100 protein-coding genes and 1 other RNA gene (2 of these 101 cut by a window edge) are annotated in these 114,525 nt (G+C 69.8%); 48 read left to right on the top strand and 53 right to left on the bottom strand.

Annotated features, from left to right (window positions below; genetic code table 11):
- The 3 genes in view from EDD27_RS51395 to EDD27_RS51385 are tightly spaced (at most 27 nt apart) and all read right to left on the bottom strand, a layout consistent with a single transcriptional unit that may run on beyond the window.
- A protein-coding gene (locus EDD27_RS51395; RefSeq protein WP_127939968.1) for an AfsR/SARP family transcriptional regulator crosses the window boundary here: on the bottom strand, positions 1–2,177 show its 5' portion. Its footprint begins 808 nt before the window's first position; the window shows 2,177 of its 2,985 coding nt (coding positions 1–2,177); its start codon is at positions 2,175–2,177; the stop codon falls past the left edge of the window.
- 19 nt (positions 2,178–2,196) lie between these two features.
- Entirely contained in the window at positions 2,197–4,074 is a 1,878-nt protein-coding gene (locus EDD27_RS51390) for a serine/threonine-protein kinase (RefSeq protein WP_127939967.1), read from the bottom strand.
- A 27-nt stretch (positions 4,075–4,101) separates the two neighbouring features.
- Positions 4,102–5,070, bottom strand: coding sequence for a GlxA family transcriptional regulator (locus tag EDD27_RS51385; RefSeq protein WP_127939966.1), 969 nt, complete (start codon positions 5,068–5,070; stop codon positions 4,102–4,104).
- A 100-nt stretch (positions 5,071–5,170) separates the two neighbouring features.
- Between EDD27_RS51385 and EDD27_RS51380 the strand changes: the two genes are divergently transcribed.
- The gene (locus EDD27_RS51380; protein ID WP_127939965.1) at positions 5,171–5,581 is read left to right on the top strand and encodes a hypothetical protein; all 411 of its coding nucleotides are present in this window, start codon (positions 5,171–5,173) and stop codon (positions 5,579–5,581) included.
- Here EDD27_RS51380 and EDD27_RS51375 read toward each other — a convergent pair.
- From EDD27_RS51375 to EDD27_RS51355, 5 genes are all read right to left on the bottom strand, one after another.
- Positions 5,526–6,689: an ARPP-2 domain-containing protein gene (locus tag EDD27_RS51375; protein WP_127939964.1), complete on the bottom strand. Its 1,164-nt coding sequence runs from the start codon at positions 6,687–6,689 to the stop codon at positions 5,526–5,528. The two genes, EDD27_RS51380 and EDD27_RS51375, sit on opposite strands and share 56 nt — an antisense overlap.
- Positions 6,686–8,077, bottom strand: coding sequence for a hypothetical protein (locus EDD27_RS51370; protein ID WP_127939963.1), 1,392 nt, complete (start codon positions 8,075–8,077; stop codon positions 6,686–6,688). The genes EDD27_RS51375 and EDD27_RS51370 overlap by 4 nt, the downstream gene beginning before the upstream one ends.
- A 148-nt stretch (positions 8,078–8,225) precedes the next feature.
- Positions 8,226–9,068 carry a phosphatidylinositol-specific phospholipase C/glycerophosphodiester phosphodiesterase family protein gene (locus tag EDD27_RS51365; protein WP_127939962.1) on the bottom strand — a complete coding sequence of 281 codons (843 nt, stop codon included), beginning with the start codon at positions 9,066–9,068 and terminating at the stop codon, positions 8,226–8,228.
- A gap of 66 nt (positions 9,069–9,134) precedes the next feature.
- The gene (locus EDD27_RS51360) at positions 9,135–9,743 is read right to left on the bottom strand and encodes a mediator of RNA polymerase II transcription subunit 21 (protein WP_127939961.1); all 609 of its coding nucleotides are present in this window, start codon (positions 9,741–9,743) and stop codon (positions 9,135–9,137) included.
- On the bottom strand, positions 9,740–10,603 hold the full coding sequence (locus tag EDD27_RS51355; protein WP_127939960.1) for a hypothetical protein: 864 nt from the start codon (positions 10,601–10,603) through the stop codon (positions 9,740–9,742). Before EDD27_RS51355 ends, EDD27_RS51360 begins: the two co-directional genes overlap by 4 nt.
- 161 nt (positions 10,604–10,764) lie before the next feature.
- On the opposite strand from EDD27_RS51355, the gene EDD27_RS51350 reads away from it, so the two are divergent.
- A complete protein-coding gene (locus tag EDD27_RS51350) occupies positions 10,765–11,877 on the top strand; it encodes an SGNH/GDSL hydrolase family protein (RefSeq protein WP_206642030.1) in 1,113 nt (370 codons plus the stop codon).
- A 7-nt stretch (positions 11,878–11,884) separates the two neighbouring features.
- Here EDD27_RS51350 and EDD27_RS51345 read toward each other — a convergent pair whose 3' ends face one another.
- From EDD27_RS51345 to EDD27_RS51325, 5 genes are read right to left on the bottom strand one after another with little or no spacing between them, the layout of a single operon-like run.
- Entirely contained in the window at positions 11,885–13,207 is a 1,323-nt protein-coding gene (locus EDD27_RS51345; protein ID WP_206642029.1) for an alpha-L-fucosidase, read from the bottom strand.
- The gene (locus EDD27_RS51340) at positions 13,200–14,027 is read right to left on the bottom strand and encodes a carbohydrate ABC transporter permease (protein ID WP_127939958.1); all 828 of its coding nucleotides are present in this window, start codon (positions 14,025–14,027) and stop codon (positions 13,200–13,202) included. Before EDD27_RS51340 ends, EDD27_RS51345 begins: the two co-directional genes overlap by 8 nt.
- Positions 14,027–15,028: a carbohydrate ABC transporter permease gene (locus tag EDD27_RS51335; protein ID WP_206642028.1), complete on the bottom strand. Its 1,002-nt coding sequence runs from the start codon at positions 15,026–15,028 to the stop codon at positions 14,027–14,029. Before EDD27_RS51335 ends, EDD27_RS51340 begins: the two co-directional genes overlap by 1 nt.
- A 16-nt stretch (positions 15,029–15,044) precedes the next feature.
- Positions 15,045–16,334 (bottom strand): ABC transporter substrate-binding protein, encoded by a 1,290-nt coding sequence (locus tag EDD27_RS51330; protein WP_127939957.1) that lies wholly within the window; start codon positions 16,332–16,334, stop codon positions 15,045–15,047.
- A gap of 2 nt (positions 16,335–16,336) precedes the next feature.
- Positions 16,337–17,317 carry a carbohydrate kinase family protein gene (locus EDD27_RS51325; RefSeq protein WP_127939956.1) on the bottom strand — a complete coding sequence of 327 codons (981 nt, stop codon included), beginning with the start codon at positions 17,315–17,317 and terminating at the stop codon, positions 16,337–16,339.
- A 144-nt stretch (positions 17,318–17,461) separates the two neighbouring features.
- On the opposite strand from EDD27_RS51325, the gene EDD27_RS51320 reads away from it, so the two are divergent.
- Genes EDD27_RS51320 through EDD27_RS51310 form a run of 3 tightly spaced genes read left to right on the top strand, consistent with a single transcriptional unit; the run spans position 17,462 to position 22,612 of the window.
- Entirely contained in the window at positions 17,462–18,214 is a 753-nt protein-coding gene (locus EDD27_RS51320; protein ID WP_127939955.1) for a DeoR/GlpR family DNA-binding transcription regulator, read from the top strand.
- Positions 18,211–19,551: a 6-phospho-beta-glucosidase gene (locus EDD27_RS51315; protein WP_127939954.1), complete on the top strand. Its 1,341-nt coding sequence runs from the start codon at positions 18,211–18,213 to the stop codon at positions 19,549–19,551. Before EDD27_RS51320 ends, EDD27_RS51315 begins: the two co-directional genes overlap by 4 nt.
- Positions 19,552–19,558: 7 nt before the next feature.
- Complete coding sequence (locus EDD27_RS51310; protein ID WP_127939953.1) at positions 19,559–22,612, top strand: alpha-mannosidase; 3,054 nt, start codon at positions 19,559–19,561, stop codon at positions 22,610–22,612.
- 142 nt (positions 22,613–22,754) lie between these two features.
- Here EDD27_RS51310 and EDD27_RS51305 read toward each other — a convergent pair whose 3' ends face one another.
- From EDD27_RS51305 to ftsE, 6 genes are all read right to left on the bottom strand, one after another.
- Positions 22,755–23,096 carry a hypothetical protein gene (locus EDD27_RS51305; protein WP_127939952.1) on the bottom strand — a complete coding sequence of 114 codons (342 nt, stop codon included), beginning with the start codon at positions 23,094–23,096 and terminating at the stop codon, positions 22,755–22,757.
- A gap of 414 nt (positions 23,097–23,510) precedes the next feature.
- Positions 23,511–23,894, bottom strand: a transfer-messenger RNA (tmRNA) gene (gene ssrA / locus EDD27_RS51300).
- 292 nt (positions 23,895–24,186) lie between these two features.
- Entirely contained in the window at positions 24,187–26,046 is a 1,860-nt protein-coding gene (locus EDD27_RS51295; protein WP_127939951.1) for a penicillin-binding transpeptidase domain-containing protein, read from the bottom strand.
- 7 nt (positions 26,047–26,053) lie between these two features.
- The gene (smpB, locus tag EDD27_RS51290) at positions 26,054–26,521 is read right to left on the bottom strand and encodes an SsrA-binding protein SmpB (RefSeq protein ID WP_127939950.1); all 468 of its coding nucleotides are present in this window, start codon (positions 26,519–26,521) and stop codon (positions 26,054–26,056) included.
- A 50-nt stretch (positions 26,522–26,571) separates the two neighbouring features.
- Complete coding sequence (gene ftsX, locus EDD27_RS51285; RefSeq protein WP_127939949.1) at positions 26,572–27,480, bottom strand: permease-like cell division protein FtsX; 909 nt, start codon at positions 27,478–27,480, stop codon at positions 26,572–26,574.
- Between the two features lie 20 nt (positions 27,481–27,500).
- Positions 27,501–28,190 carry a cell division ATP-binding protein FtsE gene (gene ftsE / locus EDD27_RS51280; RefSeq protein WP_127939948.1) on the bottom strand — a complete coding sequence of 230 codons (690 nt, stop codon included), beginning with the start codon at positions 28,188–28,190 and terminating at the stop codon, positions 27,501–27,503.
- A gap of 202 nt (positions 28,191–28,392) precedes the next feature.
- On the opposite strand from ftsE, the gene EDD27_RS51275 reads away from it, so the two are divergent.
- The gene (locus EDD27_RS51275; protein WP_127939947.1) at positions 28,393–28,584 is read left to right on the top strand and encodes a hypothetical protein; all 192 of its coding nucleotides are present in this window, start codon (positions 28,393–28,395) and stop codon (positions 28,582–28,584) included.
- Between the two features lie 14 nt (positions 28,585–28,598).
- Here EDD27_RS51275 and prfB read toward each other — a convergent pair whose 3' ends face one another.
- Entirely contained in the window at positions 28,599–29,717 is a 1,119-nt protein-coding gene (gene prfB, locus EDD27_RS51270; RefSeq protein ID WP_127939946.1) for a peptide chain release factor 2, read from the bottom strand.
- Between the two features lie 97 nt (positions 29,718–29,814).
- Here prfB and EDD27_RS51265 point away from each other — a divergent pair, with 97 nt between their 5' ends.
- From EDD27_RS51265 to EDD27_RS51245, 5 genes are all read left to right on the top strand, one after another.
- On the top strand, positions 29,815–30,834 hold the full coding sequence (locus EDD27_RS51265; RefSeq protein WP_127939945.1) for a DUF8094 domain-containing protein: 1,020 nt from the start codon (positions 29,815–29,817) through the stop codon (positions 30,832–30,834).
- Positions 30,835–31,113: 279 nt separating this feature from the next.
- The gene (locus tag EDD27_RS51260) at positions 31,114–31,347 is read left to right on the top strand and encodes a hypothetical protein (protein ID WP_127939944.1); all 234 of its coding nucleotides are present in this window, start codon (positions 31,114–31,116) and stop codon (positions 31,345–31,347) included.
- On the top strand, positions 31,344–31,823 hold the full coding sequence (locus EDD27_RS51255; protein ID WP_127939943.1) for a Clp protease N-terminal domain-containing protein: 480 nt from the start codon (positions 31,344–31,346) through the stop codon (positions 31,821–31,823). The genes EDD27_RS51260 and EDD27_RS51255 overlap by 4 nt, the downstream gene beginning before the upstream one ends.
- A 181-nt stretch (positions 31,824–32,004) precedes the next feature.
- Entirely contained in the window at positions 32,005–32,901 is an 897-nt protein-coding gene (locus EDD27_RS51250; protein ID WP_241564704.1) for an ABC transporter ATP-binding protein, read from the top strand.
- Positions 32,898–33,743 carry an ABC transporter permease gene (locus EDD27_RS51245; RefSeq protein WP_127939941.1) on the top strand — a complete coding sequence of 282 codons (846 nt, stop codon included), beginning with the start codon at positions 32,898–32,900 and terminating at the stop codon, positions 33,741–33,743. The genes EDD27_RS51250 and EDD27_RS51245 overlap by 4 nt, the downstream gene beginning before the upstream one ends.
- Positions 33,744–33,907: 164 nt before the next feature.
- Here EDD27_RS51245 and EDD27_RS51240 read toward each other — a convergent pair whose 3' ends face one another.
- From EDD27_RS51240 to EDD27_RS51225, 4 genes are all read right to left on the bottom strand, one after another.
- The gene (locus EDD27_RS51240; protein WP_127939940.1) at positions 33,908–38,782 is read right to left on the bottom strand and encodes an NAD-glutamate dehydrogenase; all 4,875 of its coding nucleotides are present in this window, start codon (positions 38,780–38,782) and stop codon (positions 33,908–33,910) included.
- A 39-nt stretch (positions 38,783–38,821) separates the two neighbouring features.
- Positions 38,822–39,625: a tryptophan 2,3-dioxygenase gene (locus EDD27_RS51235; RefSeq protein WP_206642027.1), complete on the bottom strand. Its 804-nt coding sequence runs from the start codon at positions 39,623–39,625 to the stop codon at positions 38,822–38,824.
- Between the two features lie 88 nt (positions 39,626–39,713).
- A complete protein-coding gene (locus EDD27_RS51230) occupies positions 39,714–39,911 on the bottom strand; it encodes an anti-sigma factor family protein (protein ID WP_127939939.1) in 198 nt (65 codons plus the stop codon).
- Positions 39,911–40,465, bottom strand: coding sequence for a sigma-70 family RNA polymerase sigma factor (locus EDD27_RS51225; protein ID WP_241564703.1), 555 nt, complete (start codon positions 40,463–40,465; stop codon positions 39,911–39,913). The genes EDD27_RS51230 and EDD27_RS51225 overlap by 1 nt, the downstream gene beginning before the upstream one ends.
- A gap of 108 nt (positions 40,466–40,573) precedes the next feature.
- Between EDD27_RS51225 and EDD27_RS51220 the strand changes: the two genes are divergently transcribed.
- The 5 genes from EDD27_RS51220 (at position 40,574) to EDD27_RS51200 (ending at position 46,813) form a co-directional block, all read left to right on the top strand.
- Positions 40,574–41,218 carry a DUF4142 domain-containing protein gene (locus EDD27_RS51220; protein ID WP_127939937.1) on the top strand — a complete coding sequence of 215 codons (645 nt, stop codon included), beginning with the start codon at positions 40,574–40,576 and terminating at the stop codon, positions 41,216–41,218.
- A complete protein-coding gene (locus EDD27_RS51215) occupies positions 41,215–42,654 on the top strand; it encodes a DUF1996 domain-containing protein (protein ID WP_241564702.1) in 1,440 nt (479 codons plus the stop codon). Before EDD27_RS51220 ends, EDD27_RS51215 begins: the two co-directional genes overlap by 4 nt.
- 152 nt (positions 42,655–42,806) lie before the next feature.
- Positions 42,807–43,571 carry a hypothetical protein gene (locus EDD27_RS51210; protein WP_127939936.1) on the top strand — a complete coding sequence of 255 codons (765 nt, stop codon included), beginning with the start codon at positions 42,807–42,809 and terminating at the stop codon, positions 43,569–43,571.
- 28 nt (positions 43,572–43,599) lie between these two features.
- Positions 43,600–45,231, top strand: coding sequence for an NADH-quinone oxidoreductase subunit NuoF family protein (locus tag EDD27_RS51205; protein ID WP_338324736.1), 1,632 nt, complete (start codon positions 43,600–43,602; stop codon positions 45,229–45,231).
- A 124-nt stretch (positions 45,232–45,355) separates the two neighbouring features.
- Positions 45,356–46,813 (top strand): FAD-binding oxidoreductase, encoded by a 1,458-nt coding sequence (locus EDD27_RS51200; protein WP_127939935.1) that lies wholly within the window; start codon positions 45,356–45,358, stop codon positions 46,811–46,813.
- On the opposite strand, the gene EDD27_RS51195 is transcribed toward EDD27_RS51200, so the two are convergent.
- A complete protein-coding gene (locus tag EDD27_RS51195) occupies positions 46,801–47,463 on the bottom strand; it encodes a L,D-transpeptidase family protein (protein WP_164904154.1) in 663 nt (220 codons plus the stop codon). The two genes, EDD27_RS51200 and EDD27_RS51195, sit on opposite strands and share 13 nt — an antisense overlap.
- 479 nt (positions 47,464–47,942) lie before the next feature.
- Between EDD27_RS51195 and EDD27_RS51190 the strand changes: the two genes are divergently transcribed.
- From EDD27_RS51190 to EDD27_RS51175, 4 genes are all read left to right on the top strand, one after another.
- A complete protein-coding gene (locus EDD27_RS51190) occupies positions 47,943–48,590 on the top strand; it encodes an HAD family hydrolase (protein WP_241564701.1) in 648 nt (215 codons plus the stop codon).
- Positions 48,591–48,666: 76 nt separating this feature from the next.
- Entirely contained in the window at positions 48,667–49,173 is a 507-nt protein-coding gene (locus tag EDD27_RS51185) for a DUF6912 family protein (protein ID WP_127939932.1), read from the top strand.
- Positions 49,174–49,240: 67 nt separating this feature from the next.
- Positions 49,241–49,867 (top strand): HAD family hydrolase, encoded by a 627-nt coding sequence (locus tag EDD27_RS51180; protein ID WP_127939931.1) that lies wholly within the window; start codon positions 49,241–49,243, stop codon positions 49,865–49,867.
- Between the two features lie 93 nt (positions 49,868–49,960).
- Positions 49,961–50,668 (top strand): HAD family hydrolase, encoded by a 708-nt coding sequence (locus EDD27_RS51175; RefSeq protein WP_127939930.1) that lies wholly within the window; start codon positions 49,961–49,963, stop codon positions 50,666–50,668.
- An 88-nt stretch (positions 50,669–50,756) separates the two neighbouring features.
- Here the strand turns inward: EDD27_RS51175 and EDD27_RS51170 are convergent, their stop codons facing one another.
- On the bottom strand, positions 50,757–52,343 hold the full coding sequence (locus EDD27_RS51170; RefSeq protein ID WP_127939929.1) for a penicillin-binding transpeptidase domain-containing protein: 1,587 nt from the start codon (positions 52,341–52,343) through the stop codon (positions 50,757–50,759).
- Positions 52,344–52,430: 87 nt separating this feature from the next.
- On the opposite strand from EDD27_RS51170, the gene EDD27_RS51165 reads away from it, so the two are divergent.
- The 3 genes from EDD27_RS51165 to EDD27_RS51155 are packed head-to-tail and all read left to right on the top strand — an operon-like array spanning position 52,431 to position 56,228.
- Positions 52,431–53,348: a LysR family transcriptional regulator gene (locus EDD27_RS51165; RefSeq protein ID WP_127939928.1), complete on the top strand. Its 918-nt coding sequence runs from the start codon at positions 52,431–52,433 to the stop codon at positions 53,346–53,348.
- Positions 53,345–54,202 (top strand): serine hydrolase, encoded by an 858-nt coding sequence (locus EDD27_RS51160; protein ID WP_127939927.1) that lies wholly within the window; start codon positions 53,345–53,347, stop codon positions 54,200–54,202. Before EDD27_RS51165 ends, EDD27_RS51160 begins: the two co-directional genes overlap by 4 nt.
- A gap of 58 nt (positions 54,203–54,260) precedes the next feature.
- Positions 54,261–56,228, top strand: coding sequence for an acetoacetate--CoA ligase (locus EDD27_RS51155; RefSeq protein ID WP_127939926.1), 1,968 nt, complete (start codon positions 54,261–54,263; stop codon positions 56,226–56,228).
- On the opposite strand, the gene EDD27_RS51150 is transcribed toward EDD27_RS51155, so the two are convergent.
- Positions 56,212–56,775, bottom strand: coding sequence for an NADPH-dependent FMN reductase (locus EDD27_RS51150; protein WP_127939925.1), 564 nt, complete (start codon positions 56,773–56,775; stop codon positions 56,212–56,214). The two genes, EDD27_RS51155 and EDD27_RS51150, sit on opposite strands and share 17 nt — an antisense overlap.
- A 9-nt stretch (positions 56,776–56,784) precedes the next feature.
- Entirely contained in the window at positions 56,785–58,512 is a 1,728-nt protein-coding gene (locus tag EDD27_RS57540; protein ID WP_241564700.1) for an alcohol dehydrogenase catalytic domain-containing protein, read from the bottom strand.
- A 106-nt stretch (positions 58,513–58,618) separates the two neighbouring features.
- On the opposite strand from EDD27_RS57540, the gene EDD27_RS51135 reads away from it, so the two are divergent.
- From EDD27_RS51135 to rhaS, 5 genes are all read left to right on the top strand, one after another.
- Positions 58,619–59,590, top strand: a complete 972-nt coding sequence (locus EDD27_RS51135) for an AraC family transcriptional regulator (RefSeq protein WP_127939924.1) — start codon at positions 58,619–58,621, stop codon at positions 59,588–59,590.
- A 126-nt stretch (positions 59,591–59,716) separates the two neighbouring features.
- Entirely contained in the window at positions 59,717–61,213 is a 1,497-nt protein-coding gene (locus EDD27_RS51130) for a sugar ABC transporter ATP-binding protein (protein ID WP_127939923.1), read from the top strand.
- A gap of 25 nt (positions 61,214–61,238) precedes the next feature.
- Positions 61,239–62,273 carry an ABC transporter permease gene (locus EDD27_RS51125; RefSeq protein WP_127939922.1) on the top strand — a complete coding sequence of 345 codons (1,035 nt, stop codon included), beginning with the start codon at positions 61,239–61,241 and terminating at the stop codon, positions 62,271–62,273.
- Positions 62,263–63,288 (top strand): ABC transporter permease, encoded by a 1,026-nt coding sequence (locus EDD27_RS51120; RefSeq protein WP_127939921.1) that lies wholly within the window; start codon positions 62,263–62,265, stop codon positions 63,286–63,288. Before EDD27_RS51125 ends, EDD27_RS51120 begins: the two co-directional genes overlap by 11 nt.
- Positions 63,289–63,299: 11 nt before the next feature.
- A complete protein-coding gene (rhaS, locus tag EDD27_RS51115) occupies positions 63,300–64,364 on the top strand; it encodes a rhamnose ABC transporter substrate-binding protein (protein WP_241564699.1) in 1,065 nt (354 codons plus the stop codon).
- 1 nt (position 64,365) lies between these two features.
- Here the strand turns inward: rhaS and EDD27_RS51110 are convergent, their stop codons facing one another.
- Both EDD27_RS51110 and EDD27_RS56150 read right to left on the bottom strand, forming a co-directional pair.
- The gene (locus EDD27_RS51110; protein WP_127939920.1) at positions 64,366–65,025 is read right to left on the bottom strand and encodes a response regulator; all 660 of its coding nucleotides are present in this window, start codon (positions 65,023–65,025) and stop codon (positions 64,366–64,368) included.
- Positions 65,022–66,377: a sensor histidine kinase gene (locus EDD27_RS56150; protein WP_206642025.1), complete on the bottom strand. Its 1,356-nt coding sequence runs from the start codon at positions 66,375–66,377 to the stop codon at positions 65,022–65,024. Before EDD27_RS56150 ends, EDD27_RS51110 begins: the two co-directional genes overlap by 4 nt.
- Positions 66,378–66,708: 331 nt before the next feature.
- On the opposite strand from EDD27_RS56150, the gene EDD27_RS51100 reads away from it, so the two are divergent.
- The 4 genes from EDD27_RS51100 (at position 66,709) to EDD27_RS51085 (ending at position 70,847) form a co-directional block, all read left to right on the top strand.
- Positions 66,709–67,626 (top strand): ATP-binding cassette domain-containing protein, encoded by a 918-nt coding sequence (locus EDD27_RS51100; protein WP_206642024.1) that lies wholly within the window; start codon positions 66,709–66,711, stop codon positions 67,624–67,626.
- Complete coding sequence (locus EDD27_RS51095) at positions 67,623–69,200, top strand: ABC transporter permease subunit (RefSeq protein ID WP_127939918.1); 1,578 nt, start codon at positions 67,623–67,625, stop codon at positions 69,198–69,200. The genes EDD27_RS51100 and EDD27_RS51095 overlap by 4 nt, the downstream gene beginning before the upstream one ends.
- The gene (locus EDD27_RS51090) at positions 69,197–69,973 is read left to right on the top strand and encodes an ABC transporter permease subunit (RefSeq protein WP_127939917.1); all 777 of its coding nucleotides are present in this window, start codon (positions 69,197–69,199) and stop codon (positions 69,971–69,973) included. Before EDD27_RS51095 ends, EDD27_RS51090 begins: the two co-directional genes overlap by 4 nt.
- 73 nt (positions 69,974–70,046) lie before the next feature.
- On the top strand, positions 70,047–70,847 hold the full coding sequence (locus EDD27_RS51085; protein WP_241564698.1) for a F0F1 ATP synthase subunit A: 801 nt from the start codon (positions 70,047–70,049) through the stop codon (positions 70,845–70,847).
- A 60-nt stretch (positions 70,848–70,907) separates the two neighbouring features.
- On the opposite strand, the gene nagZ is transcribed toward EDD27_RS51085, so the two are convergent.
- The 6 genes from nagZ to EDD27_RS51055 form a co-directional block, all read right to left on the bottom strand.
- Entirely contained in the window at positions 70,908–72,203 is a 1,296-nt protein-coding gene (gene nagZ, locus EDD27_RS51080; protein WP_127939916.1) for a beta-N-acetylhexosaminidase, read from the bottom strand.
- Between the two features lie 150 nt (positions 72,204–72,353).
- Positions 72,354–74,018, bottom strand: a complete 1,665-nt coding sequence (gene ptsP / locus EDD27_RS51075; protein ID WP_127939915.1) for a phosphoenolpyruvate--protein phosphotransferase — start codon at positions 74,016–74,018, stop codon at positions 72,354–72,356.
- An 11-nt stretch (positions 74,019–74,029) separates the two neighbouring features.
- A complete protein-coding gene (locus tag EDD27_RS51070; RefSeq protein WP_127939914.1) occupies positions 74,030–74,293 on the bottom strand; it encodes an HPr family phosphocarrier protein in 264 nt (87 codons plus the stop codon).
- A gap of 83 nt (positions 74,294–74,376) precedes the next feature.
- Entirely contained in the window at positions 74,377–74,823 is a 447-nt protein-coding gene (locus EDD27_RS51065; protein WP_127939913.1) for a PTS sugar transporter subunit IIA, read from the bottom strand.
- A 9-nt stretch (positions 74,824–74,832) separates the two neighbouring features.
- Positions 74,833–75,069, bottom strand: coding sequence for a PTS sugar transporter subunit IIB (locus EDD27_RS51060; RefSeq protein ID WP_127939912.1), 237 nt, complete (start codon positions 75,067–75,069; stop codon positions 74,833–74,835).
- Between the two features lie 198 nt (positions 75,070–75,267).
- Entirely contained in the window at positions 75,268–76,302 is a 1,035-nt protein-coding gene (locus EDD27_RS51055; protein WP_127939911.1) for an SIS domain-containing protein, read from the bottom strand.
- Between the two features lie 112 nt (positions 76,303–76,414).
- Here EDD27_RS51055 and EDD27_RS51050 point away from each other — a divergent pair, with 112 nt between their 5' ends.
- From EDD27_RS51050 to EDD27_RS51035, 4 genes are all read left to right on the top strand, one after another.
- Positions 76,415–77,155, top strand: a complete 741-nt coding sequence (locus EDD27_RS51050) for a GntR family transcriptional regulator (RefSeq protein ID WP_241564697.1) — start codon at positions 76,415–76,417, stop codon at positions 77,153–77,155.
- A 39-nt stretch (positions 77,156–77,194) separates the two neighbouring features.
- Complete coding sequence (locus EDD27_RS51045; RefSeq protein WP_127939909.1) at positions 77,195–78,523, top strand: PTS transporter subunit EIIC; 1,329 nt, start codon at positions 77,195–77,197, stop codon at positions 78,521–78,523.
- 83 nt (positions 78,524–78,606) lie between these two features.
- A complete protein-coding gene (locus tag EDD27_RS51040) occupies positions 78,607–79,881 on the top strand; it encodes a PTS transporter subunit EIIC (protein ID WP_127939908.1) in 1,275 nt (424 codons plus the stop codon).
- 179 nt (positions 79,882–80,060) lie between these two features.
- On the top strand, positions 80,061–80,450 hold the full coding sequence (locus tag EDD27_RS51035; protein WP_127939907.1) for an Rv3235 family protein: 390 nt from the start codon (positions 80,061–80,063) through the stop codon (positions 80,448–80,450).
- 59 nt (positions 80,451–80,509) lie between these two features.
- Here EDD27_RS51035 and secA read toward each other — a convergent pair whose 3' ends face one another.
- The gene (secA, locus tag EDD27_RS51030; protein ID WP_127939906.1) at positions 80,510–83,299 is read right to left on the bottom strand and encodes a preprotein translocase subunit SecA; all 2,790 of its coding nucleotides are present in this window, start codon (positions 83,297–83,299) and stop codon (positions 80,510–80,512) included.
- A gap of 224 nt (positions 83,300–83,523) precedes the next feature.
- On the opposite strand from secA, the gene EDD27_RS51025 reads away from it, so the two are divergent.
- Positions 83,524–83,784: an HGxxPAAW family protein gene (locus tag EDD27_RS51025; protein WP_127939905.1), complete on the top strand. Its 261-nt coding sequence runs from the start codon at positions 83,524–83,526 to the stop codon at positions 83,782–83,784.
- A 309-nt stretch (positions 83,785–84,093) separates the two neighbouring features.
- Complete coding sequence (locus EDD27_RS51020; RefSeq protein ID WP_127939904.1) at positions 84,094–85,293, top strand: winged helix-turn-helix domain-containing protein; 1,200 nt, start codon at positions 84,094–84,096, stop codon at positions 85,291–85,293.
- Positions 85,294–85,465: 172 nt separating this feature from the next.
- Here EDD27_RS51020 and EDD27_RS51015 read toward each other — a convergent pair whose 3' ends face one another.
- The 6 genes from EDD27_RS51015 to mtrA all read right to left on the bottom strand — a co-directional run bounded on the left by EDD27_RS51015 (position 85,466) and on the right by mtrA (position 92,635).
- Positions 85,466–86,164 (bottom strand): response regulator, encoded by a 699-nt coding sequence (locus EDD27_RS51015; RefSeq protein ID WP_127939903.1) that lies wholly within the window; start codon positions 86,162–86,164, stop codon positions 85,466–85,468.
- 231 nt (positions 86,165–86,395) lie between these two features.
- Positions 86,396–87,055, bottom strand: coding sequence for a ribosome hibernation-promoting factor, HPF/YfiA family (hpf, locus tag EDD27_RS51010; protein ID WP_127939902.1), 660 nt, complete (start codon positions 87,053–87,055; stop codon positions 86,396–86,398).
- Between the two features lie 629 nt (positions 87,056–87,684).
- Complete coding sequence (locus tag EDD27_RS51005) at positions 87,685–88,452, bottom strand: ComF family protein (RefSeq protein WP_241564696.1); 768 nt, start codon at positions 88,450–88,452, stop codon at positions 87,685–87,687.
- A gap of 24 nt (positions 88,453–88,476) precedes the next feature.
- A complete protein-coding gene (locus EDD27_RS51000) occupies positions 88,477–90,213 on the bottom strand; it encodes an LpqB family beta-propeller domain-containing protein (RefSeq protein WP_127939901.1) in 1,737 nt (578 codons plus the stop codon).
- Positions 90,200–91,939: an MtrAB system histidine kinase MtrB gene (gene mtrB / locus EDD27_RS50995; protein ID WP_127939900.1), complete on the bottom strand. Its 1,740-nt coding sequence runs from the start codon at positions 91,937–91,939 to the stop codon at positions 90,200–90,202. Before mtrB ends, EDD27_RS51000 begins: the two co-directional genes overlap by 14 nt.
- Positions 91,940–91,957: 18 nt before the next feature.
- Entirely contained in the window at positions 91,958–92,635 is a 678-nt protein-coding gene (gene mtrA, locus EDD27_RS50990; protein WP_043620615.1) for an MtrAB system response regulator MtrA, read from the bottom strand.
- 270 nt (positions 92,636–92,905) lie between these two features.
- On the opposite strand from mtrA, the gene EDD27_RS50985 reads away from it, so the two are divergent.
- From EDD27_RS50985 to EDD27_RS50965, 5 genes are all read left to right on the top strand, one after another.
- A complete protein-coding gene (locus EDD27_RS50985) occupies positions 92,906–94,147 on the top strand; it encodes a glycerophosphoryl diester phosphodiesterase membrane domain-containing protein (protein WP_127939899.1) in 1,242 nt (413 codons plus the stop codon).
- Complete coding sequence (locus EDD27_RS57535) at positions 94,144–95,496, top strand: DUF4129 domain-containing protein (protein ID WP_241564695.1); 1,353 nt, start codon at positions 94,144–94,146, stop codon at positions 95,494–95,496. The genes EDD27_RS50985 and EDD27_RS57535 overlap by 4 nt, the downstream gene beginning before the upstream one ends.
- Positions 95,493–96,707 carry a DUF4350 domain-containing protein gene (locus tag EDD27_RS50975; RefSeq protein WP_241564694.1) on the top strand — a complete coding sequence of 405 codons (1,215 nt, stop codon included), beginning with the start codon at positions 95,493–95,495 and terminating at the stop codon, positions 96,705–96,707. Before EDD27_RS57535 ends, EDD27_RS50975 begins: the two co-directional genes overlap by 4 nt.
- A 13-nt stretch (positions 96,708–96,720) precedes the next feature.
- Positions 96,721–97,677 (top strand): AAA family ATPase, encoded by a 957-nt coding sequence (locus EDD27_RS50970; protein WP_241564693.1) that lies wholly within the window; start codon positions 96,721–96,723, stop codon positions 97,675–97,677.
- A 103-nt stretch (positions 97,678–97,780) separates the two neighbouring features.
- Positions 97,781–99,163, top strand: a complete 1,383-nt coding sequence (locus EDD27_RS50965) for a DUF58 domain-containing protein (RefSeq protein ID WP_127939897.1) — start codon at positions 97,781–97,783, stop codon at positions 99,161–99,163.
- 91 nt (positions 99,164–99,254) lie between these two features.
- Here EDD27_RS50965 and EDD27_RS50960 read toward each other — a convergent pair whose 3' ends face one another.
- Positions 99,255–100,247: a stage II sporulation protein M gene (locus EDD27_RS50960; protein WP_127939896.1), complete on the bottom strand. Its 993-nt coding sequence runs from the start codon at positions 100,245–100,247 to the stop codon at positions 99,255–99,257.
- A gap of 51 nt (positions 100,248–100,298) precedes the next feature.
- On the opposite strand from EDD27_RS50960, the gene EDD27_RS50955 reads away from it, so the two are divergent.
- On the top strand, positions 100,299–101,288 hold the full coding sequence (locus EDD27_RS50955) for an RDD family protein (RefSeq protein ID WP_127939895.1): 990 nt from the start codon (positions 100,299–100,301) through the stop codon (positions 101,286–101,288).
- 4 nt (positions 101,289–101,292) lie between these two features.
- On the opposite strand, the gene EDD27_RS50950 is transcribed toward EDD27_RS50955, so the two are convergent.
- Positions 101,293–102,672, bottom strand: a complete 1,380-nt coding sequence (locus EDD27_RS50950; protein ID WP_164904152.1) for an LVIVD repeat-containing protein — start codon at positions 102,670–102,672, stop codon at positions 101,293–101,295.
- Between the two features lie 85 nt (positions 102,673–102,757).
- Positions 102,758–104,146 (bottom strand): LVIVD repeat-containing protein, encoded by a 1,389-nt coding sequence (locus EDD27_RS50945; protein ID WP_206642023.1) that lies wholly within the window; start codon positions 104,144–104,146, stop codon positions 102,758–102,760.
- 169 nt (positions 104,147–104,315) lie between these two features.
- On the opposite strand from EDD27_RS50945, the gene EDD27_RS50940 reads away from it, so the two are divergent.
- Positions 104,316–104,951, top strand: a complete 636-nt coding sequence (locus tag EDD27_RS50940; RefSeq protein ID WP_127939893.1) for a DUF305 domain-containing protein — start codon at positions 104,316–104,318, stop codon at positions 104,949–104,951.
- Positions 104,952–104,982: 31 nt separating this feature from the next.
- Here EDD27_RS50940 and EDD27_RS50935 read toward each other — a convergent pair whose 3' ends face one another.
- Both EDD27_RS50935 and ahcY read right to left on the bottom strand, forming a co-directional pair.
- Entirely contained in the window at positions 104,983–106,218 is a 1,236-nt protein-coding gene (locus EDD27_RS50935; RefSeq protein WP_127939892.1) for an adenosylhomocysteinase, read from the bottom strand.
- A 260-nt stretch (positions 106,219–106,478) separates the two neighbouring features.
- Positions 106,479–107,906 carry an adenosylhomocysteinase gene (ahcY, locus tag EDD27_RS50930; RefSeq protein ID WP_127939891.1) on the bottom strand — a complete coding sequence of 476 codons (1,428 nt, stop codon included), beginning with the start codon at positions 107,904–107,906 and terminating at the stop codon, positions 106,479–106,481.
- A gap of 111 nt (positions 107,907–108,017) precedes the next feature.
- On the opposite strand from ahcY, the gene EDD27_RS50925 reads away from it, so the two are divergent.
- Entirely contained in the window at positions 108,018–108,347 is a 330-nt protein-coding gene (locus EDD27_RS50925) for a MerR family transcriptional regulator (RefSeq protein ID WP_127939890.1), read from the top strand.
- Here EDD27_RS50925 and EDD27_RS50920 read toward each other — a convergent pair.
- Complete coding sequence (locus EDD27_RS50920; protein WP_127939889.1) at positions 108,337–109,404, bottom strand: alpha/beta hydrolase; 1,068 nt, start codon at positions 109,402–109,404, stop codon at positions 108,337–108,339. The genes EDD27_RS50925 and EDD27_RS50920 overlap by 11 nt on opposite strands.
- A 77-nt stretch (positions 109,405–109,481) precedes the next feature.
- Between EDD27_RS50920 and EDD27_RS50915 the strand changes: the two genes are divergently transcribed.
- Complete coding sequence (locus EDD27_RS50915) at positions 109,482–111,188, top strand: phosphatidylglycerol lysyltransferase domain-containing protein (RefSeq protein WP_127939888.1); 1,707 nt, start codon at positions 109,482–109,484, stop codon at positions 111,186–111,188.
- A gap of 65 nt (positions 111,189–111,253) precedes the next feature.
- Positions 111,254–111,469: a hypothetical protein gene (locus tag EDD27_RS50910; protein WP_127939887.1), complete on the top strand. Its 216-nt coding sequence runs from the start codon at positions 111,254–111,256 to the stop codon at positions 111,467–111,469.
- Here the strand turns inward: EDD27_RS50910 and EDD27_RS50905 are convergent, their stop codons facing one another.
- The 4 genes in view from EDD27_RS50905 to EDD27_RS50890 are tightly spaced (at most 50 nt apart) and all read right to left on the bottom strand, a layout consistent with a single transcriptional unit that may run on beyond the window.
- The gene (locus EDD27_RS50905) at positions 111,470–112,399 is read right to left on the bottom strand and encodes a cation diffusion facilitator family transporter (protein WP_127939886.1); all 930 of its coding nucleotides are present in this window, start codon (positions 112,397–112,399) and stop codon (positions 111,470–111,472) included.
- A gap of 50 nt (positions 112,400–112,449) precedes the next feature.
- Complete coding sequence (locus EDD27_RS50900) at positions 112,450–113,556, bottom strand: SIS domain-containing protein (protein ID WP_127939885.1); 1,107 nt, start codon at positions 113,554–113,556, stop codon at positions 112,450–112,452.
- On the bottom strand, positions 113,553–113,720 hold the full coding sequence (locus tag EDD27_RS50895) for a Trm112 family protein (RefSeq protein ID WP_127939884.1): 168 nt from the start codon (positions 113,718–113,720) through the stop codon (positions 113,553–113,555). The genes EDD27_RS50900 and EDD27_RS50895 overlap by 4 nt, the downstream gene beginning before the upstream one ends.
- Positions 113,717–114,525, bottom strand: the 3' portion of a protein-coding gene (locus tag EDD27_RS50890; protein WP_127939883.1) for a phosphomannomutase/phosphoglucomutase. It continues 541 nt past the right edge of the window; the window shows 809 of its 1,350 coding nt (coding positions 542–1,350); the start codon falls outside the window, past its right edge; its stop codon occupies positions 113,717–113,719. The genes EDD27_RS50895 and EDD27_RS50890 overlap by 4 nt, the downstream gene beginning before the upstream one ends.

Raw genomic sequence — 114,525 nt, 5'->3', positions numbered from 1 at the left:
TCCAAGCCGATCGCCGTGGTCGCGTGCCAGTCGTCGTGGTGCGCGCCCAGCTCGAACAGCGGCGTCAGGTAGAACGCCAGCCGCCAGGCGGCCTCGTACAGGCCGGCCCGGTGGAAATCGTCGACGGTCGCGACGAGGAAGCGCCGTTCGGCGCTCAGCCACCGGGCCTCCTGCCGCAACCACCCGGTTTCCAGGGCGGGGTCCCCGGCCGATCCGGTTTCCAGGGCCGGATCCCAGGGCGGCCCACCCGCCGATCCGGATTCGGGGGCCGGCTCCCCCGGCGGCCCACCCGCCGATCCGGATTCGAGGGCCGGCTCCCCCGGCGGCCCACCCGCCGGCGCGTCGTGCTCTGGCCGGTGGACCTCGGTGCGGCCGGTGCCGGGCTCGGCGGGCAGCAGGGCCGCCCTGGCCTGCCGGGTACGCTCCAGGATCGCCTCCGCCCTGACCGCCAGCACGCCGCCAGGGCCACCGTCCTCCTCCGACAGCCGCTCGGCGGCGTAGATCCTGGTCAGGTCGTGCCAGCCGTACCGTTCCTGGCCTGCCTCGTCGAGCCCGCGCGACTGCAGCAGCCCGGCCTCCGCCAGCGGCTCCAGATCCCGCCCCAGCACCCAGGAGGCGAAGTCAGGAGCGGACCACGCGCCGAGCTCGCGCAGCAGCCGGCGTTCCGGGTCCGGCAGGCCGCGGTAGCCGAGTGCCAGGCTGCCGCGTACGGCGAGGTCGCCCGCGCTCAGCTCGTCGAGCCTGCGCCGCTCGTCCCCGAGGCGGCCCGCCAGGTGGTCGAGCGTCCAGCCCGGCTTCCTGACCAGCCGGGATCCTGCGATGCGCAGCGCCAGCGGCAGGTGATCGCAGAGGCGGACGATGCGCCGGGCGGCCTCGGGCTCGGCGCGGACCCGCTCGTGCCCGGCCACGCCGGCGAGCATGGCCACGGCCTCGTCCTCGTCGAGCACACCCAGCTCGTACGTCCGCGCCGCCTCCAGCCCCGGCAACGACGACCGGCTGGTCACCAGGGTGAGGCTGCCCGGCCCGGTCGGCAGCAGCGGACGTACCTGGGCCTCGTCGGCGGCGTCGTCCAGCACCACCAGGAGCCGTCTGCGGGCCGTCATGGTGCGGTAGAGCCGTACGCGGTCGTCCAGCGCCGGCGGCACCGCGCCGTCCGGGCAGCCGAGCGAGCGCAGCAGATCCTCCAGCACGGCGCCGGCAGGCCGGGCGCCGAGCGCGGCGTAGAGCCGGCCGTCCGGGAGGTCTATCCCGGTGGCGGCGTGCACGGCCAGTGCGGACTTCCCGCAGCCGGGCGGGCCGTGCAGGACCAGGTGTACGGGGGCCGCCTGCGCCTGCTCGCCCGCGGTCCGGCGAATCCAGTCGAGCGCCTGCCGCCGTCCGGTGAAGTCGGAAACGTCCGGAGGCAACTCGTCACTCACCGCATCGGCCCGCCGGACGTCACCGACCGGTGGGCGCGGGCCGGTGCCGGACAACACCCGCTGCTGGGCGGCGGTCAGTTCGGCGCCGGGCTCCAGGCCCAGCTCCTCGACCAGCGTCCGGCGCGCGTCCTGGTAGGCGCCGAGCGCTTCCGACCGCCGTCCCGCCTGGTGGAGGGCCTCGATGAGGCGTACCCAGGCCCGTTCTCGTAGCGGGTGCGCGCCGACCAGCGCACGCAGCTCACCGATCACCTCCGCGCCCCTGCCCAGCCGCAGGTCCAGCTCCACGCGCTCCTCCAGCGCGGTCAGGCGCAACTCCTCCAGCGGTACGGCGTGCGCCCGGCGCAACGACGACGACTCGATGTCGGCCAGCGCCTGTCCCCGCCACAACCCCAGAGCCGCCCGGAACCCGTCGGCCGCCTCCGCGACCTGACCCGCCGCCCTGGCCTGCCGCGCCGCGGCGACGAGCCGCTCGAACCGGTGGCAGTCGACGTCGTCCGGCGTGACCTCGATCAGGTAACCGCCGGGAACCGTGCGGATGCCGTCGACCTGCTTGCGCAGCGCGCTGACGTAGACCCTGAGCACCGACTCGGCGGACGCCGGCGGCCGGCCGTCCCAGACGACGGACATGAGCCGCTCCACGGGCACTTGCTCGGGAGCGGACAGCAGGAGCGCGGCCAGCAGCGTACGGTGCTTGGCCGGTCCCGGCGCCCGGCCTCCGTCGGCCCGCAGCGGCCCCAGCACGCCGAATCGCACCCTCACTCACCCCTCAACCGGCACGTCACCGGGCCGCCGCCCTGAGGGTGAACGAGTCGAAGCGGACGCGTGCGGTCGCCGTGGCGCCGGAGGCCGCGTGCACGCCTGCCTCGTCCGGGCCGTACGGGGCGTCGGCGTCGGACGCCTCGGCTACCAGGCGCTCGTTCAGCCACATGCGCAACGTCACCTGGTCCCCGCTGTTCCCGCTGCTGGTGCACTCGGCCACGATGCGGTTGACGTCCGTGACGGGCGCGTCCGCCGGGCCGTACAGGGTCGTCCCGCGCGTGCCCGTGCGGCGCTTGACGATCGTGACCTTTCCCGAGCCGGTCACCGTGAACTCATAGCGGTCTCCCGAGCCGGCCGACCCGTGGCACCACACGCCGTACTCCCCGGTTCCCTGCGCCAGGGTGGCCTTCGTGCTGACGATCACGCCGCTGTCCGGCTCCCGTCTGGGGGCCGACTTCCACAAGCGCCAGCCGGGGTTGACGGTCAGCTCGTAGCCGGTGCCCGCCTGGCGCGCGCTGCCACCCTCCGACGTGCCGACCGCCCATGCGTCGGCGAAGTCCGCCTCGTACGGCCAGGTGTCCCGCCAGAGCCCCGGCACGACCAGTGCCGCACCGGCGACCAGGACCGTCACGGCTGCACCGGCCACCCACGGCCACCGCCGCCTCCCCCGCCCACCGGTCGGCACCCCGCCCGCCGCCGGCCCCGGCCGGGTCCCACTCGCCCCCAACGCCGAGTCCCGCCCCCGGCCCTCTGCGGGCCGCGCCATGGAGTGCCGGCCGTCCCTCTGCGGACCGCCCGACTGGGCACCAGCGGAGGCCGCGCCGCCCGGCTGCGCGCGGTCCAGCTGAGAGCCGACCGAGGGCGCACCGATGGAGGGGACGCCGCCGGGCTGTGCCCCGGCCGAGGGCGCGCCTCCCGGCTGCGCGAGGCCCGGCTGCGCGAGGCCCGGCTGCGCGAGGCCCGGCTGCGCGAGGCCTGCCCCTGCGCCGGCGGAAGGCCCGACGCCGGAGGCGGGCGCGTCGGAAGGTCGGGCGGCGTTGAGGGCAGGGGGCTGGGCGGCCGTCCCGGTGCCCGTCCACGTCCGTTCCACTACCTCGGTGGCCGTGGCCAGGCGGGTGCCGCCGACCAGTTCGGACAGCAGCCCCTGGGCGGTGGGCCGGAGGCGGGGGTCCTTGGCGAGCGCCCGCGACACCACCCCCAGGATCCCCTCGTCCAGCCCGTCCAGCCGCGCCTCTTCCTGCATGATCCGGTACAGCACCTCACCAGGCGCCCCGCCCCCGAACGGCAACCGCCCGGTCCCCGCGAACGCGATCACCCCACCCCAGGCGAAGACGTCGGCAGCCGGCGTCAGCGGCTCACCCCGCACCTGCTCAGGCGCCATGAACGCAGGCGTGCCGAGTATCGCCTGGCTGGCCAGGCTGTCGTTGTCCACCAGCTGGGCGATACCGAAGTCGATCACGCGCGGGCCCAGTGGCGAGATCAGCACGTTGGAGGGCTTCAGATCGCGGTGGATGACCCCGGCCCCGTGGATGGCGCTCAGCGCGGTGGCGATCCCGACCGCCAGCGCCTCCAGGTTCCCTCCCGACAAAGGCCCCTGATCCCGTACGACCTCCGCCAGATCCGGCCCTTTCACGTACTCCGTGACGAGGTAGGCGACGTCACCATCGATCCCCGCATCCAGCACAGGCGCGGTGCAGAACCTGGCAACCCTCCGGGCCGCCGCGACCTCCCGCTCGAACCGCCGCCGGAACGCCGGATCGCGGGCCAGCGCCGGATTGATGACCTTGACGGCGGCCAGGCCGCCGGTGGGCGTGGCCGCGAGGTGCACCTCGCCCATGCCGCCCCGGCCGAGCAGGCGCCGCAGCGCGTACCCGCCTATGACCCGGTCACCATTCATCCCAGACACACTAGTCAGGCACTCGCGTCACTTGGCGGTCGAGGATTGCGTCAGGCGGTAACGCGAGGGCGGGATGCCGTACCGGTCCATGAACGCCTGCCGCAACGTCTCCGCCGTCCCGAACCCGCACCGCGCGGCGATCGAGGCCATCGGCAACGACGTGGAGACCAGCAGGTGGGCGGCGGCCTCGGCACGCGCCTGCCGGACGTATCGCCCGGGCGTCAGCCGGACGTGCTTGAGGAACAGCCGGGTCAGGTGCCGTTCGCTGACGCCGGCCGCCTCCGCCAGCGCGGCCGTGGTGAGGTCCTCGGCGAGATGTCCGTTGATGTAGTCGACGGTCCGCTTGACCAGGCCGTCGGCGGGCGAGGGCGCGCTGACGAACATGCTCATCTGCGCCTGGTTGCCGGGCCGCTGCAGGTAGGTGACGAGGTGGCGGGCCACCGTCCTGGCCAGCTCGGTCCCGTTGTCCTCCTCGATGAAGGCCAGAGTGAGGTCGAGGGCGGCGGTGACGCCGGCGGAGGTCGCGACGTGGCCGTCGCGGATGAAGATCGGGTCCGGGTCGACGGCGACGTCGGGGAACCGGTCGGCCATCTGCTGCGCCTGTTCCCAATGCGTGGTGGCGCGCCGCCCGTCGAGCAGGCCGGCGGCGGCCAGGATGTACGCGCCGGTGCAGACGGACGCGACGCGCCGGCTCTCCCTGGCCAGCCGGCGGACGTGGGCGACCACCAGCGGGTTGGCGGCGGCGTTCGCGTAGCCGATGCCGCCGGAGACGATGAGCGTGTCGAGCGGCCCGCTGACCCGTTCGAGGGTGTCCTGGGCCTGGATGACCTGGGCGGTCCCCGTGGTGACGGCGTGGCCGCCCGGGGTGACGAGGCGCACCTCGTAGCACGGCGCCGCACCGCGCCAGTTGGCCTCCTCCAGCGCCGAGATGACGCAGGCGAGGTCGAGCAGCGCGACCGCGTCGTACGCCACCACGGCGACCCGTCGTACCTCCATGGCCCCGACTGTAGGTCCGAGGGACCAAGAACCCAAGTTTTCGGACATGCCCGGCGGCCCGCCCTGGCGGGTGACCGTGGCGTCCAGGACAGTCGGACCCATGACGACGACAGCAGGCACGAAGCCCCGCCGCCGCTGGGGCAGGTTCGCGCTCCACTACCTCGAGATGATCATCGCGATGTTCGTCGGGATGTTCGCGCTCGGCGCGCTCCTCGACCTCGTCGGCCTCGGCGTCTCCCACCACGAGCACCCCGAGCTGGGCTACCTGGTGATGGCGGTCAACATGTCCGTCGGCATGGCCGTGTGGATGCGGATCCGCGGGCACGGCTGGGCTTCGACCCTGGAGATGTGCGCGGCCATGTTCGTCCCGGTGGTGCCGCTCTTCCCCCTGTTGTGGCTCGGCGTGATCGATGGCGGCACGCTGATGGCGGTCGCGCACGTGGCGATGTTCCCGCTCATGCTGGCGGCGATGTTCCGCCGCCTCGACGAGTACGCGGGTTGCGCCCATTGACCGCCTTGCGGTAGCCGTCCAGGACGTCCTGCCGCAGCAGATGCCCGAACCCTGCCCGCTTCAGCCGCATCCCCAGTGCCGCCGCGTCGGTCCCGAGCGCGGCGGCCGTCGCGGGCAGGCTCCAGTCGTGCTCGGCCAGCTTGCTCAGCAGGTGGCCGCGCCGGCTCTGCGCCTCCGACAACCGGAACGTCTTCAGGTACGCCAGCCGCCCGTCCCCATCGGTGATCGTCTCGCCGATGTGGTTTTCACTCTTCCGCTCGAACGCCGGCAGGAAACGGCTCAGCGTGAACCGGCCGAGCCTGTAGACCTCCTCCACGTGCACGGGGGCCTGGAGGAGGCGGGCGGCCATGACCGAGTCGTGGAAGTCGGCCCACTCGCGCTCCCGCAGCAGGGCCTGGGCCCGCAGGTCGGCCAGGGAGGAGACCGTGGTCTCGTCGATGACGGCGGGGAAGTCCCTGGCCGGGTAGAAGAGCGCGTACTCGTAGACCAGCTCGCCGTACAGGTCCCTGATGAGCGTGGGATGCAGCGCCCGGTAGTCCTCCGGGTGCGGCACCACGAAGGCGCTGGCCAGTGTGTCGCCCGCGTACAGCAGCAGCCCGCACTGCCCCGGGTAGATCTCGAACACCTTGAGGGCGTCGTCGAGCCCGCGTACCTCGGCGCCGGTGTAGGCGTCCTCGGCGCGCGCGGACAGGCCGTGCGCGATCGCCTGGCGCGACCACTCCTCCCAGGCGATCACGGGGCCGCCGAAGTGCAGCGCGAGGAAACCCTCCACCGCCAGGTGCAGCGGCAGGAACCTGAGCCGGTTCTTGTCCACCCGCCGGGCCATCCTGCGCCGGGTCCTGATGCACATGTGCCGGAGCGGCTGCCCGAGCTGGGTGCCGTACGCCGCCGCCGGGCTGCCGTCGTCGGTCCACGACGCGACGAAGGCGTGGGGGACGTACGACGTGTAGACGGTCTTGTCGGGCAGGAACACCGTGGACGGCTCGTCACCGTAGACCTTGGCGTTCAGCCGCAGGTCCTCGATGGGCTCGCGGCGCACGAGCGGCACGAGCCGCATCGAGCCCCAGGTCTGCGCGGGCCGCGTGTCCAGACCGGTGAGATCGATCATCGTGCCTCCAGCTGGGCCGCCCGGTCCGCCAGGTACGCCCGCAGCTCGGCGAGCCCCGTCCTGCCCTCCGCGAACCGGGCCAGCTCCACCAGCGCCGGCAGGTCCTCGGCGTCCCTGATGCCGGCGGTCGGCACCATCGGCGACAACCGCCGCACGTCGAACTGGTCCGCGTCGTAAACCGGGTTCACGTGCACGATGCCCACCTCACCGCCGGGGTCCAGCTTGCGCCGCCAGACCCGCAGCACCTCGCCCGCCAGCCCGGGCGGCGCGTTGTCCCAGCCGTCGGAGACGATGACGAGCATGTCGGGCCGCCCTCCGAGCGCGTCGAGCACCCGCTGCCCCAGCGGCGTCGGCCCGGACGGCCGCGCCTGGAGCGGATCGGTGCGCCCCGACAACCACAGGCCCCGATAGGAGCCGGCCAACGCCTCCAGCAGATAGTGGCAGGCCAGCGCCACCGCCAGCGGACGGCGCCTCTTCACCGGCGAGCCGAAGGAGGAGAAGCTGTCGTCGAGCACCGCCGCCACGCTGCCCCACGTGCCCGCCCGTGCTCCCGCCACGCGGGCGGCCGCGGACCGCAGCGCGCCCACCAGCTCGGCACGGCGCCGTGCGCGCGTCTCGGCGGGCAGCGCCAGCACGTACGACGCCAGCCGGACCAGCGGCATCGCTGCCAGATCCGCCTCGGTGTCCAGGCCGTCCTTGCCGGCCGACTCGGCCAGGCGCAGCCGTTCGAGCCTGGTCAGCTTGGGGGCGATGCGGTCGAGGAAGACCTTCCTGCTGATGCCGTGACGGGCGGCGAAGCCCTCGGCGACCGTGTACGGCAACTCGTACAGAGCCGCCTTGTCGTAGTGGGCGCGCCGCCACGCCTCCAGCACCGGCGTCTCGTAGCGGGCGCGGCTGGACGGCGCGAAGAGGAAGTCGCCCAGCTCGCCCGGCAGCCGCAGGTGCGCGTGCCGCACCGCCGACTTCACCGCCGCACGGTACTTGACGGCGTCGAAGGCCAGGTCGGGGCGGCCGGCGAGCCAGTCGCGGACGAGGGCGCGGGTGCGCCGGTTGTTGACGCCGTCGTGGCGCAGCCGCTGGAAGAGCCGGTAGACGCGGGGCGGGCTCATCCTGGCCAGCCGCCGCGCGATCAGCCGCCCGTCGCCCTGCCCCGGGTGGGTCAGCAGGGTGGCGATGACGATGGCGGCGTTGTGGTCGTTGATGTCGAGTGCGAGCGTGGCCGCGTACAGGTCCGGGTAGTTGCCGTGGATGTAGCGGTGCAGGAAGCCGAGGGAGAGCCGCTGCTGACCGGCCGCGCTGTGGAACTCGCGCTGGCCGGTCGAGGTGATCGCCGCGTTCGCGAAGAGCAGCACGTCCTCGCACTCGATCAGGTCGGCGTAGGTGTCCATGGGCTCCCCCGGGGTCGCGGACTGGCCGGGGAATGGGGGCACGAACTGCGAAGCATCGCGGTAAAGGCGGGTTCCGGAAGTCGCACCGAAGTCCCGCGGCCAGTCTGGTTCCGGACCTTACCGGGCCTTTGTGGACGACGCGACGGGTTTACGCGGCCGCACGATCTCTGTCGTACTCGCGCAGGAACTGCTGGAGCCCCGCCAGATCGTCGGTGTTGATGTGGTCCACGTCTGCCGCGACCAGCTCACGCCAGATGGCCTCCCGCGCCGGACCGGCCGCGTCCGGGGTGGCCCAGAACCGCACCCGCTGCCCGTCGCGGTGCGCGGTGGCCACGATCTGCCGTAGCTTGTCCCGCTCGGCGGCCGGCATGTCGCCCTCGCCGCGCCAGGTGAAGTGGTTCGTCCAGTTGTCGCTGATCAGCGGGATCAGAGCCGGGTTGCCCTGGCCGAGGTCGGCCATGCGCCCGTCGTAGAAGGCGTAGCGCCGCTCCTGGGCGGCCATGAGCTCACGCGGCCGGTCCCCGCTGATGACCACGGTGATCGCGCCCGGCTTCACCTTGCCCTTGTGGTAGGTGGTGAGCATCTTCCGGTACGACGCCAGGACCTTGTCGAGCTCGGTGTACGTGGCCGCGCCGTTGTTCTTGATGTCCACGAGGAGCTGGAGCTGCTGGCGGCTGCCCGGGAAGACGTGCCCGTGCCCCTGGCGTACACGCTGGGCCAGCGGGTCGAGGTAGAGCGACTGGAGCGTGCGGCCAGGCCGCAGGTCCTCGGGGTCGTGCCCGACCCGCAGCTCGCCCTCCACCAGGTAGATGTCGGCCTCGACGCTGGTGAACCCGTGGTCGAGGGCGTCCAGGAGCGGCCGTTCGTGCTCGTAGTCGTTGTGGGCGTGCGCCCGGGGAAGGGGCTCGCCGCCGCCGGCGGCCGAGGCGGGGACGGCCGCCAGCAGGACGGCTCCGGCGGCGGCCAGCACACCCAGGACTCGACGCAACATCGCATCTCCTTACGAGGTCAGGGATGCGAGTCAGGCTAGTTGCGCCAGATGTGACAGGAGTGAAGTTCAGCCAAACTCACGGCTCTTCGCGGTCCGCGTCCTGATCTCGCCGAGCGTGACGCGGCTGGCCCGGATGTCAGAGATCAACACGTACGCGACCAGCAGCAGTCCAAGGCAGAGCGCGTCGGCGGCCCACCAGGGGATCTCCGCGAGCAGCAGATACCCGTCGCTGTCGCTCAGCGATCTGATGACCACCGTGACCACGGCCACCACGACGGTGACCAGCAGCCAGCTCCGCAAGCGCGGCAGGTTTCCCTCGTTCCACAACCGGATACGCCAGGTCATGAACACGGCCAGCACGCCGAGCAGCGCACAGAACCCGATCAACCACCAGGGCAGGGCAAAGGCGGTCTGCTCCGCGATCTGCGCCTTCGTCGTCCGCAGCTCCGCCTCGGCCTTCTGCCTGGCCTGCTCGGCGACGTCGAGTTGCCGCTGCAGCTGGGCAACGCTCTTCTCCTGCCGCGTCGGCGGCGAGGAGTCCTCCGTCGGCAACATCCGCGCCACGACGGTCAGCATGATCGCGACGAACGACAACGCCAGGACGATGGCCATGAACAGGTCGATGAAGCGCAGGTCGAGCGGCGGCGCGAACGGCCTGGCAGCCCGCTTCCTCACGGCTCCCTCACCAGCGTGTACTTCTGCGGCCGGCTCTCGACGGCGCTCAGCCGCTCCACCGCGGTACGCAGCGCGTCCAGCCCCTTGACGAGCTCCTCGGTCCTGCCCCTGGACAGGGCCAGCTCCTGGGTGAGCCCATGCATGGCGGGAGCCGCCTCCTTCGCCGGAAGGCGCGCGATGTAGGTGAGGAACACCTCGTCGGCGGCCGCCACACCGGCCCGCTCCGCCCGCTCCACCAGCGCCATCGCACCGAAGGCCAGCACGCTCAGGAACAACGCGACCAGGGTGACGCCGAACGCGGACGCCAGCTCAGGCAGCACATGCTGCTTGAGGGCGGCGATCAGCACGCCCGGGTCCGCCTGGTTGTCCAGGGCGTTCGAGAACGAGTTGACCATCGCGCCCATTGTCAGCGCGGTGCCGATGAACCCGAAGACCGGCAGTGCCCAGATGAGCGCGTGGTCGAGATGGTGCTTGTTGGCCATCTCGCCCTCGTCCAACGCGGACCGGGCGCTCAGCACCGCCTCGCAGTCGTTGCCCGCCTCGGCGGCCTCCTTGAACAGCTTGAGCCGCCGCGCCACCAGCGTGTCATCGGTCGGTCGCACCGCATGCACATTCGCCACGGCCCGCGCCGTCGCGGCGCTCTCCCGCCGGATGTCCGGCACGGCCCTGGCGATCCTGAGAACGGTGGTCAGGAACACTCCGATGATGAGCGTGACCACCAGCTCGGCGGCCGCCGGCGCCGTGGTCGCGCCCACGGACACCAGCAACATTTCCACAAACCCGGCCGCCATGAGCAGCGCGGAGACCATCAGGCCCACCACGGGCGCGAACGCCGAGTGACGCCAGCCGTACCTTGACACCCTTGAACCCCATCCAACACGCCAATTGTCAAAGGACTACCTAAGCACACGGAAAGCAATCTTTGGGTGACAGTGTGGTGCCATATCGGGAGTTCTCGTCGGATGTGCGGCTCGGTCGTAAAGTCGTGATGTCCTCTCGCAGCCGCTGTGAAGGAGAATCTGTGCGACGCTTACGCCTGACCGCAGTACTGGCCACGTTGGTTGCCGCCGTGGCGTTGCCCGGCACGGCCGGCGCCGCTGTCCCGCAGGCACCGCCATCCGGCGTCCTGGCCAAAGCGCACACCGCCGGACGCGTCACGGTCACCGGAGACTCTGTTCAGTACAGCTGGCCCGGCGTCTATTTCGAAGGCCGCTTCCGCGGCACCGGCGTCGGGATCGTCCTCGACGACTCCGACAACGACTACGACGTCCAGGTGGATGGCGCGACCGTCGCCACCCTGGTGACCCCGGGCCGGACCACGCACTGGGTCAAGGACCTCACGCGCGGTGTACACAGCGTGCGGCTCGTCAAACGGACCGAGAGCCCGTGGGCCACGAGTGCCTTCGGCGGCTTCGTCGCCGCCCCGGGTGGCACGATCCTCGGCAGGCCCGCCGCCCGCCACCGCCAGATCGAGTTCATCGGCGACTCCTACACCGTCGGCTACGGCAACCGCTCCGACACGCGCGACTGCACCAACGACAAGCTCCACCGCACCACCGATGCCGACCTCAGCTTCGGCGCCCTCACCGCGCGCCGCCTGAACGCCGACTACCAGCTCAACGCCTTCTCGGGTCTCGGCATGGTGCGCAACTACAACGGCAGCAACCCCCAGGTCAACTACCGCACGTACTACGACCGGGCCCTGCTGAACGTCGACGGCGACGTCTGGCAGAACCCGGGCACCTGGCGCCCCCAACTGGTCGTGGTCGGCTTGGGCATCAACGACTTCTCCACCGCCATCAACCCAGGCGAGCCGTGGACGCCGGAAACCCTGGTAGCCGCCTACCGCACCGCCTACCACGCGTTCCTCGACAAACTCCGGGCCCGGTACGGCCCCGGCACGATGATCGTGGTCAGCGCGACCCACATGTCCAACACCACCGCGTTCGCCGAGACCGCCCAGCAGATCGTCCAGGAGCGCAACAGCGGCGGCGACGATCGGGTCCGCTACTGGTACTACAGCGAGTCAGGCCTGGACTACATGGGCTGCCACTGGCACCCGTCCGTCCACGACCACCAGATCATCGCCCAACGGCTCAGCGACTTCATCGCCACCCTCCCCCTGCGCTGGTGACAACACCTCACAGGAGGGCGAACCTGAGCACTGTGGGCAGCGGTGTGCCGAGTGCGACCGAGGTCGCCAGGATGCCGTCCGGCACGGCGTCGGCGCGTACCGGGAGGTCGTCCAGGCGGACCGCCGTGGCCGGATCCAGCAGTCCCGGCCGGGTCTTCAGCACCACCTGATCACGGGCGGAGTCGGGGACGTCGGCGAGGAACGCGAACGCGTGCCGGTCGTCGCGGGTCCAGCGGATCCACGGGGCGCCGTCGCTCGGCGCGGCGCCCGGTCCCAGTGGCCTGGTCGCGTACACGGCGCCGCCGTGGCCGGCCATCCACGACGCGATGCCCTCCAGGACGGTGCGCTGCTCGCCCGGCAGGGTGCCGTCGGCCTTCGGGCCGACGTTGAGCAGCAGGTTGCCGCCGCGTGAGGCGACGTCCACCAGCTGGCGGACGGCGCCCGCCGGGTCCAGCAGGTGCTCCGGGCCCTCGTTGCGGTTGTAGCCGAACGACAGGCCGATGCCGCGGCACTGCTCCCAATGCGCTGCCGTCTCGTTCTGGCGGTTCGCCTGGTATTCACTGGTCAGGTAGTCGGCGTGGGCGCCGTCCCATCGGTCGTTGACCACGCCGTCCGGGACTGTGGCGTAATAGTGGGCGAACAGGTCCGGCAGGTCGGCCATGCCCGCGTCGGGCCAGCCGATGTCGTTCCACAACACGTCCGGCCGGTATCGGTCGATCAGATCGCGCACCTGGCGCAGCGCGTAGGCGGCGTAGGCCGCGTCGTGGGGGCGGCACTCGTCGATCAGGTCCTCGTGACGGATGACGGCCCGGCGGCCGGCGTGCCAGTCGAGACCGCCGGAGTAGTACACGCCGAAACGCAGGCCGCGGGCCCGGACGGCGGCGGCCAGATCGGCGACCAGGTCACGGTGCGGGCCGCGGCGGACCGTGTTGCGGGTGCCGGTGCCGGGCGCGTCCCACAGGGCGATGCCGTCGTGATGCTTGGTGGTCACGACGACGTAGCGGGCGCCGGCGCGGGCGAACACGTCGATCCACTCCGCGGGGTCGAAGAGCTCGGCCTTCCACGCGTCGAGGAAGGTGTCATAGGGAAGGCCGCCGTGCACGGTGCGGTGGTGCTCATGGGCGGGGCTGCCCTCGATCTGGCTGGTGTTCCAGTACCACTCGGCGTACGGGTTGTGGGCGAACCACACCTCCGGGTCGACGGCGCCCAGCTCGCCGGTGGGCTCGGCCCACGCCGGCACCGAGTACGCGCCCCAGTGGACGAACACGCCGAACTTGGCGTCCGGGAACCATGCGGGCATCTGCCGGCCCCGGAAATCGAGATCACCCACGGAGCGCACCCTTCATGGCGTCGCGGATGAAGCCGCGGGCGAACAGGACGAACACCACCGCGAGCGGCAGCACGGCGAGCAGCGCTCCTGTGAGGACAAGACTGTAGTCCAGGTTGTGCACGGTGTTGAGCTGGGAGAGCGCGACCTGGAGGGTCAGGTTCGACGGGTCGACCATGACGATCAGCGGCCAGGTGTAGTCGTTCCAGGCGGCGATGAACGTGGTGATGCCGAGGAAGGCCAGGCCGGGCCGGATGGCGGGGAGTCCCACATGCCAGTACTGCCGGAAGAACCCCGCACCGTCGATGCGCGCCGCGGCGAGCACGTCGTCGGGCACCGCCCCCTTGATGTACTGGCGCAGCCAGAAGATGCCGAACGCGTTCGCGGCGGCCGGGACGATCAGCGCGTTCAGGGTGCCCACCCAGCCCAGTTCCGCCATGATCACGAATTGCGGGATGAGCGCGAGTTGCATCGGCAACATGTACGTCAGCAGGAGCAGGCCGAACATGATCCGCCGTCCGGGAAACTCGTATTTGGCGAAGGCGAAGGCCGCGATCGAGTCGAAGAACAGGACGAGGGCGGTCGTGCAGGACGCGACGATCAACGTGTTCAGCATCGAGCCGAAGAAGTCGATGGAGCTCAGCAGCCGCCCGATGTTCTCGAACAGCGCGGGCCCGAAGGTCACCCTCGGCGGGACCTGGTACATCTCCTTGGTGGTGTTGGTCGCCATGACGGCGGTCCAGTAGAACGGGAACAGCGAGATGAGAGCTCCCACGACCAGGACAAGGTGCAGGGCGGCGGCCCTCAGCCGCGTGGCGATCATCACAGCCCCCGTTCCCGGCGCTGCACGATGCGCCAGTTGATCGCGGTGAACAGCAGGATGGCCACGAACACCGCCCACGCGATCGCGGCGCCGTACCCGTAGTCGTTGTTGTTGAACGCCTCCCGGTAGAAGTACAGGATCGCGGTGAGTCCGGCCCCGCCCGGGCCGCCCGAGCTGGCGTTGTTGGCCGAGTTGATGCCGAAGAGCACCTGCGGCTCGGTGAAGGTCTGCATGCCGTTGATGGTCGAGACGACGACCGTGAACAGGATGATCGGGCGCAGCATGGGGATCGTGATGCGGAAGAAGAGCTGCACGGGGCCCGCGCCGTCGATCCTGGCGGCCTCGTACATCTCGCTCGGGATGGCCTGCAGGCCGGCGAGGTAGATGATCGCGTTGTAGCCGGTCCACTGCCAGCAGATGATCGCGGAGATGACGATTTTGATCGTCCACTCGTTGACCAGCCACGGGACCGGCGAGGCCGACAACCACTGCAGGATGGCGTTGATCAGCCCGAAGTTCGTGCTGAACACCGAGCCGAAGAAGATCGTGACCGCGACGACCGACGTGACGTTCGGCACGAAGTAGGCGATCCGGTAGAACCCGGTGAACCGCACCGCCGAGTTGAGCATGTTCGCCACGACCAGGGCCAGGAACAACATCGGGATCGTGGACATGAACCAGATCAGGAAGGTGTTCTGCAGCGCCTGCCAGAACATCTCGTCCTGCATCAGGAGCTCGAAGTTCCGTGGGCCGACGAACTCCATCTCGCCCAGGCCGTTCCACTTGTGGAACGCCAGATAGAGCGAGAACAACACCGGCACCAGCATGAACACAGTGAAGAGCAGGAAGAAGGGTGAGATGGACACATACTGCGGCCAATAGCGGCGCCATGCGCCCTTCGGCCGGGCGTGCCGGGCGCCGGGCGGCCCGCCGCGGCCGGTGGCGGCCGTGGCGGGCCCGGGCATGCCGGTGGATGCGCGCGCGGAGGTGCGGGCGGACATGAGGGGCACCGTCCTCTCAGCTCACGCCCTGGCGCCCGGCGATCTGCTTGGCCGAGCTCACCGCGTCCGTCCAGGCGGTGTCGGCGTTCTTGCCCTTGGTCCAGACGTTGATGATCTCGTCCTTGAAGGGCTGGGCCACGGCCGCGTCCGCGGGCGCCTCGTACTGGATCGGGATGTTCTTCGCGGCCGGCCCGAACACCTCGATCGTCTTCTGGTCCCCGAAGAACGGGTCCCCTCCGGTCAGCGCGGGCATGTCGTAGGAGGCGGACGTGGACGGGAACAGGGCCGCGTCGGTGAAGCCCCGGGCCTGGTTGTCGGCGCTCAGAAGCCACGTGACGATCTGGAACGCCAGCTGGGGATCCCGGCACTCCCTGGTCAGCGCCAGGAACGATCCGCCGATGTTCGCCGGCCCGCCCGGCATGGGCGCCACCCGCCATTTGCCCGAGGTGGCCTCCACGCCGTTCTTGAGGTCCAGCGCGAACCAGGCTGCGCCCACGGTCCCGGCCAGCTTGCCCTGGGCGGCGGCGGCGTTCCAGTCCGGGCCGTCGTATTTGGGAGCGATGATGCCGAGCCCATTGGCCTTGATCACCATGTCCCAGGCGCCGCGGATGTGGTCCTGGTCGCCGATGAACTTGTTGCTCTCGTCGATGAACCGTTTGGTCCCCTGGCCGACCATCTTGTCGAACAGCCCCTCGGCCGAGTCGATGATGAACGCGTCCGGGTTGGCCTTCTTGAGCTTCACCCCGGCTTCGAAGAACGTGTCCCAGGTGGACATCGACGTGCCGACCTCGGCGGGGTCGGCGGGCAGGCCCGCCTTCTCGAAGAGGTCGTTGCGGTAGAACAGCGCGGTGGGCCCGATGTCGATCGGGAAGCCGATGAGCTTGCCGTCGGTGGTGGAGCCCTGCTTCCACTTCCACTCGACGTACTGCGAGGCCAGCTTGTCCGCGCCCAGGGTGTTGAGATCGATGAACCGGTCGGACTCCGCCAGCATGGAGGCGATGTTCTCGCCCTTGATGCCGGTGATGTCGGGTACGAACTTACGGCCGTTCATCGTGGCGACCAGCTTCTGCTTGAAGTCGCCGCCGATCACGGACGGCTTGAGCGTGGTCTGGGAGAACTGTTTGACGGCGTCGGCCACGACCTTGTCGCTCAGCCCGCCGCCCCAGTACCAGAGCGTCAGCTCCTTGGCTCCGCCGCCGCTCGCGGCGGTGCTCCCTGAGCCACCACAGGCCGCCGTGCTCCCGATGCCTGCCGCCGCTATGGAGAGGAGTCCGGACTGGATGAGCCTTCTGCGGGAAAGTTCCATTTCTAACCCTCCGGGTTATGGGGGATGACATCGGGGATGAAGCCGTACTCGCGGCGCAGCCGCTGGTCGGTGAGGTCCCGCCACCAGCCGGCCACGTCGGCCCAGCGAGGCGCGGAGGGCGCGCCGCCCACACGCCGCACCGACAGGGCCGCGACGAGGTTGGCGAACCGGATCCGCTCGGCGAGCGGCCAGCCGGCCAGGGTCCCCACGACAAGACCGGCGCCGAACACGTCGCCGGCTCCGGTCGGGTCGTGGACGTCCACCGGCAGCCCGGGGACGTTCGCGGCCTCGCCTGTGCTCGCATCCACGGCGAGGACGCCATCACCTCCACAGGTGACGACCGCGAGCGGCACCAGGTCCCCCAACCTGGAGAGCGCCGCCGCGGGTGTGTGCGTTCTGGTGTAGCTCATGGCCTCATGAGCGTTGGGCATGAAGGCGTGGCACCCGGCGAGCTGATCGAGCATCGCCGACGACCATTGCTCCGTGGGATCCCAGCCCACGTCGGCGAAGACGAGGCCACCTGTCTTCGCCGGCCAATCCACGGGCTCTGGGCCGAGGTGGACGATCGCCGCCCGAGCCGCTGGAGGATCGCCGATCATCTCGTCCGCCCCCAGGGGTGGTGGAGAGCCGTGGGTGATCAGCGCGCGATCGCCGTCGTAGGCCAGGGACGCGGTGGTCGGGGTGGACCATCCAGAGAACAGACGGGACCGGGTGAGGTCCACGCCTTCTCCCTCGCTGAGTGCCGTCCAGCAGTACCGGCCGAAGGGATCGTCGCCGAAGGCCGCCGCGAGACCGGACCGCAGGCCGAGCCGGGCCAGCGTGTACGCGAAGTTCGCGATGCCGCCGGGCCCCGAGGCCATCTCGGTGGTCCAGATCTCCGTGCCGGGCTTGGGCCCCTGTTCCAGGCCGGCGAAGACCACGTCGAAGAAGAGCAGGCCGGAGACGAAGACATCGAGTTGCGGCTGGACCGCGTTGTCAGGCATCGCTCCGCCCACTTCTGGCGCACAGGCACCTCGCCGAATTTAGGCAGGATCGTGCACCCTCGTGAGCGACTATGCAATAGTTCGCTCAAATATTTCTAAAATTTCCTCTAGCAGTGATTGTGTTTGCGCGCTACTGTCCCAGTCATGCTCCGGGACCGACGCCACGAGATGATCGTGCGCATTGTGCGCTCAGAAGGCCCCGCCACCGTGGAGGCGCTTGCCGAGCGCCTCCACGCCAGTCCTGCGACGATCCGCCGCGACCTCGTCCAGTTACACGACGAAGGGCTGCTCCGGCGCGTCTACGGCGGCGCCATGCCCATCGACGAGCGGGACGATCCGTTCGTGGACGTGGCGGCGGTGCGCGGAGCGGAGAAGGACAAGATCGCGCAAAGATGCGCAGAGATGGTCAAGGACGAGGAGACCGTCCTGCTCGACATCGGCACGACCGCGCACCGCGTCGCCAGCTACCTGCGCGGCCGGTCCCTCACCGTCGTCACCAGCAGCCTCGCCGTGCTCGAGGAGCTCCACGACGAGGAGGACATTCAGCTCATCATGCTGGGCGGCATGGTCCGCCGCGACTACCGGTCGCTGGTGGGCTTCCTGACCGAGGACAACCTGCGCCAGATCAAGGCCGACCGGCTCTTCCTCGGCACCAGCGGGGTGCGTCCCGGCGGGCACGTCATGGACACCACCGTGGTCGAGGTGCCGGTCAAGCGCGCCATGATCGCGGCGAGCGACCAGGTGGTCCTGGTCGCGGACATGGGGAAGTTCCCCGGCACCGGGATGGCCCGGGTCTGCGGCCCGGAGGATCTCGACGTCATCGTCACCAACGCCCCCGGCGACCAGGCGACGCTGACCGCCATGCGGGAGGCGGGCGTCGAGGTGATCACCGTATGAGGCTGACCGTTCTCGGCGGGGGCGGGTTCCGCGTACCGCTCGTCTACCGCGCCCTGCTCGCCGATCGCGGCAAAGGCCGGGTCACCCACGTGACGCTCCACGACCTCGACGCCTCCCGGATCTCGGCGATCCAGCGGGTGCTGCGTGAGCTGGCGGAGGGCGTGCCGGACGCCCCGGAGGTGCACGCCACCACCGACCTCACCGAGGCCGTCTGCGGGGCCGACTTCATCTTCTCCGCCATCCGCATCGGCGGCCTGGAAGGGCGTGCCATCGACGAGCGGGTGGCCCTCGACGAGGGAGTGCCCGGCCAGGAGACCGTCGGCGCCGGCGGCATCGCGTACGGCCTGCGCACCGTCCCCGCCGCCCGCGAGCTCGCGCAGCGCATCGCTGAGGCGGCGCCCGAGGCGTGGGTCATCAACTTCACCAACCCGGCGGGCATGGTCACCGAGGCCATGTCCCACTTCCTCGGCGACCGCGTCATCGGCATCTGCGACTCCCCGATAGCGCTGGGCCGGCGGGCGGCCGGTGCACTCGGCGTGGACCCCGCGACCGTGTGGCTCGACTACGCCGGGCTGAACCATCTCGGCTGGCTGCGCGGCCTCCGCGTCAAGGGCCGCGACGTGCTGCCCGATCTCCTGCGGGACGACGACGCCCTGGGCTCCTTCGAGGAGGGCAGGCTCTTCGGCGTCGACTGGCTGCGCACCCTCGGCTGCATCCCCAACGAATACCTGCACTACTACTACTTCACCAGGGAGGCGGTGGCCGCCGCGCGCGCCGCCCGGCAGACCCGCGGCTCCGTGCTCATCGAGCAGCAACGGCGGTTCTACACGCACACCGGCGGCTCGGCGCTGGCCACGTGGGAGAGCGTCCGGCTGGAGCGGGAAGCCACCTACATGGCGGAGAACCGCGAGGCCTCCGGCATCGGCGAGCGTGCGCCCGGCGACCTCGAGTCCGGCGGCTACGAGCAGGTCGCCCTGGCCCTCATGCGCGCGATCGCGCTCGACGAGCGGACCACGCTCGTCCTCAACGTCCGCGGGCACGGCGCGATCGGCTGCCTGGACCCCGGCGCCGTGGTGGAGGTGCCCTGCTTCGTGGACGCCAACGGTGCGCGGCCCATCTCGGTCGATCCGCTCCCCGGCCACGCGCTCGGGCTGGTGAGCGCCGTCAAGGAGGTGGAGCAGGCGGTGATCGAGGCGGCCGCCACGGGCTCCCGCGCGGCGGCGCTGCGTGCCTTCGCCATCCACCCGCTGGTCGACTCCGTCGCGGTGGCGGGCCGGCTCCTCGACCGATACGAGCGCGCGCTCCCGCAGCTCGGCTACCTCCGCGGAAGGAACTGACACCGCGATGCACGACGACAGGAAGCTCGTCGAGAACCGGATCGACCGGGTGCTCAGGGAACGCATCACACCAGCCGTGTACGCGGAAACCGCGCCGCTCGAGCTGGCCGCCTGGCACGTCCCCGACGAGCCGGTGCCCGTCGCGGAGGCGCTGGCCGCCCGCTACGAGCCCTTCGAGGTGGGCACGCGCTGGGGGCGCCCCTGGTCGACGACCTGGCTGCGCGCCACCGGCGCCGTTCCGGCATGGTGGGCGGGACGGCACGTGGAGGCCGTCTTCGACCTCGGCTTCGTCGGCGACTGGCCGGGCAACCAGGCCGAGGCGCTGGTGTACGACCTGGAGGGCCGGCCGATCAAGGGCATCGAGCCGCGCAACCAGTACGTCCCCGTCACCGGGGAACGGGCAGGGCTGCTGCTGGAGATGGCCGCCAACCCCGACATCCTCGCGAACGGCTTCCTCCCGACCTCGCTAGGCGACAAGGCCACGGCGGGCGACGAGCCGCTCTACCGCCTCGCCCGCGCCGAGCTCGCCGTACTGGACAAGGAGGTCTGGCACCTGAAGCTGGACGTCGAGGTGCTGCGGGAGCTGATGGCCGAGCTGGCGACCGGTGATCCCCGGCGGCACGAGATCCTGCGCGCCCTCGAGCGGAGCATGGACGCCCTCGACCTCCAGGACGTGGCGGGCACAGCCCAGGCCGCCCGGGCCTGCCTGGCCGCCGCGCTGTCCCGTCCTGCCCACGCCAGCGCCCACACGATCTCGGCGGTCGGCCACGCGCACATCGACAGCGCCTGGCTCTGGCCGATCCGTGAGACCAAGCGCAAGACCTCCCGTACCTTCGCCAACGTCACAGCCCTGGCGAAGGACTATCCGGAGTTCGTCTTCGCCGGACCACAGGCGCAGCAGTACGCATGGGTCAAGGAACACCACCCGGCGATCTTCGAGCGCATGCGGGAGACGATCAAGGCCGGGCAGTGGGTGCCGATCGGCGGCATGTGGGTGGAGGCCGACGGCAACCTGCCGGGCGGGGAGGCCCTGGCCCGGCAGCTCGTGCACGGCAAGCGCTTCTTCATGGACGAGTTCGGGGTGGAATGCCGCGGCGTGTGGCTGCCGGATTCGTTCGGCTATACCGCGGCCTATCCGCAGCTCGCCAGGCTTGCCGGGATGGAGTGGTTTCTCACCCAGAAGATCTCCTGGAACCAGACCAACAAGTTCCCGCACCACACCTTCTGGTGGGAGGGCATCGACGGCACCCGCATCTTCACCCACTTCCCGCCGGCCGACACCTACAACGGCACGTTCGAGGGCGCCGAGCTGGCGCATGCCGTACGCAATTATGCGGAGAAAGGTGCGGGCACCCGCTCGCTGCTCCCCTTCGGGCACGGCGACGGCGGCGGCGGCCCCACCCGGGAGATGCTGGAGAAGGCGCGGCGGCTACGTGATCTGGAGGGCTCGCCTCGGGTCGAGATCGAACCTCCGGACGAGTTCTTCGCCGCAGCCCGCGCGGAACTGCCGGATGCGGCCGTCTGGTCCGGCGAGCTCTATCTGGAGCTGCATCGGGCCACCTACACCAGCCAGGCCAGGACCAAGGCCGGCAACCGGCGCATCGAGCACCTGCTGCGCGAGGCGGAGCTGTGGTCCGCGACGGCGGCCGTGCACGCGGACTTCGTGTACCCGCACGCCGAGCTGGACCGCTTGTGGAAAACGGTGCTGCTGCACCAGTTCCACGACATCCTGCCTGGCAGCTCGATCGCCTGGGTCCATCGCGAGGCCGAGCTGACCTACGCCCGCGTACGCGCGGAGCTCGAGGAGATCATCACCGCGGCCGTCTCCGCCGTGACCGGCGACGGCCAGGCGACCTGGGTCTGCAACGCGGCACCACGGCCGCGCGCCGAGGTGGTGACCACACCCGGCGGCTCGGCCGTCTTCGCCGAGGTCCCGGCGTCCGGCATGGTACGCCTCGACGCGCCGTCATCCCCATCCCCCGTCACCACGACCGGCGACGAGACAGGGACGGTGCTCTACAACGGCCTGATCCGTGTCGAGGTGGACGCGGCCGGCCTGCTCTCGTCGGTGCTCGACGTGGCGAACCATCGGGAGCTGCTGGCGCCCGGCTCCCGTGGCAATCTGCTGCAACTGCACACCGACCTGCCGAACGAGTGGGACGCCTGGGACATCGACGCCCACTATCGCCGTCGGCACACCGACCTCGACGAGGTCGAGGCGATCACCATCGTCGATTCGGGCCCGCTCGTCGGCGCCGTACGCGTCGAACGTCGCTTCGGGGCATCCAGGATCGTCCAGACCATTCGCCTCACAGCCGGCAGTCCGCGAGTGGAGATCGAAACCGAGATCGACTGGCACGAGCGGGAGAAGATCCTCAAGGCCGCCTTCCCGATCGACGTGCACGCCGACCGCACGGCCGCCGAGATCCAGTTCGGCCACGTGTTCCGGGCCACGCACACCAACACGAGCTGGGACATGGCCCGCTTCGAGATCTCCTGCCACCGCTGGATCCATCTCGGCGAGCCGGGGTACGGCATCGCGCTGGCGAACGACGCCACCTACGGCCACGACGTGACCCGTACCACGCGTGCCGACGGCGGCACCACGACCACGGTGCGGCTGAGCCTGGTCCGCGCGCCGCGCTGCCCCGACCCGGACGCGGACCAGGGACGCCATCGAATGACCTACGCGCTCGTCCCCGGCGCCGCCATCGGCGACGCCGTGGCGGCGGGCTACGCGCTGAACCTCCCGCTCCGCGTGACGAGCGGCGGCGCGGCCACGCCGCCCTCGCCCTTGGTGACGCTCGACGGCACCGCCGCCTGCGTCGAGGCGGTCAAGCTCGCCGACGACCGGTCCGGTGACGTCATCGTCCGGGTCTACGAGTCGCTCGGCGGCCGGGCCACCACCCGGCTACGCGCCTCGTTCCCGGTCTCCAGTGCGACGATCACCGACTTGCTGGAACGTCCCCTCCCAGGGAATCCCGTTGCCGTGGAGGCCGACGGCGGCATCCCGATCTCCTTGCGACCGTTCCAGGTGCTGACCCTGCGACTGAGCCGGTGATCCCCGTGCTGGGCGGGTCATGCGCCCACATTGGCCAGGCCACCGCCAGCTACCTGTAGCCCACTGGAACTTCCCACGCAAGTCGCCCCATGGGCGATTCCCCATGGGGCGATCCTGACAGGCTGGAAGGGACTATCCGGCCTTACTGCTGCTGTTGCTGTTGCTGCTGTTGCTGCTGTTGCTGCTGTTGCTGCTGTTGCTGCTGTTGCTGCTGTTGTTGCTGCTGTTGCTGCTGTTGCTGCTGTTGTTGCTGCTGCTGTTGCTGTTGCTGCTGCTGTTGCTGGCGCCGAAGGTTGTGGTCCCACGGCTGTGGATGGTTCAGGTTTTTGCACCGAGTCGGATTCGAGTGGAACTTGCACGGATGTGCAGCGGACTCTGCGACCTGAGTCACCGGAGTGGCAACGGCGGGTTGCACCGACATCGTCGCTGGGGCGACGAGGGCAGCGGCCACCAAGGCACCGCCCGCAAGGGCTTCCTTGAACATGGAGATACTCCGTACCGCGATGAGATGTGCCCCGCGATCAGACTGACCGGGGCGAGAGTCGAACCGGTGTCCCGGGACGCCGATCGAGATGTCGACCGTGAGATTCCCGCTGGGTCTCTGCGGAACTGCGGTCGTTCAGTCGGGATGCACCCTTGGCAACGACCCAACAGGTTTCCCTCAACAGGCCACGCTAATAACGACAATCCCCTGAGGTCGCCCATTGCGCGGCAAAGCCTGGCGTTTCATGGTTTTCACCTGCGACCCGTTTGTTTGCCTGCCGGTGAACTCGGACGCCAGGGCCGCGGCCGAGGCGGCAACACCGGCTCCGGCAGGCCCGTGCCTCCATGGGGCTCCCCGCGAACGCGAAACCGCCCCTCACCTGCGATGTTTCCGCAGGTAAGAGGCGGTCTGATGTGGTGGAGGTGGCGGGAATCGAACCCGCGTCCTTCAACCCCAAGTCAGGGCTTCTCCGGGCGCAGCCTGCTGTGCTTTTCTCGGCCCCGGCGATCACGCAGGCGAGTCGCCGACGGGCCCAGCCACTGTTTGGTTTCCCGATCTCCCCCGTGGCCGGGTCGATCGGTTGAGCCTTCTAACGATGCCAGACACCGGGCCGAAGGCACTCCCGGGCTGACAGTGGTTTCGCTACTTAGGCAGCGAGGCCCAGGGAGTCCTGGGCTACCACAGTGCGCTTGGAATTGGCACTTGTTGTTTGCGGTCACAGGATTAACGAGGTTATGTCCGCAGTCCTCGGCCCGCTTCACCTGGCTTGCAAGATCGAAGTCGAAGCCAGTCACCCCCTGTGCAGTTGTCAACACGCCCTCCGCCGGAAGGCGAGCAACAAGAATGTACATGGGAGAACACCCTCAACGCCAACTTAATTCCCCATGGCGAAACCCCCGGGAGCGTGGCACAGCAGCTCGCGCTCCCGGGGGCCGACCGGCAGGGTCGAGCCGGTCCGGACGGCAGGACTTCCCCCGAGATGAAGTCCTGATCTCATCACGGCGGCTGGATCCGCAACCCCCCGAGCGGGTCCAGCCACTCAGTAAGACGCCATCGCGACCCCGGATGGTTGCTCAGCGTCGCGACAATTTCACGATGGGTTCTGAAGGCCCGCGAAGAAGCCGCCCGCGACCGCCGACGCGTTGTAGTTTTTCGACAACACCGCGATGGCGACGTCGCCCTGCCAGCCGACGAACCACGTCATCTGGTCCCCGGCCGTCGCCGTCACGCCGTAGACCTTGGCCTTGCCTGCCTGCGCGGGCGTGCCGAAGGCACCGGCCCGCATCATCGGCCTCAGCGCCGTCAGCACCCGCGGATCGACGGGTACGGGGGCGGGTTGCGCGCTCGGCACGGTCTCGGCCGCGGGGTCGGGCGACTTCGGGTCGGTGACGAGCACGGGCGGGCGCCAGGTGCCCGAGGACACCGCGGCGGCCACCAGCGCCATCCCCAGCGGGCTCACCTCGACGTTCTGGCCCGCGATGGCCTTGGCCTTGTCGGCGTCGCTGGACAACTCAGGGAACGAGCCGCTGAACGACTTCAGGGGCAGCCGCCACGACTGGCCCACGCCGAACGCCTCGGCGCTCTTTTCCAGGTCCTCGGCCTTGACCCGGCGGGCGAGCGAGGCCAGGGCGGTGACGCAGCCCTTGGCGAAGTTTTCCTGGAACGTTGCCGACGACGTGCTGCCGGCAGCCTGGCCGGCGGCCACGAACTTGGCGCCACCGACCGTGCGCTCCTGCGGGCAGTCCAGCCGCTGCTTGGGGCTCACACGGTTCTTCACCAGCGCGTCCGCGGCCACGACCGAGAACGCCGTGCCCGCCGGGTATTTGCCGGCCAGGGCGTCCTTCTCCTGGTGCATGCTGCCCTTGGTGGCGACCGCGCGGATCTCGCCGGTCTTGCTGTCCACGGCCACCAACGCGCTCGTCTCGCTGTCGGCCACCGCCTGCTCGGCCGCCGCCTGGATGCCCCGGTCGATGGTGGTCTTCACCGACACGTTCTGCCGACCCGGCCACTCCTTCAGCTGGGTGACCTCTTTGCCGGTCTTGAGGTCGAGGGTGATCACCCTGGTCTGCGTGGAGCCGGTCAGGTAGCTCTGGTAAGCCTGCTGCAGCCCGCTCTTGCCCACCGAGTCGCCGGCCCGCTGCGGGCCGCCGAGCTTCTGCTCGTACTCCGGGGTGAGCGTGCTGACCGTGCCGACGATCTGCCGCGGCGCGTCGGGGTTGACGGGCTGTTCCTGCGGCTTGGTCTCGATCCCCGAGATGGCGTCGAGCTTGGACTTCATCGACTGGTAGCGGGTGCGTCCGAACGTGACCAGCGGCACGAACTTGTCCGGCGGCGAGGAGCGGATGCGGCTCAGCAGCCGGTCCTGGGCGTATCCGGTGATCTCGGACAACCTCGCGACGACCTCTTCCGCCTGGTCGCCCAGGTTGGCCGGATAGACCCCGGCGCTGTAGACGACGGTGTTGGTCTGCAGCGACTCGCCGGTCCGGTCGACCACCGGCTGGCGCGGCTTGGGATCGATGTCGACCGCGAAGCGCTGCCCCTCCTTCAGCTCCGGATGGAGCACCGAGGGTGACCAGCGCACCTTCCACGCGCCGTCGACCAGGTGGAGCGGCAACTTGCCGTCGTACTGCCAGAGCGGGTTGTTCTCGCCCAGGTCGACCTCGGCGTGGAAGGCGGCCGTGGACTCGTCGCCGTTCACGGTCATGCTCTTGATCTTGAAGCGGAACGAGGCCGCGTCGAGTTCGAGCTTGGCGTCGGACAGTGCCTTGCGTACGGTCACCTGGTCGCCGTCGGTGCGTCCCGCGGCCAGGTCGTAATCCTCCGTCTGCCAGCCCACGAGGAAGTCACGCACCGCGTCGTGCGGCGAAGGCTCCTCGAAGCAGCCGGTCAGCATGGTGCACGCGACCGCCAGGGTGACGGTCGCGGAGAGCGTGCGGCGCAGGCGTCTCATGCCGATCTCATCGGTTGCGGTGCCGCAGGGCCCGGGCCATCTCCCGTTTCGCCTGCTGCTCCGCCAGCGACTGCCGCTTGTCCCAGTCCTTCTTGCCGCGGGCGAGGCCGATCTCGACCTTGGCGCGGCCGTCCTTGAAGTAGAGCGCCAGCGGCACGATCGTGAGCCCGCCCTCCTTGGTCTTGGCGGCGAGCTTTTCGATCTCCTTGCGGTGCAGCAGCAGCTTGCGCTTGCGGCGGGCGGCGTGGTTGGTCCACGTGCCCTGCGTGTATTCGGGAATGTGCACGTTGAGCAGCCACGCTTCGTTGCCGTCGATGCTGGCGTAGCCGTCGACGAGCGAGGCGCGGCCCTCGCGGAGCGACTTCACCTCGGTGCCCTGCAGCACGAGACCCGCCTCGAAGGTGTCTTCGACGTGGTAGTCGTGCCGAGCACGCTTGTTCTGGGCGATGACCTTCCGCCCGGTCTCACGTGGCATGCTTCGACTTTACCGGCGATCCCTCGCACCTCGGGTACGTCGCGCGCGGGCTAGACCCGGAGGTAACGGCGGAGCGTCACGAACGAGGCCAGGATACAGATCAGCACGCCGATGATCATCGTGTACGTGATCGTCTCGGCCACGGTGTCCCAGCCCAGCTGCGCGGTCGGACCGGTGAAGAACTTGCCGAGCTCCTCGAACAGCAGGACCTTCGTCACGATCAGGATGACCGCCGCGAAGACCCCGCCGATGAGGCCCGCGATCACGCCTTCCATGACGAACGGCAGCTGAATGTACAGGTTGGACGCGCCGACCAGCCGCATGATGCCCGTCTCCCGGCGCCGGTTGAACGCCGAGAGCCGGACCGTGTTGCCGATCAGCAGGGCCGCCGCCAGCACCAGGATGATCGCGACGCCGAGCGCGTAATAGGCGAGCTTGTCGAGCATCTGGAAAAAGGGCCCGATCAGCTCCTTGTGGTCGACCACGTTCGCGACGCCCGGCTGGCCCTGGACCGCCTGGATCACGGACTGGTAGTTGTCCGGGTCGGCCACCTTGACGCGGAACGACTGCGGCATGTCCTCGACCTGGACGGCCTTCACGAAAGGCTCGTTGGACGAGTACGCGTCCTTGAAGTTCTTGTACGCCGTCGGCTGGTCCTCGAAGGTCACATCCGCGACGCCTGCCGTGGCCTTGATGTGGTCATGGAGCGCCTTGGTCTGCGCCTGCGTGATCGCCTTGCCGTCACACGACGGCATGGCGGTCCCCTTGGTGCACAGGAAGACCGAGATCTCGACCTGGTTGCCCCAGTAGCCCTTCATCAAGCCGACTTGGGCGTTGATCATCAAGCCGACGCCCAGCATCGCCATTCCGACCGCCACGGTGATGATGACCGCGATCGTCATGGTCAGGTTGCGACGGAGGCCGATCCAGACCTCGGAGAAGATGAAATTCGCCCGCATGTTCTGTCTGCAGCTCCCTGTCAGTACGCCTGGCCGTAAACGCCACGCGACTGGTCACGGACGATCTTGCCGTCCTCCAGCTCCACCACACGCTTGCGCATGGAGTCGACGATGGCCGCGTCGTGCGTGGCCATGACGACCGTGGTGCCAGTCCTGTTGATGCGGTCGAGCACCTTCATGATGCCGATGCTCGTCGCGGGGTCGATGTTGCCCGTGGGCTCGTCGGCCAGCAGGATCATCGGCCGGTTGACGAACGCGCGGGCCATGGCGACGCGCTGCTGCTCGCCGCCGGACAGCTCGTCGGGCATGCGGTGGGCCTTGCCTTCCAGGCCGACCAGCTCGATGACCTCCGGCACCACCTTACGGATGAACCGCCGGGGCTTGCCGATGACCTCCAGGGCGAACGCCACGTTCTCATAGACGTTCTTGTTCGGGAGCAGCCTGAAGTCCTGGAACACGCAGCCGATGCGGCGGCGCAGGTGCGGCACCTTGAAGTTGGAGAGTCGGGACAGGTCCTTCCCCGCGACGTGGATCGCGCCCGAGTTCGGGCGCTCCTCCTTAAGGATCAGACGCAGGAACGTGGACTTGCCTGACCCCGAGGGGCCGACGAGGAACACGAACTCGCCCTTGTCCACGTCAACGGATACGTGGTCGAGAGCGGGCCGGTTCTGGTTCGCGTAGACCTTGGTGACATTATCGAAATGGATCACGAGAGCATCACGGCATGCCAGTCTAGGGGTCAGGACGGAAGCGAGGGTGGCACATGCCCACTTCCCGCCGCTGGCCGATCGGGGGCATCGTCTTTACTGATGATCGACGTTCCGATTGGCCAGAGCTCAGTCTAGGGGGAAGACTGGCATGGAACGTCCATAACGGAAACAAAACGATTGTGCGGCTAGACTTGGGGCTGTCATGAGTTGTGAACACCTCGTATGCGCGCAGTGCGCCCACCCCGTGATCGAGGGACGCTGCGCCCTCTGCCGCGCCAACAGAGAGCGGATGCACAACCACGGCTTCGCCGGGCTGTCACCCGCCCTCATCGTCCTGCTGCTGATCGTCCTGCTCTTCGCGAGCCTGGCGCTCAAGCACCTCAGCGGGCTCTAGACCCCGCGAAACCCTTAGGATTCCGCCCCTGACTCCTGCCGCCGCATCCAGCGGATCTCGGACTCGATGAACTGATCGAGGTCGCCGTCGAGCACCGCCGACGGGTTGCCGGCCTCCGTGCCGGTGCGCAGGTCCTTGACGATTTGGTAGGGGTGCAGCACGTAGTTGCGGATCTGCGTGCCCCACGACGTGGTGGTCGCACCACGCAGCTCCGACATCTTCTCCGCTTCCTCCTGCCGCTTGCGCTCCAGCAGCTTGGCCTGGAGCACGTTCATGGCAGTGGCCCGGTTTTGCAGCTGCGAACGCTCGTTCTGGCAGGAGACGACGATGCCGGTCGGCAGGTGGGTGATCCGCACGGCCGAGTCGGTCGTGTTGACGCCCTGGCCGCCGGGGCCGCTCGACCGGTAGACGTCGATGCGGAGCTCGTCCTCGTTGATGTCGATGTGGTCGGTCTGTTCGACGACCGGCACGATGTCCACTCCGGCGAACGACGTCTGCCTGCGCCCCTGGTTGTCGAACGGGCTGATGCGGACCAGGCGGTGGGTGCCGTGCTCGCCGCGCAGCGTGCCATATGCGTAGGGGGCCTTGATCGTGAACGTGGCCGACTTGATGCCGGCCTCCTCCGCGTAGGAGGTGTCGTAGACCTCCGTGGAGTAGCCCTTGCGCTCGGCCCACCGCAGATACATCCGCAGCAGCATCTCGGCCCAGTCGGCGGCGTCGACGCCGCCGGCCTGCGAGTTGATCGTGACCAGCGCCTCGCGGGCGTCGTATTCACCCGAGAGCAGCGTGCGCACCTCGAGCGCGCCGATGTCGGACTTGAGGGACTCGAGCTCCTTGTCGGCCTCGACCCGCGTGTCGTCGTCACCCTCCTCGGCCGCCAACTCGTAGAGGACCGTCAGGTCGTCGAGACGGCGCGCGACGCCCTCGACGCGGTTGAGCTCGCCCTGGAGGTGGGAGAGCTTGCTCGTGACCTTCTGGGCCTGCTCGGGGTCGTCCCAGAGGTCGGGCGCGGCAACCTGCTGCTCCAGCTCAGCGATCTGCTTACGCATCGCGTCGAGGTCGAGCACGTCCTGGATGCTGCGGACCGTGCCCGCGAGCTCGTTGATCTCTTCTGCCGGATCGATGCCTGCCACGTTTCCCTAGGGTACGCGCCTCGCGGGAGAACTCAGTCCTCCAACCCAGGACGCGCCCAAGGCTTCGTCTCGTCGCCCACCCGAATACGATGGCGACGTGCGTGCATACGGGCGGCGGAAGGTGCTGGCGCTCGCCGCCGGCGTGCTGGCCGCGGCGACCGCCTGCACGGGCAATGCCCCGCCGACGCCCACGAAGCAGGCCGCGGCCGCCTCCGCGACGCCCACTCCGTCCGCCGACGCGGTCGCGGTCACCCGGGCCGAGGCGGCCAAGGAGTTCCGCGAGATCATGGTCACCGACGACGCGCTGCGGGTGAAGAGCGACCTGGAGGGCCGCCTGGACTGGGCGGCGAGGGACCTCACGACCGGCGGGCAGGCGTTGCTGACCGTGGCCGCATACCTGTCGACCGACTACGCCCCGCCCCGCTACAGGTGGGGTCAGCCGACGCTCTTCGTGCCCAGGTTCGCCGCGGGCGAGAAGGCGCCCTGGTTCACCGCGCTGGCGACGCGCGACGGGCAGCCGACGCTGCTGACGTTCGCCAAGTCGGATCGCTGGCGGCTCAGCTCCGTGGCACGGCTCCTGCCGGGGCAGGAGCTGCCGGAGATCGAGGTGGACGCCGATGGCTACGCCACGGCGCTGGCCCCGGACGACAAGACCGTCACGATCAGCCCGCAGTTCATGCAGCCCGTGCACGCCAGCGTGGCCGAGACCGGGACGGCCGGGGTCACGGCGGGGCTCCTGGCGGCGGGGCCCTACACGACGGACGTGGCCGAGCAGATCGCCTCGCTCCGGGAGAAGGCGAAGAGCAGCGGGTTCAGCTACGACTCGATCTTCAGCGCCGACAACTTCCCCGTGTACGCGCTGCGCACCGCGGACGGCGGGGCGCTGATCCAATACTCGCTGTCGCGGACGACGACCACGACCACCAAGACGGCCGAGGACGACTACATCCCGGTGCCGGAGTCGGCCCGGTGGGCGATCAGCACGCCGGTGCTGCGCCGCACGCTGCGCCTGGTCGAAACCCATCAATATGCCACCGCGGCGCCGCCGCTGTCCCGCCCGTCCGCCGCCGCCGTGATCGCTCACGATGGCGCTCTTACTAAGGCTTCTGGGCAATAAGACACCCGTTCTTTACGGTAAGCCACCTTGCCCGCACGTGCCGTAACTCCTTGCCCTCTGTCATGGCCGGTCGTGAAGGCAATAAGATCCCCATTTTTTACGGCAAGCCACCTTCCCCGCACGCGCCGTAACTCCTTGCCCTCTGTCATGGCCGGTCGTGAAGGCTCACGGGTTGCTCGCCGTGACGAGCGTCATCTTTACCTGCTTCTTCGGTGACATCTGGGCCTGCTAAGCAACTGTGGTTGACTAATTGGCGATTAGTCAACTACGGTTGCTTGTATGCCGGCAGATGAGATCCCCGAACCGAAGGAACCCGCGGACGCGCTCGCGGCCGTGGTGGCGTTGCGGCGCCTGGCCGATCAACTGGAGGACGCCGCCGTCGAGCAGGCCATGCGCGCGGGCTGGAGCTGGCCCGACGTCGCCGAGGCGCTCGGCGTCACCCGCCAGGCGGTTCACAAGAAGCACTCCAAGCGGCTCATCGCGGCCGGCGTCACGTTGAGGAGACGACAATGAGCGCCATCGACCACTACATCCAAGCGATCATCTTGCAAGGTGGGGCGGAGGCGCTGGAGGACGGCTCCGCGACCACCGAGGCACACCATCTCCTGCTGGCCATGGCCGCTCACGAGGGCACCGCCGCGCACCGCGTCCTGGTGGCGGCCGGGCTGGGGCGGCAGGCGATCAGGGAGGCGCTGGACCGGGAGTTCGAGCACAGCCTGAACGCCGTCGGCGTGTCGCTCGCCTCCTACGACCTCCCGAAGCCGAGCCGCGACCCCAAGCCGCCCAAGATCAGCGCCTCGGCCAGGCTCGCGCTCGAACGCGGCTTCGCCGCCGCCACCGGCAAGAAGGACCTGCGTCCCGCGCATCTGCTGCTCGGCGTCCTCGACACCGAGATCGGCACCGTGCCGCGCGCGCTCGCCCTGGCCGGCGCCGACCGGGTGGGACTGATGGCACGCGCCAGGGAGACGCTCCCCCACGAGAGCTGGTGAATCCGGGGGCCCGAGCGCCCCCTATCCCTATCTGTTGTCCGCGGCCCTTGCCTCCTCCCGCGCGTAGCCGGTGCGGGACGGCCGGTTCGGGTCGTGATGTGTCATGCCCTCGCGACAGGTGCCGCCGGCATGCGTCCCGTCGCGGACTTGTTCGATCACAGAGAGAGGCCAATTCATGACGATGAGCGACACAGTCGTGCTCGACGTCGACGGGCTGCGCATGCGCTACGGCTCGGTCGACGTCCTGCACGATGTCACGTTCCAGATCCGCCACGGCGAGGTGCTGGCCCTGTTAGGGCCCAACGGGGCGGGCAAGACCACCACGATCGAGATCCTGGAAGGCTTCCGCGCCCGCTCGGCCGGCCGGGTCCAGGTGCTCGGCGCCGATCCCGCACACGGCGACGAGCGGTGGCGGGCCCGGCTCGGGGTCGTGCTGCAGTCCTGGCGCGACCACGGCAACTGGCGGGTCCGCGAGTTCCTGGACCACCTCGGCGGCTACTACGCCGGCTACGCCACTGCCGGGATTCCGCGGCCATGGGACACCGGCGAGCTGATCAGAACGGTCGGCCTGGAAGGTCAGGCGGGCAAGAAGATCAAGACGCTGTCGGGCGGCCAGCGGCGCAGGCTCGACGTGGCGGTCGGCATCGTGGGCCGGCCCGAGCTGCTGTTCCTCGACGAGCCGACCGCGTCGTTCGACCCGCAGGCCAGGAGCGACTTCCACGGCCTCGTAGGCGAGCTGGTGGCCGCTCAGGAGACCACTGTGCTGCTCACCACCCACGACCTGCACGAGGCAGAGAAGCTGGCCGACCGCATCGTCGTGCTGAGCGGCGGCCGGATCGTCGCCGACGGCACGGCCGGGGAACTGGCGCGGCGGATCGCCGGCGAGGACGAGGTGCGCTGGCTGCTCAACGGGCAGCGGTTCGTCCAGAAGACGGCGGACTCCACCCGGTTCGCCCAGGAGCTGTTCGCCCGGTACGGCGACGACGTGCAGGAGCTCGAGATCCACCGAGCCTCCCTGGAGCAGACATACCTCGCCCTGGTCCGCCAGGCGGAATCGACCCCGGAGGCGACCCGATGAACCCCGCCACGACAGCACTGCGCGCGGGCTGGTCCCGCGGCCTGATCGAGCTGCGCCACTCATTCACCAACGGGCCGGAGCTGTTCTCGCACTTCCTGTGGCCCGGGCTGATGGTGGTCGCCATGTTCTTCCTCCGGGACCTGTCGTTCGGCTCCAGCGGGCTCCTGCTGGGCACGCTTGCCCTGCCGAGCATCCTCGGCATGAACGCCGCGGCCGGCATGATCAGCATGAGCCAGCAGCTCACCGCGGACCGCGAGGACGGCACCCTGCTGCGGGCCAAGGCGACTCCGCACGGCATGCCCGCTTACCTCATCGGGAAGGTGATCTCGGTCGCCGGCGGGCTGCTGGCCGACCTCGTGATCTTCCTCGTGCCCGGCCTGCTCCTCGTGGAGGGTCTGGCGATCGGGCCGGGCTCCTGGCCGACCCTGGCCTGGGTGCTGGCGCTGGGCCTGGTGGCGACCCTGCCCATCGGCGCGGTCCTCGGCTCGGCGTTCGCCAGCGCCCGCGCCCAGGGGCTGCTGCAGCTGCCGTTCCTCGCCGTGATCGGAATCTCCGGCATCTTCTACCCGATCACCTCGCTGCCCGAGTGGCTGCAGTGGATCGCCCAGGTCTTCCCGATCTACTGGATGGGGCTCGGCATGCGCTCGGCCCTGCTGCCTGACTCGGCGGCGGCCATCGAGATCGGCGAGTCGTGGCGGCACCTGGAGACCGCCGGCGTTCTTGGCGTCTGGGCGGTGCTCGGGCTGCTCGTGGCGCCGGTGGTGTTGCGGAGGATGGCACGCGGGGAGTCAGGGTCAAACGTGGCCGCCCGCCGCGAGCGCGCACTGCGGCGGGTTGGATGACACCGTGACCATTGGCCAGGCCGATGTTCGTGTTCCTGTTCGGCTACGCGCTGGGGCAACTGGCACGCCGTCATCAGGCCCCCGGCGGACCTCATGCGCCGCGCCGGCCACCGTGGACCGGCGGAGATGCAGCTGCGGCGGCTGACGTACCGCCGCAGCTGAGCTCAGGCCTCCGTGTGCGGGAGGTTGCTGGCGGCCACCAGCGTGCGGATGGCACGCAGCGCGACCGAGAGCGTGGCCAGGTCGAAGTTGTCGCTCTCCCAGATCTCCGACAGCGTCTGCCTGGCCCGGGAGACGGCCGCCGAGTTGCCCTCGGACCACCGCGCCAGCCGCTCCTCCGGCGGCAGCCCCGGCTTGCTGTGGGCCAGCACGTCCCTGGTCAGCGAGGCATGCGCGGCGTAAAGGTCGTCGCGCAGGGCCGAGCGGGCCATGGAGTTCCACCGGTTGTCCCTGGGCAGGGCGATGATCCGCTCCCTGAGGCGGGCCAGCTGGAGGCGGTCGGCCAGGTCGAAGTAGACCTCCCCCACCTCGTTGACCGGCCGTCCCGTCAGCGAGGCGACCTCCACCAGGTCCAGCGTGGAGTACGCGGGCACCATGCCGGCCACCCGCTCGGCCAGCTCCAGCGGCACGCCCCGGGCCACGAACGAGTCCCGGCGATCCTCGTACGCGGCCAGGTCGGGCCCGGTGAGCATCTTCGGGATGTGGGCGACGAGCCCGTTGACGCCCTTCATGAAGAAGCTGACGGACGCGGACAGGTCCAGCGGCGGGCGCCGGTTGATCAGCAGCCAGCGGGCGCCGCGCTCGACGAGCTTGCGGGCCTCCAGCAACATGGCGATCTGGACATCGGTGCTGACCTTGTTGTCCAGCGACTCCACGGCCCGGTAGAACGACGGCAGGTCGAAGACCTCCCGCGCCACCAGCCAGGCCCGCGCGATGTCGGGCGTCGAGGCGCCGGTCTCCTCGCCGAAGCGGTGCATGAACGTGGTGCCCATGCTGTTGACCAGGTCGTTCACCACGCAGGTGGTGATGATCTCCCGCCGCAGCGGGTGCGCGTCCATGTACGTGCGGAAGCGCTCCCGCAGATCCGACGGGAAGTACGACACCAGCCACGACTCCAGGTACGGCTCGTCGGGCAGGTCGGAGCCGAGCAGCTCGGCGTCGGCCACCAGCTTGGTGTAGGCCAGCAGGACGGAGAACTCCGGCGCGGTCAGCCCGAGCCTGGCCTGGCGGCGCTCGGCCAGCGTCTTGTCCGACGGCAGGAACTCCAGCTCCCGGTTGACCAGCCCTTCACGCTCCAGCCGCCGCAGGTAGCGGGCGTGGATGTGGAGCATCTCGACGGCCTGGGCACGGGCCGCGGCGAGGACCACGTTCTGTGCGTAGTTGTCCCGCAGCACCAGCGCGGCGACCTCGTCGGTCATCGCGGTGAAGACCTGGTTGCGCTGCTTGTCGGTCAGCTCGCCGTCGCGGACCACCTGGTCGAGCAGGATCTTGATGTTCACCTCGTGGTCGGAGGTGTCCACCCCGGCCGAGTTGTCGATGAAGTCCGTGTTGACGAGCCCGCCGTTCAGCGCGAACTCGATCCGGGCGAGCTGGGTGAAGCCCAGGTTGCCGCCCTCGCCGACCACCTTGCAGCGCAGGTCGGCGGCGTTGACCCGGAGCGCGTCGTTGGCCTTGTCGCCGACGTCGGCGTGGGACTCGGAGGTCGCCTTCACGTACGTGCCGATGCCGCCGTTCCACAGCAGGTCCACCGGGGCCCGCAGGATGGCGCTGATCAGGTCGTTCGGCGCCATCGAGCTCACCCGGGCGGGGAGGCCGAGCGCCTCGCGCATTTGCGGCGTGATCTGGATGGACTTGGCGGTACGCGGGAAGACGCCGCCGCCCGCCGAGATCATCTTGGTGTCGTAGTCCTCCCACGAGCTGCGCGGCAGCTCGAACAGGCGCTGACGCTCGGCGTAGGAGCGGGCGGCGTCCGGGGTCGGGTCCACGAAGATGTGCCGGTGGTCGAACGCGGCCACCAGCCGGATGTGCTGGGACAGCAGCATGCCGTTGCCGAACACGTCACCCGACATGTCGCCGATGCCGACCACCGTGAAGTCGGTGGTCTGCGTGTTCACGCCCATGGTGCGGAAGTGGTATTTGACCGACTCCCACGCGCCGCGGGCGGTGATGCCCATGGCCTTGTGGTCGTAGCCGATGGACCCGCCGGAGGCGAACGCGTCGCCCAGCCAGAACCCGTAGTCCTTGGCCACGCCGTTGGCGATGTCGGAGAAGGTGGCGGTGCCCTTGTCGGCGGCCACGACCAGGTAGGGGTCGTCGCCGTCGTGCCTGACCACGTCCGGCGGCGGCACGATCTGGCCGTCCACGAGGTTGTCGGTGACGTCCAGCAGGCCAGAGATGAAGGTCCGGTAGCAGGCCACTCCCTCGGCGAGCAGCTCCTCGCGCGTGCCACCCACAGGCGGACGTTTTACGACAAATCCACCTTTGGACCCAGTCGGAACAATGACGGTGTTCTTCACCATCTGAGCCTTAACCAGGCCCAATATCTCCGTCCGGAAGTCCTCCATCCGATCGGACCACCGGAGCCCGCCGCGCGCCACCTTTCCGAATCGCAGATGCACGCCCTCGACCCGTGGCGAGTAAACGAATATCTCGAACTTCGGCCGCGGCAACGGAAGCACGCTGATGGCCTGCGGATCGAACTTGAGTGAAATGTACGGTTTACGCGTCCCGTTAACCGTTTGGAAGTAATTCGTCCTCAGTGTCGCCTGAATCATCTCCAGGTAAGCACGCAGGATGCGGTCCTCGTCCAGCGAGGCCACCTCGTCCAGCGCTCCGAGGACCTCCTCCTGCAGCGCGTCCAGGAGCTCGTCGCGTACGTTGTCGCTCCGCCGCGGATCCAGCTTGGCCTCGAACAGGCTCACCAGCAGCCGCGCCAGCCGCACGTTCCCGTTCAGCACCCGCTCGATGTAGGTCTGCGAGAACGTGCTCCCGGCCTGGCGCAGGTATTTGGCGTAGACCCGCAGGATCTCCACCTGCTCCCAGGTCAGCCCGGCGCGCAGGATGAGCGCGTTGAAGTTGTCGGCCTGCACGCGCCCCTTCCACAGCGCGGTGAGCCCGTCCTGGAAGAACCGCTTGAAGTCGTCCCTGTCCACCTCGTCGGAGGGCGTGTAGCGCAGCCCGAAGTCGTAGATCCAGGCGTTCTTGGTCCTGGGATCGTTGTCCCTGTCGATCTCGTAGGGCCGCTCGTCGACGACCTCGACGCCGAGCCGCTGGATCAGGGGGAGCGCGTGGGACAACGAGATCGGCGAGCCGACCTTGTAGATCTTGAGTCGCCGCTCCCCCTCGGTCGCGTCGTACGGCTCGTAGAGGTTGATCCCGACCTGCTCGTCGTCTCCGGCGGCGATGAGCTCCTCCAGGCGGCGCAGGTCCACGACGGCCACCTTGGGCGGGAAGTCCGCCTTGTAGCCCTCGGGGAACGCGGACGCGTACCGCCTCATGAGCGCCGGCGCCTCGTCCTCGGAGGTCATCTCGCCCAGCGCGGCGGCCAGGTCGTCCTCCCAGGAGCGGGTGATCGCGGCCAGCCTGGCCTCCAGCTCCTCCACGTCCACGCTCGGCGGCGGCAGCTGCTTGCCGCGCTCGCCCCGCACCACCACGTGCAGCCGGGCCAGCACCGATTCGCCGATCATCGCGCTGTAGTCGAGCGACTTGCCGCCCAGGGCCTTGAGCAGCACCTCCTGCATCTTCAGCCGGACCTTGGTGGTGTAGCGGTCGCGCGGCAGGTAGATCAGGCAGGAGATGTAGCGTCCGTAGTCGTCGCGCCGCAGGAACAGCTTGACCTGCTTGCGCTCGCGCAGGCGCAGCACGCCCAGCGCGATCGGCAGCAACTGCTCGACGGAGGTCTGGAACAGCTCGTCCCGCGGGAACGTCTCGAGGATCTCGATCAGGTCCTTGCCGTCGTGGCTGTCGGGCTGCAGCCCGGCCGCGTCGAGCACGTCGGCCAGCTTGCGCCGGAGCACCGGGATCCTGGAGATCGACTCGTTGTAGGCCACGTGCGTGAACAGGCCGAGGAAGCGCCGTTCCCCGATCACCTCGCCCTCGGGCGAGAACGTCTTGACCCCGATGTAGTCGAGGTAGGCCGGCCGGTGCACGGTGGCACGGGAGTTGGCCTTGGTGGTGATCATCAGGTGCTTCTCGCGTGCCTTGGCCCGCACCTCGGGCGGCAACACGGAGAAGCTGGCCGAGCCGGGCCGGTCGTCACGCAGGATGCCCAGCGCCGCCCCCGGCAGCGAGCGCAGCGCCTCCCCCTGGTCGGTGTTCTCCAGCCGGTACTCCCGGTAGCCGAGGAAGGTGAAGTGCCCGTCGGCGAGCCAGCGCAGCAGGTCGATGCTGTCCTCGACCTCCGCGGGCTCCAGCGGCGGCGGGTTCATGCTCAGGTCTTCGGCGGTCTGCACGGCCAGCGCCCGCATCTTCCTGAAGTCCTCGACCGCGTGGCGCACGTCGGACAGCACCCGCTGGAGGTCGGACTCCAGCGCCTTGAGCACGTCGGGATCGGACTGCCGGTCGATCTCGACGTGTATCCACGACTCGACCAGCATCTGGCCGGTGACGTCCTCCTCGCCACGGCCCAGCATGCGGCCCGTCATGTCGCGGCGGACCCGCATCTGCGGGTGGACAAGCAGGTGGATTCCCAGGTCGTGCCTGTCGAGCTCCATCGTCACCGAGTCGACCAGGAACGGCATGTCGTCGGTGACCACTTCGACCACCGAGTGCCCCGGGTCCCAGCCGTTCTCCTCCAACGTGGGCGTGTAGGCCCGGACCACCGCCCGGCCCTGCGGGCGGACCTCGGCCAGTTGCCGCTGCGACATGGCGGGGCCGTACACGTCGACCGGATTGCGCTCGAGCAGGTCCTCAGGCGCCACATGGCGGTAGTAGAACCGGAGGAAGGCCAGAGCCTCCTCTGCGGTCACGTGTTCACTGCTCGCCGCGCAACTCTCGGCGGCTCGCTGGAGCAGCTCGTCCTTGGCCTCATCGAGGGGCATCGTAGGTCTCACTCCTTTGTGAGGGTTCGCCATGGCCGTTCATAGCCAGGCCCTTAGTTCCCACAGCAGCGGGAAGTAGTGCAGGCGCGTTCTACCGCGCAGATAGGGGGCGCCGGTGGAGCCGCCGGTGCCGGACTTGTCGCCGATCTGGCGCTCGACCATCTGGACGTGACGCATCCGCCACAGCGCGGTGGTCTCGTCGTGGTTCAGAAGGTCCTCTGCCAGCTGCCACAGGTCGTCGTGGGACCGGCGGTCTCTGGCCACGGTCAGCAGCGAAGCCATGATCTCGTCGTCCGAGACCGGCAGGCCCCGCTGGGCGAGGGCGGCCAGGTAAGCATCCCACAGCGTGGGCTCGTCCAGCCTGCGGCGCAGCCTGGCGAGCTCGGCCTCGGAGGCATGCCGGAAGCTGGTGAGGTACCGCTCGTCCTTCAGGCCCGAGAGGAACTCCAGCTCGCGGAACTGCACCGACTGGAAGCCGCTGGCCGGCGCCAGCTTCGCGCGGAACGCCAGGAAGTCCTGAGGCGTCATCGTCTCCAGGACGTCGACCTGCTCGATCAGCACCCGCTCGACCGCTTGCACCCGCTGGAACAGGTGCCTGGCCTGCCACAGCTCGCCGCCGAACATGGCGAAGCGAGCGGACTCCAGCTCGTGGAGCAGCAGCTTGAACCACAGCTCGTAGACCTGGTGAATGGTGATGAAGAGCAGCTCGTCCGGCGCCTGCGACTGCGGCTGCTGTTGTGCGAGCAACGCGGGCAGGCAGAGATAGCCGCCGTACGACAGCCGGCCGCCTTCCTCTCCGAACTGCCGATCCGGGGGACCGGGCGCATCACCGTCGATGCCCACCGAACACCTCCCCCTGAACCGCCCGGCGTCTCCGGTTGCCGGGCGTAATGCCTCGCCGTACCGATATCACCCGAAAAGGGGATAGACGTCAACGTGACATGGACATCGGGGGGTCGTCGTCGGAGGCCGAAGGGGTGTTCTTCAGCTCGTCGAGCTGATCGGGCAGCTCGACGAGCTCGATGAGCTCGGCCTGGCACTGCTCGCACGTGTCGAGGTGGCGCTCGAACGCCTCGTGTTCCTCTTCGTCAAGGACACCAAGGACGTAGGCGGCCACCTCTTCGTGCATCAGCCGGCTACCCCCTTGTCCCGCAGCAGCTCACGGAGAGCCCGGATCCCGTAGTAGAGCCGGGACTTCACCGTCCCCGGCGGGATCCCCAGAATCTCCGCCGCCTCACTTATCGTACGGTCTCGAAGGTAGGTCTGCTCAATGACTTCACGGTGTTCTTCGGACAGACTGCGGAGCGCGTCGGCGACGACGATCGCCGAGAGGGCTCGCTCCGAGCCGTCGGGCACCGCCATCATGTCGACTTCGGGCGGTTCGACCTCGTGAGGTCGAACGCTCTTACGCCGACGCCCATCGATAACGATGCGGCGGGCCACTGTCAGTAGCCATGCCCATATGAGGCTTGGTTCCCATTGCAGTCTTGCCGAGTTACGCCAGGCTCTGACGAGCGTCTCCTGCACGACGTCTTCAGCCCATTGAAGGTCGTTACCTGTAGATTTGCGTACGTGGCGCAGCAGAGGGCCGCCGAACTCCTGGTAAAGCACCGCAATGCGATGCTCCGCCTCGGCATCCGCACTCTCGAACCTGCCGTCGAGGTGACCTAGCACGGGGCACATCTTTACACCTTTGTTATTGGTTCGGTAGCCACTCCGATAACTCCAGTCATTTCTAACTATCTCCGGCCATAGGTGAACCTGGCCCGGGAAGCTCGCGTACCTCCGACCATGCACAGGCTTTTGCGTGGCGAGCTCTTCATGCTCGGCGGCTTCGTTCTAGCCGCTGCGGTGACGATCGTGCTGGTCATGCCGCCGTCGATCGACCCGGCGGCCGCCCAGTTCTCCGAGACGCCCTCAGGCCCTCTCACCGCCGCCGACCGCGACCTGCTGGTCAAGGTGCGGCAGGCGGGCCTCTGGGAGATGCCCGTAGGCGACTACGCCCGGACCCGCGCCGAGTCCCAACGCGTCAAGGAAGTCGGCAGGCTGATCATGGAAGATCACCAGAAGCTGGATCTGCTGACCCGCCAGGTCGCGAAGAAGCTGGGCGTGGCACTGCCGGACGAGCCGAACGCCGACCAGCAGCGCTGGATGGCGCAGCTGGCGGCGGAAAGCGGCCCCGCCTTCGACAAGGACTTCGCGAACCTGCTGCGTGCCGCGCACGGCAAGGTCTTCACCGTCGTGGCGGGCGTCCGCTCAGGGACTCGTAACTCCGAGATCAGGAAGTTCGCCCAGGAAGGCATCAACTACGTCATGCGCCACATGACGCTCCTGGAGTCCACCGGCCTGGTCGACCACAACCAGTTGCCGGAAGCCCCGACGCCCTCACCCGCTCCACCCGTCGCTCTGGCGGTCGAAACAAGGAGACACATATGACAAGATCCAGACGCCTGGCCGCGGCCGTGTCCGTCCTGGCCATGGCGGCCACCGGGCTGGTGTCCGCGGCCGTGATCGGCGTCACCCCGGCGATCGCCGACCACTGCGTCCCGGGAGAGTCCACCCCGAGCCCGAGCCCTTCGGCGCAGCAGCGGAACCGGAACCAGCCGGATCAGAACCAGCAGCCGGATCAGGAGCAGCAGCCGGATCAGCAGCAGCCGGATCAAGGACAGCAACAGGACCAAGGTCAGCCGCAGGACCAGGGCCAGCAAGGCACCGACCAGCAGCAGGACGCCGATCAGCAGGCGCCCCAGGGCGGCGGCGCCGCGATCCTGGACCCCGGCGCGTCTCCCACCCCCGAGGGCGACGGCCAGACGCAGGCCCCCGAGGGCGACGACCAGGCCCAGGCTCCCGAAGAGGAGCAGGACGCCTCGACGTTCTCCCGCCGCGGCCGGCCGACCAGGACCGCCACACCGACCCCGACCCAGTCCGACAACCCCGAGGAGCAGCCGAGCGGAACCGCGTCACCCTCGCCCACCGGGGGCGGGAACGGCGAGGAGGAGGCGTGCGCCGACCTCGGCCCGTTCCCCGAGGACTTCATCGACATCCGCCAGGTCCCGCCGCGCCAGCTCGGTGCGCGGATCGGCAGGGGCGGCTCGCGCGGCACGTTCGTCTCCCGGTGCGGCCGCAATGAGAACCGTCACAACAACCCGGACAACTTCATCGTCGCCCCCGGCGTGAGCAATGGGGCGCACCACCTGCACGACTACGTGGGCAACCTGTCGACGGACGCGTTCTCCACCGACGAGAGCCTGGCGGCGGCGGGCACCACCTGCCGGCTGGGTGACAAGTCCACCTACTTCTGGCCCGTGCTCAGAGACCGCAGGTCTGACCAGAACGCCAACGACCCCGACGGCAACGTCGGCCAGGTGCTGACGGCACGCGCGGTGCAGCTGCAGTTCCGCGGCAACGCGACCTCCAGGGTCGTCGCGATGCCGAGGTTCCTCAGGCTGATCACCGGTGACGCCAAGGCCGCGACCAACGGCGGTGCCAACGCGCGGGCCGCGTGGAGCTGCACGGGATTCCAAAACCGTATAGCGACCGATAAATACCCGCTTTGCCCGCGCGGCAGCCTCGTCCTCCGTATTCTGGACTTCCCCAGCTGCTGGGACGGTCAGAACACCGACAGCGCCAACCACCGCACACACGTGGTCTTCCCCGGCGAGAACGGTGCTTGTCCTCAGGGCACCCGGGCGATTCCTCAGCTCCGCATGACCCTTGCGTACTCCGTACCGCAGGGTCAGTCGTTCGCACTGGACGCCTTCCCTGAGCAGAAGCACAACCCCGTCACCGACCACGCCGACTTCGCCAACGTCATGCCCGATCGGCTGATGCGCTTCGTCGTCGACTGCATCAACCGGGGCCGCCGTTGCTGATCTGAAACCGCGCCCTGAAGGGCAATTCCGCCTTCCGAGTCGCACCCTTACTCGACCTTGGAGGGAAACAGATGCTCCACAGACGACACCCCCGGCACGCTCCCACGAAGCTGGACACCCGAAGCGTCCGGCTGGGAGCAAGTGCGTCCATCATGGCCCTCCTGCTGTCGGCGTTCGCGCTGACCAGGACGGAACGCGGCATCGCGTTGCTCGGCCGCGGGGTGAGCTTCCTCGAGTACTACGCGGGCGTGTTCGCCCTGGTGCTGCTGACCGCGACGGTCGCGCTCGGCATCATCACCACCGAACGCGTCTTCCTGTCGCCGGCCAACCGGGTCAGGGCGCAGCTCGCGCACCGGGCCACCGCCCTCATCGGGCTGGCCTATCTGGTCACGCACATCTCACTCATGATCAGTCTGGGACACGTACCGGTGGGGGCCGCCGTCGTGCCGGTGGCCGGGATCTACGTGGCGCTCGGGACGCTGGCCTTCGATCTGATGATCGTGGCTGTGGTCACGGGAATGCTCAGGGGGCGCTTCGCCGTACGGGCCAGGCCGTGGATGTGGCGGGTGCTGCACTCGTCCGCGTACGTGGCCTGGCCCATCGGAATCATGCACGGACTGACGGCCGGCCGCCCGCCGGCCGGATGGGTGGCCTGGTCGTACGTGGCCAGCCTGGCGGCGGTCGGCGGGGCGCTGATCGTCCGGGTGCTGGCCTCGCTGCGCCGGCCGCCGGTCGTACCCGAGATGGTCGAAGGGCCGGCGGTGACCACACCCGCCGCCGTGGGCGTGCCCGCCGAGCGGCCCGAGAAGGTCGCGGCGCGGAACGCCGCCGCCGCGGCGGCAGCCTCCGCGTCCGCCAGAACGAACGCACCGGTGAGCCTCGCCGAGGCTCGACGCAGATACCGGGAGGCCGGATGACCCCGAACGCAACCGTTAAGGAGCGACCGTGATTCCGGCGCGAGTGCCACGGGTGTTACGTATGGGTCCGGCCCGGCTGACCGCCGGGCTCGACCACTGTCGGCGCCTCGATCTGCCCGCCCACCGCACGCTCCACGGCGTCACGGAGCCGCGCACGCTGGACGAGCTCATCTCGTACGCCAATGAAGTCGACATGCGGGGACGGGGCGGCGCCGCGTTCCCGTTCGCGCGCAAGCTGCGGGCCGTCGCCGACGCCGTGGGCTCGGGCGGCGAGTGCGTCGTCCTCATCAACGGGGCCGAAGGCGAGCCGGCCAGCTCCAAGGACGCCATGCTGCTCACCCGCAATCCCCACCTCGTCCTGGACGGCGCGGTGCTGGCCGCCGAGGCGCTGGGCGCCCGCGAGGTGGTCCTCGCCACGGCCGGGGGCGAGGTCGCCGAGGCGTCCGTCAACGCCGCCGTGGCCGAGCGCCGGGCCGCGAACATCTCCGGCGGCGCCGAGAGCCGGGTGCCGATCCGCGTGGTCGGCATCCAGGAGCGGTTCATCTCCGGGGAGGGCGGCGCGCTCGTCAACGCCGTGAACGGCGAGCTGGGCATCCCGCCCGGCCGCAAGCGGCGGGCCGCGATCAGCGGCGTGGACGGCCTGCCGACCCTGCTGTCCAACACGGAGACGTACGCGCAGCTCGCGTTGCTCGCCGAGTACGGGCCGGAGAAGTACGCCGAAATCGGCACCAGCAAGGAGCCCGGCACGATCCTGCTCACCGTCAGCGGCGGCGCGGCGGAAGGGGCGGTCATCGAGACGCCGACCGGCACCATGCTGGCCGACGTGCTCGACCTGTGCGAGGCGGACATCGGCGACGGTGTGCTCATCGGCGGCTACCACGGGGCGTGGTTGTCGGCCGAGGCCGTCCAGACGGCCGTGATCTCGCGCGAGGGCATGAAGGCGGCCGGCGCCACCCTGGGCGCCGGGATCATCGTCCCGCTCGGCGACTCCACGTGCTCGCTGGGCGAGGCCGCGAGGGTCGCCTCCTATCTGGCCGCCGAGTCGGCGGGCCAGTGCGGCCCGTGCCGGCTCGGCCTGCCGGACGTGGCCAGGCTCATGTGCGACCTCGTCGAGGGCAACGGCTCGGTCGACGCGATCCGGCGGGCCGTGCGCGTGGTGGAGCGGCGTGGCGCGTGCTTCCATCCGGACGGCACGGCCAAGTTCGTGTTGTCGGCGCTGGACTCGTTCGAGTCCGAGATCGCGCTCCACCTGGAGCAGGGCACGTGCGGGCGGCCGGTGCGCGGGGTCATGCCGATGCCCGAACGCGAGCCCGAGCCCGAGTACCGCCTGGAAGTGGACTGGTCCCGCTGCGTCGGTCACGGGCTGTGCGCCCACCTGCTGCCCGAGTTCGTGAAGCTGGACGACTACGGCTTCCCGTCGTTCAGGACGATCCCCCAGTTCATGCTCAGGGAGGCGCGGCGGGCGGTCGAGATGTGCCCGGCGCTGGCCCTGCGGCTCGGGTCGAGCAGCGGGGACGGGCATGGCGCTCCGGCGCCGAAGCCGAACGGCTCGCCGTTGCGGCTGGTCAAGGACGGCATGATGAAGGCAGGGGCGAGTGCGCCGCGGCTGACGCGGGTAGGCGCCGCTCCTAGCGTGAGAGCCCGAGGGACGGCCGGATGAACTCTGGGTGACACGAGCGTCGTGCCGAACCCGGTGGGCCATCCGGGCGTCTCACAGTCGATTGACGTCGATGTCGAGGGAGCGCCTCATGGACCGCCGGGATTCGTCACGCCGGGAGACACCTGTGGACCGGCGAGACGTCCTGCGCGCCGCCGCGCTGGCGCCGCTGGCCCCGCTGGTGGCGCCGGGCACGCCGCCGCCCGACTGGGCGCGGTTGCGCGGGCGGCTGGCGGGGACGCTCGTGCTGCCCGGCGACGCGGGGTACGCCACCGCCCGCCGCCTGTACAACCCGGCCTACGACCGGGTCAGGCCGGGCGGGGTCGCGTACTGCGAGAGCGCGGCCGACGTGTCGGCGTGCCTGGCTTTCGCCCGGGACAATCGCGTCCCCGTCACGGCTCGCTCGGGCGGTCACTCGTACGCGGGCTGGTCCACCGGCAAGGGGCTGGTGATCGACCTGTCCAGGATGCGCTCCGTCGCCTACGATGGGCCGCGTTTCAGCGGACCATCGCAGGGGGCGGCGAAGCCCGACCCCTACTCGGACGGCCGGGCCACCATCGGCGCGGGCGCCAAGCTGATCGACGTCTACGACCGGCTCTCCCGGCACGACGTCAGCGTGCCCGCGGGCACCTGCCCCACGGTGGGGATCGGCGGGCTCACCCTGGGTGGCGGGCTCGGGGTCGTGTCCCGCAAGCACGGCCTGACCTGTGACGCTCTGGAGTCGGTACGCGTCGTCACGGCCGACGGCCGCGTGGTGGCCTGCGACGCCACCCGCAACCCCGGGCTGTTCTGGGCCTGCCGAGGCGGTGGCGGCGGCAACTTCGGCGTGGCCGTGTCCTTCACGTTCCGGACCTTCGAGACCGGCGACGCGACCGTGTTCTTCCTGCAATGGCCGTGGTCCAAGGCGCGGGCGGTGGTGCGGGCGTGGCAGTCGTGGGCGCCGTCGGCGCCTGAGGAGTTGTGGTCGTCGCTGCACTTGGCGCGGTCGGCAGGCGGTCTGAGCGTGGAGCTCGCCGGCACGTATCTCGGCCGGAAGTCCTCGCTCGATCGGCTCCTGGCGCCGCTCGTGGGGCGGGCCGGCCGGCCCTCGTCACGCTCGGCGCGGACGGTCTCCCATCTGGAGGCCATGAAGATCATGGGTGGCTGCTCGTCGATGCCCGTGGCGGAGTGCCGGCGGATCCCGCGGACGACGTTCTCCGCCAAGTCGCACATGGCGTACCGGACTCTGCCCGAGGACGGGATCCGGGCGCTGGTGAACGGGGTGGCTCGCGGTGGGCGGCACATGGTGCTGATGGACGCCATGGGAGGCGCGATCCGCCGGGTGGATCCGACGGCCACGGCGTTCCCGCATCGGGCGGCGCTTTTCAGCGTTCAGTATTACCAGGACGGAATGGACCGGTCGTGGCTGCGCGCCCTCCATGCCGACATGTCCCAATATTTTGGGATTAATGCCTATGTGAATTACATCGACCCTGACCTGGAAAATTGGCGTACCGCATATTACGGGCCGAACGCGGCGCGGCTGGCCGAGGTGAAGGCCACCTACGACCCCGGCAGGCTCTTCCGGCTCCCTCAGGGCTTGTAGATCTTGCCGCGCACGTACACGCGGTCGCCGACCCCGACGAGCTCGTACAGGCGCTTGGATGCGGCCAGCGGCAGGCGTACGCAGCCGTGCGAGGCGGGCCACGCCGGCACCCGCGTCGCGCCGTGAATGGCGACGCCGCCGACGAAGTAGAGCGAGTTGTACATCGGGCCCAGCGGCCCGGTCGTCCAGCCGGGCGCCCGCCGCGTGACGCGGAAGTCCCCGACCGGGGTGATCGCGTTCCCGCAGTGCCCGTTGAGGCAGTACGGCACCTGGGAGCCCGAGGAGATGTGCGAGACCAGGACCGGGCGGTTGTGCCGGTAGACGGTGAGCAACTGGTCGCGCAGGTCGATCTCGACCCTGTTCGCGCCCCCGTTGGGCACCATGGGGCGATCGCCGGCCGGCTCCTCCAGCGCTTTCCAGACCTCCGGGCCGACCGCGCCGTTCGGCCTCAGCCTGTTGCTCTTCTGCAAGGCCCAGATCGCGAACATGGTCTGCTCGTCGTAGACGCCGTTGATCTTGCCGTGGTAATAGCCGCGATCGTGCAACCGCTGCTGCAGCAGCGTGACGCTCGCGCCGCGGTCGCCGGGCTTCAGGACCGCCGTGGCCGTGTCCGTCTCCGTCTCGGTGTCCGCTCCGGCGGGCGCGCTCATCAGGAAAGGCAGGCCGCAGGCAAGAACCATAGCGGCAATTCCCCGTACCTTTGTGCTCATATATCAACGCCTACCCGGATCGCCGAACATCCACCTCTAATAGAGGTTTTGTCAAGCAAAAGCCCGGCGCACTAGCGAATCACATTAAATACGGCATTTCCCTTTTATAAGCTCTGCTGGCCTCTTCTGCCTCGACCAGAGGTGACCGTCCGGCTTGCCGGGTGAGCACCCCGTATCTGCACCCTCTGTGCCGGACATCAGAGCAAGGAGAACCATGGCGGGCATCCTCGTCGTCCACGGCGCCCGCTACGCGGAGCGCCCGCCGTCGCCCCGGACGATCGACGTCGAGGCGCATGTCGCCGACCTGGCCATGGCCGCCGACGGCCTATTGTTCGTGGCGACGAACAAGGGATTGGCCGCTTCCGTGTCGATGCCGCGGAGGTCTTACCCTAGAACGAGATTCGAGCCAGGAGGTGGTCGTGGTCACGGGTGTGCTGATCGACTGGGGCGGGGTGCTCACGACCAGTCTCACCGACGCCATCGCCAAATGGATCGAAGCGGACCGGATCGACGGCGAGCACTACCGCCACGTGATGCGCGAGATGGTCGACCACGCCTACAACGGCGACGGGGAGAGCACCATCCACGCGCTGGAGCGGGGCGAGCTCGACGGGGCCTCCTTCGAGCGCGATCTCGCCGCCCGCCTGCTGACCCGGGACGGGGTTCCGCCGGTGGCCGAAGGGCTGCTCGCGCGCATGTTCGCGGGGTTCGAGCGGGTCGAGGCGATGTACGACATGCTGCGCGACGTACGTGAGCACGGCGTCAAGACCTGCCTGGTGTCCAACTCCTGGTCCAATGAGTACCCCCGGCACGACTGGGACGGGCTCTTCGACGCGGTGGTGATCTCCGGCGAGATCGGCATGCGCAAGCCCGAGCCGCGCATCTTCCACTACGCGCTCGGCCAGGTCGGGCTGACGGGTGCGGAGTGCGTGTTCATCGACGACATCGAGGCCAACATCGTGGCCGCCCGCGGGCTCGGCATGACCGGGATCCACCACCGCGACGCGGACACGACCATCTCAGAACTCGAGTCTCTCCTACGCCTCACGTTGCGGCGGGCATCATAGTGACCTCAAAGGCTGACACGGACATCCGTCTCAGCACGCCGAGCGGAGCTCGGCCACAAAGCACGAAAGGTTCGTGATGCGCGTCTATCTGCCGTGCACTCTCCCAGCACTGGCCAAGGCCGTCGACGCGGGAGAGCTGGGCCCGGCCCCGCTGACCGGCTACGCGGTGACCCCCGCGCTGACCGAGTGGTACGCCTCGGGAGACACCGAGGAGCTCGAATACGTCGCACTGACCGAGGCGGCCCGCGCCTCGCTGCGGATGCTCACCGCCGACCGCGCCGACGGCGTCGCGGCCGCGCCCCGCCGGGTGGTGGTCGCGGCCGAGGTGCCGGACCACGCGGTCTCCGCGGGCGTCGATCTCGAGGAACGCGCCCGGGTACGGCTCTCCGAGCCGGTCCCCCTGGCCAAGGTCGCTTCGGTGCACATCGACGACCTCGACGCGACGTCCGACATCGAGGCCGCGATCGTCGCGTTGCCCGCCGCCGACGGGGGCGACGACGACGCCCGGTTCACGGTGGACGGGGCGGAGGCCCACGAGCTCATGTGGTACGCGACGCAGGAGATCCCAGACCTGCTCCGATGAAGGCCGTACGTGCGCGCTCCTCGGCGTTCACCGGAATGTCAAACCTGTCCAATAAGTTGAAGGTGAGATGACGAAGCACATTATCTGGGATTGGAACGGCACGCTCTTCCACGACATCGACGCCGTGGTCGGGGCCACCAACGAGGTCTTCAAACCGTACGCACTGCCCGTGCTGACCGCCGACGGCTTCCGGGCCGTCTACACCCGGCCCATCTGGCTTGCCTATGAGCGCCTGCTGGGCCGTCCGCTCGCCGAGGGCGAGTGGGAGCTGCTGGACGACGGGTTCCACGAGCACTACTACCGGCTGAGCGACACCTGCGCGCTGGCCGCCGACGCCGAGCTCGTGCTCACCGGCTGGACCGGCACACAGTCGCTCTGCTCGATGGCGCCGCACGCGCACCTCGTGCCCAAGGTCGACTCGTTCGGCATCAGCGGGCACTTCACCAGGATCGACGGCCTGCTCGGCACCACAGGTGGCGAGAAGGCCGCGCACATGACGGCGCACATCCAGGCCATCGGTGTGGACCCCGGCGAGATCCTGGTGATCGGCGACAGCGTGGACGACGGGCTCGCGGCCAAGCACGTGGGAGCCAAGGCCGTGCTCTACACCGGCGGCATGACGACGCGGGCCGACCTGGAGAGCACGGGGCTGCCAGTGGTCGACACCCTGGCCGACGCCCTGGACTACGCATAATCCGCGACCGAAATCGTCCAGGTGGCGAACTTTGGCGGGGCGCCGGCCCTACTCTTGCAGTGTCCCCCTCAGGAGGCTGCCATTAATCGCCTTGTGCTGTGGAACGTCGACCTGACGCTGGTCGACGTCGCCATCGTGTCCAGAGACGCCTACGCCGAAGCGTTCCGCGCCGTGACCGGCCGGCCGCTGGTCAAACTCGTTCCGCCGATGGGCCGTCCGGACTCGGAGATCGTCTTCGAGACACTCGCCGTCAACGGGATCCTGGCTGAAGACGATCACCTGCCCCGGTTCCTGTCGGCGCTCGCCGCGGCCTTCGCCGACCGGCGCGGGCGGCTGGCCAAGGAGGGGCGGATGATGCCGGGGGCCAGGGACGCGTTGAAGTCGGTGTCCAGGCTGGACGGCGTGGCGCAGACGGTGCTCACGGGGACGATCAAGAGCAACGCGGTGCACAAGCTCAAGGCGTTCGGGCTCGACAAGTACATCGACTTCGAGCTCGGGGGGTACGGCGAGGAGCCCTATCCCAAGGCGACACTGCTGCAGGTCGCCCAGGGAAGGGCCAAGCAACGCCTGGGGACCCCGTTCACGGCGGCCAACACCGTGGTGATCGGGGACTCCACGCGGGACGTTCAGGCCGCCAAGATCGGCGGCGCCGCGATGATCGGCGTCGCGTCGGGACGGTCCATGGCCAGCGAGCTCCGCGAGGCGGGTGCCGACCTTGTCCTGCCCGACCTGTCCAACGCCTCGGAGGTGGTGGCCGCGGTCGCCGGCCTCACCTCCCCAGCCGGCCGCAAAGCCAGCTGACCCCACCGGGCGGACAGGCGAGGGATCCGAGCGCCGGCCAGGCGGCATGTACGCCATCGCACCACGGAGGAGTGGTGTGGCAGGTGGGTCAAGGGAGTGCGTTGAGGAAGCGGGCCGCGACCGGGGCGGCGACCGCGGAGCCGGCGCCGGCGCCCTCGACGATGACCGCGAAGGCCACGTCCCCCTTGTAGCCGATGAACCACGAGTGCGCGGGCGGTTCCTTGCCGGATCCGTACTCGGCGGTGCCGGTCTTGCCGGCCGTGCCCGCCGGGAAGCGGACGGCGTGGGCGGTGCCGTCCGTGACGACGGCGGGCATGAGCTTGCGCAGGGCGGACACCACGGCGGGCTCCAGGGGCCGGGGCCGGGAGTCCTGGCCGGTCGGCTCGTCGATGACGAGCCGGGGCGGGACCCAGGCGCCGGAGGCGACGGCGGCGGCCACGGAGGCCATGTTGAGCGGGCTCGCCAGCACCCGCCCCTGGCCGATCGAGGCGGAGGCCAGGTCGGTGTCGTCCTTGGGGTCGGGGAACTCGGCCCGTACGGCGGGCACGCCCGGCGTGATCGCCGTCCCGAAGCCGAAGCTCCTGGCGACCTCGGCCAGCCGCTCACCGCCCAGCGAGGCCACGCTCATCTCGCCGAACGTCGTGTTGCACGAGTGCGCGAACGCCTCCTGGAACGTCAACGCCCCGTAGTCCTTGAAACCGGCGTTGTGGAAGGGGAAGCCGCCGATGTTCTTCTCGGCCGGGCACGTGACCTGCTCCCCCGGCGAGACCCCGCCCGCGACCAGCGCGGAGGCCGTCACGACCTTGAACGTCGACCCCGGCGGATATTTGCCGAGCAACGCCCGGTTGAACCCGCCCGGCTTGTTGACCACGGCCAGGATCTCCCCGGTCGAGGCCCGCAGCGCCACCAGCGAGGCCGGCTTGCGCACGCCCTCCAGAGACGCGGCCCCGGCCCGGTGGACGGCCAGGTCGAGCGTGGTCTTGATCGGCCGGTTCCCGCCTGCTTCGACGACGGTCTTGATGAGCTCATTTCCCTCGTAGAGGTCGATTCTGTAGCGGCCGGGGGCCTTGAAGCGGTCGGGGTAGGTCTCTTTGAGGCCCTCGACGAGCTGCTGCACCGAGCCGGGCGCGTCCGGGGTGTTGACCGGGGTGCCGTCGGCAGCCAGGACCCGCAGCGGGTCGCCCTTCTCCTCGACCACCCGCAACGAGCGGCCCGCCTTGAGCAAGGGGTGCATGGCGGCAGGGCTCCAGGCGACCTTCCACATGCGGTCGCGTTCGACGAACCTGAGCTCCCCGCCGTAGTCCCAGTCGAGCTGCCGCCCGCTCAGCCTCGCCTTGAAGGTCACGACGCCGCCCGTGTCCTCGGCCGTGGCCGCGAAGACCCCCGTCGGCACGTGCCGGCGGAAGGTCGCCTCCGTGACCTTGAGATCGGCATGGAATCGTTTGTGGCGGGCCTCGAAGTCGGCGGGCGGGTCGTCGACGAGCGCCCGCATCCCCGCATAGTCCTGTGCGGTCCAGGCGGCGAGATACCGGTCGGCCGTCTCCTCCGGCGAGCCCTGCGTACGCAGGGCCCAGATCACGCCTCCCGCCGCCACGAGCGGGACCAGGAGCCCCGCCGTGATCCACGGCCACCTGCGCGAGCGCGGCCGTCGTATTGTCCCCGTTTGCGGTGCCATGCCCCAGAGGACACCAGAGGCGTGGCACGGGTGTCCAATATTGATATGACTGCTCCACAGATATGAATCTGGATATAGTGGCTGGTCATGGACTTGGTCCGCCATCTTCGCTACTTCATCGCGGTGGCGGAAGAGCTGCACTTCGGCAACGCCGCGATCCGGCTCGGCATGGCCCAGCCGCCGCTCAGCCAGCGCATCAAGCGCTTGGAGGAAGAGCTCGGCACCCGCCTGTTCGACCGCTCCGCCCGCCAGGTCCGGCTCACCGAGGCAGGCAGGCTGGTGCTCGGGGAGGCCCGCGAGATCGTGGCCAGGGTGGATCGTCTGCACGAGCTGGCCAGGCACGGCGAGGGCACGGTGCTCAAGGTCGGCGTACCGCCCGACCTGGCCGCAGCCGTGATCGCCGCCCTGGTCGCGGACTTCCGCGAGACGCATCCCGAGGTACGTCTCGCGCCCACCGAGATCTGGACCGCCGACCAGGTGACCGCGCTGGCCGAGGGCGTGATCGACGTCGGGCTCGTCCGGCATCCGGTGACCGCGCCGGGGCTGCGCTTCGGCGAGCCGCTCGTCCAGGTCCAGGGTGTGCTGCTGGCCGCCGGCGACCCGCTGGCCGGCGTGGGTGAGGTGCACCTGGCCGACCTGGCCGGGCGGGAGCTGCTGATGCCGCCCAAGGACGGCGAGCCGGGCATGTACGCCGAGACGTTGTCGGAGTGCCGCCGCCACGGCTATGTCCCCCCTCAGGTGCACCAGGGCGCCGGGCTCGGGCTGGTGCTGGCGGGGGCGGCGGTGGCGTTCGCGCCGAAGGTCGAGGTGCCGGGGCTTGCGTGGCGGCCGCTGCTAGGCTCGCCGATCGCGTACCGGGTCTCCACGGCCTGGCGGGTGGCCACGGCCCCGATCGACGATTTCTCGGCCGTGGCCGTACGGACCTTGAAGGAGAGCGCCGGGATGACGGACGAAGGCGCCGTGCCCGCGCGGCGGATCAGCCGCAGGCCGGGGATGCTGGCATGAGCGGGCCGGACTTCGAGACGTTGTTCCGGATGGCGGGTGTCACCGGCTGGTTGTACGCCGCCGACATCGACTCCGGGCGGGAGGTCGGGCACGGGGCCGACGAGCAGTTGCCCACGGCGTCGATGTTCAAGGTGCCGCTGCTGGTCGAGTTCTGCAGGCAGGCCGACGCCGGGCTGCTCGACCCCACGAGCCGGGTGACCGTGACGGCCGGCGACCGGGTGCCGGGGCCGACGGGCATCTCGGCCATGCTCGACGACGTGACGATCTCGCTGCGCGACCTGGCGTACCTGATGATCGCGGTGAGCGACAACAGCTCGGCCGACGTGCTGCTCGGGCGGGTCGGTATCGACGCGATCAACGCCATGCTGGCGCGGCACGGGCTGATGTCGACCCGGGTGTCGCAGAGCGCCAAGGAAATCAACGAGAGCATGCGCAAGGACACCGGCCACGGCTGGCCGTACGTGGATCCCGACGAGGTGGCCCGGCTGAGCGCGCTCGACCCGGCGCGGGCGAACCGCAGCACGCCGCGCGAGATGGCCCGGCTGTTCGGGCTGATCTGGCGGGACGAGGCGGCCTCGGTCGCGTCCTGCGCCTGGATGCGTGCCGTGCTCAACATGCAGGTGTGGCCGCACCGGCTGGCCTCCGGCTTCCCGTACGACGACGTCGCGGTCAGCGGCAAGACCGGCACGCTGCCGACGCTGCGCACCGAGTCCGGCGTCGTCGAATATCCCGACGGCCGGCGCTACGCGGTGGCGGTCTTCACCCGTTCCTTCAGCACCGCGCTCAACCAGCCGCGCGCGGACGCCGTCATCGGCACCGCCGCACGTATGGCGGTTGACCACCTACGGAGATAGTCAGTTGTGTGGGGGGTACAGGTAGGTCCTCCCACTGATCGGGCGACAGGATGGGGACATGGTTGCTGAGGGCGAGCTTCTCTGGGAGCCGAGCGAAGAGGTGGTCGAAAGGGCCCGGCTGACCCGCTACCTGGAGTGGCTGGGACGGCGGGACGAGTCCTACGAGGACGTGTGGCGGTGGTCGGTCGATCAGCCGGCGGCATTCTGGACGTCGATCTGGGACTACTTCGACGTGATCGGGGAGCGCGGCGACGGGCCGGTGCTGTCCGGGACCATGCCCGGGGCCCGGTGGTTCGCCGGGAGCTCGCTCAACTACGCCGAGAACGCGCTGCGCCGGGCCGAGGGCACCGCGCTGGTCTTCGTCTCCGAGGACGGCGCCCGCCAGGAGCTGAGCTGCGCCGAGCTGCGTGAGGAGGTCGCACGGGTGCGGGCCGGGCTGGTCAGGCTCGGCGTGCGGCGGGGCGACCGGGTGGCCGGTTACCTGCCGAACATCCCGCAGGCCCTGATCGCCTTCCTGGCCACAGCCTCCCTCGGCGCCATCTGGTCGGCCGGCTCGCCGGACTTCGGGGTGCCGAGCATCGTCGACCGGTTCAAGCAGATCGAGCCGAAGGTGCTGATCGCGGTCGACGGCTACCACTACAACGGCAAGAGCTACGACCGCTCGGCCGCGGTCAACGAGATCGCCGCGGAGCTGCCCTCGCTCCGCGCGACCGTGTGGATCCCGTACCTGACGGCGGCCGAGGAGGGCCGCGCGCCGCAGCAGGCCGAGCCCACTCCGGCGCACACCCAGGAGGTGCCGCACGGCGAGGTGATCGGCTGGGAAGGGCTGCGGTCCGAGGAGGGGCCGCTGGCGTTCGAGCGGGTGCCGTTCGATCACCCCCTCTGGATCCTCTACTCCAGCGGCACGACCGGGTTGCCGAAGCCGATCGTGCACGGCCACGGCGGGGTGGTGCTGGAACATCTCAAGTCGCTCGCGTTCCACCAGGATCTGGGCGAGGGCGATGTGTTCTTCTGGTACACCACCACAGGCTGGATGATGTGGAACTACCTCATCGGCGCCCTGCTGGTGGGGGCCACTCCGGTGATGTACGACGGCTCGGCCACCCATCCGTCACCGGCCGCGCTGTGGCGGATCGCCGATTCGGAGGGCGTGACGTACTTCGGAGTCGGGGCGCCGTACATCATGGCCTCGTTGAAGGCCGCCGTGCGGCCGTCCGGGCTGGAGCGGCTGCGCGGCGTCGGCTCGACCGGGTCCCCGCTGCCGCCCGAGGGGTTCGCGTGGGTGGCGGCCGAGCTGCCCGGGGTCCCGATCGGCTCGTTCTCCGGCGGCACGGACGTGTGCACGGGGTTCGTCGGGGCGACCATGCTCCACCCGATCAGGGCGGGGATCATCCCGTGCCGGTCGCTGGGCGCGAAGGTGGAGTCGTACGACCCCGCCGGCAAGCCGATCGTCGGCGAGGTCGGCGAGCTGGTGGTGACGCAGCCGATGCCGTCGATGCCGGTGATGTTCTGGAACGACCCCGGCGGCGAGCGGTACGCCGAGAGTTACTTCGACGTCTATCCGGGCGTGTGGCGGCACGGCGACTGGATCAAGATCAACGAGGACGGCAGCTGCGTGATCTACGGCCGCTCCGACTCGACGCTCAACCGGGGCGGCGTCCGGATGGGCACCAGCGAGTTCTACCGCGTCGTCGAGCGGTTCGAGGAGATCGCCGACAGCCTCGTGATCGACACAGGTCAGCTCGGGCAGGAGGGGCGGCTGCTCCTGTACGTGACCCTCGCCGAGGGCGCCGAGTTCACCGAGTCCCTGGAACGCTCGCTCTGCGCGGCTCTGCGCGAGGAACTGTCACCCCGGCACGTGCCGAACGAGATCCGCGTGGTGCCCGGCATCCCCCGCACTCTGTCGGGCAAGAAACTGGAGGTTCCGGTACGCAAGATCCTGCTCGGCACGCCGGTGGAGGAGGCGGCCAATCCCGACGCCATGGCCAACCCCGAGGTGCTGCAGCACTTCAGGCCGCGGCCCTGAGCGGCTTCAGCGCGCCGCTCCAGGCGACGACCTGGTCGAGCATCGTCGTCACCATGGCCTCCTGGTGCTCGGCCGGGCTGAACACCGCCATGTTCTCGAAGTCGTGGTGCAGCGAGAGCGAGACCTGCCCGGGCACGTCGGCGACCTTCAACTGGCCGAGCACCTGCCTGAGGTGCTCGGTCGCCCGTACGCCGCCGTCCGCGCCGTAGCCGACGAAGCCCGCGGCCTTGTCCTGCCATTCGGCATAGAGGAAGTCGATGGCGTTCTTCAGCGCGCCGGAGGTGGAGTGGTTGTACTCCGGCGTGACGAACACGAAGCCGTCGAAGGCGGCGATACGCTCCGACCACGCCTTGGTGTGGGCGTGGGCGTACTGCCCCACGGCAGCAGGCAAGGGCTCGTCGAGGTGCGGCAGGGCGAAGTCGGCCAGGTCGATCAGCTCGAAGTGGGCGTCGTCGCGCTTGACGGCCAGGTCGTGCACCCAGCGGGCGACGTTCACACCGTTACGTCCTGGGCGGACGCTGCCGATGATGATGCCAATCTTGATCATTTCTCGTCCTTAGGGATAGAGCATGATTTTTCCGTGTGTGTCGCCCGATTCCGCCCTGCGGTGGATCTCGGGCAGCTCGGACAGGGGGTGTGACTCCGCGACCTCGACCGCGAGACGTCCCTCGTCGATCAGGGCCGCCATCGCGGCCAGTTGCCCGGGGTCGTAACGCATCACGAAATGTGTGCCGCCCTCGATGGGGGTCGCGATGGTGACGATCAGCCGGCCCAGCCCGGCCAGGGCCTTCGCCGCGTCCTCGGGGACCGGGATCAGGTTCAGCAGCACGTCCATGCCGCCGGGCAGCGGAGCCTCGGTGTAGTCGACGACTTCGTCGGCACCGGTCCGTCTCACCGCATCGGCGCTGCGCGGGCCGGCCGTGGCCGTCACGTGCGCGCCTGCCAGCTTGGCCAACGGCACGGCGAACCGGCCGACGCCGCCGCCCGCGCCGTTGATCAGCACGCGCTGGTCCGGCGTGATGCGGGCGTGCTCGAAGATCGCCTGCCAGGCCGTGAGCCCCGCCACGGGGATGGCCGCCGCGTCCGCGAGCGGGATGCTCTCCGGCGCCTTGACCAGGACCTCCGCGGGGGCGACCGCGTACTCGGCCGCCGCGCCGCCCACCATGCCGAAGACCCGGTCCCCCGGTGCCAGGGCGGTGACGCCCGCACCGGTCTCGACGACCGTGCCGGAGACGTCCCAGCCGAGCGTGTGCGGCAGGGTCGCCTGGAACACCTCAGGGAGCAGCCCGGACCGCAGGCCGACCTCCGACGGGTTGAACGAGGTGGCCGCCACCTCGACGAGCACCTCCCCGGGTCCTGGACGCGGCGTGGGAACTTCGTCCTGGCGGATCACCGAGGCGTCACCGAACCGGTGGATGCGTGCCGCCCGCATCGTGGGCGCCGCCTTCGGAGGGGTCCGGAACTCGCCGGCGTGCTCCACCACCCACTGCCGGAACGTGCTCGCGGGGCTCTTCGTGACCTCCTCGACCGTCGAGGTGACCGATGCCTGTGCCCGGCTCCCCTGTGCCCGGCTCCCCTGGGCCTGGCTCGCCTGGGCCTGAAGGACGCCGTCCGCCGCCTCGGGCGGCCAGCCCTGGGCCAGGAGGTCAGCGCGGGCGCGGTCCAGCGGGATCTCCTCCCAGCGGGCGGGTATCCCGGTGACCTCGGAGATGATCCGCACCTGCGCGGCCTGCGTGAGCACGTCAGGGCCCGTCAGCTCGTACGCCGCGCCGTGGTGCCCCTCGTCCAGCAACGCCCGCACGGCCACGGCGGCGATGTCCCGCTCGTGCACCACCGGGCCGGTGGCCTGCCCGTACGCGCCGCGTACCGCTCCCGCCCGCACCTGCCGCGCCCACCGCAAGGCGTTGGCCGCGAAGGCGTGCGGGCGCAGGAACGTCCACTCCAGGCCTGACCCCTCGATCAACCGCTCCACCTCGCGCTCGCCGTCACGCAGGGCGGCGGAGGAGAGGTAGACGAGTTTCCCCGACCAACCGGCCCCGACCGACCTCCCGGCGCGCCGCGCCCGCCCGGCGACGGCCTCGACCACCGCCCGCGCCCCCTCGGCGGTGGCGAACGGCCACACCAGGAACACCGCCTCCACACCGTCCAGCGGCAATGACCCGGGATCGCTCAGATCCCCGGTGCTCCTGCTCAGTGCCACGGCCTCGGCCCCGGCCTCCTCCAACAGCGTCACCACGTGACGACCGACCTTTCCGGTCGCCCCGGTGACCAGAACTCGACTCATCAGGCGCTCCTCTTGTCGCAAGCAACCGTATGATCGAGCCGCGAGATGGCCAATGCGTTGACATCTGCGATTCATACGCCGTCGTCTCAGGAGCTAGAGTTCCGATATGGACGTGCTCAGCGACGTGCTCGCCATCATGCGCACCGGCCGGCCCCGTTCGGTCCGCATCGAATGGCACGCCCCCTGGGGCCAGCGCTTTCCCTCCGCTCCCGGATCCGCCGGGTTCCAGGTGGTCCTGCAGGGGTCATGCTGGCTCCTGCCGCCCGGCGGGGCGCCGGTCGCGTTGTCGGTGGGCGACGTGCTGTTCTTCCCGCACGGGCACGGCTATGCCCTGGCCGACAGCCCGGCCACGCCGGTGGCCGAGCCGCAGTGTGACCCGCTGGCCGAGGGAGGCCTGTTCGAGTCCGCTTCGGTGGGCGGCTCGGGCCCGGCCACGATCCTGCTGTGCGGCGGCTACCAGCTCGATCCCGCCCGCGCGCACCCGGTCCTGCGCGAGCTGCCGGAGCTGATCCACCTGCCGGCCCAGCTCGGGCTCCACTCGGAACTGCGGGCCGCGGTGGATCTCCTGGGCGCGGAGATCAGGCAACCGCGCCTCGGCGCCGACACGATCGTCTCGTCACTCCTGGACATGCTCCTGCTGTACATCCTGCGGGCCAGGTTCGACGCCGACAACGGCCAGTGCGAGCTCACCGGCTGGGCACTGGCTCTGTCCGACCCGAGCATCAGCGCCGCGCTCGACGCCATGCACCGCGACCCCGCGCACCCGTGGACGGTGGCGGAGCTGGCGGGGCGGGCGGGGCTGTCGCGGGCCGCGTTCGCCCGCCGCTTCACCACGCTGGTCGGCCAGCCGCCGCTGACGTATCTCACGTGGTGGCGCCTGGCCACCGCCGCCCGGCTGCTGCAGGAGTCCGACGCCCCGCTGGGCGAGATCTCCGCCCGGGTCGGCTACGGCTCGGAGTTCGCCTTCGCCAACGCGTTCAAGCGTGAGTACGGCCTGGCACCCGGCAGGTATCGCCGCAACCCCTGCTCGGCGCCATCGGCTGCCGCCCTGCCCATCAGAGACGTTGTTAAAACGTAACAATCAGCCTAAAGCCCGGACACATCGCAACTTTCCGGAAAGCTCGACTTAACAGGGCATTGACGCGCCGCTGGTTGCTGCCTTACTTTCCATCCACCGATTAAAACGATTTTGCCAGGGTGTGGCATGCCAAATACTCCCGTGCTGTCCCTCTCACGGGTCAGCAAGGCGTTCGGCGCGGTGCGGGCCGTACGCGAGGTCTCTCTAGAACTGCATGCGGGCGAGGTCCATGCCCTCGCCGGCGAGAACGGCGCGGGCAAGTCCACGCTCGTGAAGATCCTCTCGGGCGTGCACCGGCCCGACTCCGGGCAGATCCTGCTGGACGGCGCGCCGGTCGAATTCGGCGGCCCCGCCGACGCCCAGCAGGCCGGGGTCGCGGTGATCTACCAGGAGCCGACCCTGTTCCCCGACCTGTCGGTCACCGAGAACATCTTCATGGGGCGTCAGCCCCGTGGCCGCCTCGGCATCGACCGGCGGACCATGCGCGCGAACGCTGCCGAGTTGTTCACCAGGCTGGGCGTGCAACTCGACCCCGACCAGCCGGCCCGCGGGCTGTCGATCGCCGACCAGCAGCTCGTGGAGATCGCCAAGGCGCTGTCGCGGCAGGCCCGGGTGCTCATCATGGACGAGCCGACCGCCGCGCTGTCCGGCAAGGAGGTCGCCCGGCTGTTCGGCGTGGCCAAGGCGCTGCGCGAGCAGGGGTGCGCGCTGCTGTTCATCTCGCACCGGCTGGAGGAGATGTTCGAGCTGTGCCAGCGGGTCACGACCCTGCGCGACGGCGGCTTCGTCGCCAGTGACCTGATCGCCGACATCACGCCCGACGACCTGGTGCGCCGCATGGTGGGCAGGGAGCTGGACGCCCTGTTCCCCAAGCAGGAGACGAGCGTCGGCGAGGTGGCGCTGAGCGTGCGCAGGCTCACCCGCGAGGGCGTCTTCACCGACGTGTCGTTCGAGGTGCGGCGGGGCGAGATCGTGGCGCTGGCCGGGCTCGTGGGAGCCGGGCGCAGCGAGGTCGCCAGGGCCGTGTTCGGCATCGACCGGTGGGACGCCGGCAGCGTCGAGGTGGACGGCAAGCGGCTGCGGCCGGCCAGCCCCACGGCGGCCATGGCCGCCGGGCTGGCGCTGGTCCCCGAGGACCGCCGCCAGCAGGGGCTGGTCATGGACCTGTCGATCGAACGCAACATCGGCCTGGCCGGGCTGGCCGCCCTCCACCGGGGGCCGCTGATCTCTCGGCTCGCCGAGCGGCAGCGGGCCAAGGACTGGGCGGTGCGCCTGCAACTGAAGTTCGCCCGGCTGACGGACCCGGTGAACGTGCTGTCCGGCGGCAACCAGCAGAAGGTCGTGCTCGCCAAGTGGCTGGCACGCAAGCCGTCGGTGATCATCGTGGACGAGCCCACCCGGGGCATCGACGTGGGCACCAAGGCCGAGGTGCACCGGCTGCTGTCGGAGCTGGCCGGGACCGGGGTGGCGGTGCTGATGATCTCGTCGGAGCTGCCCGAGGTGCTGGGCATGGCGGACCGGGTGCTGGTCATGCATGAAGGACGGCTGGTCGCCGAGATCGACCGCGCGCAGGCCACCGAGGAGAACGTGATGGCCGCTGCGACCGGAAGGAGCGCGGCATGACCACCACTGAAAGGAGGGATGTCGGATGACCGCCACCGCGACCCGCCGCCCCACGCGCAACGGCGGCCGGCGGCTCGTCGACATGGTCGCGCGGGTGCGTGAGCTGGGCATCCTGGCCGCGCTCGCCGCCCTGTTCGGCGTCACGGGGGCGGTGAACCCGAGCTTCCTGACCTACGGCAGCCTGCGTGACATCCTGCTCAATTCCGCCATCGTGGCCATGCTCGCCGTCGGCCAGACACTCGTCGTGATCACCCGGAACGTGGACCTGTCGGTCAGCTCGGTGGTCGGGCTGTCGGCGTTCGGGGGCGCGCTCGTCCTCGCCGACAACCCCGGCGTGCCGATCCCCGTCGTGATCGCCGGGTGCGTGGTGCTCGGCGCGGCATGCGGGGCGATCAACGGGCTGCTCGTCGGGGTGGCCAAGGTGCCCGCCCTGGTGGCCACGCTCGGCACCCTGTACGCCTTCCGCGGCATCGACTACGCCTGGGCGGGCGGCCGGCAGGTGAACGCGGCCGACATGCCCGACGGCTTCCTGTCCCTGGGCTCGAGCTCGGTGCTCGGGATGCCGCTGCTCGCGCTGGTCGCCCTGGCCGTCCTGCTGGTCGTCGGCTGGATGCTGCGCAACCTGCGCGCCGGCCGCGAGCTGTACGCCATCGGCTCCAACCCCGAGGCCGCGGTGCTGGCCGGGATCCAGGTACGGCGCCGGATCATGGCGGCGTTCGTCGCCAACGGGGCGCTGGCGGGACTCGCCGGCGTCATGTGGGCGGCCCGCTTCGGCACCGTCGACGCGACCGTGGCCACCGGCAAGGAACTCGACGTGATCGCCGCCGTCGTGGTGGGCGGCGTGGCGATCTTCGGCGGCAGCGGCACGGTCTACGGGGCCGCCCTGGGGGCGTTGCTGCTGGCGAGCATCACGAGCGCGCTGGCCGTGCTCCGCGTGGACGCGCTCGCCCAGACCGCCATCAACGGCGCCCTGCTGATCGCCGCCATCGTCCTCGACAGGCTGCTCGCCCTGCGGGTGGCCGCCGCACTCCGCCGCCGGAGGTTCCGCGATGACCACTGACCAGCTCCGCCAGTCGCCGACCACGGACCAGCTCCGGCAGTCGGCGACCACTGACCTGCTCCGCCGGTGGGAGACGCTCATCCTCGCGCTGCTCGTCGGCGTCGTCGTCTGGGCGTCGCTGGGCGTGGACGGGTTCGCCAACGGCTCCAACGTCTCGTTCCTGCTGCTCGACACCACCGAGATCGCCCTCATGGCCCTGACCATGACCCTGGTCATCGTGGCCGCAGAGATCGACTTGTCCGTGGCCTCCACGCTCGGCCTGTCCTGCGCCGTGCTGGGCTGGCTGTGGAACGCCGGGCTGCCGATCGAGGCGATCATGCCGATCTGCCTGCTGGTCGGCGCCCTGTGCGGCGCGTTCAACGGCCTGCTGGTCACCCGCCTCGGCCTCCCCTCCCTGGCGGTGACCATCGGGACGTTCGCCCTCTTCCGCGGCCTGGCGTACGTGATGCTGGGCGACCAGGCGGTGGCCGACCTGCCGCCGGCCTACACGAGCCTGGCGACGGCCTCGATCGGCCCGGTGCCGCTGATGACGGTGCTGGTGGCGCTGCTGGCGGCGGTGGCGGCCGTGGTGCTGCACGCGACGGGTCTCGGCCGGTCGATCTTCGCGCTGGGCTCGAACGAGGAGGCGGCGTACTTCTCCGGCGTCCGGGTCAAGCGCATCAAGTTCTGGTTGTTCGTGGCCTCCGGGGTCATGGCCTCGCTCGCCTCGCTGGTCTACACGTTCCGGTACGCCAGCGCCCGCGCCGACAACGGCGTCGGCCTGGAGCTGGCCGTCGTGGCCGCCGTGCTGCTGGGCGGAGTGTCGATCTTCGGCGGCCGCGGCTCACTGCCCGGCGTCCTCATGGCGGTCCTGCTCCTCGGCGTCGTCCGCAACGCCCTGATCCTGGCGGACGTGGCCAACGAGGTGCTCAACTTCGTGACGGGTCTGCTGCTCGTCGCGTCCGTGCTGGCGCCTAACTTGGGGGCGGTCTGGCGACGGCGCACATCACCACAAATGGAAGGGAAGTCCCCATGATGAAAATGGGAATGCGTCATACAGCGCTCCTGGCCGGACTCGTCCTGATGACCGCCGCGTGCGGCGGCACCACCAGGAGCGACGTGCAACAGCAGCAGTCCTCCGCCCCGGCCACCGCTGCGTCGTCGGCCGCGGCCAACCCGAACGCCCCGCTCAAGCAGGGATTGAAGATCGCCTTCCTGCCGAAGCAGGTGAACAACCCGTACTTCACGATCGCCGACAACGGCGGCATCGAGGCCGCCAAGGAGTTCGGCGGCGAGGGCAAGGAGGTCGGCCCGTCCGAGGCCAGCGCCTCCTCGCAGGTGTCCTACATCAACACGCTGATCCAGCAGGAGCAGGACGCCATCGTCATCTCCGCCAACGACCCCAACGCCGTCGTGCCCGCGCTCAAGCAGGCCAGGGCCGCCGGCATCAAGGTCGTCAGCTACGACTCCGACACCGCCCCCGAGGGCCGCGACGTGTTCGTCAACCAGGCCAGCCCCGAGGACCTCGGCCGTACCGAGGTGCAGCTCCTGGCCGAGCAGATCGGGCACAAGGGCAAGATCGCCATCCTGTCCGCCACGCCGAACGCGACCAACCAGAACACCTGGATCGAGTTCATGAAGGACGAGCTCAAGAAGCCCGAGTACAAGGACATGGAGCTGGTCAAGGTCGCCTACGGCAACGACGACGACCAGAAGTCCTTCACCGAGACCCAGGGCCTCCTGCGCTCGTACCCGGACCTGGCGGGCATCATCTCCCCCACGACCGTGGGCATCGCCGCGGCCGCCCGCTACCTGTCGGACTCGCCGTACAAGGGCAAGGTCAAGCTGACCGGGCTCGGCACGCCGAACCAGCTGCGCAAGTTCGTCAAGGACGGCACGATCGACGCCTTCGAGCTGTGGAACCCTGCCGACCTGGGCTACCTGGCCTCGTACGCGGGCGCCGCCCTGGCCTCTGGGCAGATCACCGGCGCCGAGGGCGAGAAGTTCAAGGCGGGCAAGCTGGGCGAGTACACGATCGGGGCCAAGGGTGAGGTGCTGCTCGGCAAGCCGACCGTGTTCAACAAGGACAACATTGACGACTTCGACTTCTAGGTCATGACCGGCTGCGCGGCACGACCAGGCCCGACTCGTACGCGGCGACGACGGCCTGCGTCCTGTCGCGCAGCCCTAGCTTGTTCAGGACCCGGCTGACGTGGGTCTTGACCGTCTCCTCCGTGACCACCAGCCGGGCCGCTATCTCCGGATTGGACAGCCCTTCGGCGACGAGCCGGAGCACCTGCGTCTCGCGCGGCGTCAGCGTCGACAGCGCGGGCGCCTCCGATCTCGGGCCCAGGCGGGCGAACTCACTGATCAGCCGCTTGGTGACCGCCGGGGCCAGCAGCGCCTCGCCGCCGGCGATCACGCGTACCGCGTCGAAGAGCCGTTCGGCGGTGACGTCCTTGAGCAGGAAGCCGCTGGCTCCGGCGCGCAGCGCGTCGTAGACGTACTCGTCCAGGTCGAACGTCGTCAGGATGAGCACCCGCGGCCCCTCAGCACCGGCTCCGGCGAGCTGCCTGGTGGCCTCGATCCCGCCCATACCCGGCATGCGCACGTCCATGAGCACGACGTCGGGGGCCAGCTCCCGGCAGATCCGCACCGCCTCCGCCCCGTCGGCGGCGGTGCCGGCGACCTCGAAGTCCGGCTGGGTGTCGAGCAACTCGGCGAACCCGGTCCGGACGACCAGATGATCGTCGGCGATGACCACACGGATCATGGGGCGCTGGCGTCCTTTCCTCTCGCGGGGGTGTTGCCTGTCATGGACGCGTCGTCGGCGTCCTTTCCAGGCAGTCGCGCCTCGACGAGGAAGCCGCCGCCAGGTGCGGGACCGGTGCGCAGCTCACCGCCCACGGCCGCGGCACGCTCCCGCATGCCCGCCAGCCCGTGTCCGGCCGTCCCCTCGTCGGACGGTCCTGGCCCGTTGTCACGGACCGCCAGCCTCAGAGCGTCGTCAGTGTAGTGCAGCTCCACATCCACGGCGGCCCCTGCCGCGTGCCGCCGCGCGTTGGTGAGCGCCTCCTGGATGATCCGGTACGCCGCCAGCTCCACCCCCGGATCGAGCTCGACCGGCGTGCCGCGGAGTATCAGCCGGGTCACGGCCCCCGACGCCTCGCGTGACTCGTCGAGCAACTCGTTGAGCTCGTGCAGACGCAGGCCTGGCTGCGGCCGCCAGGTCGCTTCCGCCTGCGCGTCCTCGCGCAGCACACCGAGCAGCCGCCGCATCTCGGTCAGCGCCGCCCTGGCGGTGTCACCGATCGCCAGCAACCGCTCCGCTCCGGCGGCGGGCATCCCCGGAACCGCCAGCCGGGCGGTCTCCGCCTGCACGGCCACCATGGAGATGTGGTGCGCGACGACATCGTGCAGCTCACGGGCAATCCGCGCGCGCTCGCCACGGGCGGTGTGCTCCAGCAGGCTGTCCGCGACAACCTGCCTCACGACGGTGTCGGCCATGGCCTTGCGACGAGCCCGCCGCGCGATCCCGCCCAGCGCCGCGGCGGGGGCCAGACAGGCCACCACCAGCGTGAGGACCCGTACCTGGCCGCCGCCCGTCGCGCCGGTCGCCTCCAGCGCCACAGCCAGCATCGGGAACGGCACGGTGACCAGCACGGCCGGGGCCGGCGACGCGTGACGGCCGCACCGGTAGGCGGCGACCAGCAGCGCGATCACACCGGCCACGGTCAGCGTGTGGAACCCTGCGATCGACAACACACTCGCCGCACAGATCAGGACGGCGGCCAGGAGCGGCTGTCCCCAGAGCAGGAGCAGCGGAAGCGTCGTGGCCAGGGCGAGCAACGGGAACACCAGGATGGTGAGCGGCGCACCCTGCGGCAACCCGTCCCGGGTGCCCTCAGACGGCGGGAAAGCGCCGTTCGCCGGCGCGTCCACGGCCCCCGCGTCGGTGGCGCCGGTAGGGGGCGGGCCACCGGTGCGGGCCGCCGGATCGCCGGCCGGCGCGCTCACCGTGTGCCCGATGACCGGCTGCGTCTCGCTGCCCCCTGTGATCGACTCGGCCAGCCCGAGCAGCACGAGCAGTGCAAGCAGCACTCCGACGGCCAGGCGCGGGACCACCGTGGGGCCGCCCGAGAACGCACCCGCGATCCGGCGCCCCAGCCCAGACCGACCCTCATCCCGGCACCCCGGCCCAGACCTGTCCTGGTCCCGGCGCCCCAGCCCAGACCGACCCTCATCCCGGCGCCCCGGCCCAGGCCGGTCCTGGTCCCGGTGTCCTCGCCAGGTCCAGCCCCGGTCTCGCGCGCGCTCCACGGAAGCCATTGTCACGGCCCCCGCCGCATCCTGACATCCCTCACACGAGGGACCCCCCGTAGCTGCCGCCAGTGACAACCCGGATCGCTCCGCCGCGTGACGACCGCGGCCACGCCGGATGCCTAGTCTGCCTGGCGTGGAAGCAACCATCGAAGTCAGCGGGCTGCGCAAGCGGTTCGGCCGGACCCTGGCGCTGGACGGGATGACCTTCACCGTCCAGCCCGGCCAGGTCACCGGTTTCGTCGGGCCGAACGGCGCCGGCAAATCCACCACGATGCGGACGATCCTCGGCCTGGACGCGCCCGACGAGGGCCGCGCCCTGATCGGCGGCCGGCCGTACACGAGCCTGCGCACCCCCCTGCGCCACGTCGGCGCGTTGCTGGACGCCGGCGCGCTGCAGCCGAGCCGCACCGCGCGCAACCACCTGCTCTGGCTGGCCCACTCCCAAGGGCTGGGCGCCGGGCGGGTGAACGAGGTGGTGGCGCAGGTCGGGCTGGAGTCTGCGGCCAAGCGCAAGGCAGGCGGGTTCTCGCTCGGCATGCGCCAGCGGCTCGGCATCGCCGCGGCGCTGCTCGGCGACCCATCGGTGCTCATGCTCGACGAACCGTTCAACGGCCTCGACCCCGAGGGCATCGTGTGGATGCGCGGCTTCCTGCGCGCGCTGGCCGCCGAGGGACGTGCCGTGCTGGTGTCCAGCCACCTGATGAGCGAGCTCCAGGACACTGCCGGCCATCTCGTGGTGGTGGGCCGGGGCCGGGTGGTGGCGGACACCAGCGTGGCCGACCTGATCGCGGCCGCGTCCGACGGCCGCGTGACGCTCCGTACGCCGGAACGGCCCGCGGCGATGCAGGCACTGGCTCAGGCCGGCGGCACGGTCACCGTCACCGACCGCGACACGATCACCGTGTCCGGGCTGGCGGCCGAGCACATCGTGCGCCTGCTGGGCGCCCAGTCGATTCCGTTCTCCGAGGTGAGCGCGCACCGCGCGACGCTGGAGGAGGCGTACCTGGACCTGACCAGGGACGCCGTCGAATTCCGTGGAGCGGCCCGATGAGCAGCGCGGTCACCCCCTACCGCTCGGGCCTGCGAGCCGGACGCGACGGCTTCGCGCAGCTGCTGCGCGCGGAGTGGACCAAGTTCCGTACCGTCCGCGGCTGGGTGGCCGGCATGGCGGTCGCGGCGCTGCTCATCGTGGGGCTCGGGCTGCTGTCCGCCACGGGCAGCCACTCCTCGTGCATGAAGGGGCCGGTCGAGGAGCCGTGTCCCGCTCCCATCCTCGGGCCCGGCGGCGAGGCCGTGGAGGACAGGTTCTACTTCGTGCACCAGCCGCTGGACGGGGACGGCACCATCACCGTACGCGTGAACTCCATGACCGGCGAGATCCGCAAGCCCGACGTCACCCCCGGAGTCAGGAACACCGTCACCGGCGTTGTGCCCTGGGCGAAAGCCGGCGTCATGATCAAGGAGAGCACCAAGCAGGGCGCTCCCTACGCGGCCATGATGGTGACGGGCAGCCACGGTGTGCGGATGCAGCACAACTTCACCGAGGATGTGGCGGGGCGCCCTGGCGGCGTATCGGCGGAGTCCCCGCGCTGGCTGCGGCTGACCCGCACGGGCGACACGATCACCGGCGAGGAGTCGCCCGACGGCAGACAGTGGACCCGGGTCGGCACTGCCCGCCTGGCCGGGCTGCCCACTCAGGTCCGCATCGGGCTGTTCGCCGCCTCTCCCGGCGACCTGACAGTTACCCCGAACACCATCGGCGGGTCCATCGCCGCGTCCCGGTTCGCGGAAGCCACCGCCGTCATGGACCAGGTCAGCATGCGAGGGAAGGGAACCGGCGCCACCTGGAAGATCGACGACATCGGAGTCACGACGGGGCTCGACGGTGTGACGCCCCATCACCCGGGCAGGCTGGAGCGCTCCGGCGGCACGTTCACCATCACCGGGGTCGGGGACATCGCGCCGCTCACGGTCGACGCCACCATCGAACGCACGCTGACCGGCGCCATGGCCGGACTGATCGCGGTGATCGTGGTGGCGGTGCTGTTCGTGACCGGCGAATACCGGCGGCAGCTGATCCGCACGACACTGCTCGCCAGCCCGCGGCGCGGCCGGGTGCTGGTCGCCAAGGCCGTCGTGATCGGCGCGGTGACCTTCGTCGCAGGGCTGGCGGCCGCCGCCCTCGTTCTCCCGCTCGGCCGGCGGATCCTGCGAAGCAACAACATCTTCACGCTGCCGGTGTCCACGCTCACCGAACTGCGTGTGGTCGCCGGCGTCGCGGCACTGCTCGCCGTGATCGCCGTGTTCTCCCTCGCCCTGGGTGCGTTGTTCCGGCGCAGCGCCATGGCGGTCATCGTGGCCATCGCGGCGATCCTGGTCCCGTACGTTCTGGCGACCGCATCGATCCTGCCCGAGAACGTGTCGGACTGGCTGCTGCGGATCACGCCTGCCGCCGGATTCGCGATCCAGCAGAGTGTCCCCGAGTACCCGCAGGTGATCTCCCACTACGCGCCGGGGGCCGGCTACTACCCGCTGGCGCCGTGGGCCGGTTTCGCGGTGACGTGCGGGTACGCGGCGCTGGCCCTCGTCCTGGCAGTGCGCCGGCTGCGCCGGAGCGACGTATGAGGCGGGAGATCCACGCCGAGTGGACGAAGCTGCGTACCATGCCGGGGCCCGGCTGGCTGCTGGCCGGGATGGTCGTGCTGACCGTGTCGATGAGCGCCGTGGCGGCCGGCGCCGTGACCTGCGGGTCGGCCGGCTGCGGCCACGACGCCACCCGGCTCGGCCTCATGGGCGTGCAACTGGGCCAGGCCATGGTCGCCCTGCTGGCCGTTCTCGCGGTCTGCGGCGAATACAGCACCGGCCTGATCGGCACCAGCCTCACCGCGATGCCGCGCAGGGCCACCATGCTGGCCGCCAAGGCGAGCGTGCTCACCGGCCTGACGCTGGTCGCCGGGACGGTCGCGGTGCTCGGCTGCGTGCTGGCCGGGCGGCTGCTCCTGCCGGGGAGCGGCTTCACCGCCGCTCACGGCTACGCGCCGCTGTCCCTGGCCGACGGGCCGACGCTGCGCGCCGCCGCCGGCTCGGTGCTCTATCTCGGGCTGATCGCGCTGCTCAGCGTGGGCGTCGCCATCGCCGTACGCGACTCCGCGACGGCCACCGGCGTCGTGCTCAGCCTGCTCTACCTGTTCCCGCTGGCCATCCACATGGTCGGCGACGAGGAGGCGCAGCGTTTCCTCTGGAGCATCTCGCCGACGAACGCCGGGCTGGCCATCCAGGCCACCACTGACGCCACCCTCCTGCCCCTTGGTCCCTGGGCGGGACTGGGAGTGCTCACCGTATGGGCGTTCGCGGCGTTGCTGACCGGCTGGGTGCTGCTCCGGCGGCGTGACGCCTGACCGAAAACCGCCCATAAGGACCGGACAATTCGGACGCTAAGGTGGGGCTCCAACAACTCCAGAAGGGACCGCCGTGCGGACGACGATCCTGATCACCTCCCCCTCCCCCGGCCAGTGGCAAGCCCCGGGCCTCGAACTCTTCGAGTTCTCCCCGATCATCCCCGGCGGGCCTGAATGGTTCACCAAGCCGGTGCTGATCGCCCTGCTCAGCGCCATCGTCGTCATGGCGCTGTGCTGGGCCGCGTTCGCCAAGCCGAAGCTCGTGCCACGGGGCTGGCAGAGCCTCGGCGAGTACGCGTACGTCTTCGTACGCGAGCAGATCGCCAAGCCCAACCTCGGCCAGGACTCCGACCGCTGGATGGGCTTCCTCCTCACCGTTTTCCTGACCGTGCTCGTCTGGAACCTGATGGGCGTCATCCCGCTCATCCAGTTCCCCCTCGCCGCGCACATCGCCTTCCCCCTGGTGCTGGCGCTCACCGTGTACGGAATCAAGATCTACCTCGGCGTCCGGCACCACGGCGTACGCGGCTATCTGAGAGGCATCGTGCACCTGGAGGGCCTGCCCGGCTGGGCATACGGGCTCTACGCGCCGATGATCCTGGCCGAGGTGTTCATCACCTCACTGTTCACGCACTTCGTCCGGCTGTTCGCGAACATGTTCGCCGGCCACATCATCCTGGCCTTCTTCAGCTCGGTGGGTTTCTGGTTCCTGTTCGAGCGGCTCACCCCGCTGGGCGCGGGGCTCGGGGTGCTCGGGGTGCTGATGACGGTGCTGATGACCGCGTTCGAGCTGCTGATCCAGTTTCTGCAGGCGTTCCTGTTCGCCCTGCTCGCAGGCATGTTCGTGGCCAGCGGCCTACGCGGCGGCCACTAGCCCCGGCAACCCGGCCAACGGGCGCAGGCCCGTCGCGGTGACGTGCGGAAAGCGGGTCTACTAGTCGCCGGCCCGGGCGGCCAGCTTGCGGTGCTCGGCGGAGCGCAGCACGCGGGCCGCCTCCTCGGCCGATGCCGTGGGCGCCCCGGTCAGCAATCCCCTGGCCTGCTTGAGCGTGAGCAACCGGGTCACGGACTGGTCGAGGCGCTCCTTGCTGATCCGCCCTGACTTCACCGCCGCCAGCACCGCCTGGTAGGCCTTGGGCAGATCGTTCGGCATGAGCAGCAGGTCCGCGCCGGCCAGCACGGCGCGGACCGCGATCTCGCCGTCGTTGTACTTCTGCCGCACGCCGGCCATGTTGAGCGCGTCGGTGGAGATCACGCCCTTGAAGCCGAGTTTCTCCCGGAGCAGGCCGGTCAGGATGGGCTTGGACAACGTGGCCGGGTCGCCCGACGGATCGAGCTTCGGAAAGACGATGTGGGCGCTCATCACCGCGTCCACCCCGGCATCGATCGCGGCCTTGAACGGCGGCGCGTCGATGCGCTCCCACTCGGCCTTCGAATGCTTGATCACCGGCAGGCCGGTGTGGCTGTCCACCGTGGTGTCGCCGTGGCCGGGGAAATGTTTGGCGGTCGCGGCCACCTTCGCCTCGGCGAACCCCTTGACCGCTGCCGCGACCATCTTGGCCACCAGCTTCGGGTCCTTGCCGAACGCCCGCGGGCCGATGACGGGATTCCTCGGATTGACGTTGACGTCGGCGACCGGAGCGAAGTCCAGGTTGACGCCGAGCACGCGCAACTCCTCGCCGGTGGCCTCGGCCACGGCACGCGACAGGTCCGCGTCCTTGGTGGCGCCGATCCGGGACGCGCCGGGGAAGTCGGTCATGAGAGCGGACATCCGCGACACCAGGCCGTTTTCCTGGTCGGTGCCGATCAGCAGCGGGACCTGCTTCGACGCCCGCTGCAGGCCGTTGGTGAGGCCGACGACCTGGCCGACGCTCTTGACGTTGTGCGGGAAGAGGATCACGCCGCCCAGGTGGTATTTGGCGATCACCTTGGCCGGGGTCTGGGCGGCGTATCTCGCCCGGTTCTCGCCCGAGGCCGCGTCGGCTGTCGTGCCGTAGAGGACGGGCATGAACAGCTGGCCGACCTTCTCCTCGACGCTCATCTTCGACAGCACGCGCTGGACCGGGTCCGGCTGGGCCTGCGTCTGGGGCGGGCTCTGCGGCGGTGCCGTGGTGGGCGCGGGCGGCGCGGCCTTGCCCCCGATCGGGGTCGCGCCGGCGGCGCCGCCGCCGCTGCCGCACGCCGCCAGAGCGATCACCAGGATGCTTGCCGTACCGATCCGTCGAAGCATGCCTCCCAAGGTATCCATCCGACGACCCAGCCGGGGCCGCGCCTCGGACGAGTCCGCGCTCCGGGTCGGTCCAGCACCGATCGGCGGGTGCCGGCAAGCCGATGCCGGTGGGGCAGGGCCGGCCGGGAAGACGTACAGGCAGGCCGGTCGCTACAGGCCGAGGTGGTCGAGGCCGGGGAGGTGGGCGCGGGCCGCGGCGCGGGCCTCGGCCGCCGTCGTACGTGCCCGCGCCGCATCGGCCGCCAGCCGGCACTGGGCGAGCGTGTGGGCGGCCAGCGCGGCACGTACGGCGGCCAGCGCCCCGGCCCCCATCGACAACGTCGAGGCGCCGAGACCGACCAGCACGCAGGCCATGGCCGGGTCGGCCGCCGACTCCCCGCAAATCCCGCACGGCTTGCCCGCCTCGGACGCGGCGCTCAGGGTCATGGCGACCAGGTCGAGCAGCGCGGGCTGCCACGGATCCTGCAGCGTGCTGACGGCGCCGAGCCGGCGGTCGGCGGCGAAGGCGTACTGGGCGAGGTCGTTGGTGCCGATCGAGACGAAGTCCACGGACGCCAGCAGATCCCTGGCCCGCAGCGCGGCCGACGGGATCTCGATCATCACGCCGACGCCCGTGAGCCCTCTGGCCCGGCACGCCCGCGCGAACCACCCCGCTTCCTCTCCGGTGGCCACCATCGGCGCCATCACCATGAGGTCCTCGGACGCCACGGCCGCGAGCGCGGACAGTTGCGCGTCCATCACCTCGGGAAATCTCCTGAGCCTGCGCAGCCCGCGCTCCCCGAGCTCCGGATTGGGCTCGGCCGAGGCCGCGGCGGAGGAAGGCAGGAACGCCAGAGGCTTGTCCGCACCCCCGTCGAGCGTCCGCACGATCACCTTTCCGCCGGGGAACGCCTCCACCGCCGCCCGGTAGGCCCTCACCTGCTCCTCCAGAGAAGGCGGCTCGGCCCGGTCGAGGAAGAGGAACTCGGTCCGGTAGAGTCCGATCCCCTCGGCGCCCGCGGCCACGGCCGCCTCCAGTTCGGAAGGGCCGCCGACGTTCGCGAGCAGCGGGACCCGGTGCCCGTCGACGGTCCTGCCGGGGCCTGTCGCCGACGACAGCGCCGCCTGCCTGGCCCTGGCCGCGCTCACCGCGTCGGCGACGGCGGACTCGTCCGGCTCCACGCGTACGCCGCCGGAGGTGCCGTCGGCCATCACCCGGACCCCGTTGGGGATGCCGGTCGCGCCCCGGCAGGCCACGACGGCAGGCACACCCATGGCCCTGGCCAGGATCGCGGTGTGGCTGGTGGGACCGCCCTCCTCCGTCACGAACGCCGCGATCTGCCCCTTGGCGAGCAACGCGGTGTCGGCAGGCGCGAGATCCCTGGCGACCAGCACGTACGGCTCCGCGGGCGCACCCCGCAACCCCGGCATCGCCTGCCCGTACAGCACCGCGATCACGCGGTCCCTGATGTCGTTCAGATCGGCGGCCCGCTCGCCCAGGTAGCCCCCGGACCCGGCCAACACGTCGCGATATTTCGTGAATGCCTCAAAAACCGCCCTAGGAGCGGCCAGGCCCCGGTCGATGAGGGTACGCATCTTGACGACCAGACCGGGGTCCTCGGCCATCAGCGCCTGAGCTTTGAGTATCTCCGCGGCCTCGCCGCCCGCCTGGTTGCCGCGGGACTCCAGCTCGCCCGCGACCTGCCGGAGCGCGGCCATCGCGCGCTCCTTCTCCTGATCCGCCTCACCGGTGTACGTGGCGCCCTCGGGGGGTTCGGGCACAGAGACGGTCATCACGTACGCGGGGCCGTGCCCGATGCCCGGGCTGACCCCCACCCCCCGCAGGTTCACGGCGTACCGGCGATCTCGGCCAGCTCGTCGAGGAGCTCTTCCGAGCCCTCGCCCTCCGCGCTGATCACCACGGTCTCGCCCTGCCTGACGTCCAGCGCCATGATCGCGAGAATGCTCTTTCCGCTGACCGGGGCCTTCGCGCTGTTCATCTTCGCCACCGTGATGTCCATCGGGGCCTTCATCGCCCGCTGCACGAACGTCGCCGCGGGGCGGGCATGCAGCCCCACCTCCGCCGCCACGGTGACCTTGCGCTCACCCATCGACTCCTCCTTCTGTGCCGGTCCAGACCAGCTGGACGCGCGTGGTTGCGCTGCCATGCATATTGTGTCGAAAAACCCGGGGTTCATTCCCATTGGAAGAGCTCGTCCCCGACGTGCACGGCGCCTTCAACCATCCCGGTCACGGCTTCGGACAGGGCGTCGAGCGCGACCACCGGGCAGACCGGCGAGCGGCCGCCCGCCTCGATCGCCGCCGGGTCCCACGCCACGACCGGCTGGCCCGCGCTCACTCTGTCGCCCTCCGCCGCCAACAGCTTGAACCCCTTCCCTTTGAGCTGGACCGTGTCGATGCCCAGGTGCACGAGCACGCCTTTGCCGTCGTCCCCCACGATGACGTACGCATGCGGATGCAATTTCATGATTTTTCCCGCTATGGGGGCCACGGCCTTGCCCGGCCCCCGCAGCGGATCGATCGCCGTTCCCGGCCCCACCATGCCTGCGGAGAACACCGGGTCGGGCACGGCGGCCAACCCCACAGCTGCCCCCTCAACCGGGGCGAGAACAGTCGTCATGGTCTCGCCTCAGCCGATGATGTCCTCGATGTCGCTGGCGATCGTGTCCGCCTCCGGCCCGACGACGACCTGGACCACATTCCCCGCGGCCATCACGCCATGCGCGCCCGCCGCCCTGAGCGCGGCCTGGTCCACCTTGGACGCGTCGTGCACCTCCGTACGCAAGCGGGTGATGCAGGGCTCAATGTCGATGATGTTGTCGACGCCGCCGAGCCCGGCGATGATCGCGTTCACATCCGCCGCCATCCGGCCTCCCTAGCTCTCCCCAACCCAGGCTACAGGCGGCCTGGGTAATCGAATGGTTGCGCCTCGTAACAGCCCCGTGCCCACCCGCCGGACCCTGGGGCCGGCGGGTCAGCGTCCGGACGGGGACGCGCCAACGGACCGGCGCCGGGTGCAGCCCGTCGGTACGGTTGGCACCCATAGCCAGTCAGAGACGCTCATTCAGTCGGTCTGGGTGACCTTGTTCAAGCCGCGCGGCGCGTCGGGGTCGATGCCGAGCCGGCGGGCCAGAGCCTCGGTGAGCAACTGCCCCGGGATGATCAGACCCATCGGCGCCACCCATTCGGGCAGGTCGGGGCCGTTGAGCGCGGCCGTGCCGGCCCGGGCGAGCGCTTCCCCGCCACCGATCGTGTACGCCGCCGCCCCCGCGGCCACCACCCGCTCGGCCAGCGCGACCGTACCGGACAGCGTCGGGCTGTTCTCGGCGGCGACCAGCAGCGCCGGGGTGTCGGCGTCGACCACGGCGATGGGGCCGTGCAGCAGGTCGGCGTACGACAGGCCCATGGCGTGCAGGTAGCAGGCCTCCTTGAGCTTGAGCGCCGTCTCCAGCGCCGTCGAGAACGCCAGCCCGCGCCCGGAGACCACCACGCCCGGCTTGTCCAGCAGCCCCTCGACCACCGCCTCCACGTCACCCGGCTCGGCGATCAGCTTCTCCACCGCCTCGGGCACCCGCAGCAGCTCGGCCACGTCCACGTCGGCGCCCAGCCCGAGCGCGAGCACTGCCAGCGCGGCCAACTGCGTCGTGTACGTCTTGGTCGCGGGAACCGCCTTCTCCTCCCCCGCCTCGGTGCACAGAGCCACGTCGGCGACCTGCGCGAGCGGGCTGTCCGGCCCCCCGTTGGTGATGCCGACCGTCGCCGCGCCGCAGTCCTTGGCCCAGGCCAGCGTCTCGACGATCTCCTCGGTCCGCCCCGACTGCGAGATCGCCACGGCCAGCACGCCGTCCAGGTCCAGCTTGCGCTTGTACGTGGTCGCGATCGACGGAGCGGCCAGAGCGGCCAGCCGTCCCGTGTGCGCTTCGACCAGATAGCGGCCGTAAACTGCTGCGTTGTCGGAGGTGCCGCGCGCGATGAACAGCAGCTGGCGAGTGCGCTCGCCCACCGCTCTCACCTCGTCGGTCCTGGGAAGCAGGGAGTCCAGCGTGGCCCGCAGCGCGGCCGGCTGCTCGGCGATCTCGCTGCGCATCTTCGTGGTCATCGTGGGCTCGTTCCCCTTCGGACTTGACCGTCTTTCGCATGATGTGGTCTAGTCCGGACTAGACCAGTACGAACCATAACCTATGACCCAGGTATGCACGAGGGGAGGATGCGTGGCACACATCGATCCGGACAGTCCGGTGCCGAAATATTTCCAGCTTCGCGAGATCCTGCTGGACCTCATCGACAGCGACGAGCTCAGCATCGGCGCCGCCATCCCGTCCGAGCGCGAGTTGTGCCAGCGCTTCGGCCTCTCCCGCATGACCGTGCGGCAGGCCGTCGACCACCTCGTGTCCGAGGGCCGCCTGCACCGGGTGCCGGGCAAGGGCACGTTCGTGGCGCGGCCGAAGATCGAGCTGGCACTGCAGCTGACGTCGTTCACCGACGACATGAGGGCCCGGGGCATGGTTCCCGGCTCACGCGACCTCGACAGGAGGGTCGTGCGCGCCAGCGCCCACCTCGCCAAGGAGCTGGGGATCCAGCCCGGCGAGGAGGTGCACTTCATCGAGCGGCTGCGTACGGCCGACGGGGAGCCGCTGTCCATCGAGCGGGCCCACATCCCGGTCAAGCTCGCCCCGGACCTGGCCGAGCACAACCTGTCCGACAAGTCGCTGTACGAGCTGCTGGAGAGCCACTACGGCCTCGTCATGGACGCCGGCGAGCTCACCATCGACGGCGGCATCGCCGACCCGAGCGACGCCGACCTGCTGAAGTTGCCGCGGGGCGGCGCCGTGCTGCTGCTGCAGCGCAGGTCGTTCTCCGGCGGCGTCTGCGCGGAGCTGGGCGTGTCCACCTATCGCGCCGACCGCTACCAGCTGCGCACCATTCTGGAAATGCCGGTAAGACGGGGCTGAGGGCCCCTCGCCGAGTTCCCACCCCCGGAGGAACGCCCGGTGAACGAGACCGCCGCCGCCCGGCCCTCGCCGTTCGCGCGCATCATGACCGTGCTCCAGCGGCTGGGCCGCTCCCTGATGCTGCCCATCGCCGCCCTGCCCGCGGCCGCTCTGCTGCTGCGCTTCGGGCAACCCGACATGCTCGGCTCCAACGGCGGCGAGCCGGGCGGGCTGGCCGACGTGGCGGGCTTCGCCTGGATGAACCAGGTCGCCGAAGTGCTGGCCGCGGCCGGCGCGGCATTGTTCGAGAACCTGCCGTTGTTGTTCGCGGTGGGCGTCGCGATCGGCTTCGCCCGCAAGGCCGACGGCAGCACCGCCCTCGCCGCCGTGGTCGGCTATCTGGTCTTCGACCGCGTCACCAAGGTCATGTTCTTCGGCTCCCGCATCAGGGACACCGTCTCCATCAAGGAGGTCCAGGACCAGGGCGTCGTAGAGATCATCAATTACGGCATGCAGAACCCCACCAAGGTGCTCGGCGGCATCGTGATGGGCCTGGTCGCCGCGCTCCTCTGGCAACGCTTCCACCGGATCAAGCTCCCGTCCTGGCTGGCGTTCTTCGGCGGGCGCAGGTTCGTGCCGATCATCACCTCCATCGTGGCGCTGGTCATCGGCGTGCTCTTCGGCTGGCTCTGGCCGGTGATCGGCGAATGGATCCGGCACGGCGGCGAGGCCCTGACCGCGATCGGCCCCATCGGGACCGGCATCTACGGTCTGATCAACCGCCTGCTCATCCCGCTCGGCCTGCACCACTTCGTCAACTCCGTCGTCTGGTACGTCGTCCCGCAGTGCGACGTGGGCGGCCGCGTGCTCGGCGGCGACTGGAACTGCTACTTCGGCGGCGCGCCCCATTCCGGCCAGTTCATGGCCGGCTTCTTCCCGATCATGATGTTCGCCCTGCCGGCCGCCGCCCTGGCCATGTGGCGGGCTGCCCCCAAACACCGGCGCGCCACCGTGGGCGGCATCATGTTGTCGGCGGCGCTGGCGTCGTTCGTGACGGGCATCACCGAGCCGATCGAGTTCGCCTTCATCTTCGTGGCGCCGCTGCTGTTCGCCGTGCATGCCGTGCTGACCGGCCTCGCCATGGCGCTGACCACGCTGATCGGCGGGCAACTGGGCTTCGGGTTCTCGGCCGGGCTGCTCGACATGTTGCTGAACGCCAGCAAGTCCAACACCGAGAACCTGCCGGGCATCCTGCTGCTCGGCGTGATCTACGGCGCGGTCTACTACGTGGTGTTCACCTTCCTGATCCGCCGGCTCGACATCATGACCCCGGGCCGGGAGCCGGAGCCCGACGTCGACTCCGGCGAGACCAGCCGGGGCTCCCCCTAGAGCCCGGTTTTCCCGTCGGACCCTGGTGGTAGGAACCCACCAGTCCCCCGCGAACGGATCACCGAGCGGGGGCGGGTGCGGCGATGGGCGAGGGCTCGGCCTGGCCGGCGACCTTCGCCGTGCTGCAGCGCATCGGCCGCTCGCTCATGTTGCCCATCGCCGTCCTGCCCGCCGCCGGCCTGCTCTTCCGCTTCGGCCAGGACGACCTCCTCGGCGCGAACGGCCTGGGCGGCGTGCTGCCCTGGCTGCTCCCCGTGGCGAAGGTGCTGGCGGCCGCCGGCGGCGCCCTCTTCGAGAACCTGCCGCTGCTGTTCGCCGTGGGCGTGGCGATCGGCTTCGCCCGCAAGGCCGACGGCACCACTGCCCTGGCCGCCGTGGTCGGCTACCTGGTCTTCGACCGCGTCACCAAGACATTGTTCTTCGACGCGGGCGAAGGCGCCGTTCACGACAAGGTCCTCCTCGTGCTCCAGGACGGCACCCGTACGGTCAACGTCGGCGCCCAGAACCCGACGGGCGTCATGGGCGGCATCGTCATCGGCATCACGGCCGCCCTGCTGTGGCAGCGCTTCTACCGGGTCAAACTGCCGTCGTGGCTGGCCTTCTTCGGCGGCCGCCGCTCGGTCCCCATCGTCACCGCCGTCGCCGCCCTGCTCCTGGGCGTGCTCTTCGGCCTGCTGTGGCGCCCGGTCGGCGACTGGCTCACCGCGGCGGGCGACTGGCTCTCGGCTCACGGCGCCGTCGGCACCGGCATCTACGGCGTCGCCAACCGACTGCTCATCCCCGTGGGCCTGCACCACTTCCTCAACACCATCGTCTGGTTCACGCTCCCGGAGTGCCACGCGGGCGTCAACGGCGCGATCCGCAATGCGGCCGGGGACCTGAACTGCTATTTCGCCGGTGAACAAGGCGCGGGCATTTTCATGACCGGTTTCTTCCCTGTCATGATGTTCGGCCTGCTGGGTGCGGCCATCGCGATATGGGGAGCCGCCCCGCCCGACCGCCGCCGCCCGGTCGGGGGCATCATGCTCTCAGCCGGTCTGACGGCGTTCATCACCGGGATCACCGAGCCGCTGGAATTCGCCTTCATCTTCGTGGCGCCGGTGCTCTTCGTCGTGCACGCCGTGCTGACGGGACTGTCGATGGCGCTGATGGCCGAGCTCGGCGCCCGCCTGGGTTTCACCTTCTCGGGCGGGGCCATCGATCTGCTGCTGAACGCCAGCAAGTCGAACACGCACGGCCTGGGCCTGATCATCGCGTTCGGGATCGCTTATTTCTTCATCTATTACGTCATCTTTTCGGTGCTCATCCGCACGCTGAACCTGCCCACGCCAGGCCGTGAGGTTACGGGCGACACATAGCGCCCGTCAGCCCCCGACCAGAACGACGACGACGGGACCCAACTCGCCTATCACTTTCCTCGCCGAAAGCCACAAAAAGGCACGGAAACCATGGAAGCTGGCGGCTCCCGTATATCGGAGCCGAGCCGAAAACTCTTTATAGCGATTCATTCTCCGCCCCCCGGAATTGTGGAGGACACGTGTCGGCAGCACCGAACAACCCGCAGGTCGACGGAGCCCTGGCCCTGGACGGCCAGCCCTTGATATGGGGACCGCCCGGCGCCGCGCCGGACGAGCGCAAGCTGCGCCACTTCGGGCAGGCCCTGGCCGAGGTGCTCGCGGGCCGGCGTGCCCCGGAGACTCTGGCCGACCGGCTCACGTCCCGGGCCTACCGCGAGCTGCTCAAGGCGGGACGAATGATCCAGACGAGCCGCACACCGTTCGCCGGGAGCATGCACGTGAAGGAACCCCGCGACGGAGCCGTCGAGATGTGCGTGCTCGTCCACTGCGGCGAGCGTAACCACGTCCTCGCCGTACGGCTGGAACGCCGCGGCGTCCACTGGTTGTGCACCGATTTCGAGACCGCGTAGCACAACGAAGACCCCCGCCTTCTTGGCTGGTGAAGGCGGGGGTCCTGGCGATCGGCGGGTCAGGCCGCGTGCTTGGGGTCTCCGTGGCAGCGCTTGTACTTCTTGCCGGACCCGCACGGGCACGGCGCGTTGCGCTCCACGTTGCCGTACGCGGCCCGCTCCGCCGAAGTGGTCCGCACCTTGGTGTGCTCGACCCCGCCCTGCTCACCGGGCGCGGTGTATTCGAGCTCGGCCGGCCGCTCAGGCCCGCGCAGCCCGCGGGCGATGATCGACCGGGTCTCCGCGATGACCGCGTCCTCTTCCTCCACGATCGGGTTTTCCTGCACCTCGACCTCGAGGTTGAACAGGAAGCCCACGGAGTCCTCCTTGATGCCCTCGAGCATCGCGGTGAACATCTCGTAGCCCTCACGCGCGTATTCGATCTTGGGGTCCTTCTGCGCGTAGGCCCGCATGCCGATGCCCTCGCGCAGGTAGTCCATCTCGTAGAGGTGCTCGCGCCACTTGCGGTCGAGCACGGACAGGATGACCCGGCGCTCGATGTCGCGCATGGTCTCCGGGCCGAACTCCTCCTCGCGCCGGTCGTAAGCCTCCAGCGCGTCCTTCTTGATCTTCTCGCTGATGAGCTCGGCGGTGAGCTCCTCGCGGCCGCCGGCCTCCTCGACGATGTCGTCGATCCTGACCGAGACCGGGTAGAGCTCCCCGAACGCCTTCCACAGCTTGTCGAGGTCCCACTCCTCGGCGAAGCCCTCGGCCGTGGCGCCCTGGACGTAGCCGTCGATCACTTCGCCGATGAAGCCGCGCACCTGCTCGTGCAGGTCGGCGCCCTCCAGCACGCGGTGGCGCTCGGCGTAGATGACCTTGCGCTGGCGGTCCATCACCTCGTCGTACTTCAGAACTTCCTTGCGGATCTCGAAGTTCTGCTGCTCGACCTGGTGCTGGGCGGAGGCGATGGCCTTGGAGACGATGCCGGACTCGATCGGCTGGTCGTCGGGGATCTGCAGCCGGTTCATGATGATCTCGACCTTGGCCGAGTTGAACAGGCGCATGAGGTCGTCACCGAGCGACAGGTAGAAGCGCGACTCGCCGGGGTCGCCCTGACGGCCGGAGCGGCCGCGCAGCTGGTTGTCGATGCGGCGCGACTCGTGACGCTCGGTGCCGAGGACGTAGAGGCCGCCCAGCTGGGTGACCTCGTCGTGCTCGGCCTTGACCGCGGCCCTGGCCTTCTCCAGGGCCTCCGGGTAGGCCTTCTCGTATTCCTCCGGCGTCTCGACCGGGTCGAGCCCGCGCTGGCGCAGCTCGAGGTCGGCGCGGAACTCGGAGTTGCCGCCGAGCATGATGTCGGTGCCTCGACCGGCCATGTTGGTGGCGACGGTGACGGCGCCCTTGCGGCCCGCCTCGGCGATGATCGTCGCCTCACGCGCGTGGTTCTTGGCGTTGAGCACCTCGTGCGGCACGCCGCGGCGCTTGAGCGCCTTGGACAGCCGCTCGGACTTCTCCACCGAGGTCGTGCCCACGAGCACCGGCTGGCCGCGCTCGTAGCGCTCCTTGATGTCGTCGACCACCGCGTTGAACTTGGCGTCCTCGGTCTTGTAGACCACGTCCGGCTGGTCCTTGCGGATCATCGGCCGGTTGGTGGGGATGGGGACGACGCCCAGCTTGTAGGTCTGGTGGAACTCGTTGGCCTCGGTGGCGGCCGTGCCGGTCATGCCGGCCAGCTTCTCGTAGAGGCGGAAGTAGTTCTGCAGGGTGACCGTGGCGAGCGTCTGGTTCTCGTCCTTGACCTTCACGGCCTCTTTGGCCTCGATGGCCTGGTGCATGCCCTCGTTGTAGCGGCGGCCGTGCAGGATGCGGCCGGTGAACTCGTCGACGATCAGGACCTCGCCGTCGGCGACGATGTAGTCCTTGTCCTTCTTGAACAGCTCCTTGGCCTTGAGCGCGTTGTTCAGGAAGCCGACGAGGTGGGTGTGCTCGGGCTTGTAGAGGTTGTCGATGCCGAGCCAGTCCTCGACCTTCGCGACGCCGGACTCCAGGATGCCGACCGTGCGCTTCTTCTCGTCGACGATGTAGTCGCCGGTGCTCTCCTCGCCCGGGTTCTTCGCCTCTTTGCCCCTCACCAGACGGGGGACGATCTTGGCGAACTCCTGGTACCACTTGCCGGACTGCTCGCCAGGCCCGGAGATGATCAGCGGCGTCCTGGCCTCGTCGATCAGGATCGAGTCCACCTCGTCGACGATCGCGAAGTAGTGGCCGCGCTGCGCACACTCGTCGAGCGACCAGGCCATGTTGTCGCGCAGGTAGTCGAAGCCGAACTCGTTGTTCGTGCCGTACGTGATGTCGGCCTGGTATTGCTTGCGGCGCTCGTCGGCCTGCTGGCCCGAGACGATGCAGCCGACCTCGAGACCGAGGAAGCGGTGGATGCGGCCCATGGTATCGGCGTCACGCTTGGCCAGGTAGTCGTTGACCGTGATGACGTGGACGCCCTTGCCGGTGAGCGCGTTGAGATAGGAGGGCAACGTGCAGGTGAGGGTCTTGCCCTCACCGGTCTTCATCTCGGAGATGTTGCCCAAGTGGAGGTTGGCGCCGCCCATGATCTGCACGTCGTAGGGGCGCTGGCCGAGCACGCGACGGGCCGCTTCACGCACGGTCGCGAACGCCTCAGGAAGGAGGTCGTCGAGCGTTTCGCCGTCCGCGTAGCGTCGCTTGAATTCGTCCGTCAGCTCGCGCAACTCCGCGTCGGACAGGCTCGTGAAGTCGTCCTCGATGGAGTTGACCTGGTCTGCGATCCGCTTGAGCTTGCGCAGGATCTTGCCTTCGCCGGCACGTAGGATCTTGTCGAGAATGGCTGCCACTTTATGTAAAGCTCCTCGCAGGTCTACCCCGGCGGCGTCGCCAGGAGGAGAGGCCGAGACAAACTTCCCCGTTGCCATCGTAGGCGGTTCGGCAACCAGACACAGCCACCGTGCCGACGAGGGCGCGGTACACGTCTGGGAGAATAGGGGCAAGGCAGAGGGTATGCCGGTTGAGCGCCGGTCCGCATCAATAGCGGCATAACCGGCAAAGGGAAGGATTTGTCATGGTTGAGGGGAAGAAGTCGGAGCACACGGAGAATCTCGGCAGCCACGGCGGGCGGGCGTCTTCGTGGCTGGCGGTGACGATCATGATCGTCGGATTCACCGTCGCCGGCTTCGGGCTGACCGCCACCAGCTGGACGCTCATCTGGGTCGGCGTCGGAGTCTTCGTCGTGGGCGGCATCCTCGCTCTCGTCTTCGACATCTTCACTGACGTCGTGATCGACGCGCCGAGGGTGGGCATGCGCGCCGAAGACCACCGCTGAACCGAGCTTCACAGGCGGGCACCGATCTCATCGGCTGCCCGCCTTTGCGTTCCCCACCCCCGACCCGCATCCTCCGCCATCACCACCCGTTGCACGCCGCCCCACGACCTAACGCCGCGCCACCGGCCGCCCCAGAGCCGCCGCCGCAGGGCCGCCGCCCCGCCCCAGACCGGCCCGTCACCACCGTGGGACGCCTGAGCCGGCTGCGACCCTCCCTCGGACGGGCCGACCAGGGCGGCGCTCCCGGCGGCGTTTTGTCGGTGTGCGGCGCTACATTGCACGCATGCATCGCCCTGGACGGACGCAGACATGACCACTCCGACCGACCTGACGACCGACGAGGCACGCCGGATCATCCTGCGCTCACAAGGTCTCCTCGGCGCCGACGCGCGCAAGGGCGGGGTGCACAGCATGCTGCGCAGGCTGGGCGCCGTGCAGCTCGACACGATCTCGGTCCTTGCCCGCTCCCACGAGCTGGTCGCCTACGCCCGCCTCGGCGCCGTCGGCAGGTCCAAGGTCGAGCGGGCCTACTGGCACAACCCCGCCCAAAGCTTCGAATACTGGTGCCACGCCGCCTGCATCCTGCCCATCGAGCACTGGCCGCTCTACGCGTTCCGGCGCCGCGCCTATCGCGAGCGGAAGTTCCGCTGGCACGAGGTCCCCGACAACGTGGAGAAGCTCCTGGATCAGGTGCGCGAGTCGGGCCCGCTGATGACCTCCGACGTGGGCGGCGCCAAGAACGGCGGCCCGTGGTGGGACTGGTCGGACTCCAAGATCGGCCTGGAGTGGCTGCTGGACATCGGCGAGCTGGTCTGCAGCCGCCGCGTCGGCTGGCGCCGCGTCTACGACCTGGCCGATCGCGTCGTCCCGGCCGGCCTCCTGGCCGAGGACCTGACGGACGAGGAGTGCATCGTCCGCCTGGCCGCGATCGCCGGCCGCTCGCTGGGCGTGGCCAACAGGACCGACCTGATCGACTTCCTGCGGCTCAAGGGCCGCTTCGCGGCGATACTCGACGAGGCGCTGCTCAGCGGCGCGGCCGGCCTGACGCCGGTGACCGTCGCGGGCTGGCCTGGCAAGAAGGGCCAGGCCAACGCGTGGGCGGATCCCGCGGCCCTGGAGTCCGAGCCGCGCGGCCGGCACCGCACGACACTGGTGTCGCCGTTCGACTCGCTCATCTGGCACCGCGGCCGCACCGAGCGGGTCTTCGGCTTCACGTACACGCTGGAGCTCTACGTTCCCAAGCACAAGCGCGTCCACGGCTACTTCACGATGCCGGTGCTGGCCGGCGGCCGCCTGATCGGCCGCGTCGACCCGGCCCGCGAGGGCGCCACCCTGGTGGCCCGGCAGGTCAGCCTGGAGCCCGGCCTGTCCCCCGCCAAGTGGGCCGACGCGTTAGCGGACGCCCTGTGGTCGGCGGCCGAGTGGGTGGGCTGCGACGCCGTACGTGTCGAACGCGCCGACCCGCCGGAGCTCGTGCCGATCCTGAACGCGGCCGGCACAGTGAAGTGACCCACGATCGGAGATCGTCGACTGAGTGTGGGCGGCGGGGAGCGCGCCGCCCAACGGCACAGGGCTGCTGAGACGGGCACAGTGCTGCCGAGACGCGGGAGCCGCTCGGCACCGACGTGGTCCGCGGGACTGGGATCGGCTGCGCTCGTAGCCTGCCGAAGACCAGCCCCGCCTAGGTGATCTCCAGCATCCGCTCCCGCACTGCGTACACCACAGCCTCCATCCGCGAGTGCAGCTGCAGCTTGTCGAGAATGTTGCGCACGTGGTTCTTCACGGTGTTCTCGGAGATGAAAAGCTGCTTGGCGATCTCGCGGTTGTTCATGCCCTTGGCCACCAGCCGCAGGACCTCCATCTCGCGGTCCGTCAGCCGGGGCACGGGCAACTGGGGCGGGCGCTCGGACTCCTTGCGGCTCATGTTCTGGAACTCGCTGATGAGCTTGGCCGCCATCGCCGGGTTGATTAACGACTGGCCCTCGTGCACGCCGCGCACGGCGGCGGGGACGTCATTGATCTGGACGTCCTTGAGCAGGTAGCCGGTGGCTCCCGCCTTGATGGCCTCGAAGAGGTCTTCTTCCTCGTCGCTCACCGTCAGCATGATGATGCGGGTGCTCGGGACGGAGGCCTTGATGCCCTTCGCCGCCTCGATCCCGTCCTGCCGTGGCATGCGCACGTCCATCAGCGCGACGTCAGGCATGAGGCGATCGGCGAGTTCGACCGCCTCCTGCCCGTCGCTCGCCTCACCGACCACCTCGATGTCGGGCTCAGCAGCGAGCGCCAGCGCCAGGCTTCGCCTGATCAGCTCGTGATCGTCAACGATCAGCACGCGGATCGGCTCGCTCGCTGACGTGCGAGCCTCGCCTGATTCGGTCACGGAGCCTCCTTCGTCGGCCCCGTGACCAAGGCGCTGCGTCTGATGGCTCGCTCGCTTCGCTCACTCACGAGGCCTCCTTGATCCGCCTCGCGCCTGCACTTCGCTCGCTCATCCGAACCTGACTGAGCTCGCTCACGTGTCCTCCTCGTCGGGGGGCCAGAGCCGTTGAACCGCCATAATGGCATGTAACCAGCGGTTCTCGGGTGGTCGAGAAGATCTTTTAGCGCGCGATCAGGGCTCTACGAGCCGCAACACGCCGTAGTTGTACCCGCGTCTGTTGTAGACGACGCTCGGCTGGCCGGTCTCCTTGTCGCGGAACAGGTAGAAGTCGTGCCCGACCAGCTCCATCTCGAGCAGAGCCTGGTCGATGGTCATGGGGTCCGCCTTGTGGAACTTCTCCCGCACGACGAGTGGCCCCTCGCCGTCCATCTCGATCGGGACGATGTCGTCGTAGAGCTTGTCGCTGCGCTCCTGCAGCTCGTCCTCGCTGGGCTCGGCCGGCTCGGGGACGGTGCGCGGCGCCAGACCGGCGGCCTCGGGGAGCGTCGCGGTGATCTCCGCCACAGAGGGCGGGCAGTGGCTTCCGTGATGGACCTTGCGCCGGTCGGCCAGCCGCCTGAGGCGGCCTTCCAGCTTGTCGAGGGCGATGTCGAGGGCTGCGAATCGGTCATCGGCCGAGGCCTCGGCGCGAATGGCCGGTCCTCGGGAGTGAATGGTGAGCTCGACGCGCTCGCGCTGACTGGCAAGGCGCGGATTGCGTTCTTTCGACACCTCCACGTCGACTCGGATGAGTTTGTTGTCCAGACGTTCGATCCTGGCCAGCTTGGTCGTCACGTGGTCGCGGAACCGGTCACTCACTCCGGTGTGCCGACCCTTGACGATGATGTCCATGCAACAGCCCCCCTTTCGGTCTAACGACTGAGCAAGAGCGCCCGACGACGTGCTTGCCGGGCGGGGTCTTCTGTCTGCCTTTCTCTCACCGTTACCCTCTTCCGACACACGGTCACCGGGAACTCGGGCGGCACCCGTCCGGCCGACCTGGTCTTCGACCCCACATCCGCCTGCTGAGGATTTCGCAGCTCTGTTGCCACTACTGCCCTTCTCTTCTGGCGAGAGGCATCTGACCTCTCGGGAAGGCAGGACTTATCCCTAAGCCGCACCGTGATCGGTCGACAAAGAGTCGCCTTACGTGGACCGTTTTGCCTGCGGCTGGCATCGGCTAGCAGAGCCGGGAGCCCCGACCCTGCGCAACCACGGACCCGAACGGGTGCCATGTCAGAACGCTATCCGCATCCAGGGCGAATGTCAGCCGGAGGATCGGCCAAAGGATCACTTTCCGTGATTTTCTCGGGGTTCGCGAGTCCTGCTTGATACCCCATTTAACCGATCGGCAACCCTTGGCAGTGCGGGCTTCCCCTCCGTTGAGCTGCCCCACCGTGCGCCCGGAGGAAGGGACATGTGACCTCCTGGTGAGAGTCTTGGGTTGGATCTATCTTTACCGAACGTCACCGTAATGCTTTTCAAGATCTTCGGCGTGTCGCGGCGACGGTCACGGCCAAGGGCACGCTCACACCGGCCGCCCGCAGGGCTCTGGCGGCCTCCACGAGGGTGGCGCCGGTCGTGACGATGTCATCCACGAGCAGCGCACAGGCCGCTGGAGGCCCTTTCGCGGCTCGCCCGACCCTAAGTGACCACGCGAGGTTGGCGGCCCTCTCAGCGGAGCTCAGGCCCGCTTGGTCCGCCACCTGCCGCGCCTGGCTCAGCGCCGCCCACGGCTGCGCCGGCAGCCCTGCCGCTCGCAGCCTCCCCGCCGCCAGCCCCGCCAGCCGGCCCACCGGGTCGTGCCCCCTGGCGCTCACGCTCGCCCGCCCGCTCGGCACCGGCACGACGGCGAACCCCCGTGCCGCCCACAGCGCCCCGGTGCGGCCGATCGCCGTGAGCGCGGTGAACGCCAGAGCCTCCGCCAGCACGCCCGCCAGCGCCACCGCGCCTCGCTCCTTGTAGGCCACGATCGCCTTGCGCACCGGCCCCTCGTACGGGCTCGCCGACCAGCAGTCCGGCGTGCCGGGCAGCCGCGGCCTCGGCAAGCGCCTGTCCGGGCGGGCGGTCAGCTCGGCCAGGCAACGGCCGCAACAACGCGCCCCCTTGGCGCCACAGCCCGCACAGGCCTGCGGGAGGAGCAGATCGAGTACGACGCTCAGCACGCGGCCCAGCATGCCGCCCCCCACCGACAGTTTCCCGCCCATCACGGGGCCGCCGGCTCCGGACGGCCCGTTCTCACCCGGCACGCCGTCATGGGGGCCGGCGTGGCCTCAGCCCAAGGGGAACAGCGGGATCTCGACGTCTGAGTCGATCTTGGGGGTCCAGCTCTGGTCTTGGTTGAGCTCCAGGATCTTGGACCCGGCCTTCTCCGCGTCGGCCGCCGCCAGAACCCGCTCGTTCAGCGCCGCCAGCGCCTCGAGCCGATCCTTCAGCGGGATCTCGACGACCTCCCCGTCCCCGACGTCGATCTCGTTCAGAATCTGCTGGGCCTTGCTCTGAACCAGCACGAGCAGATGCTCGTCATCCCGCCACGCGATGTCCAGGATCTCGTCCCCCGCCTCAGTCCCCATCAGCGGCCGGACGTTGCCCAGCGCGAGCCCGCCCGTGACCGTCAGCGCGCCGATCTGGACGGTCTGGGCGAGGTTCTTGCCGGTCGTCACCGCCACCCGCACTCCGTCCCTGGCGATGCGCAGGCGGGTGACGTCCAGCTTCTCCAGCCCAGGCGCGGACACCACTTCGGGCCCGCGCTTGCCGGCATGGTCGTACCGCAGCACGACCCTGTTCTTCTGGTCGAACGTCCACAACGACCCGTCACGGTGCCACGACGGCGGGGTCAGGTCAGTGCCCTGGATGACCTCTTGCCACTGCCCTTCCTGCGTCAGAGGGGCCACGGAGATGCCGGTGGAGGTCATGGCCGCGACGAAGCCGCCCTGCTTGGAGATGGCGAAGTGGGAGTAGCCCTGGCGCTGCTGGCCGGCCGGTCCCGCCACTGCGCTGCCCGGGCCCTCCTTCGACATGGAGTGGACCGCGCCCTTGCTGACGTAGTAGGCGTTGTTGCCGCCGTTGTCCAGCCAGCGCAGGTCGTCCGTGTTGGGTTCGTAGCTCGTGTACGGCTCCCCGTCCAGCAGCACCGAGATGCCGCGGCCCTTGGCGACGTCGTTGTTGTTGAGGCTGTACCTGATCTGCGCCATGAGAGCGTCCTCGCCGCTCAGGTCGAGGAGATCGAGAGGACCCGACAAGTTGACCACCACGCGCTCGTCCTCGGCCGAGGTGACCGACTGGACCTTGGTGCCGGCCGGGAAGGCCGTGGTCGCCGCGCCCCGCAGGACCCCGCTCGGGTCCTTCAGCAGGCGCTCGAGTATGACCTTCGCGTACGTCTCCTCAGGCTTCAGCCGCAGGCGCACGTTGTCCACGACGATCCTGTCCTGCGTGCTGCCGTTGAGGTAGTAGAGCTTCGTCGGCCGGTACGCACGATCCACGTCCGACCGGGTGAGGATGAGCCCGTCGGGCAACTTGTTGACCCGGTAACCACCCTCCCGGGCCTTGACCAGGTCAAAGGGCCTCGCCCAGTTCCCGGCCTGCGGCACGTAGGTGTCGTCCTCCTCGATGCTCGCCACCTGCCTGCCCTTGAGCGTGACCCGCTGCACCGGCTCGTCGCCGCCCGGCTCGGGCGGGTCGAACTGCATCAGGTCGTCGAGCACCGTCACGGCCCCCGAGGGGGTCCAGCTCTTCAGGGCGTCGGCCGTCAGGTATTGAGGCAGGACCGTCGGGTCATCGGCGAAGGCCGCCATGGCGGCCTGCAGGCCCCTGAGCGTCTGCTCTGGGCTCCAGTCCGGCTGCGGCGGGGTGGCGATCAGGCGCTGGAACGGCTTGCTCAGCGGGTCGCCGCCGCTGGCCTCGTTCATGGTGTACGGGCCGCTCACCTGGATCACGGTGCACCCCGTGCCCGCGCACGCCACGGCGACCGCCAGCGCGACGGCCGTCCCGAGCTGCCTAATCGTCCTCATGGACGTCCCCCGTGGCAGGAAGCAGCACGGGCGTCATGGCCCCACGCCATGTGCGCCGCATCTCGATCTCCGGCGGGACCAGCGACAAGGGCGAGCCCTTGAGCACGGCCCCGGCCATCCTGGGCAGTGTCAGCCTGAACTGGGAGCCCTCGCCCGGCTGCCCCCAGGCCTGCAGCCAGCCGCCGTGCAGTGTCGCGTCCTCGCGGGAGATCGCCAGCCCGAGTCCAGTGCCGCCGATGGTCCGCGCGCGCGACGGATCGGCCCGCCAGAACCGGTCGAAGACCATGGTGTCCTCACCCGGCTTCAGCCCGATCCCGTGGTCGCGCACGGCGACGGCCACGGCGTCCCGGTCGGCGCCCACGGTGACCACGATCTCCCGGCCCTCACCGTGCTCGATGGCGTTGAACAGCAGGTTGCGCAGGATCCGCTCGACCCTGCGGTTGTCGATCTCCGCCATGCAGGGCTCGGCGGGCAGCCGCAGGTCGAAGCGGGTGCCGTGCCGCTCGGCCAGCGCCTCGGAGTCCTCGATCGCACGCAGCACCACCTGGCGTACGTCCACCGAGTCGAGGTCCAGCGTGGCGGCGCCGGCGTCGTAGCGGCTGATCTCCAGCAGATCGGCCAGCATCGACTCGAACCGCTCCAGTTGCGCCTGCATGAGCTCCGCCGAGCGGGCGGCCATGGGGTCGAAGTCCTCGCGCGCGTCGTAGAGAAGATCGGCGGCCATGCGCACGGTCGTCAGCGGGGTGCGCAGCTCGTGCGAGACGTCCGAGACGAACTGCCGCTGGACCTGCGACAGCTCCTCCAGCTGGTGAATCTTGAGCGCCAGGTTCGCGGCCATCTCGTTGAACGAGTTCGCCAGCCGGGCGAGGTCGTCCTCGCCGCGCACCTTCAGCCGCTCGTCGAGCTTGCCGGAGGCCAAGCGCTCGGCGGCCTGGCGGGCGAGCCGCACCGGGGTGACGACCTGGCGGGCGACCAGGTAGGCGATGGCGGCCAGCAGCAGGACGAGTCCGAGGCCCACCACGACGATGGCCAGCCGGACGTTGGACAGCAGTTCCTCTTCCTCGTCGAGCGGGAAGAAGTGGTAGACCTCGTAGTTCTCGCCGGTGAGCTGCTGGTGGACGATGCCGCCGACCACGTACGTCAGCCTGGGCTGGCTCTGGCCGTTGAACAGGATCCGCTCGATGGAGACGACGGTCTTGCCGTACTCCATCTTCTCCATGTTGCGCCGCACGCCGGCGCTGACGCTGTGCGGCACGTTGGCGGGCACGACGGTGCCCGAGGCCCGGGACTTGCCGGGGCCGGCCTCGTTGAGTATGAGGACGTCGTAGCGCTTCTTGGAGCCGTCGTCGCCGGAGCCGGTGACGGTGTCCATGACGTCGTCGAGCGGGTTGGTCGACACCTTGCCGCCGTCGTCGGCCTTGGCCTGGTCATCAGTCGGAGGGGTCAGCGCGTCGGAGATCTGCAGGCGGTCGGCGAAGGCCGCGCTGCGGGAGGACTGCGCCCTGCTGTCGATGACCGACTTGTTGATCTGCGTGGACAGGAACGCCCCCAGCACGACCACCACGATCACAGAGATCACCAGCGTGCTGGTGACCACCTGGAGCTGGAGCGAGCGACGCCAGATGCGGCGTGCCCGGCCGGCCGCACGACGCACCCGCCGGCGGACTCCGCCGAGAATCTGGCGGAGTGTCCGTCGGCGGGACCTCTTACTCTTCGTCGGGGGCATGGCAGGGGGCGGCGACGGTCAGGCGGGGCCGGCTTTGTAGCCCACGCCGCGGACCGTGACGACGATCTCGGGGTGCTCGGGATCCTTCTCGATCTTGGCCCTGAGCCGCTGGACGTGCACGTTGACCAGCCGCGTGTCGGCCGCGTGCCGGTATCCCCAGACCTGCTCGAGCAGGACCTCGCGGGTGAACACCTGGCGCGGCTTGCGCGCCAGCGCGACGAGCAGGTCGAACTCGAGCGGCGTGAGGTTGATGGTCTCCTCGCCCCGCTTGACCGAGTGACCGGCCACGTCGATGGTGATGTCGCCGATCTGGAGGATCTCAGGGGTCGGCTCGTCGGTGCGGCGCAGCCGCGCCCGCACCCGTGCGACCAGCTCCTTCGGCTTGAACGGCTTGACGATGTAGTCGTCGGCGCCGGACTCCAGCCCGAGCACGACGTCAATCGTGTCGCTCTTCGCCGTGAGCATGACGATCGGAACCCCCGACTCAGCCCTGATCCTTCGTGCGACGTCGATGCCGTCCGCTCCGGGCAGCATCAGGTCGAGCAGCACCAGGTCCGGGCGTGTATCCCGGAACGCGTCGAGGGCCTTGTCGCCATCTGAGACAAAGGATGGTTCGAAGCCCTCGCCCCGCAGCACGATTCCCAGCATCTCGGCGAGAGCGGCGTCGTCGTCGACGACCAGCACGCGACCTTTCATGGCCCCTCATTCGTTCTACGCATTGTGGGACATACCCGCACGATCGCTGAAGGTTACCCTTGGTCGCCCTATGAGTGTGACCTGAGACCCACAAAAGGCGAATTTTAGGCCCACTCCCGCGACCGCAATCTCAAGTCTGCGGTAACAGAGCAACTTTCGGCCATCCCTGGACGTGAACCTTGACCCGAATCGCCCGGGAATGCGGGCAAGATGAGACGGGGAATCGCTTCCGTGACACCAATGCCCCGTGCAGCGTGCCAGGATTGGGATATGTCAGACGGTCACGGTCCCACGCCCGAGACGCCATCAGGCTGGTCGGCCGAACAGCCCCCGCCCTACAGCGCCCCGCCGGCCTCCCCGTGGACCGCCCCGGGAGCACAACAACAGCAGACCCCCTACGGGCAGCCGTACGGAGATCAACCCGCTTACGCACCCGGGTCCCAAACACCATATCCGTCCCAGCCGCAACCCGGTTACGGCTACATGCCGCCGGCGCCGGCGCTGCGGCCGGGCATCATCCCGCTGCGCCCGCTCGGACTGGGCGACATCCTCGACGGCACGATCAAGCTCATCCGGTCCAACCCGAAGGCGGTTCTGGGCCTGTCGGCCGTCGCCGCCCTCCTGGTCGCCGTGCCCCTGGCCATCGGCCAGGCGTTCGTGTTCAGCGCCATGGGCAGCGCGCTGCGCGACCCCTCCGTCCCGCCTGACCAGCTCACCAGCGTCTACGGCGTCGTCGCCCAATACGGCGGCTCGCTGGTGTCGTACGCGGTCCAGTTCGTCGTGGTCACCCTGCTCACCGGCGTGCTGACCCGCATACTCGGCCGGGCCGTCTTCGGCGGCAACATCACGGCCGGCGAGGCCTGGCAGCTCGTCAAGGGCCGGATCCCCGCACTGTTCGGCGTGGTGGGGCTGATGGCCGTCATCATGCTGGTGCCCATGGTGGTCTTCGTGCTGCTCATCGTGGTGGTCTCGCTGAACGTCTCCGACAGCGGGGGCGTCGGCCTGGTGCTCGGGCTGACCGTCCTGTTCGTCATCGGCTACATCGCCTACTACCTGTTCTTCCGTACCCGCTTCGCGTTCGCCTCGCCGGCCGTGGTCCTGGAGGGCAAGGGCCCGATCGAGGCCATGCGCCGCTCGTGGCACCTGGTCAGCGGCGACTTCTGGCGGGTGCTCGGCATCATGCTGCTCACCTCCCTTCTCGTGGGCATCGTGGCGGCCATCGTGTCGGTGCCCTTCACGATCGCGGGCATGGTGTTCGGCATGCTCGGAGCCGGCACGGCGGTCAACGCCGTCGTGTCCGCCGTACTGATCGCACTCGGCGCCACGCTCGGCGCGATGTTCACCTATCCCTTCGAGGCGGGCGTGGCCGGCCTCCTCTACGCCGACCGGCGCATGCGCAGTGAGGCGTTCGACCTCGTGCTGCAGACGGCGGCCATCGAGCAGCAGCGCCAGGGTTGGGTGCACGCCTCGGCCGACGAACTCTGGCACCCGTCCAACTCCGCCGGATCGTGAGCCCGATCGACAGGGAGGAGGCCGCGCGCCGGGCCGCGGAGGAGCTCCTCAAGCCTGACTACGAGAAGGAGTCGCTGCTCGACCTGCTCTACCGGCGCTTCAACCAGTTCGTGGGCGACCTGGTCGACGCGGCGACGGGCGGCGGGCAGACGGGCGGCATCATCGCGGCCATGATGATCCTCCTCATCATCGTGGGCGTGATCGTGCTCATCTCCTGGCGGCTGCGCAAGACCGCACGCAAGAACGCGGCCGCCGTCGGCGGGATCTTCGGGGAGCGGGCGATGAGCGCGGCCGAGCACCGGCAGGCCGCCGAACGGCTCGCCGTCGAAGGGCGCTGGGGGGAGGCCATCCAGGAACGCCTCCGGACCATCGCCCGTGACCTGGAGGAGCGGGCGCTGGTCGACGGCATGCCGGGACGCACGGCCGACGAGCTGGCCGCGGAGGCGGCGGTGTCGCTGCCGGGCTTCGCGACGCAGCTGGCTGCGGCGGCCCGCTCGTTCGACGACGTCACGTACGGCGGGGTGCCCGGCACGCGCGCGGCCTACGAGGCCATGGCGCGCCTCGACGAGCAACTCCGCCAGGCCCGCCCTGTCCCGCTGGCCTCGACGGCCGCCGTGCGGGTCCCGGCCGGCGTCGGCGCCCCTCTGGGCGCCACCCCCGGCCCCGTCGGCGGTCCCCCACCAAGCGCCCCGGTCGGCGGCCCGCCCGCGGGAACGCCTTACGGGCCGGTTGCCGGCCGGCTCGGCAACCCGATCTCCGGCCCCGTAGCGGGACCGCCGGTCAACCCCACCGCACCACCACCAGCGGCGCCGCCCGGAGGAACACCAGCCGGACCGCTGCCGGGCCGGCCTGGAACACCAGCAGGACCGCTCCCGGGCAGCCGGCCGGGCGGCCACGCCGGTGGGCCGAGCAGCGCGCCGCCGATGAACCCGGCCGCAGGACCGTTCGGAGGCCCGCTCGGCGAGCCGCCGACCGCCCCGCCCACAGGACTCTCTGGCCCGTCCGCTGGACCGGCTGACGTGTCCGCTGGATCAGGCGGCGCGCCCGCAGGATCAGGCGGCACGCCCGCAGGACCAGCCGGCGCGCCATCGGCGAGCCCGGGAGGGGCGGCGCCGGAAGCCTTGGCCGACGTGCTGCCGACGATGCCCATGGCGGCGCCGCACGGAGGGCAGCCGCCTCAGGGTGACGCGGACGAGAGCGGGACGGCGCAGCCACACAGCGCGGCTGACGAGACCGGGACGGGCCAGCCCCACGGCGACGCGGACGAGGCCGGCACGGCGCAGCCACACAGCGCGGCTGACGAGGGCGGGGAAAGGCGTGGATCCGAGCCCGATGGAGGGGTGTCGTGAGCGTGGTCATGCGTCCGACGGCGGCGCCCGGCGGGCAGCGAGCCGACGCCACCCCCGGCGGGTCACAACCCACTTCCCCCACCGCCCGCTCCGCCTGGACCGCCAGCCGGATGATCGTGCTGCTCGGCGCCATCCTCATCCTGGTAGCGGTGGTAGGAGTCCTGATCACCCCGTCCCAAGGCCCGTCCCGACCCCTGGACCCGGCGGACACCTCTCCGGCCGGCTCCAAGGCGCTGGCCGAGCTCCTGCGTTCCCGCGGCGTCCAGGTGGACAGGGTCGACTCCGTCCAGGCGGCGTCCGACATGGCCGCGCGGGGCGGCAATCGCCTGCTCCTCGTCACGGACACGACATACTTCGACGAGGGCTCCTTGTCCCGGATCCCGGGCGACCGCCTGGTCGTCGGCGACGTCTTCGGTCTCGAGACCCTCGCGCCCGGCGTGCGTACCCGCCCGGAGGGGGCCCGCCCCCGCTCTCGCGAGCCCGAGTGCCAATTGCCCGCCGCCAGGCTGGCGGGCAGCGCGTACATGGGCGGCGTGGTGTTCGACGCCCCGACGGGCGGCACCGGCTGCTATCCGGCGTCCGGCGGCGGACACACCCTGGTCAGCTACCCGAACGCGGGCGGCGTCACCACCGTCGTCGGCGACGGCTCGTTCATGACGAACCTGCGCCTGGCCGAAGACGGCAATGCGGCGCTCGCGCTCAACTTGATCGGCACCGGCCGCCCTGTGACCTGGCTGATTCGCCCGCAGCTCCCACCGGTGACGGAACTGCCCGGCGAGCGTGGCCAGTCGATGTACGACCTGATGCCCGACAACATCCGCTGGACCATCTACATGGCGATCATCGCCGTGGCCGTCACCGCGCTCTGGCGGGGAAGGCGCCTGGGCCCTGTGGTGGCCGAGCGGCTGCCGGTCATCGTGCGGGCGGCCGAGACGGTCGAGGGCCGCGGCCGTCTCTATCGGGCCAGACGCGCCAGGCAACGCGCGGCCGACGCGCTGCGCGCGGGCACGATCGACCGCCTGACCCCCAGGCTGGGCCTCGCCTGGGGAGCGGGCCCGCAGGAGGTCGTCGCGGCCCTCGCCGCCCGTACCGGGCAGGATTCCCACCAGGTCGGCGCGGCACTGTACGGACCACCCCCGGCCGACGACGCCGCCCTCGTCGCCCTGGCCGGATATCTGGACTTCATCGAGAGGCAGGTCAGTGAACTCTGAGGAGACTTTCCGCGTGACGACGTCGGCTGATGCGGCCAGGGACGCGCTCGGCGCACTGCGGGCCGAGGTGTCCAAGGCCGTGGTGGGGCAGGACGCGGTGGTGACGGGGCTGGTCATCGCGTTGTTGTGCAGGGGCCACGTGCTGCTCGAAGGCGTGCCTGGCGTGGCCAAGACGCTGATGGTCCGCACGCTGGCGTCCGCTTTGTCGTTGGACTTCAAGCGGGTGCAGTTCACGCCCGACCTGATGCCGGGTGACGTGACGGGGTCGTTGATCTACGACGCGAAGACCGCGGAGTTCGAGTTCCGCGAGGGGCCGGTGTTCACGAACCTGCTGCTGGCCGACGAGATCAACCGTACGCCGCCGAAGACGCAGGCGGCCCTGCTGGAGGCCATGGAGGAGCGGCAGGTCAGCGTGGAGGGCTCGGCCAGGCTGCTGCCCGACCCGTTCGTGGTGTGCGCGACCCAGAACCCGGTCGAGTACGAGGGCACGTACCAGCTTCCCGAGGCTCAGCTCGACCGGTTCCTGCTCAAGCTGACCGTGCCGCTGCCGCCGCGGGAGCAGGAGATCGCGGTGCTGGAGCGGCACGCCAGCGGCTTCGATCCCCGTGACCTGTCGAGCATCAAGGCGGTCGCGTCGGCCGAGGACCTGGCGGCGGGGCGTGAGGCTGCCGCGAAGGTGCACGTGGCGCCCACGGTGCTCGGTTACATCGTGGACGTGGCCCGCGCCACCAGGAACTCCCCGTCGCTGCAGCTGGGCGTCTCCCCTCGTGGGGCGACGGCGCTGCTGGCCGCCGCGCGGGCATGGGCATGGTTGTCCGGCCGCCCGTACGTCACGCCCGACGACGTGAAGGCGCTGGCCAGGCCCGCGCTGCGGCACCGCGTGCAGCTCCGGCCGGAGGCCGAGCTGGAGGGCGCGACCGCGGACGGCCTGCTCGACGGCATCCTGGCCTCGGTCCCGGTTCCGCGCTGATGTCGGCTCCGACGGAAACCGGCATGGCGCCGTGCCCTTGGCCGAACGGGCCCGGCATGGCGATGCGCTCGCGGCCGAACGGACCCGGCATGGCGGTGAGCCGATGGCTCTGACGGGACGTGCCGGGCTGGTCGCGGCGCTCGGGATCGTGGTGGTGCTGTTCGCGCCCCAGCCGGGGGCCGCGCTGGCCGGGGTGTGCCTGCTGCTGGCCGCCGCGATCGTCGTGGACCTGGTGTTCGCGGGCGCCGTGCGGCCGTTGCGGTTCCACCGCTCCGGCGACACGCTCGTACGCCTGGGTCAGCGGGCCACGGTCGAGCTGATCGTGGAGAACCCGGGCAGCCGGCGGGTACGCGGCATGCTGAGGGACGCCTGGCCACCGTCCGCGAACGCCACCCCACGGGTCGCCACGTTGGACGTGCCCAAGGGCGAGCGCCGCAAGATCGTCGTGACGCTCGACCCGACCAGGCGCGGCGACCGGTCGTCGGTGGCGGTCACGGTACGCTCGCTCGGCCCCCTCGGCCTGGCCGCACGCCAGGGCAGCCACCGGTCGCCGTGGACGGTGCGGGTGCTGCCGCCGTTCCTGTCGCGCAAGCACCTGCCTTCGAGGCTGGCAAGGCTGCGTGAGCTGGAGGGCCAGCACCCGGCGCTGGTACGCGGGCAAGGGACCGAGTTCGACTCGCTGCGCGAGTACGTGATCGGCGACGACGTGCGCTCCATCGACTGGCGGGCCACCGCGCGCCGCCACGACGTGGTGGTACGCACCTGGCGCCCGGAGCGCGACCGCCGCGTGCTGATCGTGCTCGACACGGGCCGCACCTCGGCGGGCCGGGTGGGCGACGCGCCGATCCCCATGGCCGGTGCGGCAACGGGCGGCGGCGGGCTGCTGGCCAGGCCGGATCCGCGGCCGGCCGGAGCTCGGCCGGGCTGGCCGCGGCTCGACTGGTCGATGGACGCGGCGCTGCTGCTGGCCGCGCTGGCCGCCCGGGCCGGCGACCGGGTGGACTTCCTGGCCTACGACCGCGCCGTACGCGCGTGGGTCGGCGGGGCGTCCCGGACGGAGCTGCTGTCGTCGCTGGTCAATGTGATGGCGCCGATCGAGGCCGAGCTGATCGAGGCCGACTCGCAGGGCATGGTGGCGGCCATCCTGTCGCGGGCCAGGCGGCGCTGCCTCGTCGTGCTGCTGACGGACCTGAACGCGGCGGCCCTGGACGAAGGGCTCATGCCGGTGCTGCCGCAGTTGTCGTCGCGCCATCTGGTGCTGGTGGCCGGGGTGTCCGATCCGCGCGTGGCGGCGATGGCGGCGCGCCGGGGGTCGGCCGAGGACGTGTACGACGCGGCGGCAGCCGAGCACGCCCAGCTCGAACGCCGGCGCATCACGGCCCGGCTGCGGCGGCACGGGGTGGAGGTCGTGGACGCGCCGCCCGAGGACATCGCGCCCGCTCTCGCGGACGCGTACCTGGCGCTGAAGGCCGCGGGCCGGCTCTAGGCCGTACGCCGGCCCCGCGGCCACGGCGCTTTCCCACCGCACCCGGTGGCCCTCCGCATGGGATGCATGGCGACGGCGGAGGGACGGGCGGTCAGGCGGTGGGGGCGACGTCGGGGGCGCGTTCGATGTCGCCGGTCTCGTTCTCATGCAGGGCTCGGCGGCCGAAGACGATCACGTACGTCAGGAAGACCGCCTCCGCCAGCACCCCGATGCCGACCCGCGCCCACGTCGGCAGCCCCGACGGGGTCACGAACGCCTCGATCAGGCCCGACACGAACAGCACCACTACCAGCCCGAGCGCCACGCTCATCACCGCCCGGCCCTGCTCGGCCAGCGCTTCGACCCGCCGGCGCGGCCCGGGGTCGATGACCGTCCAGCCCAGGCGCATGCCCACCGCCGCCGCCAGGAACACGGCGGTCAGCTCCAGCAGCCCGTGCGGCATGATCAACCCGAAGAAAATGTCCAGCTTGTCCCTGGAGGCCATGAGGCCGCCCGAGACGCCGACGTTCTCGGCGTTCGCGTAGAGCGCGTACGGGATCGGCAACCCCAGCAGGACCGAGTAGATGATCATCAGGGCGGAGACCCACGCGTTGTTGATCCACACGGCGCCGGCGAAGGACGCGGCCGGGTTCTCCGAGTAGTAGTCGGCGAAGTCGTGCTCGACGAGCTGCGTGATCTCGTCCTCGGTGAAGATCGACGCCTGGACGTCGGGATTGCCGGCAACCCACGCGCCGATCGCCCAGGACACCGCCACGAACGCCAGCCCGCTCGCCAGCCACCACCACCGCGCCCGGTAGGCCACCACGGGGAACGACACCGTGAAGAACCTCACCAGCTCACGCCACGCGGGCGTGTGCGCGCCGGTCACCGCCGACCTGGCCCTGGCCACCAGCGCGGACAGCCGGCCGGTCAGCAGCGGGTCGCCGGCGGAGGAGCGGACGATGGACAGGTGCGTCGCCACCCGCTGGTAGAGGTCGACCAGCTCGTCCACCTCGGCGCCGGTCAGCGACGAGCGGTTCTTGACCAGGTGGTCGAGCCTGTCCCAGGCCTGGCGGTGTGCTGCGATGAACGCGTCGATGTCCACCTGAACATTCTGGCCGCTCGATCACCCGTACATAGCCGTTAGGCTCCACATATGTCAGAGGTTGTGACCGGCGACGCCGTCGTCGTCGAGGTCCGGGTCGCGCAGATGCCCTCCCGCGCAGTGGCGATCGTCATCGACATGGTCGTGCAGCTGACCGTGCTGGTGGGAACGTACGCGATCTTAGGCGCATTCGCCGTCATTTCGGACTCGGCCATGTTCACCGCCGTCATGATCGCGCTGATGGTGCTGGTGATGGTCGGTTATCCGGTGCTGTTCGAGACCCTCACCAGGGGGCGCAGCCTCGGCAAACTGGCGCTAGGACTGCGCGTGGTGAGCGACGACGGCAGCCCCGAACGGTTCCGGCAGGCGTTGTTCCGCGGGCTGGCCGGGGTGGTGGAGTTCTGGCTGCTGTACGGCGCGCCGGCGCTGATCTCCTCGCTCGTGTCGCAGCGGGGCAAGCGGCTCGGCGACATCTTCGCGGGCACGATCGTGATCTCCGAGCGGGCGCCCCGCGACAACGGGCAGCTGATCGTGATGCCGCCGCCGCTGGCGAGCTGGGCGGCCACGCTGGAGTTGTCCCAGCTGCCTGACGAGGTGGTGCAGGCCGCCCGGCAATACCTGTCACGGTGGCACGACCTGTCGCCGCAGGTGCAGCACGAGATGGGGGTGCGGATCGCGACCCAGCTGGCGGCATACGTCTCGCCCGCGGCGCCGCCCGGGGTGCCGCCGCACGCGTACCTGAGCGCCGTCCTGGCCGAGCGTCGCAGGCGGGAGGAGACGCGCCTGGCCAAGCGCGCCGGCGCCAACGCCCACACGGCCGCCGCCAACGGCACGCCGCAGACGGGGCCGTACCAGGCGGGCCCGTACCAGGGCACGCAACCAGGCCCATACCAGCCGGCTCAGCCGACCCAGCCTGGTCCGCACCAGGGCCCGCCCCCGCAGGCCGGGCCTTATGGGCAACCCGCCCCGTACGGAAGGCCGGCGCCCCCCGCGCCGGAGCCGCCGAAGGCGACTCCGGGCGGGTTCGCGCCGCCTCAATGAAGGATCAGTGCCATCCGCCGCGGTACGACTCCTGCGTCTGCACGTTCAACCGATCGGTGCGAACGTACTTGGCGCTGTCCGTGAGCGGATCATTGATCTTGAGGATGTCGAGGCCCTCATGGAAGTCGGCCCCGTAGATGTAGCCGTTGTAGTAGTAGGCCGACCAGATGCCGCCTCCGCCGCCGGCGGCGCGGGGACCGCGCTCGAAGTAGCCGATCTCCTTCGGGTTGGCGGCGTCGGTGAAGTCCCAGATCGACAGCCCGCCCATGTACCAGGCCTGGACCATGATGTCGCGGCCCTTGACCGGGATCAGCGAGCCGTTGTGGGCCACGCAGTTCTCCGAGTCCGCCTGGTGCCGCGGGATCTTGAAGTAGCTCTTGAAGACGAGCTGCCCGTTCACGATCTCGTAGATCGCGTCCGCGCCCCTGTTCGGGCCCGTCGCCTCGTTGCACGTGGCCGCACCGCCGCCGCCGAGCTCGTCGGTGAAGACGACCTTCCTGGCGTCGTTGCTGAAGGTGGCCGAGTGCCAGAAGGCGAAGTTCGGGTCGGTGACCCTGGCGGTGACCTTCGGGTTGAGCCGGTCGGAGATGTCGAACAGCACGCCGTCGCCCATGCAGGCGCCTGCCGCGATGTCCTTCTCGGCGTAGACGGTGATGTCGTGGCAGCCGCTGGTGGGCACCAGCAGGCCGGGCTGGGTCTCGTTGCCGCCGTCGGGGAAGACGACCGGGGTGGTCGCGACCGCCGCCGCGGTCGGGTTGTCCAGCGGCACCTTGATGATCGAGATCTTGTCATGCGGCGGCATGCAGTCCGGGAAGTTCGCGGCCGGCAGGTACGACGACACGTAGACGTAGACGTTCTTGTGCCTGTCGCGGCCCTTGCCCGGCACCAGCGTCAGGGTGTGGGAGCCGCAGTTGGTCTCGACCGACTTGATGTACTTCGGGTTGGCCTTGTCGGAGATGTCGAAGATCCGTACGCCCTCCCACGACTCCTTGATCGTCGCAGATTGCGACGTGCTGCTGCACGAGTCGTTGTTGCGGGAGGAGTCGACGGCGCCGAACAGCAGGTTGCCGTAGACGCTGACGTCCATCTGGGAGCCCGGGCAGACCGTGGAGCTGACGACCGTGGCCTTCTTGGGGTTCCTGATGTCGTAGATCGAGAAGCCGCCGTAGTTACCGACGTAGGCGTAGCCGTCCTGGAAGGCGATGTCGGTGTTGATGGTGGCGGCGATCGGGGCGGGCTTGGGGATGTTGAGCACGTGGGTCACGTTGGGGCTGTTGACCACCGTGTCGGGGGGTGGGATGTCGGCGGCCAGCGCTGGCATTCCGGTCAGCGCTAACGCGAAAGCCGCCGCGGCCGCTACGAGGGTACGTCGCGGAGTGGACACTCGGGAGCCTCCTTGATCACTTATGTCCCGATGGAGCAACACCGACGAGGACCCCGGTCGGGGGCCCTCGTCAGCCGATGAGAACTCAGTGGCCGTGTACGGGATACGACGCCTGCGTCTGCACGTTCAGCGAAGGCATCTTGACCGAATTCGCCTGGTTCGTCCGCGGATCGTCGATCTTCAGCACGTCCAGGCCCAGGTTGAAGTCAGAGCCGTAGATGTAGCCGTTGTAGTAGTACGCCGACCAGAAGCCGCCGCTGAGAGCCGGCGCGGTGTTGTCCGGTCCACGCTCGAAGTAGGCGATCTCCTGCGGGTGCGCCGAGTCGGTGAAGTCGACCACCGAGATGCCGCCCTGGTACCACGCCTGCACCATGACGTCGCGGCCCTTGACCGGGATCAGCGAGCCGTTGTGGGCCACGCAGTTCTCCGAGTCGGCCTGGTGCCGTGCGATCTTGAAGTAGCTCCTGAACTGGAGCTGCCCGTTCACGATGTCGTAGTACGCGTTGGCGCCCTTGTTCGGCCCGATGGCCTCGTTGCAGGTGGCCCTGGTGCCGCCGCCGAGCTCGTCGGTGAAGATCACCTTCGTGCCGGTGTTGTTGAACGTCGCCGAGTGCCAGAACGCGAAGTTCGCCTCGTCGCGCACGGTCGCGGTGACCTTGGGCTGCTCAGGGTTGCGGATGTCGAGCAGGATGCCGTCACCCATGCAGGCGCCCGCGGCGATGCCCTTCTCCGGGTAGGCCGTGATGTCGTGGCAACCGGTCGTCGCCGACTTCCCGTTGGGGTAGGGCAGCGGGACACCGGGGTAGCCGCCATCAGGGAACAGCTTCGGCGTGGCGATCACGGTCGCGGCCGTCGGGTTGTTCAGCGGCACCTTGATGATCGAGATCAGGTCGTGCGGCGTCTTGCAGTCCGGGTACGTGTCGTTCGGCGCGTACGACGAGACGTAGATGTAGACGTTCTGGCGCGCGGGGTCAGGCACCAGCGTGTGCGTGTGCGAGCCACAGTTCGTCTCGACCGACTTGATGTACTTCGGGTTGGCCTTGTCCGAGACGTCGAAGATCCGCATGCCCTCCCACGACGCCTTGATCGTCGCAGACTGGGACGTGCTGCTGCACGAGTCGTTGTTGCGCGACGAGTCGACGGAGCCGAACAGCAAGTTGCCGTAGACGGACACGTCCATCTGGCCGCCCGGGCAGACCACGGAGCTGACCAGCGAGGTCTGCTTCGGGTGCTTGATGTCGTAGATGGAGAAGCCGGAGTAGTTGCCGACGTAGGCGTAGTCGCCCTGGAAGGCCATGTCCGTGTGGATATCGGTCAGCACTTCAGGCTTGGGCACGTTGGTGACGTGCTGGATGTTGGGGCTCATGACGATCTGGCCTGGAGCAGGGATGTCAGCGGCCTGGACGGGCAGGGTGCTGCCCGCCATCGCCACGACCGCCGCAACGAGGATGAGGGCCCTGCGCGGGGTTAACACTGGTGCATCCTCCAATAAAGGGGGCATAAATCTACGCAATCTTCGCGCCTCCAGCCCCCAGGAGCCAGTGTCCAAGGTGTCAATTTTTGTTCCGCTTCGCCCCCTTTCAATTCGCGCTGCTTTCACCTAGAGTGCGCATTCGTCACCACGTCAGTCAGGGGAGGGTTGGGTGCGCGTCGCACTCATCGTCATCGCAGGTACGGTCATCGCGCTCTCCGGCTGCACCTCCAGCACGCCACCGCAGGCCCCGCGGGCCGACTCGACCGCGCCCGTGATCGCCCCCGGCCGCCCCGGCGAGCAGGCCAAGACACTCGCGCCCAGCGAGGCCGCCACCGCCGTGCCCTCGCCCACCGCGAACGCCGCCGACGTCAAATACGTGCAGGACATGATCGTCCATCACCGGCAGGCGCTCGACATGGCGCTCCTCGCACCGAACCGGGCCGACTCGGCCAAGCTCAAGAGCCTGGCCGACCGGATCAAGGCGGCGCAGGGGCCGGAGATCCAGTTCATGACGAGCTGGCTGCGCGACCTGGACCAGAAGGTGCCCGACCATCACGCCGCGCACGAGGGCATGCCGGGGATGGCCACACCCGAGCAGCTGGAGGCCCTGAAGGCGGCCACGGGCAAGGACTTCGACCGGATGTTCCTGGAGCTCATGATCAACCACCACCTGGGCGCGATCAAAATGTCGGAGCAGGTGCTGAGCAGCGGCTCCCACATCAGGATCGAGGAGCTGGCGAGCGACGTGAGCGTCACCCAGGCGGCCGAGATCCGCCGCATGCAAGAAATGCAGTCGGCCCTGTAGCCCTCGCCCTGCTACGGCTGCAGGCGGCCCTTCATGAGCCCACCCGCCACGAATGCAGGTAGTCCTCCTGCTCGGGGGTGAGCGTGTCGATCCCGATGCCGGTGGCGGCCAGCTTGAGCCTGGCGACCTCGTGGTCGATCTCGCCCGGCACGTCATACACCCCCGGCGCCAACTCCGCCCGCGCACCCACCAGCCACTCCACGGCGAGGGCCTGAGCCGAGAACGACATGTCCATGACGGCCGCCGGATGCCCCTCCGCGGCGGTGAGGTTGACCAGCCGACCCTCGGCCAGCAACAGCAGCCGCCGGCCGTCGGGCATCACGTACTCATCGGTGTTGGGGCGCACACCCCGGTGCACCTCCTGGGCCAGCTCGTCCAGCGCCCGCACGTCGATCTCCACATCGAAGTGCCCCGCGTTGGCCAAGATCGCCCCATCCTTCATGACCGACAGATGCTCGCCCCTGATCACGTCCCGGTTGCCGGTCACGGTGACGAACAGATCGCCGAGCATGGCGGCCTGCGCCATCGGCCGCACCTCGTAGCCTTGCAGGGTGGCGTCGAGCGCCTTGACCGCATCGATCTCGGTCACGATCACCCGCGCCCCGAACCCCTTGGCCCGCTCGGCCACCCCACGCCCGCAGAACCCGAACCCGGCCACGACCACGATCCGTCCGGCGAGCATGGTGTTGGTCGCGCGCATGATCCCGTCAAGCGTCGACTGCCCGGTGCCATACCGATTGTCGAACATACGCTTGGTCCGCGTGTCGTTGACCGCCACCACGGGAAACCGCAACGCCCCCTCGGCCGCCATCTGCCGCAACCGGATGATCCCGGTCGTGGTCTCCTCACACCCCCCGCTCACCTGCTCCAGCAGATCGGTCCGCTCGGTATGCAGGATGTTGACGAGATCACACCCATCGTCGAGCACGAGATCCGGCTCGAGATCGAGCGCCTGATGAATATGCCGGTAGTACGTGGCCCGATCGACCCCGGCCCGCGCATGCACGTCAATGCCATACGTCCGCAAGGCCTCGGCAACGTCGTCCTGCGTGGAGAGAGGATTGGAGGCGGCCAGCGCGATCTCCGCACCACCCGCCTTCAAGGCCCCCATGAGCACCGCCGTCTCGGCGGTGACGTGCAGGCACGCGGCGATCCTCAGCCCGTCAAGCGGCCGTGAGAGCGCGAACCGCTCACCGATCGCGGTCAACACCGGCATCGAACGAGCGGCCCACGAGATCTGCCGCTCACCGCTTTCACTGACGTCCATGGGTGCCTGCTAACCGAAGAAGACGGCCAAGAGTGCGCTCGTCACGGCGAGCACCCCGTGAGCCTTCACGACCGGCCATGACAGACGGAGAGCAACGTCGGCGAGTGCGGGCAACTTGGCCTGCCGTAAAAGAAGGTGGTTGTTGGAGCTCCAGAGGAGCTCCGGAAGAAGAGAACCCCTGGAGCGGTCGTGGAGCTCCAAAGGAGCTCCGGGAGGAGAGAACCCCTCCCGGAGCTACTGAATCTTCTCCGGGAGAAGACTCAGTAACGGTAGTGGTCGGACTTGTAGGGGCCCTCGACGTGCACGCCGATGTAGGCGGCCTGCTCCTTCGTGAGCTCGGTGAGCTTGACGCCGAGGGCGTCGAGGTGCAGGCGGGCGACCTTCTCGTCCAGGTGCTTCGGCAGCGTGTAGACCCCTATCGGATATTCGGAGGTCTTCGTGAACAGTTCGATCTGCGCGATCACCTGGTTGGTGAACGAGTTGGACATGACGAAGCTCGGGTGCCCGGTCGCGCAGCCCAGGTTCATCAGGCGGCCTTCGGCGAGCACGATGATCGAGTGCCCGTCAGGGAAGACCCACTCGTCGACCTGCGGCTTGATGTTGATCCTCTCGACACCCGGCAGCTTGGCCAGGCCCGCCATGTCGATCTCGTTGTCGAAGTGGCCGATGTTGGAGACGATCGCCTGGTGCTTCATCCTCGCCATGTGGTCGGCGGTGATGATGTTGAAGTTGCCGGTGGCGGTGACGAAAATGTCCGCGATGCCGACGACCTCGTCCAGCGTCGTCACCTGGAAGCCGTCCATGGCCGCCTGGAGCGCGCAGATCGGGTCGATCTCGGTGACGATGACGCGGGCGCCCTGGCCGCGCAGCGCGTCGGCGCAGCCCTTGCCGACGTCGCCGTAGCCGCAGACGACGGCCACCTTGCCGCCGATCAGCACGTCGGTCGCCCTGTTCAGCCCGTCGATCACCGAGTGGCGGCAGCCGTACTTGTTGTCGAACTTGGACTTGGTGACCGAGTCGTTGACGTTGATCGCCGGGAACAGCAGCTGGCCGTTCTTGTGCATCTCGTAGAGGCGGTGCACGCCGGTCGTGGTCTCTTCGGTGACGCCCTTGATGCTCTCGGCGATCCGGGTCCACTTCTTGTCCGCGCCGACCGTGCGGGTGAGCAGGTCGATGATGACGTGCCACTCTTCGGGGTCGTCGGCCGTGGCGGGCGGCACGGCGCCGGCCTTCTCGTATTCGGCGCCCTTGTGGACGAGGAGCGTGGCGTCGCCGCCGTCGTCCAGGATCATGTTGGGGGCGTCGCCGTTCGGCCAGGTGAGCGCCTGCTCGGTGCACCACCAGTATTCCTCCAGCGTCTCGCCCTTCCAGGCGAACACCGGCACGCCCTGCGGGTCGTCCACGGTGCCGTTGGGGCCGACGACCACCGCGGCGGCGGCGTGGTCCTGCGTGGAGAAGATGTTGCAGCTGACCCAGCGGACCTCGGCGCCCAGCGCCACCAGCGTCTCGATGAGGACGGCCGTCTGGATCGTCATGTGCAGGGAGCCCATGATCTTCGCACCGCGAAGAGGCTGGGAAGCCGCATATTCCTTGCGAACCGCCATGAGGCCGGGCATCTCGTGCTCGGCGAGCCGGATCTCCTTGCGGCCGAACTCGGCAAGTGAAAGGTCGGCGACCTTGAAGTCCATCGGTGTCCCCTCGCGCTGACAGCTGATTCTCGTTTTCTCGGGGACGAGTCTAGGCCCCGCATGGCGGGGATCGCATGCTCAGCACGGTGAAACTGACGTAAGAATGTAAGAATGCGCATCACGGAAGCGGCAAAGCGGCTCGGCATGTCCCCCCGAATGCTTCGATACCGGGAAGCTCTCGGGCTGCTGCCGCCCGTGCGGGAGCAGGGGGCGCATCGGCGGTTCGGGCCCGAGGAGCTGGCCGCCGTGGCTCAGGCGGTGGAGTTGGAGAAGCGGTTCGACGTGTCGCCGGCCGAGCTGGCGTTCGCGCTGCGGGTGCTGAGCGAGCCGGCGGTGGCGGCCGACGTACGCGACCTGGGGGTTCGGATCGGGCGCATCCAGGTGCCTCGCAGAGCACTCGACTTCGAGAAGGAAAAGGCCCTGCGGCTCCTCAGACGGTGAGCTGCTGGGCCAGCCAGGGCAGCGCCTGCGGGAGCTCCCTGTTCCAGGTGTTGAAGTTGTGGCCGCCGCTGGGCAGGATCAGCGAGGAGGCCTGCATCGGCGGCCGCACCGCGGCGAGGAACCGCACCGTCTCCGGATATTCGCGCTCGCCCTTCTTGCTGCTGGTGACGAGCACGTTCACGGGCGGCGCGGGGAGGTGCGCCAGCCGCCACATGAGATCGTTGCGCTGCTCGAGCGACTTGTCGCCGTGGAACAGATCGCCCGTGGTGCCGTCGATGATCGTCTTGAAGTACCCCGAGAGCGAGACGGCCGCGGAGAACTCGTCAGGATGGCTCATCGCGAGCTTGAGCGCGCAGTATCCGCCGGTCGAACCGCCCAGGATGCCCCACGAGTCCCGCCCTGCGGCCACCCGGTAGTGGGCGATCATGTCGGCCTTCACGTCCCTGGCGAAGTACGTCTGCACCTGCGGCCCGCCGGGCACGTCCACGCACTCGGTGTCGCGCGGCAGCACCACGCTGGGCCGCATCATGACCAGGATCGCCGGCTTGACCTGGCGAAGGCTGATGGCGTGCGCCATCCGGCCCGGCAGGTCGAGCCGGGTCATGAGGTTGCGGGGATCACCCGGGTACCCGGTGAGCGCCAGGATCGCGGGAAAGCGCCGCTGGGGGTCCTTGAAGTACGCCGAGGGCAGGAAGACGTACGCCTCCTCGCTCAGCCGCGTGGCCGGCCCCGGCATGATCACCTGCTCGATCCGCCCGCCCGGCACCGCGCGGCTGCTCAGCACCTGCAGGCCCGACGTCGCGACCGTGATCGGCACCGTCGCCGGCTCGGTGCCCAACAGGTCGGCCCACGAGCCGTAGAAGCCGAAGTAGGTGTTGACGACCAGCCCGATCGCCGCCAGGGTCAGCACCTGGCACAGGCCAAGGACGCCCACCCGGCCGAGCACCGCCCCGACACTCCTGGCACTCAACCGCGGCCACAGCCACACCGTCGCCGCGAGCGCGGCCACCGCGAGCGCCGCCGCCCCGGACATCAGCCCGTACGAGGTGAGTTCCATGGGTCATGGCATATCGGGCGGCACGTAAGCTGCAGGTTAACAAGGACATTAACCGCGCTGCACTTCAATGCGAGACCATGAGGCGTTCCTGGATCCCCATCGCCGCGGGATACGCGTCGTTGACCATCGGCCTGCTCGACATCGCCAAGGCCGTGTCACCGCATTTCGGCCACAGCCGGATGGGCGAGTGGTCCGAGGTCCTGCCTGGCATCGTCACTACCGTGACGCGCACGACCTCGCTGGTCGTCGGCATCCTGCTGGTGATGATCGCGCACGCGCTGCGCCGGGGCAAGGTACGCGCCTGGCGCGCGGTCATGGTGCTGCTGCCGGTGAGCGTGGTCATGGGCTTCGCCCACCTGCGGCCCGTCCCGGCCCTCATCAGCCTGGCCCTCATGGCCGCGCTCGTGGCGGGCAGGCGCGAGTTCACGGCGCTGCCCGACCCGCGCTCGCGCTGGCGCGCCCTGGGCAACCTGCTCGTGCTCGGCGCCATCGACGTGGGGCTCGGCCTCCTGATCGTCAGCAGCCATGCGAGGGCCCTCGCCGGGCATCCCGGCCTGCTCGACCGCCTCGAACACGTGCTGCTCGGCCTGGCCGGGATCGAGGGCCCGCTCACGTTCACCACCGCACGGGTCTCCGACCTGGTCTACTTCCTGCTGCTCGCGCTGGGCACGCTCACCGCCGTCACCACGCTCTACCTGGCCATGCGGCCCGCGCGGCCGGTCGCCAAGCTCACCGAGGAGGACGAGCGGCGCCTGCGCGAGCTGCTGAGCCGGTCCGGCGAGCGCGACTCGCTCGGCTACTTCGCGTTGCGGCGCGACAAGAGCGTGATCTTCTCGCCCTCGGGCAAGGCCGCCGTCGCCTACCGCGTCGTGTCCGGGGTGATGCTGGCCAGCGGCGACCCCATCGGCGACCCGGAGGCCTGGCCCGCGGCGATCAAGGCTTTCCTCCGCGACGCCAGGCGGCACGCCTGGGTGCCCGCCGTCATCGGCTGCGGCGAGACGGCCGGCGAGGTGTGGACCCGCGAGACCGGGATGTCCGCACTGGAGATCGGCGACGAGGCCGTGGTCGAGGTGGCAGGCTTCACGCTGGAGGGCCGGGCCATGCGCAACGTGCGCCAGATGGCCAACAGGACCGAACGCGCCGGCTACACCTGCCGCGTGCGCCGCGTGGCCGACCTGACCGACCAGGAGCGCGAACGCGTCAAGCAGGCGGCCGACGCCTGGCGCGGCACCCAGACCGAGCGCGGCTATTCCATGGCGCTCGGCCGCTTCGGCGACCCGGCCGACGCCGACTGCCTGGTGGCCACCGCGCACAAGGACGGGGAACTGCGGGCCGTGCTGCACTTCGTGCCGTGGGGGCCGCACGGCATCTCGCTCGACCTGATGCGGCGTGACCGCAGCGCCGAGCCGGGGCTCAACGAGCTCCTGATCGTCAAGACCCTGCAGGCCGCACCGTCTCTGGGCATCAGCCAGGTGTCGCTGAACTTCGCCATGTTCCGCTCGGTGCTGGCCCGCGGCGAGCGCCTCGGCGCGGGCCCGGTGCTGCGTGCCTGGCGGGCGGTGCTGATCTTCCTGTCGCAGTGGTTCCAGATCGAGTCGCTCTACCGGTTCAACGCCAAGTTCCGGCCGATCTGGGAGCCCCGCTTCGTGGTCTATCCGAACGCCCGCGACCTGCCCCGCATCAGCGTGTCCGCGCTGCAGGCCGAGGCGTTCATCACCCTGGGCCGCCCGCGCGTCCGCAGGCTGCGCGTGCCGCGCCTGCGCCCGGCCCGGCTCGCCTCGTAACACCTGCCGCCGCTGAACCGCTGCCCGCCGCGGAACGTCGAAGAAGGCATGAAGGAGGCCTCGGAGTGGCCAGGTTCGCCGTCGAGAAGGGCACGGCCACGCTGCGGTTCTGCCGCAAGGTCGTGGGCCACGGGGTCATGGGCGACGCCCGGATCCTGGCCGCCATCCAGGCCACGCTCAAGCAGTTCGGCTCGGTCAAGAAGGCCGTGGTGCTCGGCAAGGGCGGCAGCTGCCTGTTCGCGGCCGACGCCGCGGACAGGTGCCGCAAGGGCCTGGGGTGATCAGGCCGTGGTGGCGCTGGTCGTCCGGTCCAGGTCCGGCTCCAGGTAGATGACCCGGGCGATCGGCACCGCCTCGCGGATGCGCCGCTCGGCCTCGTCGATGCCGCGCGCCACCTCAGAAGCCGTCTCGTCGTGGGACACAGCGATCTTGGCGCCCACGAGGAGCTCCTCCGGCCCGAGGTGCAGCGTCCGCATGTGGATGATCCTGTCCACCTCGGGCGCGCTCTCCAGCGCGTGGCGGATCTGGTCCTCCACCTCCGGCGAGGCGCCCTCACCGACCAGCAGCGACTTCGTCTCGATGGCCAGCACGATCGCGATGATCGCAAGCAGCACGCCGATCATCAGGGTGCCGATGGCGTCCCAGACGGGGTCGCCCGTGACGACGGCCATCGTCACGCCGAACAGCGCGAAGATCAGGCCGAACAGCGCGCCCAGGTCCTCCAGCAGGATGACCGGCAGCTCGGGCGACTTGGACCGGCGGATGAACGCCCACCACGACTGGTTGCCGCGCACGGCGTTCGACTCCTTGATCGCCGTGCGGAACGAGAGCGTCTCCGCGCCGATCGCGAAGATCAGCACGCCGAACGCCCACGCCGGCGACGTCAGGGGATGCGGATGAGTGAGCTTCTCATAGCCCTCGTAGAGCGAGAACGCCGCGCCGATCGTGAACAGCACGACGGCCACCACGAAGGCGTAGAAGTAGCGCTCGCGTCCGTAGCCGAACGGGTGCTCCCTGGTGCTCGCCCGCTGCGCCCGCTTGCCACCGACCAGCAGCAGCACCTGGTTGCCCGAGTCGGCCACAGAGTGAATGCCCTCCGCCAGCATCGACGAGGAACCGGTGAAAGCCGCAGCCACGAATTTCCCCACGGCGATGGCCAAGTTGGCGGCCAATGCAGCCACGATCGCTTTAGTTCCGCCGCTCGCGCTCACGGGTCTTCTCCACTCATAGAGATCACGTATTTAAGGCCTGGAAAGGGATCCTATTGCGAAATTCTGGCCTTCAGCTCAGTGATCGCTGACACAGGGGTCGGATCCACGCCATATCCCAGCGCCAGGTACGTGCTGGCGTAGTCGCCGAGGGCGATCAGCGAGGCGATCCGCTCCAGCGGGTGGACGCCCTCGGCCGTGACCTCGGTGAGTCTGACGTCGCGTTCGCGCGCCAGCCGCAGCGCCGCCTCGCGCCGCCGCGTCACCTGCGGGTGCTCCTCGACGTCGCGCATGACGACGAGCCGGACCGTACGGCCGGTCGTGTCGGCGAAGATGTCGTACTCGGCCAGCGGCCCGTCGAGAGAGGCCACCTGGTTGTGTCCGGCCTCGGGCAGCTCTCCGTAAACAGCGGGATATTTCGCGTTCGTGTTGAGCTGGCAGGCCAGCCGGTACGCCGCCACGGCCGCCACCGGCGACGACCCCCAGATCATGGGCACGCTCTCGGCCAGGTCCATGGCGAGCGACTTGCCGGGATTGACGAACGAGTCGCTGGACGGCCGGCACCGGTGCGCCATGTCCTCCAGCGCCTTGGCCACCCGCTCGAACAGGTCAGCGTCGGCCGGCACGAGCCGCATCGCGGCGGCGGCCACGATCAGGGGGATGGTCAGGAGCCAGATGTTCGCCCTCGACTGCCCGTTGATCGGGACCGCCACGTAAATGGCCGACGCCTGGGTGGCGATGGCCTGCAACTGGGAGCCCGAAGGTCCGACGCCGAGCAGCGTGCAGCCGCGCCGCACGGCCTGGGTGGCGAGGGCCAGCGTCTCCTCGGTGTCGCCCGAGCCGGAGACGGCGATGACCAGGTCCGTGGCGCCGACCCAGCCGGGGAGCTGGTAGGAGCGCAGGGTCACGATCGGCAGCGGCGCGCCGCTGCCGGCCACCGCCGCCAGGATGTCGCCGGCGATGCCGGAGCCGCCCATGCCCGCGACCACGATGGCACGCGGCCGCCCGTGGGCGCCCAGGCGATCGACCTGGGCCTCGACGGCCGCGCGGTAGCCGGTGCGTACGTGGGCCGCGGATGCGGCGACCGCGGGCAACATCCCGCCAGGGTCGCCTTCGCTGAGGTGAGCCTGGTCGTCGAGCCGCCCCGGCTCCCAGGTCACGGCTTCCTGGCCTCGTCGACGAGCAGGACGGGGATGTCATCCCGGACGGGGTAGATCAGGCCGCAGCCCGTGCAGGCCAGCTCCTCGGCCTCGCTGTCGGCGCGCAGGGGCGCCTTGCATGCCGGACAGGCCAGGATCTCCAGCAGCCAGTCGTCGATCTTCACACTGAAACCCTTCCCACGATGGCGAGGACCTCGTCCCTGATCGCCGTCATCTTGCTCTCGTCGGCCGCCTCGGCGTTGAGCCTGAGCAGCGGCTCGGTGTTGGACGCCCGCAGGTTGAACCACCATCCCGGGCCGGACACGGTCAGCCCGTCGAGCTCGTCGAACTCGCCTCGTCCCGCGAACGCATCGCGGACCAGCCGCAGCGCCTCGCCCTGGTCGGAGACGGCGCTGTTGATCTCACCAGAGGCGTGGTAACGCGAGTAGACCTCCACGACCTCCGACAGCGGCCGGTCCTGCCCGCCCAGCGCGGCGAGCACATGCATGGCCGCCAGCATGCCGGAGTCGGCGAACCAGAAGTCACGGAAGTAGTAGTGGGCCGAGTGCTCGCCGCCGAAGACCGCGCCCGTGCGGGCCATCTCGGCCTTGATGAAGGAGTGCCCGACCCGCGTCCGCACCGGAACGCCGCCGTGCTCGCGGACGATCTCGGGCACTCCGAGCGAGGTGATCAGATTGTGGATGATCGTCGCGCCCGGGTATTTGGCCAGCTCGCGCACGGCGACCAGCGCCGTGACGGCGGACGGCGAGACCGACTCGCCCCGCTCGTCGATCACCCAGCACCGATCGGCGTCCCCGTCGAACGCCAGCCCGATGTCCGCCCCGCTCTCCACCACGGCCCGCTGCAGATCCACCAGGTTCTGTGGCTCCAGCGGGTTGGCCTCGTGGTTGGGGAAGTCGCCGTCCAGCTCGAAGTAGAGCGGCACCAGCTCGATCGGCAACCCCTCGAACACGGCCGGCACGGTGTATC

Origin of the sequence: Nonomuraea polychroma (genome assembly GCF_004011505.1) — a bacterium.
In the GTDB taxonomy this organism is placed as follows: domain Bacteria; phylum Actinomycetota; class Actinomycetes; order Streptosporangiales; family Streptosporangiaceae; genus Nonomuraea; species Nonomuraea polychroma.
Note: the sequence above shows the minus strand (reverse complement) of the source record. Positions and strands in the feature narration are given on the sequence as shown.

Excerpts from the sequence above, each read along its gene's own strand:
- EDD27_RS51390 (WP_127939967.1), bottom strand. The coding sequence starts at position 4,074 with ATGAATGGTGACCGGGTCATAGGCGGGTACGCGCTGCGGCGCCTGCTC.
- EDD27_RS51385 (WP_127939966.1), bottom strand. The coding sequence starts at position 5,070 with ATGGAGGTACGACGGGTCGCCGTGGTGGCGTACGACGCGGTCGCGCTG.
- EDD27_RS51380 (WP_127939965.1), top strand. The coding sequence starts at position 5,171 with ATGACGACGACAGCAGGCACGAAGCCCCGCCGCCGCTGGGGCAGGTTC.
- EDD27_RS51375 (WP_127939964.1), bottom strand. The coding sequence starts at position 6,689 with ATGATCGATCTCACCGGTCTGGACACGCGGCCCGCGCAGACCTGGGGC.
- EDD27_RS51370 (WP_127939963.1), bottom strand. The coding sequence starts at position 8,077 with ATGGACACCTACGCCGACCTGATCGAGTGCGAGGACGTGCTGCTCTTC.
- EDD27_RS51365 (WP_127939962.1), bottom strand. The coding sequence starts at position 9,068 with ATGTTGCGTCGAGTCCTGGGTGTGCTGGCCGCCGCCGGAGCCGTCCTG.
- EDD27_RS51340 (WP_127939958.1), bottom strand. The coding sequence starts at position 14,027 with ATGATCGCCACGCGGCTGAGGGCCGCCGCCCTGCACCTTGTCCTGGTC.
- EDD27_RS51335 (WP_206642028.1), bottom strand. The coding sequence starts at position 15,028 with ATGTCCGCCCGCACCTCCGCGCGCGCATCCACCGGCATGCCCGGGCCC.
- EDD27_RS51330 (WP_127939957.1), bottom strand. The coding sequence starts at position 16,334 with ATGGAACTTTCCCGCAGAAGGCTCATCCAGTCCGGACTCCTCTCCATA.
- EDD27_RS51325 (WP_127939956.1), bottom strand. The coding sequence starts at position 17,317 with ATGCCTGACAACGCGGTCCAGCCGCAACTCGATGTCTTCGTCTCCGGC.
- EDD27_RS51320 (WP_127939955.1), top strand. The coding sequence starts at position 17,462 with ATGCTCCGGGACCGACGCCACGAGATGATCGTGCGCATTGTGCGCTCA.
- EDD27_RS51315 (WP_127939954.1), top strand. The coding sequence starts at position 18,211 with ATGAGGCTGACCGTTCTCGGCGGGGGCGGGTTCCGCGTACCGCTCGTC.
- EDD27_RS51310 (WP_127939953.1), top strand. The coding sequence starts at position 19,559 with ATGCACGACGACAGGAAGCTCGTCGAGAACCGGATCGACCGGGTGCTC.
- EDD27_RS51305 (WP_127939952.1), bottom strand. The coding sequence starts at position 23,096 with ATGTTCAAGGAAGCCCTTGCGGGCGGTGCCTTGGTGGCCGCTGCCCTC.
- EDD27_RS51295 (WP_127939951.1), bottom strand. The coding sequence starts at position 26,046 with ATGAGACGCCTGCGCCGCACGCTCTCCGCGACCGTCACCCTGGCGGTC.
- smpB (WP_127939950.1), bottom strand. The coding sequence starts at position 26,521 with ATGCCACGTGAGACCGGGCGGAAGGTCATCGCCCAGAACAAGCGTGCT.
- ftsX (WP_127939949.1), bottom strand. The coding sequence starts at position 27,480 with ATGCGGGCGAATTTCATCTTCTCCGAGGTCTGGATCGGCCTCCGTCGC.
- EDD27_RS51275 (WP_127939947.1), top strand. The coding sequence starts at position 28,393 with ATGAGTTGTGAACACCTCGTATGCGCGCAGTGCGCCCACCCCGTGATC.
- EDD27_RS51260 (WP_127939944.1), top strand. The coding sequence starts at position 31,114 with ATGCCGGCAGATGAGATCCCCGAACCGAAGGAACCCGCGGACGCGCTC.
- EDD27_RS51255 (WP_127939943.1), top strand. The coding sequence starts at position 31,344 with ATGAGCGCCATCGACCACTACATCCAAGCGATCATCTTGCAAGGTGGG.
- EDD27_RS51250 (WP_241564704.1), top strand. The coding sequence starts at position 32,005 with ATGAGCGACACAGTCGTGCTCGACGTCGACGGGCTGCGCATGCGCTAC.
- EDD27_RS51245 (WP_127939941.1), top strand. The coding sequence starts at position 32,898 with ATGAACCCCGCCACGACAGCACTGCGCGCGGGCTGGTCCCGCGGCCTG.
- EDD27_RS51240 (WP_127939940.1), bottom strand. The coding sequence starts at position 38,782 with ATGCCCCTCGATGAGGCCAAGGACGAGCTGCTCCAGCGAGCCGCCGAG.
- EDD27_RS51230 (WP_127939939.1), bottom strand. The coding sequence starts at position 39,911 with ATGCACGAAGAGGTGGCCGCCTACGTCCTTGGTGTCCTTGACGAAGAG.
- EDD27_RS51225 (WP_241564703.1), bottom strand. The coding sequence starts at position 40,465 with ATGTGCCCCGTGCTAGGTCACCTCGACGGCAGGTTCGAGAGTGCGGAT.
- EDD27_RS51220 (WP_127939937.1), top strand. The coding sequence starts at position 40,574 with ATGCACAGGCTTTTGCGTGGCGAGCTCTTCATGCTCGGCGGCTTCGTT.
- EDD27_RS51215 (WP_241564702.1), top strand. The coding sequence starts at position 41,215 with ATGACAAGATCCAGACGCCTGGCCGCGGCCGTGTCCGTCCTGGCCATG.
- EDD27_RS51210 (WP_127939936.1), top strand. The coding sequence starts at position 42,807 with ATGGCCCTCCTGCTGTCGGCGTTCGCGCTGACCAGGACGGAACGCGGC.
- EDD27_RS51195 (WP_164904154.1), bottom strand. The coding sequence starts at position 47,463 with ATGAGCGCGCCCGCCGGAGCGGACACCGAGACGGAGACGGACACGGCC.
- EDD27_RS51185 (WP_127939932.1), top strand. The coding sequence starts at position 48,667 with ATGCGCGTCTATCTGCCGTGCACTCTCCCAGCACTGGCCAAGGCCGTC.
- EDD27_RS51180 (WP_127939931.1), top strand. The coding sequence starts at position 49,241 with ATGACGAAGCACATTATCTGGGATTGGAACGGCACGCTCTTCCACGAC.
- EDD27_RS51170 (WP_127939929.1), bottom strand. The coding sequence starts at position 52,343 with ATGGCACCGCAAACGGGGACAATACGACGGCCGCGCTCGCGCAGGTGG.
- EDD27_RS51165 (WP_127939928.1), top strand. The coding sequence starts at position 52,431 with ATGGACTTGGTCCGCCATCTTCGCTACTTCATCGCGGTGGCGGAAGAG.
- EDD27_RS51160 (WP_127939927.1), top strand. The coding sequence starts at position 53,345 with ATGAGCGGGCCGGACTTCGAGACGTTGTTCCGGATGGCGGGTGTCACC.
- EDD27_RS51155 (WP_127939926.1), top strand. The coding sequence starts at position 54,261 with ATGGTTGCTGAGGGCGAGCTTCTCTGGGAGCCGAGCGAAGAGGTGGTC.
- EDD27_RS51150 (WP_127939925.1), bottom strand. The coding sequence starts at position 56,775 with ATGATCAAGATTGGCATCATCATCGGCAGCGTCCGCCCAGGACGTAAC.
- EDD27_RS57540 (WP_241564700.1), bottom strand. The coding sequence starts at position 58,512 with ATGAGTCGAGTTCTGGTCACCGGGGCGACCGGAAAGGTCGGTCGTCAC.
- EDD27_RS51135 (WP_127939924.1), top strand. The coding sequence starts at position 58,619 with ATGGACGTGCTCAGCGACGTGCTCGCCATCATGCGCACCGGCCGGCCC.
- EDD27_RS51130 (WP_127939923.1), top strand. The coding sequence starts at position 59,717 with ATGCCAAATACTCCCGTGCTGTCCCTCTCACGGGTCAGCAAGGCGTTC.
- EDD27_RS51125 (WP_127939922.1), top strand. The coding sequence starts at position 61,239 with ATGACCGCCACCGCGACCCGCCGCCCCACGCGCAACGGCGGCCGGCGG.
- EDD27_RS51120 (WP_127939921.1), top strand. The coding sequence starts at position 62,263 with ATGACCACTGACCAGCTCCGCCAGTCGCCGACCACGGACCAGCTCCGG.
- rhaS (WP_241564699.1), top strand. The coding sequence starts at position 63,300 with ATGCGTCATACAGCGCTCCTGGCCGGACTCGTCCTGATGACCGCCGCG.
- EDD27_RS51110 (WP_127939920.1), bottom strand. The coding sequence starts at position 65,025 with ATGATCCGTGTGGTCATCGCCGACGATCATCTGGTCGTCCGGACCGGG.
- EDD27_RS51095 (WP_127939918.1), top strand. The coding sequence starts at position 67,623 with ATGAGCAGCGCGGTCACCCCCTACCGCTCGGGCCTGCGAGCCGGACGC.
- EDD27_RS51090 (WP_127939917.1), top strand. The coding sequence starts at position 69,197 with ATGAGGCGGGAGATCCACGCCGAGTGGACGAAGCTGCGTACCATGCCG.
- nagZ (WP_127939916.1), bottom strand. The coding sequence starts at position 72,203 with ATGCTTCGACGGATCGGTACGGCAAGCATCCTGGTGATCGCTCTGGCG.
- EDD27_RS51070 (WP_127939914.1), bottom strand. The coding sequence starts at position 74,293 with ATGGGTGAGCGCAAGGTCACCGTGGCGGCGGAGGTGGGGCTGCATGCC.
- EDD27_RS51065 (WP_127939913.1), bottom strand. The coding sequence starts at position 74,823 with ATGACGACTGTTCTCGCCCCGGTTGAGGGGGCAGCTGTGGGGTTGGCC.
- EDD27_RS51060 (WP_127939912.1), bottom strand. The coding sequence starts at position 75,069 with ATGGCGGCGGATGTGAACGCGATCATCGCCGGGCTCGGCGGCGTCGAC.
- EDD27_RS51055 (WP_127939911.1), bottom strand. The coding sequence starts at position 76,302 with ATGACCACGAAGATGCGCAGCGAGATCGCCGAGCAGCCGGCCGCGCTG.
- EDD27_RS51040 (WP_127939908.1), top strand. The coding sequence starts at position 78,607 with ATGGGCGAGGGCTCGGCCTGGCCGGCGACCTTCGCCGTGCTGCAGCGC.
- EDD27_RS51025 (WP_127939905.1), top strand. The coding sequence starts at position 83,524 with ATGGTTGAGGGGAAGAAGTCGGAGCACACGGAGAATCTCGGCAGCCAC.
- EDD27_RS51020 (WP_127939904.1), top strand. The coding sequence starts at position 84,094 with ATGACCACTCCGACCGACCTGACGACCGACGAGGCACGCCGGATCATC.
- hpf (WP_127939902.1), bottom strand. The coding sequence starts at position 87,055 with ATGGACATCATCGTCAAGGGTCGGCACACCGGAGTGAGTGACCGGTTC.
- EDD27_RS51000 (WP_127939901.1), bottom strand. The coding sequence starts at position 90,213 with ATGAGGACGATTAGGCAGCTCGGGACGGCCGTCGCGCTGGCGGTCGCC.
- mtrB (WP_127939900.1), bottom strand. The coding sequence starts at position 91,939 with ATGCCCCCGACGAAGAGTAAGAGGTCCCGCCGACGGACACTCCGCCAG.
- mtrA (WP_043620615.1), bottom strand. The coding sequence starts at position 92,635 with ATGAAAGGTCGCGTGCTGGTCGTCGACGACGACGCCGCTCTCGCCGAG.
- EDD27_RS50985 (WP_127939899.1), top strand. The coding sequence starts at position 92,906 with ATGTCAGACGGTCACGGTCCCACGCCCGAGACGCCATCAGGCTGGTCG.
- EDD27_RS50965 (WP_127939897.1), top strand. The coding sequence starts at position 97,781 with ATGGCTCTGACGGGACGTGCCGGGCTGGTCGCGGCGCTCGGGATCGTG.
- EDD27_RS50955 (WP_127939895.1), top strand. The coding sequence starts at position 100,299 with ATGTCAGAGGTTGTGACCGGCGACGCCGTCGTCGTCGAGGTCCGGGTC.
- EDD27_RS50935 (WP_127939892.1), bottom strand. The coding sequence starts at position 106,218 with ATGGACGTCAGTGAAAGCGGTGAGCGGCAGATCTCGTGGGCCGCTCGT.
- ahcY (WP_127939891.1), bottom strand. The coding sequence starts at position 107,906 with ATGGACTTCAAGGTCGCCGACCTTTCACTTGCCGAGTTCGGCCGCAAG.
- EDD27_RS50925 (WP_127939890.1), top strand. The coding sequence starts at position 108,018 with ATGCGCATCACGGAAGCGGCAAAGCGGCTCGGCATGTCCCCCCGAATG.
- EDD27_RS50920 (WP_127939889.1), bottom strand. The coding sequence starts at position 109,404 with ATGGAACTCACCTCGTACGGGCTGATGTCCGGGGCGGCGGCGCTCGCG.
- EDD27_RS50915 (WP_127939888.1), top strand. The coding sequence starts at position 109,482 with ATGAGGCGTTCCTGGATCCCCATCGCCGCGGGATACGCGTCGTTGACC.